The organism is Patulibacter americanus DSM 16676 (genome assembly GCF_000420025.1).
Lineage (GTDB): Bacteria > Actinomycetota > Thermoleophilia > Solirubrobacterales > Solirubrobacteraceae > Patulibacter > Patulibacter americanus.
Window position 1 is genome coordinate 56,629 of sequence record NZ_ATUD01000006.1, and the last position, 114,774, is coordinate 171,402.

Consider the following 114,774-nt stretch of genomic DNA (forward strand, 5'->3'; position numbering starts at 1 on the left):
GCACCGCCGTCCCGCCGCTCGCCCGGTCCTCGGGCGTCCGAGCGCAAGGCCGCGGCCGCCGACCGCCCCGCGCCGGCGGCGAAGCGGCCGTCCCCGCCGACGCTGCGCGGCGAGCTGCTCGACACGTCGGAGCCCGCGGCCACGGCCGCCGCCGCCCGCACCACCGCGCGTCCCGCGTCGGGCGAGGACGATGCGCTCGATCCCACCGTCATGAGCGCCGGCGGCGCCGTCGTCGTGCTGCTCTCGGGAGCCGGCGTCGAGGCCTGGCGCAGCCGTCGCCGGAGGATCCGATGAGTCCGCTCCTGCTGGCCGACATCGAGTCGGACGTGATCTTCCGCGTCGCCGACGCGCTCCGCGTGCCGGTCCTCGTGCTGACGCTGCTCGCGCTGCTGTGGCTCCTCTGGGAGTGCGGCGCGTTCGCCGTCGAGCTCGTCCGCCGCCGGCGCCGCGACTTCCGGCGACTCGACGCCGCCGCCGCGGGGGTCCGCGAGTCGCTCGTCGCCGGGCGCGACCGCGGCGTCGTGGCCTCGGAGGTCCAGGCGGTCGCGTGGAGCGGCGAGATGGGCCGCACCCTGGACTTCATGGTCCGGGAGGTCGGGACGCCGGGCGACGAACAGCGGCTCTCGAAGGCGCTGGCCGACTTCGACTTCGGCTCGCTCCGGCGGCTCGAACGCACGCGCCTGCTCGTCCGGGCCGGCCCCGCGCTGGGGCTGATGGGCACGCTCATCCCGCTCTCGCCCGCCCTCGCCGGCCTGGCCCGCGGCGACGTGCAGACGCTGACGGAGAACCTCCGCGTCGCCTTCAGCGTCACGGTCCTCGGCCTGCTGATCGGCGCCGTCGCGTTCGGGATCTCCCTCGTCCGCGACCGGCTCTACGGGCAGGACCTCTCCGACCTGGAGTACCTCGCGGCCGCCGTGACCCGCAAGGCGGACGGCGCGTGAGCATCGAGGTGCGGCGCAGCGCGAACAGCCGCGCGGACCGTGGGGGCGACCCGCTCGACGGCCTGGTGAACCTGTTCGACCTCGGCATCGTGCTGGCCGTCGCGTTCATGCTCGCGGCGCTGTCGTCGCTGAAGATCGCGGAGGACGGCTCGCGCGTGCAGCCGAAGGGCGCGGCGCGGGACGAGCGGACCGTCGTCGTCCGCCCCGACCAGGAGGTCGCGCCGGCGAAGACGGCCGGGGGCCGGGCGGTCGGGCGCGGCAAGGCCGTCGGCCGGGTCTACGAGCTCGCGGACGGCCGGACGATCGTGGTCCGCGACCGCTGAGGGCGCGGGACGGGGCCCGAGACGTGGCGCCCCGAGCCGACGCACGAGGCGCCGCCCCGGGAGCGCGGTGCCGCGGACCGACGCGGGAAGCGCCGGCCCGCGAGCGCGGTGCCACGGACCGACGCGCGAGGCGCCGGCCCGGGGCGGGATCACCCGCGGACGGTCGTCCGGCGGGTGCTGCGCACGACGGTGCCGTCCGCGGAGCGGACGGTCGCGGCCAGCGTGATCCGCAGCGCGCCGCGGACCTTGCCGAGGGCCCGGCGGTGCTTCGTCGCGAGCTTGATGCGCACGACGGCGCTGCCGGCCTTCGTCTTCGTCGTGGAGGCCGTGCCGAGCGTCACCGTGCGGGCGCCCTTGGGCACCCGCAGGCCGGCGCGGCGGGCGGCGGAGGCCGGGATCGTGGCCTTCACCGTCACGCGGCCGGCGCCGTTCAACCGCACCGTGGAGCGCAGCACGCCCTGACGACGCAGCGTGGCGAGGGAGCGGACGGCCGACGGCGTCACGGCGACGCTCGAGGCCGGCGCGACCACCGGAGCCGGGGCCGCGGCGGGAGCCGGGGTCGGCGCGGGCGCCGGGGCGGGCGTCGGGCCGGGCTCGGGGACCGCCGGGTCGACCGGGGCGGCGGCGTGGTCGCGGACCCGCAGCGTCACGGGCTCCGACTCGGCGACGACCTCGTGGTCGTGGCCGTAGAGCTTGGCCTGCACGAGGCAGCCCTCGTGACGCAGGTCGGCGGTCGCGGTCCACGTGTCGGTCGCGTTGCTCGGCTCGATGGTCCAGTCGCCGCCGGCGCAGCGGACGAACCAGTGCCAGTGATCCAGGCCCGTGGCCGGGTTCTGCTGCGCCTTGAGCGCGATCGGGTCACCCGGGTGGTAGTGGTCGCGCAGGCCGCCGACGGTCAGGGCCGTCTGGACGGGGGCGTGGTCCTCGACGTGGATCGTCACGGGCTCCGACGCGACGGAGAAGTGGCGGGCGAGCACCTGGCAACCGTCGAGGGCCGGGGTCGCGGCGACCGTCAGCGGCAGACCGGCCTTCGCGTCGGCGACGGGGCTCCAGGCGGTGTCGGTGCCGCAACGCTGGTACCAGCGGTACTGGGCGTTGAGCGTCGCGGGGGCCGGCGTGATGGTGGCGGCCAGGTCGAGGGGGTCGCCCGAGTGGTAGTGGGCCTTCGCGCCGGTGACGGCGACCGTCGGCATCGCCGGACCCGTTCCGTGGTCGTCGATGTCGATCGTCGCCGGGGCGGACTCGGCGACGACGGCGTGCGCCTCGCCGAACAGCCGGACGACGACCTTGCAGCCGTGCAGCGCCGGCGCGGCGGTGAGCTGCATCGTCTTCGACGCGCCGGGGACGACGGTCCAGTCCGTCGCCGTGCCGCACCGGTGGTACCAGTGGTAGTGGCTGTTGCCCGTGTCGGGCGTCTGGGTGACGGCGAGCGAGACGGTGCCGCCCGAGTGGTAGTGGCCGCTGAGGCCGGTGATCGCCAGCGCGGGCGCCGGGTCGGCGGCCTGCGCGGCGGCGGAGCTGGCGCCGACGCCGGCCGCCAGGACGGCGGCGACGGCGACGGCGGTGCGGGCGAGCCGTGAGGGCCGGGTCGCAGGGGGAAGGGGGGAAGTCATCGGACGTCCTAGGTCGAGAGACGAGGCGTGGCGCCGAACGGTTCGGCGCCACGGGCGATGACAATACTGAGAATCAATCCTATGTAGGACGCGTGTCGACCCGGCGGTGCGCGGCGGCAGGCGTGGCCGCCGCGCACCGCGACGCGCTCAGGCCTTCGGGCCCTGCAGCTGCGCGATCAGCGCCTCGGCGCCCGCGGCCGACGAGCCCGGGTTCTGGCCCGTGATGAGCAGCCCGTCCTGCACGACGTACGACGCCCAGTCGTCACCCTTGCTGTAGACGCCGCCCCGCTCCTTGAGCATGTCCTCGACGAGGAACGGCACGACGTCCGTGAGGCCGACGCCGTCCTCCTCGGTGTTCGTGAAGCCGGTGACCTTCTTGCCCTGGACCAGCGGCGTGCCGTCCTCGTTCTGCACGTCGCGCAGGACGCCCGGCGCGTGGCAGACGAGGGCGACGGGCTTGCCCGCGCGGATCGTGGTCTCGATGATCCGCGCCGAGTCGGCGCTGTCGGCCAGGTCCCACAGCGGGCCGTGGCCGCCGGGGTAGAAGACGGCGTCGAAGTCGGCCGGGTCGACCGCGTCGAGGCGGTGCGTGCTGTCGAGCAGCGCGTTCGCCTCGGTGTCGGCCTCGAAGCGGCGCGTGTCGTCGGTCTGGGCGTCGGGCTCGTTGCTCTTGGGGTCCAGCGGCGGGCGGCCGCCGGCGGGCGACGCCAGCACGAGCTCGGCACCCGCGTCCTTGAGCGCGTAGTACGGGGCGGCGAGCTCCTCGAGCCAGAAGCCGGTCTTCTTGCCCGTGTCGCCGAGCTGGTCGTGGGAGGTGAGGACGATGAGGATCTTCATGGCGGTTCCTTGATTAGACCGGTCGTCTAGCGACAGGTGGGTGCGAGGTTCGCAGGGTGGTACGGCGCGCGGGCCGCGGGTGAAGGTGGGAGGTGGGGGCGGAGGTGCGGCCGCTCAGAGGCCGAGGAGCTGCCGGGTCGCGGCCTCGGCATCGTCGAGCGGCGCGGTGCTGCGGTGGATCTTCGCGATGACGCTGGCGCCGAGCCACAGGTCGTAGAGCGCGGGGGCGAGTCGCCCGGGCTCCATGCCGACGACGAGGGAGCCGTCGGTGATGCCGGTGCGGATGGCCCGCTCCAGCCGGTCGACGATTCCGGCCGTGCCCCGCTTGAGCGCCAGGCGCATCGGCTCGGAGAGGTCGGCGACCTCGGCCCCGAGCTTCACCGCCAGGCACTTGCCCTGGCAGTCGTCGAAGCTCTGCGTCGCCCGCCAGTCGGCCCAGTACGCCATGAGGCGCCCGGCGGCGTCGCTGTCGGTGGCGGCGAACGTCGCGTCCATGCCGGCCAGGTACTCGGCGAAGTAGTGCTCCAGCACGGCCTCGCCACACGCGTCCTTCGATGCGAAGTAGTGGTAAAAGGAGCCCTTCGGGACGCCGGCGTCGGCCAGCACCTCGTTGAGTCCGACGCCCGAATAGCCCTTGTGGGCCATCGCCCGCTGCGCGCTGTCGAGGATCGCCTGGCGGGCGGGCTGCGTGGGGGTCGGGGCCGGCATGTCCGTTGACCGTAGCACGAATAGACCGGTCGTCTAGAGCCCGGGGGTCGCGTTGCGCCGGTGCTCCAGCCCTTCGCCCCGCCGCTATGGGGGCCCCGCCGCGCTACGTGCCGGGCACCACGAGCCCGACCTCGTAGGCGAAGACGACGAGCTGGGAGCGGTCGCGGGCTCCCAGCTTGAGCAGCACCCGCGAGACGTGCGTCTTGACCGTCAGCGGCGACAGCACCAGGTCGTCGGCGATCTCGTTGTTCGAGCGGCCGGCGGCGACGAGGAGCAGCACCTCGCGCTCGCGGGCGGTCAGCTCATCCAGTCCCGTCGCCTCGCGGAGCGTCCGCTCCGGCGTCCCGACGAAGGCCTCGATGAGTCGCCGGGTGATGCGGGGGGCCAGCAACGCCTCTCCGCCGGCGGCGATCCGGACGGTCTGCAGGAGGTCCTCCGGCTCGAGGTCCTTGAGCAGGAACCCGCTCGCGCCGGCGCGCAGCGCGCCGAAGACGTGCTCGTCGAGGTCGAAGGTCGTCAGCACGACGACGCGGGTCTCCGTGAGCGCGGGGTCGGCGGCGATGAGGCGGGTCGCCTCGATGCCGTCCATGACCGGCATGCGGACGTCCATGAGGACGACGTCGGGACGCAGCTCCCGGGCCAGCCGGACCGCGGCGGCACCGTCGCTGGCCTCGCCGCAGACGGCGAGGTCGGGCTCGGAGTCGATGAGCGCGGAGAAGCCGGCGCGGACCATGACCTGGTCGTCGACCACCAGCACGCGGATCGGGGGCTCCATGGCGCTCATCGCAGCGGAAGCGTCGCATGGACCCGCCAACCGCCCGGGACGGGTCCCGCCCGGAGCGCGCCGCCGACGAGCGCGGCCCGCTCGGCCATCCCGCGCAGACCGTTGCCGGACCCGTCCCCGTGCGTCGTGGTGGCCGACGCGTCCGCCCCGTCGTCCTCGACGAGCAGGTCGACCTCGGACCGGCCGATGCCGACGCGCACCGTGGCGTGCCGGGCTCCCGAGTGACGGACGACGTTGGTCGTCGCCTCCTGGACGATGCGGAAGATCGTCGCGCCGACCGACGACGGGACGGCTTCGGGCTCGCCCTCGACGTGCAGCGTGCAGTCGATCCCGGCGGCGCGCAACGTGGCCGCGAGCCGGGGCAGCGTGTCGAGGCCGTCGGTGGGGCTCGTGGAGGTCTGTGCGTCGTCGCGCAGGACGCCCAGGGCGCCGCGCAGGTCGCGGAGCGCACCGCCCGACGACCGTTTGATGTCGCGCAGCGCCGCCTGGGCGCGCTCGGGATCCCGGGCGGCGAGGTGCGCCGCCGTTCCCGCCTGGATGTTGATCTCCATGATCGCGTGGGCCACGACGTCGTGCACGTCCCGGGCGATCCGCAGCCGCTCCTCGGTCACGAGCTGCTGGGACCGGGCGTCCATCTCCCGCTCCCGCTCCCGCTCGCGCTCGCGGACCGACTCCCGGAACGCGCTCCGGGCCCGGGCCCCGTCGCCGCTGACCGCGGCGATGGCGATCAGGAGGCAGTTGAGCGCCAGGACGAGATGGGCGTTGGGCACGTCGCGGGCGAAGACGACGACGGCGGTCACGGTCACCAGCACGCCGACGATCCCTGCGGCGATCGCCCGCCTGCGGTCGGTCCGCTTCGTGAAGGCGTGGACCGCCACCATGGCGGGAAGCACGACCGTGTTGTGCGGGTCCAACGTGACGAGGCACAGGAAGCTCGCGGCCAGCACGACGAGCAGGACGCGCGAGGGCGCGCGGCTCCGCCAGAGCAGGGGGAGGACCGCCAGGGCGACCGCCGGCACCGACGCGGGGCCGATGCCGGTGTCTCCCGCCACGGCCCCGTCGACGTAGAGGACCGCGGCCAGCCCGGCCACGAGCAGGAGCTCCTTGGGGTCGACGGGCACGCTGCGCCGCTGCCGCTGCCGCAGAGCCCGGCCCGCCGCGCCGCGCGCACGCGCGGCCCAGCGGGGTGCCGCGGTCGTCGACGGCGCTGCCGCGCGGAGTCCGCGGGCGGTGTGGTCTGCGTCTCGGTCCGGTTCGGTCATGGCGGAGGTGCCCGGTCCCGCTCCGCCGCGCCGGGCCTCGCGAAAGGCCGGGCTCGCGACGTGCTCCCGTCGGACCATGATGACCGCTACGCGGCCGGCGCCGGCTCGGCCGGGGCGTCCGGCCCGCGGGCCGGGCCCTCCTCGCTGAGGCCGATGCGGTCGTGCAGCCTGCGCAGCGGTGCGGGCGACCACCAGCTCCAGCGACCGAGCCGGGTCATCAGCGCCGGGATCAGCAGCGACCGGACGACCAGGGCATCGAGCAGGACGCCGACGGCGGTGGCCATGCCGAGCTGCTGGAGGAAGCTGATGTTGGAGGTCATGAACGCGCCGATGGCGATGGCCAGCAGGATGGCGGCGGCGACGATGACGGTCCCGACGCTCTGGAGACCGAAGCTGACGGCCTCACGTGCGTGCTTGCCCTCCTCGTGGGCCTCGCGGATGCGGCCGAACAGGAAGATCCCGTAGTCGGTCGACACCGCGAAGATGATCGCGCCGGCGACGAGGAAGTTCGTGCCGTCGATGCCGCCGTTGGGGGTGTAGTCGAACACGCTGGTCAGGCGGCCCTCGCCGAAGACGAAGGTGATGATGCCGAGCGCCGCTCCGACGGTCAGGACGTTCATCGCCAGGGCCATGGCGGGCAGGACCACCGAGCCCGTCATGAGCCAGAGGATCGCGAAGGTCAGCACCGCCAGGAGCACCCCGCCGAGGAGCATGCGGGAGCTGATGCCGGCCTGCTGGTCGACGAACTCCGCCGCGGCCCCGCCGACGCGCACCTCGTCCCCGCTGCGGTCCCGGATCTGCCGCACGAGGTCCTGCGCCTGCGAGGAGGCGGCGTTCCCGGCGATGACGAGGTCGATCTGCCACGTGTCGGCGTTCAGGTTCTTCGGCGGGACCACGGTCTCGACGCCCGGCAGCCCCTCGAGCCCGGCGGCGTAGCGGGTCACGGCGGCCTTGTCCGATGCGGGCGCGGTGTAGGCGACGGTCATCGAGTCGGTGTCCTGGCCGGGGAACTTCGCCAGCTCCTCCGTGACGACCTTGGAGCTCGTGCCCGACGGGATGACGCTGCTGTCGACGGGCGTGAAGTTGGTGTTCAGCGACGGCGAGGCGACGGCGAGCATGACGATGACGGCGCCCGCGGCGACGATGCCGGGCCGCTTCGTCACGACCTGCGAGACCCGGTACCAGGCGCCGGCGTTCTCGCCCCGCGGCCGGCGCTTCTTCACGGCCAGCTTGGAGCCCCAGAGGCCCATGAAGGCCGGGGCGATCGTCAGGGCCGCGACCGCCGCGACCACGGCGACGGTGGCGCCGGCGATGCCCATGGACTTCAGGAAGCCGAGCGGGAACACGATGAGCGTGGCCATCGCGACGGCGACGGTGGCGGCGCTGAAGACCACGGTGCGACCGGCGCTCGACATCGTCGCGCGGATGGCGTCGACGCCGGGGCCGCGCTTCTCGAGCTCCTGGCGGTAGCGCGTGATGAGGAACAGGGAGTAGTCGATCGCCAGGCCGAGCCCCAGGCCGACGACGAGGTTCAGCGCGAAGATCCCGAGCCCGTACGCCTCGTTGATGAGGCGCATTACGACGAACGAGCCGAGGACGGTCATGACGCCGACCGCGAGGGGCAGGAGCGTGGCGCGACCGCGGAAGAAGATCAGCGAGAGCACGAGCAGGAACGGGAAGGCGAGCAGCTCCGCCGTGGCGAGGCCGGATCCGACGCCTTCGTCGATCTCGTAGTCGGCCACGACCTGGCCCCCGAGTTCGACGTCGCGCTCCCCGCCGAAGCGCTCGACGACGTCGGCGGCGACGTCCGCGTCGACCGCATCGGCCTTCAGGGTCGCGGCTATGAAGGTCTGCTTGCCGTCCTCCGTGACGAAGCCGTCGGCGCCGGTGCTGACGGACGAGACGGTCGAGTCGATGCCGGGCCTCGCGGCCAGGGCCTTCTCGAGCTCCGTGATCCGGGCCTGGGCGGCGGGGGCGTCCGCGCCGTCCGGGGTCTGGACGAGTGCGACGACGCCGGGGCCGTCCTGTGCGCCGGTGGCGGCTTCGATGCGCTCCGTGGCCTGTTCGGAGCCGGAGTTCGGCGGCTGGAAGCCGCCCTCGGCGTCGAGCACACCGGCGGTCGGCGCGCCGAGGACGGCGGAGACCAACAGGACGGCGAGGAGGAGGAGGAAGGAGCGACGAGGGCGCGCGGCGGCGCGCTCGCCGAGACGGCTGAGCATGGGGGCCTTTCTGCTGCGAGGAGAACGCCGCCGGCTGGCGACCACTCCAAGCTACGAAGCGGTCGGAGCGGTGTCGTCGGCCACGAGAGGTGATCGCGCCTACCTCCATTGGCGTAGTGGAGCGTCGGCGTGTCGTCGCCCACTGAGCCCCGACGAGGCGACCGGGGCTGCCGGTCGCCGTGCGTCGCGCACGCGCTCCGCGGTGTCCCGGACGACGCCGGTGCCCCGGGTCGAAGTGGGCGGGGAGCCGAGCGGCCGCGTGCGGCCGCTCGGCCCGCCCGAGCGGTCAGACCGCCTTGGCCGCTTCCTTCACGCAGCGCTTGACGACGCGGTTGTGCGGCGGGGTCTTGTCGCCCTTGGCGACGGCCTTGCCGTACTGGCCGAACTCCTTCAGGGTGAGCTCGCGCTGCAGGCACTTCAGCGACGCCTTGCAGAAGACGCGGGCCTCGCGGGCGGAGGCGCCCTCCTTCTTCGCGCCCTGCTTGCAGCCCTTGAGGTACTCGCTCTGGACCTTGTCGGGATAGCTGGCCGCGAACGCGGGAGCGGCGGTGATGCCGACGGGGACGGCGAAGGCGAAGGTGGCGCCCAGGAGGGCGAGGCGGCGGTGCATGGGAGTCCTTGTGCGACGGGATGGGATGCGCCCGGCGCGCCTTCCGGAGTCGCGTCCGGGGACGGCGGGCCGCGTGCGCCGTCCACCCTATGCGCTGCCGCCTGCGGGATCCAGTCGGGGCCTCAGGCCTTCGACGTGGCGATCGTTCCACCCAGGGCCATGAGCACCCCGCCGGTGACGCGATCCCAGACGCGGCGCACCGCCGGCCGGCGGAGCTGGCTCGCCAGCCGCACCCCGACCAGCACGAGCCCGGCCCACACGACGATCCCGAGCAGGACGTCGACCACGCCGAGGGCGAGGATCTGGAGCGTCGCCGAGCCCGACGGCTGCACGAACTGCGGGAGGACGCTGGCAAAGAACAGGATCGCCTTCGGGTTCAGGACGTTCGTCGTGAACGCCTGGACGAAGACGGCACGCAGGACGAGCGGCTCGTCGTCGGCCCGGGGGGTGGCCGCTTCCCGCTCGATCGGCCCTCCGTGTCGGGTCGACCACACCATGCGCGCGCCGAGCCAGCACAGGTAGGCCGCGCCGGCCAGTCGGATGACCGTGAGGGCGTCGGCGGAGCGCGCGAGGACGAGCGAGAGCCCCACGGTGGCGATGGCCACGTGCAGGCACAGGCCCGTCTGCGCCCCCAGCGCCGCCGCGATCCCCGGCCGGCGGCCGCGCGTGGCCGCCCGCAGGATGATCGCGAAGTCCGGCCCGGGGATCACGTACGCGCCGAGCACGACCCCGACGAACGTCAACCAGTCGATGCCCATCGCCGAATGCTCGCACGTGGACGGCGCACGCTGGGATGTGGGATGGCTGACCTCGGGTGGTGCGCCGCTCTGCCACTCGACACCCACCTGTAGGCGGTGCCGCGGTCCGATCGCTCCCCGCCGTCTACGGCGTACCGGGCATCCGTCCAGGGCTGGCCGATCGGCGGATGCAGCGCCGCGCGGCCCGTCCGATTACGGTGTCCATGACACAGCGTCCAACGCGCGGGATCTCGCGCCTCTCTCCTCTCGCGCTCGGCAGCATGGTCGCCTTCGCGCTCACGGTCCCCGCCGTTGCGGCGGCGGACACCCCCCTCCCCACCGACGCCGGCCGGATCTCGGTCAGCGACGGCGACTACAGCACCTACTCGGTGTGGCCCGACGGCACGCACAAGCAGGCCGAGTTCTTCGCGAACAGCCTCCCGTACACGCAGGTCGGCAGCTGGAACTCCGACGGCACGAAGGTCGCCGTCATCGACCCCGCCACGACCACCGACGCGTACGTCTTCGCCGACGGCAACCCGAGCCCGATCCAGACGCTCCCGCACACGGCGAACCAGGAGTTCATCTACGACGCCGCGCTGAGCCCCGACGGCACGAAGATCGCCACGTCCACGGACCAGGGCGTCATCATCCGCGGCAACGGCGTCGCCTCGACCATCTTCGCTGAGGACGCCGGCCGCATCGCCTGGTCCGGCGAGGGCGCCAACGGCACCATCGTGTGGGACGACAAGCCGTCCGCCGACGACGGGAACGGCATCCCCGGCGGCGACCTTCCGGGGGCTCCGTCCTCCGGCGACGTGGGCGACGGCGGCATCTGGGTCAGCGTGAACGGCGGCCAGCCGTACGCGGTCTCCACCGACCCGCTGGCCGACAGCCCGTCGATCTCGCAGGACGGCAGCATCATCGCCTTCTCGGCACCCGACGGGACGGGCCTGCACCGCGACATCTTCTACGTCGACATGACCGAGCAGAGCCCGACGCCGCACAAGCTGCTGTCGAGCACGCCCGGCAACGACGACATCACCGCCGTCTCGCCCGACGGCACCCGCATCGCGTTCGTCAGCAACGGCGGCGAGAAGATCGTCTCCACCGACCTCGCCGGGGGCAGCCTCCAGACGATCGAGACGCTCGGGCAGAACAGCCTGGTCAGCACCATGGCGTGGCAGCCGACCGTCAAGGCGGCGGCGGGTACGGTCTCGATCAACGGCACCGCCGAGGTGGGGCAGACCCTCTCGATCACCGGCGCCGCCGCCAGCGGCGCGCAGCCGCTGACCACCGCGTACCAGTGGCAGCGCTGCCCCGACACCCCCGGCGCCGTCTGCGTCGACATCCCCGGCGCGACCGCGTCGACGTACGGGCTCACCGCCGACGACAAGGGCCACACCGTCCGGGTCAAGCGCACCGCGACCAACGCCGGCGGCACGGACACCGTCACGTCCGGGATGACCGCCAAGGTCATCGCCCCCGGCGAGACCCCGGAGCCGGCCGACACCGCGAAGCCGGACCCCAGCACCTACACCGGCGTCCCGGCCCTGTCCGACCCGGACACCACCCCGACGTTCGCGTGGGAGGGCTCCGAGCCCGGCGGTACGTTCCAGTGCCAGATCGTCGGCGACCTGGCGGCGGCGCCGCTCGATCCCGACGCCCCGACCACCCCGTGGACGGACTGCACGTCGCCGTACACGACGCCGGAGCTGGCCCCGGGCCTGCACCTCTTCCGCGTCCGCCAGGTCGACGACGCGGGCAACATCGGCGACTACGACGAGTACGAGTGGACCGTCGCGGCGCCCGCCGACCCGGACCCGGACCCGCAGGACACCACCGGCCCGCTGCAGCCGACGCTCACCGCGTCGCCGAAGAAGCTCGGCAACGACCCGACGCCCACGTTCGCGTGGACCGGTGCCGAGGACGGCGGGACGTTCGAGTGCAAGCTGATCCAGGGCGCTACGGAGTCCGACGACGACAGCTGGGTCGCCTGCACCTCGCCGTACACGGTGCCGGTCACCCTGCCCGACGGCCCCTACACGATGTCCGTCCGCCAGGTTGACGCCGCGCAGAACCCGGGTCAGGTCCGCAGCTTCGAGTTCCAGGTCGACACGCACGCGCCGGACGAGGTCGTCCTGCTCGAGACGCCGATGCTGACCACGCCGCTCACCACGGCCACGTTCAAGTTCCGCGCGCCCGCCGCGGGCGGCACGATGGAGTGCCGTCTCGACGCGCCGGAAGACGACAACGCCGTCGGCGCGACGTGGCAGGAGTGCGGCTCCCCGGTCGAGCTGACGAACCTCGTCGTCGGCAAGCACACCTTCGAGGTGCGCGAGGTCGACAAGGCCGGCAACCCCAGCGCCCCGGGCGTCTGGAACTGGAAGGTCAGCGCCCCCGTCGTCGTCGAGGAGCCCAAGCCGGAGCCGCAGCCGCAGCCCGAGCCGAAGCCCGAGCCCAAGCCGGAGACTCCCGCCCCGGTCGAGCAGACGCCGGTCGTCGAGACCCCGGCGAAGCCCGCCGAGGCGCCGAAGGTCGTTGCGGTCCCGGCGGCCAAGCCGGCCGCGGCGAAGGCCCCGGCCCTCACCGCCACGATCGGCGGCACCAAGTCCGGCTCGGGCGGCCGCGGCACCTCCTCCGCCGCGACCATCGAGGTCGCCAAGGAGTCGGTCGGCGTCGGCTGCTCGATCACGGGCACCGTCCTGAAGTCCTGCAAGGTCGACCTGTACGCGCCGAAGGCGTCCGGCGCCAAGACGCGGGCCGTGGCGGTCGGGGCGAAGCCGCGGGCCGCGGCGGTCGAGCAGGTGCTCGTCGGCACCGGCACGTACGAGGCCAAGAACGGCTCGGCGAAGATGGACGTCCGGATCGAGCTCAACGCGACCGGCAAGGCGATGCTGCGGGCCAACCCGGCGGGCCTGAAGGTCACGGTCAAGATCAGCGGCAAGCCGGTCTCCGGCCCGGCCCTGAAGGCCACGGGCGTCGCGAAGCTCGTCACCGACCGCGCGTCGGCGACGGTCGGCGGCTTCGCCGTCAACTCGGCGCAGCTCACCCCGGCCGCCCAGCGCCAGCTCCGCACCCTGGCGAGGTTCGGCAAGGCTGCCTCGGTGCATTGCGTCGGCCACACGGACGGCTCGACCGACGACGCCGACTACCTGCAGCGCCTCGGCGAGCGCCGCGCGAAGGCTGTCTGCGGCTACCTCGTCAAGTTCGGCGTGAAGGCCGGCAAGCGGACCCTCGTGTCGAAGGCCGACACCGTCCCGGCGTCGACCAACACGACGAAGGCCGGCCGCGCGCAGAACCGCCGCGTGCAGGTGACGCTCGTCCGCTAGCGCGGAGGACCGCCCACCCCGGCCGGATCGACGGGCCGCCTCGAGGGGCGGCCCGTCGGGGTTCTCGGGTGCGCGATCGGTTCGTCGAGGCTCAGCGCCCGGGCGCGGGTGCACCGGCGTCCATGAGCGCGGCGATCCGCTCGGCGACCACGAGAACCGTCGGGTTGGTGGCGACGGAGGGGACCACGGGAATGACCGACGCGTCGGCCACGCGCAGGCGCTCGACGCCCTTGACCGCGCCGCCGGAGTCGACGACCGCCCACGGGTCCTCCGGGCCGCCCATCGGGGCCGTCGCGGTCGGGTGCGCGTACGAGGCGATGTTCTGGTCGATGAAGTGCTCGAGCTCGTCGGCCCCGGTGACCCCGTCGCCCGGCATCAGCTCGAGTTCGATGAACCGGCCGAGCTCGGCGCTGCGGCCCAGCCGGCGGCTCAGCGTCACGCCCTCGAGCATCCGGCGGCGGTCGCGGGGCGTCGCCAGGAAGTTGTTGTCGATCACCGGCTGGTCGTGGGGGTCCCGCGACTGCAGGCGGACCGTGCCGCGCGACTCCGGCTTGACGACGCCCGTCGCGAGCACGAGCGCACCGCCCGTCGGGCTGAACGACGGGTCCATCAGGTGCGTGGCGCTGATGTGCAGGTCGATCTCGCCGGGGAGGGCCTCGCTCGAGGCCCGCCAGAGCAAGGCGCCCGTCCGCGGTTCCATGTCGAGGGCGTCGGCCTTGAGGGCGTAGGCGTTGTAGAAGAACGGGTGGTCGTGGAGGTGCTCGCCCACGGGGAGGTCGGCGACGCGCGGGATGCCGAGCTCGTCCAGGGCGGCACCGGGGCCGACACCGGAGCGCAGCAGGATCGCCGGAGTGGCGTAGGCGCCCGCCGCCAGGACGACCTCCCCCGCCGCGAAGCGCACGCCGTCGGCGTCCACGACCCCGAAGGCGCGCGGCCCGTCGAACAGCACCCGGTCGACGAGGACGTCGCCGCGGATCGTGAGGTTCGGACGCGCCCGCACCTCCTCGGTCAGGTAGACCTGGGCGGTGCTCTGGCGTACGCCGTTCACCACGTTGACCGGGACGCCGCCTACGCCGCCGGCCCCGGGGCGGTTGAAGTCCTCGACGCGGGGCTCGCCGAGCGCCGCGCCCGCGTCGACGAAGCCCTTCAGCGAGGTGCTGAGGTGGGCGTAGTGCACCTGGCGGATCGGGAACGGCCCGGTGCGCCCGTGGTCCTCGTCGGCGCCGTCGGGGGTGTTCTCGAGGGCTTTCAGGCCGTCGAGCACGGACTCCGGCGTCCAGTCGACGCCGTGGCGCTGCCAGTCGGCGACGTCGGACGCCCGGGGCCACATGGCGACGGCGGCGTTGACCGCCGAGCTCCCCCCGAGGACCTTGCCGCGGGGGGCGGGGATCTCGGGGGACCCGGCGCTGCCGCGGGCGGTGAACGCCCACTCGTGCGTGGCCTCCCCGGGGACGTGGCCGGGATCCAGGAGGTCGGCGGGGAGCTGGCCGGTCGGGTAGACGTGCCCGGCCTCGAGCAGCAGGACCGACCGGGTGGGGTCCTCGCTCAGGCGCGCGGCGAGGACGCTGCCGGCCGAGCCGCCGCCGACGACGACGACGTCCGCGCTCGTGGTGGGGTGGGTTTCCGAGGTGCTCATGGTGGTTCTCCTTGGGCGGCCGAGCCGAATGCTCCGCCGGTTCGGAGCTTGCGCCGCCGCAGGGTGATCGGTCGTCGCCCGAACCGGGTGATCGGGCCTGCCGGAGGTCCGGCCCCCGGCGGCCAGCGGCGCCGGGGGAGGAGGAGGCGCCGCGGCCGCTCAGCGCGGAACGCGGCCGAGGAGCCCGAGCTCGCGGGCCCGTCGGACGGCCCCCGAGCGGTCGTGGGCGCCGAGCTTCGCGTAGACGCGGCGCACGTGGGTCTTCACGGTGTTGGCCGAGAGGAAGAGCTCCGCCGCGATCTCCGGCGTCGTCAGGTTGCTCGGGAGGTGGCCCAGGACGCGCAGTTCGCTCGGGCTCAGCGGTTCCTCGAGCGGTTCGGCCGCAGGTGCGTGGCCGGCCGCGCCGCCGTCGAGGACGTCGGTGACGAGCTGCGCGTGGGCGGTGGCGTGCCGCGGGTGCCGCCGCAGCAGCGCCTCGCCGCCGGCCATCACGAACGGGAGCACGAGGTGCTCGGCCTCGCAGAGGTCCAGCGCGCGCTCGAGGGCGGCCTCGGAGGCGGTGCGGTCGCCGAGCTCTGCCCACGCGCGGGCGGCGAGGACCTCGGCCAGGGCGGTGGTGGACGCCTGGAGCACCGGCGCCCGGCCGTCGAGGACCGGCGTGAGCACGGCGAGGGCCTCCCCGGGGGCGCCGTCGGCGAGGTGCACGTGGGCCACGGCGGTGAGCGACTCGCCCGCTCGGGCCTCGTCCGCGACGAGCGAGGTCACGGTCGCCCGCGCGCCGTCGAGGTCTCCCGTCCGGATCTGCGCGGCGACGCGGAACCCGTGGAGCTGCGCCGCGAGGGCGTGCTGGGTGACGAGGAGGCCCTGCGCCTGCTCGCCGGTCCGGAACTGCGCCAGCGCGTCGTCCCATCGGCCGCGGGAGGCGGACCACATGCCGCGGGTGAGGCGCACGAGCAGCGCTGTCGCCGGCTCGGCCTCCGCGGTCAGTGCGAGCTCCGCGGCGTCGAGGAGGGCCGCGGCTCGGGCGTGCTCCCCCGCGAAGACGAGCGCCCCGGCGTGGGCGGCCAGGGCGACCGTCACGGCCGGGTCGCGGCCCAGGCCGTGGCGTTCCGCCAGGGCGACGGCCTCGGCGGATCGGGCGCGGGCCTCTGCGAGGGAGACTCCGACGGCGGCGAACCCGAGCTGGGCGCGGGCGCTCACCTCGAGGTGCACGCGGCCGATGCGCCGCGCGACCTCGGCCGCCTCCTGCAGGTGCGCGCGGGCGTCGTCGAGGCGCATGGACCACATCTCGACGATGCCGAGGTGCAGGAGCGCGACCGCGCGCAGCTCGCCGCCCAGCGCGACCTCGGCGTACGAGCGGGCCGTCGCCGTGCGGGACAGGAGCTCGACCTGCTCGACGACGTCGCGGACGTCGCCGCGGCGCCGGGCCAGCGACAGGCGGGCGGCGGCGAGCGCGACGTCGAACGTCGGTCGTCGGTCGTCGGCGACGTCGTCCCGGCGGGCCGTGGCCAGTCCGAGGTAGGCGTCGGCGTCGCGGAGGGAGCCGCGGGCCAGCTGCGCCGACGCGGCGACGGTCAAGAGCTCCGGATCGGCCTCGAGGGCCGCGGGCGGGAACGTCCGCAGCAGCGCATCGACCGTCGCGTCCTCTCCGTCGAGGGTGAGCGACAGCGCGTGGTCTGCCAACAGGCGGGCGGCCCGGGCCCAGTCCTCGGCGGCCTGTGCGTGTCGGATCGCCTCGACCGGTAGGTCGTGCTCGGCGAACCACGTGGCCGCGCGGCGATGGAGGTCGACGACGTCGCCCGGGGCGGTCCGCCGGAGCTCGAGGCGCAGGAGGTCGCCGAAGAGCTGGTGGTACCGGAACCAGGTGCGGCCGGGATCGAGCGCGTGGACGAAGGCGTTGGCGTCCTCGAGGTCCTGCAGCGTCGCCTGGGAGCCCACGCCGTCCGTCAGCGCGTCCGCGAGCGCCCCCGAGACCCGGTCGACCAGCGACGTGCGCAGAAGCAGGCGGCGGACGTCCGGGGGTTGGCGCTCGAGCATCTCGGCGAGCAGGTACTCCGCCACGGTCCGGTCGCTGCCGGAGAACGCCGCCACGAAGTCCTCCGGTGCCGAGTGTCCGCGGAGGGCGATCGCCGCGAGCCGCACGCCGGCGGTCCAGCCCTCGGTGCGCTCGTGGAGCGCGCGCGTGGCGTCCGCGCCCAGCGTCACCCCGGTGGCGGCGACGAGCGCACGGGTCTCCTCGAGGTCCAGCGTGAGGTCCGCCGAGCGCAGCTCGGCGAGCTCGCCCTCGAGGCGGAGGTGGTGAAGGTGCAGTGGGGGGTCGCGCCGGCAGGCCAGGACGAACGTCGCCGTCGTCGGCAGCCGGTCGATCAGCGCCTCGAGCGCCTGGTGGGCTCGCGGAGCCTCGAGCTCGTGGAGGTCGTCGATCACGACGACGAGGGGCGCGTCGAGCGTCCGCGCGGCGTCGACGACGAGGCCGACGAGATCGCCGGCGTCGAGCCCGGGTGTCGGCGCCCGCCGCGGCGCCGCGGAGCGATCGAGGGCCGTCACGGCGCGGAGGAGGTCGAGCAGGACGTGTCGGGCGTCGCGCTCGGACCGGCGCACCGTCACCGCCGCGACGCGCCGCGGCGGCTCGACGCCCGTGGCCCACTGGCGCAGCAGGACGGACTTGCCGCTGCCGGGCGCCGCCGCCAGGACCGTCACGCGGGATGTCGAGGCGCGGTCGAGGGCCTCGACGAGCGCGCGCCGGGGGAGGAGGGTGCGGGTACCGCGGCCGGGTGCGGGGGGCCCCCCGATCATCGACGAGACGACGAGCCGCGCCGTCGCGGCGGGCCGGGGACGCGTGCACTCATCGCGTGAGCATCCCAGGCCGTGGGGCCATGCCTCCCGGCAGAGCCGAGACGACGTGATCGTCGTTCCGCGGTCTGCCCGTGGGTCCGAGTGCGGCTCAGGCGGCCGCGAAGACGAGGGCGACGACGACCCGCGCGCGTCCGCTGACGAGGAGCGGCGTGCGGAACGGCAGGCCTGCGGCGTGGTGGTCGATCTCCACGTCGGCGTCGACTCGGAGTCGTTCCCCGGAGGTCGCGAGGGTGACCGGCGAGTCGATCGGGACGGTCTTGTCCCGGAGCTCCAGGGTGCCCGTCACCCGCGGGCCCTCCGGCCCGTCGAGTCGAAGGGTGTCGAGCGTGAAGACCGCGGTGGGGTGCTCCTCCGTGTGGAAGAAGTCGCTGCGCCGCAGGTGCGCGTCGCGCCTCGCGATCCCCGTGTCGATCGTCTCGACGTCGACGTGCATCGCGCCCGAGGCGGGCCCGTCGGCGCCGACGTCGAGGGTTCCGTCGACGCGGCCGAAGTGACCCCGGACCTTCATCAGGCCGAACATGGCGCGGGTCGTGAAGGTCACCGTGCTGGCGGCCGGGTCGAGGCGGTACGAGCCCGCCGGGACGTCCGTGGTGGACGTCGTCCTGGGGGTGGCGTTCTGGGTGCTCATGAGGTCTCCGAGAGATGTGGACCGAGGTCCGTTTGGCGCAACCTAGCATAAGCGAACCGGAGTCTCGCTTTGTTCTGCGTATCGTGCTGCGGGTGCCTGCCGATCGACCAACGGGTTCCGCACTGCCCATCGCGGGGGAACGAACGGAACGGCGGGACGCGGCGGAGAACCGCCGCCGGATCCTCGATGCGGCGCGCGAGGTGCTTGCGCGACGCGGAGTCGCTGGTATGTCGATGGAGGACGTCGCCCGCGAGGCCGGGGTGGGGAAGGCGACGGTGTTCCGCCGCTTCGGGGACCGGGCCGGGCTCACGCAGGCGCTGATCGTGGACTACATGGGCGCGTTCCAGGACGCCTTCCTCTTCGGGCCGCCACCCCTCGGTCCGGGGGCCGCGGCCGCCGACCGCCTGGAGGCGTTCCTCGTCGAGCTCGTCCGCGTGCACCTCGCCCACCTGGATCTGGCGGTGGCGCACGACGTGACCCCCGGGGCGGCATCGGCGCCGGTCTACGCGACGCTGCTGCTCCACGCGGCGATCCTGCTGCGCGAGGTCGCCCCCGACGCCGACGAGCGCGTGCTCGCCGGCTACCTCATCAGCGCCGTCGCCCCGGGGGTGCTCCTCCGGATGCGCGAGCAGTTCGACGCCCGCCCCGGGGACCTCGAGGACGCGGCGCGCCGGCTGGTGCGAGGGCTGCGCTGACCGGCGTCCCGGAGGGCACCGCGTCGCCGCACACCCGGGCGCAACGACATCGACATCGACATCGTCCGGGCGAGCATCGCCAGCGCCTGAGGGGCGCCGGCGGTCGCGCGCGACACTGGAGCCATGGAGGACGAGACCGGCCACCGGGATCGCAGGGCCGCGGACGTCGTCGTCATCGGCGGCGGCCAGGCCGGCCTGTCGGCCGGTCACCACCTCAAGCGCCGGGGCCTGGCGGGCACCGCGGGCGCCGGCCTGCCGGACGGGACGTTCGTCGTCCTGGACGCCGAGGAGCGACCGGGCGGGGCGTGGCAGCACCGGTGGTCGTCGCTGCGGATGAGCACCGTCAACGGCATCTTCGATCTGCCCCGGTTCCCGAAGCCGCCGATCGATCCGGACGCGGCCAGCAACGTGGCGGTGCCCGCGTACTTCGCCGCGTTCGAGCGCGCGGAGGGCCTGCCGATCCGCCGCCCGGTGACCGTGACGGCCGTGCGGCGCGCCGACGCGAACCCCGCCGGTGACCTCCTCGTCGACACGACGGAGGGACGGTGGCGGACGCGGGCCATCATCAACGCCACGGGCACCTGGAACACCCCGGTCCTGCCCGTCTACCCGGGACAGGACGCGTTCCGCGGCCGCCAGCTGCACAGCCGGGACTACGGACGCGCGGAGGACTTCGCGGGGCAGCGCGTGGCCGTCATCGGCGGAGGCATCTCGGCGATCCAGCTGCTCGAGGAGCTCTCCCGGACCACCACCGTGCTCTGGTACACGCGGCGGGAGCCGCTGTTCCGTGAGGGGGAGTTCCGGCCCGAGGTCGAGGGCCGGATGGCCGTCGCACGGGTGGCGGCCGACGTCGAGGCGGGGAACGCGACGGGGAGCGTCGTGTCCTACACCGGCCTCGCCTGGACGCCCTACGCGGTGGCCGCCCGAGAGCGCGGCGTGCTGCAGCGCCGTCCCATGTTCGCGGCGATCGAGCCCGGCGGCGTCCGCGAGGCCGACGGATCGTTCACGCCGGTCGACGTGCTCCTCTGGGCCACGGGCTTCAAGCCCCACGTCGCCCACCTCGACCCCCTCGGGCTGCGCAACGACCGGGGCGGCATCGCGATGCGCGGCACGCAGGTCGCGGGCGAACCGCGCGTCCACCTCATCGGCTTCGGCCCGTCCCAGTCCACGGTCGGGGCCAACCGCGCGGGGCGCGACGCCGCGCGCGCGGTGTCCGTCTATCTCGGTGCCCGTGGTCCGACGGCAGGACCGCCGGCGTCCGGGTGACGACGGATCCGGCCGAGCTGCTGACCCGCGAGGGCGACCCCCGCGATCGTCATCGCCACGTGGCGTCGACCACCCCGGCGGGCGTCGAGCGCCCCCAGGCCCGGACGGCCGCGCAACGCGCCGTCGAACACCAGCTGCCGACGGTGCTGCCACCGGCGAGCCGACGTTCTCCGTCCCTAGGTGCCCCCAGCAGGATTCGAACCTGCGCACACGGTTTAGGAAACCGATGCTCTATCCCCTGAGCTATGGGGGCCGGGGCGACGGATGCTAGAGCGTCCGCCCCGGCTGCGGCACGGCGGCCGGGCCGCCGCGGACGGGCGTCTCGTCGAACGTCACAGGGGGTTCGCGAGCGCGTGCTCCCTGCGCTGTACGTTGCCGTCCATGCGGAGCGTGCGTGTGCCGAGTTGCGGACCAGCGACGCCTGCGTGGCGGCCACCGGGCCGTCGACGGGGCGGGCCCCGGGACGCCGCCGGCGGTGGCGCTCTGGCGGTCGCGCTCCTGTGCGCCCTCGTGGGCTGCGGCGACGCCGGCGGGGGCCGGGCCACCGAACGACCGCCGACGAAGCCCGCGGCGTGGCCGAGCCGCCCGTGCACGTCGCTCGGCCTCAACGGCGACAGTCCTCGTGTCGGGCGGTGCCTCCAGGGAGGCAAGCGCGTGGCCGTCGTCGAGCGCGGCACGCCCGTCAGGGCCGACGGGGTGACCGTCAAGCTCATCGAGGCGCAGCCGCGGACCACGGACGGCGTGTCGCGGGGTGCGTTCTTCGCGCAGTTCGAGGTGGCGAACGATGCGATCGGGTCGCGGACCTTCGCCGCCGACGCCGAGATCTCCGCGGGCGGGCGGGCAGTGCGATTCGACGCGGGCTACTCGTCGGAGGGCTTCGGGGACTCCCCGCCTCCCGCCGGGAAGCGGCAGCGCATCACCCCGGGCCTGCCCGTCACCTTCGAGGTGACGTTCGACGCGCGCGGGCTGGGCGACCGGGCCCCTGTCGTGCTCACGCAGAGCCTGCCCCGAGCGCGGGCGAACGAGCCGCAGCGCGTGGCGTTCCTGCTGCGCCCGCTCATTCCCACGCTGGCGCGCGAGACGCCGCGGCGGCTGCGGCGAGCGGCCGTCGACGCACCGGGCACGCCGGTCCGCGTGGCGTCGGGGCGCACGGTGATGCCGCCCGGGTGGGTGCGGGCCGACGAGGCATCTACGGCCCGCGCGTTCCCGGGGCGTCCACGCGGGTCGAGGGCGGCGCACTTCACCGCGTGGGTGCGTGCCGACCGGACGGGGGACGGGCCGGTCATCCTGCTCCAGGCGCTCCGGGAGTCCGGGATCGGACGCGTCCTCGACGAGAACCAGGGCTCGTTCTTCACCGAGATCAAGCGGTCCCTGAGCACCCTGGCGAGAAGCGGAGGTGCGGCGCCGGAGTACCGGCGCGGCACCGACCTCGGTGGCCGTCCCGCCGGTCTGCTGGTCGGGGCGGGGCAGGGGGGCGCGAAGGCCGTGACCGTGCGGATGCTCGCCACTGCCTGGCGGAACGAGGCCCACACCGTGGTGACGCTGGGCCCCGAGGCCGAGACGCCGGGACTCGAGGACGCCGTCGCCGCGATCCGCGCAGCCTGGTCGTGGCGGTAGCTCCCCCTCCTCAGCTCGCCGGGCGGTCCGGGTAGACGTCGTCGATCGTCGTCAGCGCGAGGTACGGGGCGCCGCACGCGGCCTGGATCCGCTCGCCGCCGCCGGCCAGGCGGTCGAGCACGGAGATGACGCCGACGATGTTGCGGTTCTCGGCCTGCAGCGCCTCGATGGCCTGCACGGTCGAGCCGCCGGTCGTGACGACGTCCTCCACGACGACGCAGCGGTCCTCGTCCGTGAGGAACGGGCCCTCGACGCGGCGCTGCAGGCCGTGGGCCTTGGCCTCCTTGCGCACGAAGAACGCGTTGGCGTTCGCGCCGCCGGCCAGGGCCGCGCACGCGACGGGGTCGGCGCCCATCGTCATCCCGCCGACGGCGGTGGCGCCCAGGCGACGGATCTCGTCGGCCAGCAGGATCCCGAGGGCCATGAAGCCGGCGGGCCGGAGGATCGCCCGCTTCGCGTCGACGTAGTAGCTCGCGGTCTTGCCGCTGGTCAGCGTCACGTCGCCGATCACCAGGGCGTGCTCGCGCAGCTGGGCGACCAGCCGGTCCTTCGGGGTCTCGGGCGTGCTCATGGGGCCCGATCCTACGAGGCCCGGCGGTGAGCGCACCGTCCAGGGGGCGGACGGCGGTTCGGCCCTTCGGCGCATCTTCGCCACGCCAGACGTGGCGAAGGTGCGCCGAACGGTGGTGGGCGCCCCGAACGGCTGCCGGTTCCTAGTACGTGTCGACGGGCATCCCCATCGAGATCCAGTCGTAGATGCTGGCCGCGTCCTCCATCGGCACGCGGAAGCAGCCGTGGCTGGCGCTGTAGCCCGCGGGGACGCTGGGGTAGCCGTGGATGGCGTAGCCGCGGATGAAGTAGACGGAGCGGTACATGCCCAGCTCGTTCGTGCCCGGGTCCTTGCGGTAGACCTTGTAGCTGCCGCGGATCGTCGGGGTCGCCGGCGCGCCGGGGGACGTGTGGTAAATCCGCACGGCCTTGCCCTTGTCGATCAGCGCCAGGACGCGGCGGTCGACGTCGCCCTCGACGTGGCGCCCGTGGCTGGGGAAGCGCACCTTGAACGTGCCCTTGCCGGCCTGCAACGCGCGGAAGACGGCGGAGTTCGCCTCGCTCGTGGCTGCCATGCCGGCGACCTTGCGGAACGCGAGGACGGCGCGCTGGGTGCGCGCGTCGTAGACGCCGTCGCGTCCGACGACGTAGGCCTTCCGGGCCAGCATGCTCTGCAGCATCCGGACCGCGCGGCCCTGCTCGCCGGCGGAGACGTTCGGGCTGACCTGGAAGACGATCCGCGCCTTCGTCCGGACGGGCGCGGCGGGCTGCCCCTTCGGGACGGCGGCGCGCACGACGACCCGCGAGCTGCCGCGCAGCTTGGACGGGACGACGACGCGAACGAAGCCCTCCTTGCTGCCCTTGCGGTCCTTGAGCGTGACGGTCCTCGTGGCCTTGCGGCCCTTCGCGGTGAAGCTCACGCGCAGCTTCGTGCCGTCGACGAACCGGTTCGTCACGACGAGCGCGCGCCAGCGGTCGCCCTTGAGCGCCTCGCCGCCCCGGGCCTTCTCCGTGACCAGGCTGACCTTCACCTTCACGGGGGCGGGGGCGGGGGCGGGCGCGGGCGCAGGCGCAGGCGCGGGGGCGGGCGCGGGGGCCGGAGCCTGCGCGGGTGTCGTCGCGGCGGCCGTCCTGTCGGCGGGCGCGGTGGTGGTGGTGCCGGCCGTCGTCGCGGGCGTCGCGGTGCTCGACTGCGCGTGGGCGAACGTCGGAGCGAGCAGGACGATCGCGGGCACGACCGCCAGTGATGCGGTTGATCGGAGCGCGCTTCGGGCCGTCATGCCGGGAGCCTAGCCGTACGACCGAAGTACGGGTGATGGACGGACGGACGGTCCGCCCGCCCGTCGGGGCGCCGTGGTGGCGGGGGGGGGCGAGGCGGATTGGCGTCGTCCGGCGACGGCGATCCGCCTCGACGCCGTTCGGAGTCCTCGCGAGGTGGAGGTCGAGGCGGATCGGCGTCGACCGATGGGCGCGATCCACCTCGACCGTTCTCCCGACGGCCCGTTCGCCTCGGCGCCCCGGTCCCGCCTCGGCGCCCCGGTCCCGCCCGGCGCCCCGACATCGGCGACCGGTCCGCCTCGGCGCCGCCCCCTACGCCGGCGCGGCGTCCGCCCGCGGGCCCGCGGCGTCCCGCCGGGCGTCGCGCCCGCGCTCGTAGGCGCGAGCGGCGAGCATCAGCAGCGTGAGGATCGTCAGGGCCGAGACCCACAGGGCGATGGCGCCCAGGACGCTCCAGTCCAGGGCGACCTTCATGGCGATCGTGTTGTTCGTGGCGTGCAGCAGGATCGATGCGTAGAGGCTGCCGCTGAACTGGTAGAGCAGGCAGAGGACGACGCCGAAGAGGGCCAGGATCGGCAGGAAGATCGCCTTGGAGCCGCCGAGGTGCAGCGCGCCGAAGATCAGGCCGTCGATGAGGGCCGCGGCGCCGATCGCCACGGGGGCGGGGGCGAACCGGGCGACGCTGTTGCGCAGGCCGGGGTAGACGATGCCGCGCAGCAGGGTCTCCTCGCCGATCGGCGCCAGCACCGTCACGGCCAGGCCGATCGCGATGCCGGCCAGCACGGAGGAGTCGGCGCCGAGCTTGCCCGGCAGGTCGTCCTGCTCGTCGCCGACGCCGAGCGCCGCGCCGAGCAGCGCGGACAGCACGATGTAGGCGACGAACGCGACGGCGACCATGCCGAGCACGCGCAGCGGCCGCGGCGGGACGCGCCAGCCGATGTCGCTGCGACGCAGCCCACCGATGCTCAGGCCGACGATGAGGATCGGCACGCCGACGAACACGAGGTTCTGCAGGAGGGACGACACGAGGGTGCCCACGACCTTCGCGGTGTTCGTGTCGTCGCCGATCGCGATCCCGGGGATCGACGTGAAGATCGTGGCGCCGAAGGTGGCGATCAGGGCCAGCAGGGCGACGCCCGCACCCCAGAGACGGTCGCCGCCGACCTCCCGGTCCGGGCCGACCTCGTGGTCCTCGACGGCCTCGTGGGACGGGGACGACGGGGACCCGGGCGACGCGGTGCTCACGGCCACGAGGCTACTGACGGCCCCGGGAGGCCGCCGCGCCCGCTCTCAGGCGACGAACGACCAGCGGGCCGTGAGCGCCGAGAAGACGGCGAGCAACCCGAGGCCCACGACGAGCAGGACGACCTGGCGCTCACGGCGGCGCGGGCCACGCGTGAGCCACCAGCCGGTCCACATCGCGAGCGGGAACAGCACGCCGAGGAACCGCGGGAGCGACATGAGCGGCTCGCCGCCGCCGACGGCCGGGGCGGAGAGGGGCAGGAGCAGCGCGCAACCCACGTAGGCGGCGTAGGCCGGGGGGAGTCGCCGGGCGGCGCCGACGAGCGCGGCGATCCCGAGGGCCAGGAAGACGAGCAGCAGCGGGTTCATCCACTCCGCGCCGGGGGTCGAGGCGCCCGTGCCGTCGCCCACGCCGAGCAGCTGGGCCAGGCCCTCGCCCGCGGCGGTGACGGCGCGCACCACCCCGGCGATCGGGCCGACGTTGTCGCGGCCCCATTCGCGTTGCTGGTCGAACGAGGCCGTCCACTCGTGGCCGGCGAGGACGAGCCCGACGACGAACGTGACGAGCCCGACCGGCACGGCCGCGGCGGCGGCCAGCGGCGCCCACCGGGGCGGCGCGGACGGGTCGGCGGGCGGCGGACCCTCGCGCGGGTCGCGCCGGCGCGCGGCGAGGAGGTCCTGCCGGTGAGCGTCCCAGGCCATCACGAGGATCGGGACGACGAGGACGACGCCGGCGCTGCGGGTCGCCGCCGCGAGCGCCCCGAGCACGCCGGCGATCGCCCAGCGCCGGTCGCGCGCGGCGAGCAGGCAGCCGGCCGAGAGCAGCAGGAAGAGGCCCTCGGAGTAGACGGCGGTCAGCCACAGGGAGCCCGGGAACGCGAGCAGCACCCAGACGGCGGCGCCCGCGGCAGGACGGCCGAGCTCGCGGTCCGTCAGCCGGTGCACGAGCATCGCGCCGACGAACGCGCAGGCCGTCGAGATCACCAGGCCGGCGATCAGCGGCGAGCGCAGGAGGAACCCGCCGACGTTCAGCAGCACGGGGTAGAGCGGGAAGAACGCGGTCCGCGGCGCGTAGCTCGTGGGGTAGCCGACGTGCGCGATGTCGAGGAACCAGACGGCGTCCCAGCGCGCGTAGGGCGCCACCAGCGTGTCGACGAGCCCGCCCAGGCCGACCGTCAGGCCCGCGGGGTCGTAGACCGCCTCGACGTCCTTGATCCCCCAGAGCAACACGGCCGCGACGCCGGCCACCAGGGTCACCAGGCGGGTCAGCAGGAAGGCGGGGAGGACGGCCCGGGCGGTCTCGCGCCAGGTCAGCTCGGGCGGCCGCGGGGCATCCTCGGGCGGGGGCTCGGGGGCCCGCAGGGGAGCGGCCCACGCGAGCTGGGACTCACGACCCATCCCGCCCCATGGTGGCGGATCGGGCGGGGCGCCGTGGCCCACCGGGATGCATCCGGGCGTGCAACCGGCAGGAACCGCGCTCCCGGCCCGGTACTGTGGACCGAGAGTTATGTCCCACGCAGCCCGCAAACGCCGCCAGCGGCGCTCCAAGGGGGGAGCGACGCGCATCGTCCTCGTGCTCCTCGTCCTCCTCGTCCTCGGCATCGGGGGCTCCGCCGCCGCCGGCGTGGGGTACGTCGTGTCCGTCGCCGACAGCGTCGACCTCGACGAGCTCGACCGCGTCGACCCGGGCGCCCCGTCCGTCGTCTACGCGAAGGACGGCACCCGCCTCGGCTATCTCCCCGGCCCGGTGCTGCGCGAGAAGGTCAAGACGACGCAGATGACCGACCTGGTGCGCAACGCCACGGTCGCCGTCGAGGACCGCCGGTTCTACGACCATGCGGGCGTCGACGTCGAGGGCGTGTTCCGCGCCGCGACCCGCAACCTGACCGCGGGCAGCAACGTCGAGGGCGCCTCGACGCTCGAGATGCAGCTGATCCGCAACCTCTACACGGAGGACCGCACGGGCAGCATCGAGCGGAAGATCCGCGAGGCGGCGCTCGCCCAGCAGCTCGAGGATCGTCACCCCGGCCGCGACGGCAAGACGTGGGTCCTGACGACCTACCTCAACACCGCCCCGTACGGCACGGTCGGCGGGCAGGACATCAAGGGCGTCCAGGCCGCCGCGCGCGTGTACTTCCGCACGACGGCGAAGAAGCTGACGCTCCCGCAGGCCGCGATGATCGCCGGCCTGCCGCAGGCGCCCACGCAGTACAACCCGTACAACAACCCCGAGGCCGCGCTCGCCCGCCGCAACGACGTCATCCGGCGCATGGCCGAGCAGGGCTACGTCACGCCGGAGGAGGCCGCCGAGGCCCAGGAGACGAAGCTCGGCGTGAAGGACGGCGGCACGTACTACACGACCCGTCGCGAGCGGTTCTTCCTCAACCACGTGCGTAACGTGCTGAAGGACAAGTACGGCCGCAAGCGCGTGGCCCAGGGCGGGCTGAAGGTCTACACGACCATCGACCTGAAGAAGCAGAAGCTCGCCCGCAAGGCGATGGGCGACAACCTGAACCCGTCGGCCGGCGACCCGTCCTCCGCGATCGTCACGCTCGACCCGGCGACGGGCAACATCGAGGCCGCCGCCTCGTCGCAGCCCTTCGGCTCCAACCAGTACGACCTGGCGCTTCAGGGCAGCCGTCAGCCGGGCTCGACCTACAAGACGATCGTGCTGACCACGGCGCTCGAGCAGGGCATCAGCCCGAGCACGAGCTACCCGGCCCCGGGGCGGTTCACCATCCCGCCGCCGTTCTGCACCGGGACGGACTGCAGCATCAAGAACTTCGCGGGCGAGGGCTCCAAGGGCGGCTCCATGGACCTGCGGACCGCAACGCTGAAGTCCGTCAACACCGTCTTCATGCAGCTCGGTCTCGACGTCGGCATGGAGAACGTGTCGAAGACCGCGCGCGCCATGGGCATCACGTCCAAGCTGAACTCGTACCCGTCCGAGTCGCTCGGCTCGGCGTCCGTCAGCCCGCTCGAGATCGCCCGCGTGTACGCCACGATCTCCAACGGCGGCATGCGGGTCACGCCCCGGGCCATCACGAAGGTCGTCTTCGCCGACGGCGACGTGAAGCGTCCGCAGCCCGTCCGCCGGACCCGGGCGATCCCGAAGGACGTCGCCTCCGAGGTCAACCGCATCCTCCAGGCCGACATGAAGGGCGGCACCGCGGCGGCCGCAGACATCGGGTGCCCCGCGGGCGCGAAGACGGGCACGACCGACGGCCCCACCGACGTGTGGCTGGCCGGCTACACGCCGAAGCTCTCGACGGCGGTCTGGGTCGGGTTCCCCACCGGGTCCAAGACGATCTACTCGACGACGACGGCCGGCGGCAACATCCAGGGCGCCTCGGTCTCCGCGCCGATCTGGAAGCAGTACATGCAGGGCGCGCACGGCGACTTCTGCGGCGACTTCAAGGGTCTCGTCCCGTTCTCGGGCACGAAGGGCACGGGCAAGTTCGCCTCGGGCGCCGGCACGAAGAGCAGCGACCCGAGCGACACGAGCGGCGAGAGCAGCCCGGGCGACGCGACGGACGGCACCACGGGCGGCGCGACGAACGGCGCCAGCGCCGGCGGCACGACCACGACGGCGTCGACCGGCGGCGCCGAGCCGTACCCGGCCGACTCGTACGAGTCGGCCCCCGCCGCCCCGGCGGAGTGACCGGCGCCTGATCCGGCACCCCTCAGGGGCCGGATCCTTCGTCCCTGCGGGCGATCGCGCGCGGAGGCGGTACGCAGCAGGGCGCCCAGCCTTGGTACCGTAGGTCGGATGGCCAAAGAAGACAAGGTGGAGTTCGAGGGCGAGGTCGTAGAGGCCCTCCCGAACGCCATGTTCAAGGTGCAGCTCGACAACGGCCACGAGGTCCTCGGGCACGTAGCAGGCAAGATGCGCCGATTCCGCATCCGCATCCTCCCGGGCGACCGGGTCCGCGTGGAGGTCTCGCCGTACGACCTCAGCCGCGCGCGCATCGTCTACCGCCACCGGTAGGCCCCGACCCGCCGGTCGGAGCGACCGCGTGGCTCCTCTCGGCGAGCGCGGGCTGATCCGTGCCTTCACCGCGGGCCTCGGCGCCCGCGACGACCGCCTCCTCATCGGCCCCGGTGACGACGCCGCCGTCGTGCGGCCCGCCGGCGCCCTCGCCGTCACGAGCACCGACACGACCGTCGTCGGCGTGCACCTGCCCGCGGGCGACGACCGGGCCACGCCCGCCGTCGTCGGACACCGCGCGCTCGCGACCGCCCTCTCCGACCTCGCCGCCATGGGCGTGCCCGGCGGTGAGGCCTACGTCGCCCTCACGGTCCCGCCGGCGTGGGGCGACGACGACGTGCTCGGCGCCGTCGCGGCCACGGAGGACCTGGCCCGGCGAACCGGCACGGTGATCGCCGGCGGCGACGTCTCGAGCGGGCCCGTCGCCGTCGTCACCGTCACCGTCGTGGGCTGGGCGGCCGGCCCCGAGGAGCTGCTGCGCCGCGACCGCGCCCGCCCCGGCGACCGCGTCGGCGTGACGGGTGCCCTCGGTGGCAGCGCGTGCGGTCTGGCGCTGCTGCGGGGTGCCGACGCCCTGACGGCCCCGGACGACGCCACGCGCCGCGACGGGCTCGTCGAGCGCTACCTGCGTCCGCTCCCCCGGCTGGACGACGGCGTCGCCTTGCTCGCCGCCGGGGTCCGCGTGGGCATCGACCTCTCCGACGGCATCGCCACGGACGCCGGCCACGTCGGTCGCGCGTCCGGCGTGCGGCTCGTCGTCGACCTGGAGCGCCTGCCCCTGCAGGGCGGCGTCGCCGAGGTGGCCGCGGCCCTCGGACGCGATCCCGCCGAGGTCGGCGCCACGGGCGGCGAGGACTTCGAGCTGCTGGTCACCGCGCCGCCGGCCGTGGCCGCGGGGCTGGCCGGCGTCACCTGGGTCGGCGACGTCGTCGCGGACCCGGAGGGCGGCGGCGTCGAGCTCCGGCGCGACGGGACCCCCGTGGCGCTGCAGGGCTTCGAGCACCTCGCGGGCTGAACCCCGCGGCCGTCAGCGCGTGCGGTCGGTCGCCGGCCGCGGCCGCGCGCCGTCCGGGCCGCGTCGCGGCCGGGGCGGCGCCGTGCGCTCGCGGCGGCGTCGTTCGCGCAGCGGGGGCGCCGGGGCGGGCAGGTCGCCGAGTAGGTCGTCCCCGTCGTCGAACAGGTCGTCCCGGTCGTCGAACCCGTCGTCCCGGTCGGCCCCGTCGTCGTCCGGATCGGCCGGCCCGCCCTTCGGGCCGTCGTCGGGCGGCGTCGCCTCGTCCGCCGCGCCGCGCCGCCGGGGCCACGGACGCCGGCCCGCGAACGGGTTGGGCAGCGGGGGCACGAGGGCCAGCGCCGTGGCGATGGCCGCACCGGCGATCAGGCTCGTGAGCAGCAGGTTCAGCGGCGCGATGTGGCCGCCGGCGACCAGCAGCACGAGCCACCACGGCATCTGGACCAGGGTGACGTCGAGCGTGGAGGCCACGGTCACGAGCGCCGCGAAGGGCAGCGCCGCGCCGAGCAGCCCCAGGCCCACGCGGTGCAGCGGCTGCACCCCGGGCAGGGGCGCCACCGACGCGGGCCACGCCACGAGGGCGGGCAGGAGCAGCACGGCGGCGAGCGGGTTGATCACCACGAGCACCAGGACGGGCAGGAGCACGATGAGGAAGACGCCGAACGCCACGGCGGGCCGTGTCGGCCGGTGGTGCCCCGTCGCCTCGCGGGTCAGGTAGGGGCGGGCGGCGGCGGTCGTGCCCGCGAGGATGGCCAGCAGGACCACGACGAGCACGGCGGCGCCGAACCCGGTGCGCACGGCTTCGCCGGCGAACGGGGCCGGCAGCGCCGGCCAGGCCAGGCCCACCCGCCCGGCGCCCACCGCGATCAGCCCCGCGATCAGCGGGCCCGCGGCGCACCCCACCGCCCACGTGGCGCCGGCGACGAGGTGGACCCCCTCGCGGTGCACCGCGAGGCCGAGCACGAGCGCGCCCACGGCCAGGGGCACGAGCAGCGTCAGCAGCAGGACCCGCAGCGCCCAGGAGGGCACCTCCTGCCCGGCCACGACGAGCCCGGTCTGCTGCGGCCCGACGCTCCGCCCGACCTCGTCCACGGCCAGCAGGCTGCGCAGCGCGCTGCGCCCGAAGGCCCGCAGGCGGCCCGGGTCGACGACGGCGTCGGCGGCCGGCGGGGTGGCGCCGCCCGCACCGAGCAGCACGGCCGGGATCCCGCCCTGGTTCAGCTCGGCCTGCTCGCCGACCGACGCGGGCAGCCCGCGCCGCACGAGCTGCTTCCACACGCCCTCGGAGTCGCGGGGGCGCAGGCCCTCCGCGCGCAGCGCCTCCTCGACCGTACGCGTCAGGCGCAGCGGCGCGGCGCGCGTGGCGTTGGACCACGGGACCACCATGGGCTGCCGGTCCGGCCCGCCGGAGAGGTCGCCGAGGACGATCGCCGCCGCGACCGGGGCCCGCAGCGTCCGCGCCAGGCGGGTGGCCCCGGACAGGCCGCCGCCCGAGGCGCCGTCCGTCGAGACGAAGCGGACGGTGTGCCGGAACCGGCTCTGCCCGGTGGCCCGTGCGAGGCCCACGAGGCCCGCGGTCGCGCTCGCCTCGGCCGCACTGCCGCGCCCGATCGCGTCGCGGTGGGCGATCACGAGCAGCTCGGGTCCGGGCTGCCCGGGGAGCACCGCCGTGACGTTGCGCAGCGTGCGGCGGCCGTCCGGGGTGTCGGCCTCGAACTCGTCCGTGGTGACCGCCGCGGTCGGGAGCGCGCGGCGCAGCTCGGCGGCGACGGCCACCGCGGCGGACGCGTCCCCCGGCGAGCCGGCGGTGCGCTCCGGGAAGTCCCGGGCGATGGCGCGCGCCATCGTCGTGGCGGCCACCCCGTCGAAGGCCTCGGCCGGCAGGTCGGCCTGCAGCGGGGTCGGGAGCCCGCGCAGCGAGAACGCCGCGACCAGTGCCGCCAGCAGCAGCACACCGATGCCGATCCGCATGGGCAAGGACCGCCAGCGTACCGGCGGACTACCCTGTGGATGCTCCGGTCCCCGCCGGGGCGACGCACCGTCGCCGGAATCACCCCCCGGGGTACCCACCGACCATGACCGCCGCCGCCTCCGCCCGCATCCTCGTCGTCGACGACGAGGAGTCGATCCGGACGCTCCTCGCCTTCCCGTTGCGCCGCGACGGCCACGAGGTCGTGACGGCCGCCGACGGCGCCGAGGCGCTCGAGCAGTTCGACCGCACGAAGCCCGACCTCGTGCTGCTCGACGTGATGCTGCCCGGCGTCGACGGCTTCGAGATCTGCCGCCAGCTCCGCGGGCGCTCGACGGTCCCGATCATCATGCTCTCCGCCCGCGGCGAGGAGGGGGACCGCGTCACCGGGCTCGAGGCCGGGGCCGACGACTACGTCACGAAGCCGTTCTCGGTCCGCGAGCTCCGCAGCCGCGTGAAGGCCGCGCTCCGCCGCGCCGCGATGCCGGCCGCCGTGACGGCTGAGACCCCGCCGGTCCAGATCGGCGAGATCGTCATCGACCCCGACCGCCGGCGCGTCACCGTGGGCGGTGACGAGGTCGAGCTGACGAACCTCGAGTTCGAGCTGCTGACGACCCTGGCCTACGCGCCCGGCCGGGTCTTCACCCGCGACATGCTGCTCGAGCGCGCCTGGGGCGGCTCGGCCTACCGCGAGCGCCGCACGGTCGACGTGCACGTGCTGCACCTGCGGGAGAAGATCGAGCGGGACCCGAAGAACCCGGAGTACGTGATCACCGTGCGCGGCCTGGGCTACCGCTTCCGCGACGCGGACGACTGACCCGATGCGGGGCCGGCTGCGGTGGTCCCTCCGGCGCCGGCTCGTCGCCGCGTTCGTCGCCGTGACGCTCGTGTCCATCGTCGCGATCGCGCTCGAGGTCGTGCCCACGCTGGAGTCGTCGCTCGCGCAGGGGCGGCTCGGGGCGCTGGCCCGCGACACGGGCGCCGCGGTCGACGCGGCTGACGCGCGGGGCGACCGCGGCCTGGTCGCCGCGGTGGCCGCCCGCACCGGCGCGGCGGCCACCCTGCTGGTGCCCGACGCCCGACGCGGCGGCGCGCTGGCGCCGCGACGCCCGGTGACCGACAGCGGCATGGCGCCCCCCGAGCTCGGCGCCGACGCCCGGCGTCTGGCCGACCTGGCGCGCTCCGCCCGCCGCACGACGCGGGCGACGGAGGGTGACGGGAGCGACCTGCGCGCAGTCGTCGCCGTCCCCGTGCCGCGCACGGGGGCCGCGGCGGGCCGGCGGGGCGTGGTCGTGGTGGAGGAGCGGCTGGACGACGTGGCGCGCACTGTCAGCCTCGTCCGCCGCCGGGTCGTGCTCGGCGGGCTGCTCGGGATCCTCGTGGCCGCGATCACCGGCACGGTCTTCGCCGTCGGCCTCTCCACGCGCCTGCGTCGGCTGGAGCAGGGCTCGCGCGACGTCGCCGCGGGCCGCTTCGCCACCCGGTTCGAGGTCGACGCCCGGGAGGACGAGCTGGGCTCGCTCGCCCGCTCCCTCGACACGATGCAGCGCCAGCTCCGCGAGCTGGACTCGAGCCGCAAGCGGTTCATCGCGACCGCCTCGCACGAGCTGCGCACCCCGCTGCAATCCCTCTCGGGGTTCGTCGAGCTGCTGCGCGACGAGGAGCTCGACGAGGAGGAGCGGGAGCAGTTCCTGGAGCAGCTCGCCGTCCAGGTCGAGCGGCTCACGCGGCTGACGTTCGACCTGCTCGACCTCTCGCGCCTCGAGGCCGGCGGCGTCGAGCTACGGCCGGAGGACACCGACCTGCAGGAGCTGGCGCAGCGCGTGGCGGCGGAGTTCCGCCCCGTCGTCGAGCGCCAGGGCCGGGCGCTGCGGGTGCGGCTCGTCGGCTCGTCCGTCCAGCAGTGGTGCGACCCCGACCGGGTGGCGCAGATCGTGCGCGTCCTGGTGGACAATGCGCTGAAGCACTCCAACTCGGACGACGCGGTGGAGATCCGCGTGGCCCGCAGCGGGGGAGCCGCACGGATCGCGGTCACCGACCACGGGCCGGGCATCGCCCCCGAGGAGCTGCCACACCTGTTCGAGCCCTTCCACGGCACCGGCGACGGGTCCGGGGCGGGACTGGGACTGGCGATCGCCCGCGAGCTCGCGCACCGGATGCGCGGGTCGCTCACGGTCGATGCACGGCCCGGTACGACCACGTTCACCCTGGAGCTCCCCGCATGACCCGCCTCCCCGCCCGCCTCGCGGCCCTCGCGCTGCTGAGCGCATCACCCCTCGCGCTCGCGGCCTGCGGCGGCGACGACGAGGCGCCCACGGCGACCACCCGGACGGCCGCCGGCACCGGCACCGGCTCCGTCGCGACGGTGGAGGACCTGCCGACGGACGACGGGCAGGCCACGAGCGGCCGCGGCGTCGCCATCGACGCGCGCCAGGTCTACGACCGCCTCGGCAACGGCGTGGTCACGGTGCTGGCGCGCGGCTCGTCCGGCGGCCAGGAGAGCGGCGGCCTGGGCTCGGGATTCGTCATCTCCGACCGCGGCGAGATCGTGACGAACGCCCACGTGGTGACCTCGGGCTCCCGCAGCAACCCGCAGCCCGCGAAGCAGGTCTTCATCCGCTTCGCCGACCGCAACCAGGTCGAGGCGAAGATCCTGGGCACCGACCGCTTCAACGACGTCGCGCTGCTGCAGGTGAAGCCGGAGGACCTCGACCTCGTGCCGCTGCGGTTCGCCGGCCCGACGGACGCGAAGGTCGGCGACCCCGTGATGGCGATCGGCTCGCCCTTCGGCGAGGAGCAGTCCGTCTCCATCGGCGTCGTCTCCGCGCTCGACCGGTCGATCCAGTCGCTCTCGGGCTTCGACACCGTCGACGCGATCCAGACCGACGCCGCGATCAACCGCGGCAACTCGGGCGGCCCGCTGCTCGACGCCCGCGGCCGCGTGCTCGGCATCAACTCGCAGATCGAGACGTCGACGGGCGACGGCTCCGGCGTCGGCTTCGCGGTCTCCTCCGACACGGTGCGCCGCGCCGTCGACCAGATCCGCAAGGTCGGCTCCGCGTCCTACCCGTACCTGGGCGTCTCGACCGTCGAGGTCTACCCGCAGCTCGCGAAGAAGTTCGATCTCGGCACGAACACGGGCGCGTGGATCCAGCTCGTGCCGGAGGACGGGCCCGCCGACGCGGCCGGCCTGCGCGGTCCGACGAGCCGGACGGACCGGCCGTTCCAGGTCGGCACGTACCGGACCGGGGGCGACGTGATCGTCGGCATCGACGACCAGCCCGTCCGCAGCTCGACCGACCTGGCCGAGGTCGCCCAGCGGTTCCGCCCCGGGCAGACCGTCACCGTCCGCGTCGTCCGGGACGGGAAGAAGCGCGACGTCCGCACGAAGCTCGGCCGTCGCCCGACCACCGCGCCGCGCGACTGAGCCCCGGCCGGCCACCCGACCGGGCCTTCGGACACGCCCTGGCTACCAGGACCCCGGGGGCCGCCGGTACTGTGCCGGGTGAGATGCCGGATCCCCCGCAGAAGCCGCTCGTCCTCGTCAGCAACCGCGGTCCGGTCACCTACGACCAGGACGGCACGATCAACCGCGGGACGGGCGGGCTCGTCACCGCGCTGACCGGCCTGGCGACCCACCGCGAGGTCACGTGGATCGCCAACGCCATGGGCCGCGGCGACGCCGACCGGGCGCGGAAGGCCGAGGGCAAGGCCTTCACCGTCCAATCGCCCGTCGGCGGCGACTACGACGTGCGGCTGGTGGTGTCGGACGAGCGGGCCTACGAGGGCTTCTACTCGATCATCTCCAACCCGATGCTGTGGTTCATCCAGCACAACCTGTGGGACCTGTCCAACGCGCCGGACATCCGCACCCACGAGGTCGAGGCGTACGACTACGGCTACAAGCTGGTCAACGAGGACCTGTCCCACGCGGTGGCGGAGGAGATCGACGGGATCGAGGACCCCGTCGTGATGATCCACGACTACCACCTGTACCTGCTGCCGGAGATGATCCGCAAGCGGCGGCCCGACGTCTTCCTGCACCACTTCGTCCACATCCCGTGGTCGCAGTCGGACTCCTGGCGCGTGCTGCCGGGCCGGATCCGCAACGAGATCTTCCGCGGCATCCTCGCCAACGACATCATCGGGTTCCACACCCGCAGCTACCGCCGGAACTTCCTGCAGTGCTGCGAGGACCTGCTCGAGCTCGAGGTCGACCACAAGCAGGGCGTCGTGCGCATCGACGACCGCGAGGTCTGGGTCCGCGCCTACCCGCTGCCGATCGACGCCGCCGCCACGCGCACCGTCTCGCGCCGCGTCCGCGTGCGCCAGTTCGAGGACGAGCTGCTGCGCCGCCGCCGCGACTTCATGATTCTGCGCGTCGACCGCGCGGACCTGTCGAAGAACGTTCTCCGCGGCTTCTCCGCGTTCGACCTCTTCCTGGAGCAGCACCCCGAGTTCAACGAGCGCGTCACGTTCGTGGCGCAGCTCATGCCGTCCCGGACCGACGTCCCGGAGTACCGCGAGTACCTCGAGCGGATCGAGGCCCTCGTCGCGGTCGTCAACCACCGCCACGGCACGCCGGACTGGATGCCGATCCAGCTCAAGCTGCGCGACGACCTGGAGGAGGCCATGGCCTCCTACCGCCACTACGACGTCCACATCGTCAACGCGATGTTCGACGGCATGAACCTGGTGGCGAAGGAGGGGCCGATCGTCAACGAGCGCGACGGCGTCTCCATCCTCTCCGAGAACACGGGCGCCCACGAGGAGCTCGGCGAGTTCGCGCTCACGGTCAACCCGTTCGACGTGCAGGAGCTGGCGAACATGATCCACCGCGCCCTCACGATGAGCGGCACGGAGCGCAAGCGCCGCGCGGACGGCCTGCGCGAGATCGTGACCCGCCGCAACCCGGGCGACTGGATCGACGACCAGCTCGCCGACATCCGCCGCAAGGCCGCGGGCGCCGCGGCGCACGACGAGGTCTAGCGGGCGCCCCTCCGGGGGCGTGGCCTCCCCGGGCGCAGTGGTCCCGGGCGTGGCCTCGCCGAGGCCCGCCCGCGGGGGCCGCGCCTCACGGGCCGAACTCGGCAGCGGCGCTGCCGCCCCCACCGCTCGGCCGGCGAGGGGCGGGGGCGGGACTCCCGCCGCCGGGCGTGGCCGCGGCGGCCGGGGCCGGCCGCGGCGCGGGAGCAGGCACGGGAGCCGGAGCCGGAGCGGGGGCGGGCGTCGGCCGCACGGTCGGCGCGGGGCGGCCGGCCGGGCGGGACGACGTCGGAGCCGCCTCCGGGGTCCTGCGCCGGACGGTGCGGCGGCGCGGGGCACGGCGCTCGCGGGCTCGGGCCTCACGGCGGCGGGCGGACCGGGCCCGAGCCCGCCGTGCCTCGGCGACTCGCGCCTTCCGCGCGGCGGCTCGCGTGTCCCGCGCCTTCCGCCCGGCGGCTCGGGCCTTCTGCTGGGCGGCTCGTCCCGCGGCGTCGACGTCGTCGGTCACGGGGGAGCGATCGGCCCCGGTCGTCACCCCCGCGGTCGCGTCCTCCGCGGTGGGGTCGACCCCACCGGCGGCGCCGTCCTCGGCACCGTCCCGCGTGCCGGGATCCGCCGGCGCCGCGCGCGCTGCGGATCCGTCCGGAGACACGGCCTGCACCGACCCGTCGGGCACCGCGGGCGGGGCGCCGCCGAGGCGCGGTCCGGCCGCCACGAGGACGACGGCGACGAGCACGGCGGCGAGCGTGCCGACGTTGCCCCACCGGACCCGGCGGAGGACGCTCGACGGAGAGGGGGCCTGGTGCGGCATGCTGTGGGGACCCGCCGCGGGGGCGCCGTTCGCCCCCCCGCGACCCGGCCCGGCACCGTCGCCCGACCTGCACATCGGTCGGACGACCCGCTGCACGGGCCCTCTGCTACTGTCGACCGTCGCTTCACAAGCGCAACTTTCTTATGGCCGCTCCCGCTCCTTCTTACGACCTCGTCCTCCTCCTCCACGCGACTGCCGACGAGCAGACGCGGCAGAAGGTCGGCGCTGATGTCGACAAGCTGATCCAGGACGACGGCACTCTCCTCGAGGCGCGTGAGTGGGGCGTTCGCCAGCTGGCGTACCCCATCAACGACGAGGCGACCGCCGAGTACCGCGTGTTCCGCTTCCAGGGCCCGGCGACGCTCCTCAACGAGATCGACCGCCAGCTCAAGATCAACGACACGGTGATGCGCCACCGCATCATCAAGCTTGAGCGCAACCCCGTCGACCTCCCGGACCTCCGCGAGATCGACGAGCAGGCCGCCGCCGCCGGGGCCGCCGTGGCCGCCGCCGAGGCGAGCTGAGCCTCCCCTCCTTCCCGCGCCGGCGACCGCCGGCGCAGCGCACGCGAGCCGCCCACCGGGCGGCTCGTTCGCGTTCTGGCCGCAATACGGCACCTTCGGGGGCGCGCCCCCGCGTCCGTCTTCCGCGCGTGGAATGCTGCGTCTCCCGCGGCACGCCGCCGGTCTGCGCCATGGCGGCGCCGATCCCGTGCCGAGACAGCGTCCGGGGCCGTGCGTGCCCAGCACGGCCGCTACGTTCGGCCGACGTACACCCCGAGAAAGAGAACCGCATGCCCATCAACCGCGTCACGATCGTCGGGAACCTGACCCGCGACCCCGAGCTGCGCGGCCTGCCGTCGGGCGGGTCGGTCTGCTCCCTCCGCGTCGCCGTCAACGAGCGCCGCAAGGACGCCTCCGGCCAGTGGTCGGACGCCCCGAACTTCTTCAACGTCACGATCTTCGGCAACTCGGCCGACAACGCGGCGAAGTTCCTGACGAAGGGTCGCCAGGTCGCCGTGGACGGCCGCCTGCGGTGGCGCGAGTACCAGGACCGCGACGGCAACAAGCGCGAGGCGATCGAGATCGTCGCGCAGGAGGTCCAGTTCATCGGCGGCCGCGAAGGCGGCGGCGGTGGCGGCCAGGGTGGCGGCTACGGCGGCCAGCAGGGCGGCGGAGGCGACGACTGGGGCGGCAACGGTGGCGGCGGCCAGCAGGGCGGCGGTGGCGGCGGGTTCAACGGCCCCGGCACGGCCTACCCCGTCGACCAGGGCGACTTCGGCGGCCCGAGCAGCCCGCCCCCGAACCAGGGCGGCGGCCAGCAGGGCGGCGGCGACAGCTGGGGCAATCAGCCCCCGCAGGGCGCGCCGACGCCGACGCCGGCGCCGGCTGACGACGACATCCCCTTCTAGCGGGTACCCCTGAGGCGCACGGGGGCGCGTCGCATCTCGGCACGCGCTTCGCGCGGCAGTACTCGCGTACAGCTCTCGCTCCGCCCGCACCGACCTGCTCGGCCCCCGTGCACCTCAGGAGCACCCGCACCGATGTCCACCACCGCGCCGCCCCGGCCTGCGGGGACGTGGCATCCTTTCCTGTCCTGCTGAGGGGCGTGGCGCCGTGCCACGCCCGGCACGACAGAATCGAATCTGATCCGCATGCCTGAAGCAATCCTTCTCGCCGACGTTCCGCAGCTCGGCTCCAAGGGCGCCGTGGTCGAGGTCTCCAAGGGGTACCTCCGCAACTACCTGCTGCCCCGCAAGCTCGCCGCGCCGGCCACCAAGGCCCTCCTCGAGGACGCCCAGCGCGTCGCCGCCGCGCACTCGCGCCAGCGCGCCGAGGCCGTCGGCCTGGCCCGCGAGCAGGCCGACACGCTGACGAACACGGTGCTGACCATCCAGCACCAGACGGGTGAGGACGGGCGCCTCTTCGGCTCCGTCACGAACCAGGACATCGCCGACGCCATCAAGGAGGCGCGCGGCATCGACGTCGACAAGCGCAACGTCCGCCTGGCCGAGCCGATCCGCTCCACCGGCACGTTCGTCGTCGACGTCGAGCTCACCGAGGGCGTCATCGCGAACGTCAAGACCATGGTGGTCACGGAGCGCTAGACCGCTCCCCCGGCGCCCCGCGCGCCGGACCCGCAGCACCCTCGACGGCGCCGGTCCCCCCGGCGCCGTCGTCGTTCCGGGACACCGGCGCGGCCCCCCAGCGAGCCGCGCATCCCGCGGGCTGGCCGACGTGCGCGGCGCGCTGCCGCCTGCGGCCCGGGCGCCCCGCCCCGTCAGGGCGCCGGGCAGACCGGGGCGTCGGCCCGCATCCGCGCCAGCACGTCCGCCAGGCGCGGGGACTTCGTCGGCAGGAAGTCGTCGGGCTGGTCGTCCGGCATCCGCCGGTCCGCCAGGAACGCGAAGTACGCCAGGCGGCCCGAGGGCGCGTCGGCGGGACAGGCGCGCAGCTGCGCGACCGTCGCCTGCACGGCCTCGTGGCTCAGGAGCTGGCCGTACGCGGGGGCCGTCCCGGGGCGGGTCCACGGGAACCGGTTGTGCGGGGGCAGCAGCACCGCGAGCGACTGGGCCACCACCAGGGCCGCGACGAGACCGATCGCCCCGCGGCGCAGCCACGGCGGCACGGTCCACGCGTCGCCGCGCCACACGGAGACCACACCGGCGAGGGCGAGCGGGATCAGTGCCGCCTCGAGGGGGACGAGCACGTAGAGGCTCGTCCCGACCTTGACCGACGTCACCCAGGTGCCCGCGGCGCCGACGGCCAGGGCGACGCTCGTGCGCAGCTGCGCCCGGTCCGCCGGCCACGCCGCCGGCCGCGCGAGCAGCGCCACCGCGCCGAGCCCGACGCCGAGCAGCGTCCACCCGGACTGCACGATCGTCCCCGGCAGCGCGCCCCAGGCGTGCAGGCCGCTCTGGCCCTGCGCGAGCACCGTCTGCTCCCACATGGCGACGCCGAAGAGGGCCGTGTAGACGACGGCCTGGGCGGCCACCGCGCCGACCAGCCAGCGGAGCGTGCGGCCCCGGTCCGCGGCCACGAGGGCCACGAGCAAGGCGGGCAGGGCGAAGGGGAACTTGACGAACACCGCGAGCGCCAGCAGCACGCCCGCCACCGGCGCGGTGCGGCCCCGCGCCGCGGCGACCGCGCCGCCGAGGAGGAACGGCAGGCCGACGAGCTCGGGCAGGTACACCCCGTGCTGGTTGACGGCCCACGGCAGCGTCACCGCGAGGACCGGCGCCAGCGCCGTCGCGACGGAGGAGCCGGTCAGGCGGCGCGCGGCGATCCCGGCACAGACGCCGCCGGCGACCTGCAGGAGGCCCATCCAGGTGTGGACCGCGTCGAGCGTGCTCGAGACGGCGAGCGCCGGCACACCGGCGTAGAGGGTGATCGGCGGCTGCGCCCCCACGAGCCGGCCGTAGAGGTCGTCCCCGTGGAGCAGGAGCTGCGCCGTCAGGGTGTAGACGCCGTCGCTCTGCCCCCAGAGCGCATCGCCCCGCAGCAGGGTCTGGCCCACGGAGAACAGGACGGCGACGGCCGCGCCGATCCAGAGCGCCGGGTCACGCAGCGCGGATCCTTCCGGCCGGGACGGCGGAACCTCGGGACGCGCACGCACGCGAGCTATCTTAGGTCGTGACGCCTGAGCGTCCGGATCCTCCGGGAGCGGACGCGAAGAACCCGCTCGGAGCGCACGACGCCGCCCGGGCGGCCGAGCCCCGCTGCTAGCGTCGTCCCTCGCCACATGGCCTCTCAAGACGACCACGACATCCCGCCGTTCGACGACGCCTCCTACGGCGCGGGCGACGACTCGTCGCACTACGGCCACGGCGACGGGGACCTGGGCTACGACGACGGCGACATGTCCGCCCCGATCGGCCCCGCCCACGTCCCGCCGCACGACCTGCACGCGGAGCAGGCCGTCCTCGGCGCGATGATGCTCTCCGAGCAAGCCCGCTACGGCCTGACGGTCGAGGACGGCCTGAAGGGCGAGGACTTCTACGCCCCGCAGCACCAGGTCACGTACGAGGCGATCCGGCAGCTCTACGCCGAGAACCACCCGATCGACTCGATCACGGTCGTCGAGCAGCTGCGGCGGTCCGGCACGCTCGACGAGGCCGGGGGCCGCGAGGCCGTCTGGCAGCTCACGGCGGCCGTCACCGAGGTCGCCGCGCTCCCGCGGCACGCGCAGATCGTCCAGGGCCTGGGCAAGCTCCGCCGGCTGCTGCAGGCGACCTACGAGATCCAGGGCGCCGTCCTCAAGGGCGACAACGACCCCGCGCTGATCGTCGAGCAGGCCCAGGGCCTGGTCTTCGACGTGTCGGAGGACGAGGACAACAAGGGCCTGCGCTCCGTCTCGTCCTTCATCGACGACGAGGTCAAGCGGCTCGAGGAGCTCGAGAAGGAGGGGCGCGACATCACGGGCCTCGAGACGGGCTTCCGCGACCTGGACAAGGAGACGGCCGGCCTGCAGCCGGGGGCGATGGTCGTGCTCGCCGCGCGTCCCGCCATGGGCAAGTCGGCGTTCGTCACGAACCTCGCCGAGAACGTGGCGCTGCAGAACAAGGGCGCCGTCGCCCTGTTCTCGCTCGAGATGCCCGAGCGCGAGCTGCTCCAGCGCGTGCTCGCCTCGCAGGCCGCGATCAAGGGCGACGATGTCCGCAAGGGCCGCATCGGCGACCGCTGGCCCGACGTCCTCGAGGTCGCCGACCGGCTCGCCCAGGCGCCGCTGTACATCGACGACAGCTCCGACATCGGGATCATGGAGATCCGCGCGAAGGCCCGCAGGCTCCACGCGAGCCACCCGCACGGCGTCTCGCTGGTGATCGTCGACTACCTGCAGCTCATGCGGGCGGACGGCCGGGCCGAGAACCGCGTGCAGCAGATCGGTGAGATGTCGCGAGGGCTGAAGATCCTGGCGCAGGAGCTGTCCTGCCCGGTCATCGCGCTCTCGCAGCTCTCGCGTGGCGTCGACGCGCGGCCGGACAAGCGGCCCCTGCTCTCCGACCTGCGTGAGTCGGGGAACATCGAGCAGGACGCCGACCTCGTGATGTTCCTCTACCGCGACGACTACTACAACAAGGAGACCGCGGAGCCCGGCGTCGCCGAGCTGATCATCGCCAAGAACCGCTCGGGCCGGACGGACACGATCCGCCTGCTGTTCCAGGGCGAGTTCCCGCGGTTCCTCACGATGGCGCAGCCGTCCGCGGGCATGGGTGGCCCGCCGGGCAACTTCTCCGGTCCCCCGATGTCCGCGCCGGCCCCCGGCGGCCCGCCCGTCGGCGTCGGCGGCGGACCTCCTCTGCCCGGTGGTGGCCCGCCGCTGCCGAGGACCTAGCCCGTGCGCTGCCCCTACGGCGTCTGCGACGGCTCCGGCTGGACCGTCGACGAGCGCACGCGCACCGCGACCCAGTGCCGCTGCATGCCCGAGCAGCGCGCCGCGCGCGTCGCGGGCAGCCTGCGCGCCCGCATTCCCCGGGAGTACCAGGACGCGTCCTTCGAGCACTCGAACGTCAGCGGCATGCCGCGCGACGCCGTCGCCCGGGTGCGCCGCTACGTCGACACGCTCGACGAGCGCCTCGCGGCCGGGGACGGCCTGTGGATCTCGGGCTCCATCGGCACGGGCAAGACGTGGCTGGCGATGCTCGTCGCCCGCTACGCGATCGAGCGCGGCCAGGCCGTCGCGGTCTACTCCGTCCCGCGGCTGCTGTCCGAGATCCGTCGCACGTACGACGGCGAGGGCACCACCACCCTCGACCTGCTCGACCAGCTCACCGAGGTGACGCTGCTCGTGCTGGACGACGTCGGCACGGAGCGCACGAACCCGTGGGTGCTCGAGCAGCTCTACACGATCATCAACGAGCGCTGGCAGGAGCGCCGGGCGATCGTCCTGACGACGAACCTCGACCCGATGCAGATGGAGGCCCAGATCGGCGAGCGCGCCGTCTCGCGCCTCGTCGGCATGTGCGAGACGGTGCTCGTCGACGGCGTGGACCACCGGCAGCCGACGCCCGGCGCCGATCGTCCTGCCGGGCCGGCGCACCACCAGCCCGTCGCGCCGCGCTTCGCGCCCGGCGTGGATCCGGCGAGCCTGCTCGGCCCGCCGCCGCCCTTCGACCCCCGCGACGCCGGGCCCGCGTGGGACGGCGGCGCCGGCACCGGCGCGCATGCCGCTCCTGCGTGGGACGGACGGCCGGTCGGCCAGGAGCCGGCCCCCGCGTCCGACCACCGGCCGGGTGGCGACGACGCCGGCGAGCTCCCCCCGTGGAACGCCCAGCAGGGGGCGACCGGGCCGTCGGCCCCCGCCACGTTCGGGGCGGACCCGCGCGACCTGCGGCGCCCCGAGCGGCGGGTCCACGGCGAGTCCGACGGCCGCCGCCGGCCCTAGGCGCACGGAGGGGCCCGGTGGGTGAGGGGCCCGGCCGGGTACCCTCTCCCGGTCATGCCAGGCATCGTGATCGTTGGCGCCCAATGGGGCGACGAGGGGAAGGGCAAGCTCGTCGACCTCCTCGCGGAGCGCTCGGACGTGGTCGTCCGCTTCCAGGGCGGCAACAACGCCGGCCACACGATCGTGCACGGCGACGTGAAGTACGCCTTCCACCTCGTGCCGTCCGGGATCCTCTACCCGGGCACGACGTGCGTGATCGGCAACGGCGTCGTCGTCGACCCCGAGGTGCTGCTGGGCGAGCTCGCGCAGCTGGGCACGCAGGGCGTCGACTCCTCCGGGCTGCGCATCAGCCCGAATGCGCACGTGATCATGCCGTACCACAAGTTCCTCGACGTGGCGGGCGAGACGCGGCTGGGCAAGAACCAGATCGGCACCACGAAGCGCGGCATCGGCCCCTGCTACGCCGACAAGGCGCTGCGCCTGGGCATCCGCATCCAGGACCTCCTCGACGAGGCGATCCTGAAGAAGAAGATCGTCGCCGCGATGGAGCCCAAGACCCGCTCGCTGCGCCCGTGGGAGCGCGACCCGGAGCTCGACCTCCAGGCGATGACGGAGAAGTACCTCGCCTTCGGTCACCGGCTCGAGCGGCACATCACCGACACGGCCGCGCTCCTGTGGGACGCGCTGGACGACGGCGGCAACGTGCTCTTCGAGGGCGCGCAGGCCGCGCTGCTCGACATCGACCACGGCACCTATCCCTTCGTCACCTCGTCCAACCCCGTCGCGGGCGCGGCGGCCGTCGGCTCCGGCGCGGGCCCGAAGGACCTCGACGAGATCTGGGGCGTCGTCAAGGCGTACTGCACGCGCGTCGGCGCCGGCCCGTTCCCGACGGAGCTCGACGGCCAGCTCGCCGACGACCTGCGCGAGAAGGGCGGCGAGCGCGGCACCACCACCGGGCGCGACCGCCGCATCGGCTGGCTCGACCTCGTCGCGCTGAAGTACGCCGCGCGCCTCTGCACGCTCGACCAGCTCTGCATCACCAAGCTCGACGTGCTGTCGGGCCAGGAGACCATCAAGGTCGCCACGCACTACCGCACGCAGGACGACGCACTGCTCGAGCGGTTCCCGTACCACCAGAGCGTGCTGCACCACGTGACCCCGGTGTACGACGAGCTCCCCGGCTGGCAGGAGGACATCTCGTCCTGCCGCACGCTCGAGGACCTTCCGCAGGCCGCCCGCGACTACCTCGACTACATCGAGGAGAAGAGCGGCGTGCCGATCGGCATGATCGGCGTGGGCCCGGGCAACGACGAGATCATCTGGACCGAGAAGGGCCGCGCGTCGGCCAGCGGCAAGCTCACCGTCTGAGCCGCGGGGGCGCCGCCGGGGTGGCGGCGGGTCCCGTCTCGCCGCACCGGGGCGGCCGCCGGGCCGTCCGGGGGCGCGCCGTTCAGCGCAGGCGGTCGGCGTCGGGCACCGGCCCCGCGTCGCGCGCCGGGACGCCCATGACGCGACGGCCCTCGGGGACGTCCTTCGTGACGACGGCGCCCGCGGCCACGAACGCGTCGGGGCCGACGGTGACGCCGGGGACGAGCGTCGCGCGGCCGCCGATCCGCGAGCCGCGGCGGATCGTGGCACCGGCCAGCGGAATGCCCGCCGGATCGGGGCTTCCGTCCTCGAGGAGGAGCGGCCGCCCCATGCGGTCGTCGTTCGTCGTCAGGACGCCGGGGCCGAGGAAGACGTCGTCCTCCACCACGCTGCGGGCGGTGACGTAGACGTCGGTCTGGATGCTCACCCGCGCCCCGACCGTGACGTCGCAGTCCACCGTGCTGCCGCGGCCGACGACGGTGCCGGGGCCGACGGCGGAGCGCTCGCGCACGAAGGTCTGGTCGCCGACGATCGCACCCGCGCCGATCGTGGCGCCGCGGGCGAGCACGGCGTGGGCGCCGATCGCGGCGCCCTCCTCGACCACGAGGCCGGGCAGCGGGTCGCCCGAGGCGGCGGCCGAGCCGGCGCGCAGACGCGGCGGCTTGCCGAGCACCGCGTGGTCGCCGACGACGACGCCCGCGCCGAGCGTGGTGCCGGGGTGGACGACGGCGTGGGCCCCGATCTGGGCGCCCGGGCCGAGCGTCACGTCGTGGTGCAGCACGGCGTGGGGGCCGACGATGGCGTCCTCGCCGATGACGCAGCGCGCGTCGATGACCGCGTAGGGGGCGATGCGGGCGCGGGCCTCGACGCGGGCCTCGGCGCCGATCATCGCCCCGGCGCCCGCGGAGGCCTCGGGATCGGCCTGGGCCGACGGGTGCATCGTGGCGCGGGGCGGGCGTCGGGACATGCGCCAGAGCGTACGCGGCGGCGACGGCTAGGCTCCGTGGGGTGAACGACGCCGTGCCATCCGACGCCACGTCCCTCCGGCCGCTCAGGGCCGCCGTGGTCGGCCTGGGGATGATGGGCCGCCACCACGCCCGGCTGCTCCAGACCGCCCCCGTCGTGTCCTTCGCCGGGGCCGTCGACCCGGGCGGCGACCGCCACGGCGCGGTGGGCGACCCCGCGCTCGTCTTCCCGACGGTCCACGCGCTCCTCGCGGACCCGGAGCGGCGGCCCGAGATCGCGATCGTCGCCGTGCCCACCGAGGAGCACGTCGCGGCGGTGCTCGAGCTCGCCGACGCCGGCGTCCACGTGCTGGTGGAGAAGCCGCTGGCGGAGTCGCCCGAGCGCGCCCGCGAGCTCATCGACGCGGTCCGCGCCGCCGGCGTCCACGGCGCCGTCGGCCACGTCGAGCGCTGCAACCCCGCGCTGCGCGAGCTGCGCCGCCGCGTGCTCGGGGGCCAGCTCGGCCAGGTGTTCCACATCGCGACGGAGCGGCTCGGTCCGTTCCCGGCGCGCATCCGCGACGTCGGCGTGGTCAAGGACCTGGCGACGCACGACCTCGACCTCGTCGGCTGGCTCGGCGGCGCGGGCGTCACCACGCTCTCCGCGCAGACGCAGCACCGCATGAACCGCACGCACGAGGACCTCGTCAACGTCGTCGGCCGGCTCGAGAACGGCACGACGTTCACCACCATGGTCGACTGGCTGTCGCCCACGAAGGTCCGCCAGACCCGGGTGCTCGGGGAGCGGGGGATGCTGGTGGCCGACACGCTGACCGCCGACCTGACCTTCTACGCCAACGGCGAGGTCTCGAGCGAGTGGGAGGCCGCGCGCACGCTGCGCGGCGTCTCGGAGGGCGACGTCACCCGCTACGCGCTGGCGCGCCGCGAGCCGCTGCTCGTCGAGCTCGAGGGCTTCTGCGCGCTCGTCCGCGGCGACGAGGACCCCGCCGCCGTCACCCTCGAGGAGGGCCTCGCGGCGGTCGACCTGGCCGACGCGGTGCTCCGCTCCGCCGCCGCGCAGGAGACGGTGCGGGTGCTGCCGCTGCGCTCCACCCACGCGGAGTCGCTGCTCGCGCCGGGGGTGGGCGGGGACCCCTTCGCCGGCCCTGACGGACACGCGCGGCGCGGGGCCGATGCCCTGCCGGCCGCAACCCGGACGGAGGACGTCGCATGAAGGTGGTCGTCGTCGCGCTCGGCAAGATCGGGCTGCCCCTCGCCGCGTTCGCGGCCCTGAAGGGCCACGAGGTGATCGGCTGCGACATCGACGAGGGCGTCGTGCGCCAGGTCACCGCGGCCCACGAGCCGTTCCCGGGCGAGACCGGGCTGGCGGAGACGCTGCGCAGCGTCGTCCCCTCCGGCCTGCTGCGCCCGACGACCGACACCACGGGCGCCGTGGCCGAGGGCGCGGACCTGATCCTGCTCGTGCCGCCGCTCGTCGTCGACGCCGACGCGAAGCCCGTGTGGACCGCCGTCGACGGGGCCCTGAAGGCCGTCGGCGAGGGCCTGCGCCGGTCCCGGGAGGAGCGCGGCACGACGGCCGGGCCCGAGGGGACGCCGCCCAGCGTGGTGGTCGAGACGACGCTGCCCGTCGGCAGCACGCGCGGACGGGTCGCCCGCCTGCTCCAGGAGGCCAGCGGCCTCACGGAGGGCGTCGACTTCCACGCCGCCCACAGCCCCGAGCGCGTCTACTCCGGCCGGATCTTCCGCGACCTCGAGACGTATCCGAAGCTCGTCGGCGGGCTCGACGCCCTGGGCGAGGCCCGCACGGCGGAGCGCTACCGGCGGCTGCTCAACGGCGAGGAGGACGCCGCCGACCCGCCCGTCGACGGCGTGCCCGCCCCGCGTCGCCCCGCGTCCGACGCGGTCGAGGTGCGCGAGCTCGGCGGTGCCGAGGCCGCGGAGCTGACGAAGCTCGCCGAGACGACCTACCGCGACCTGAACATCGCGTTCGCGAACGAGCTGGCGCAGCACGCCGACCGCATCGGCGTGGACGTCGACGGCGTGATCGCCGCCGCCAACTCGCAGCCGTTCAGCCACATCCACCGCCCCGGCGTCGCCGTGGGCGGGCACTGCATCCCGGTCTACCCGCGGTTCTACCTCGAGGGCGACCCGGGCGCGACGCTCCCGGCCGCCGCCCGCGTCGTGAACGAGTCCATGCCGGCCTACGCGGTCGGGCTGCTCGCGGACCTCGTCGGCGGCGCGCTCAAGGGCCGGCGCGTGCTGATCCTCGGCGCCGCCTACCGGGGCGACGTGAAGGAGACCGCCTTCTCCGGCGTCTTCGGGCTGCGTGACGCGCTGCACGACGCCGGCGCCACGCCCGTCGTCCAGGACCCGCTGTTCACGGACACCGAGCTCGGCGACCTGGGGTTGGACCCGTGGGACGGCGGCCCGATCGACGCCGCGATCGTCCAGGCCGACCACACGGACTACCGCGACCTCACGCCCGCCGACCTGCCGGGCGTCGACGCGGTGATCGACGGCCGCGACCTGCTCGACGTGGATTCCTGGCGGGCCGAGGGCGTGCGGATCCGCCGCATCGGCCGCGACGGCGTCCGCCGGGGCTAGGCGCTGGGCCCCCCGCAGCGCCGAGGGGGCCGTCGCCGTCTACCGTCTCGTGATCTCGTGAGCCGCGTCACGATCCTCATGCTCTCCGTGAACGAGGCGCCGCTGTTGCGGCACTCGCTGCCGGCCGCGTGCGCCCAGGGGGCCGACGAGGTCGTCGTCATCGACAACGCGTGCACGGACGCGACCCCGGAGCTGTGCGAGCGCTACGGCGCGCGGCGGCTGCGGCTGACCCGCCGGCGCGGCTACGCGGCGGCCATGAACGCCGGGATCGCGGCGTGCGGCGGCGACTGGATCCTCTGGTGCAACGCCGACTGCGTGCTCGAGCCGGGGTTCCTCGAGGCGCTGCGACCACACCTCTACAGCCCGACGCTCGGCGCGGTCGTCCCGCGGCTCATGCGCGCAACGGGCATGGAGCCGCAGGACCGCCTGGACGAGCTCGACGCCGCCGGGCTGACCATCGACCGCCGGCGCCGCAAGGGCCTGGTCGGCCACGGCCTGCCGCCCGAGCGGTTCTCGCGCACCGGCCCGGTGTTCGGCGGCGACGGGGCGTGCGTGCTCTACCGCCGGGAGTGCCTCGACGAGTGCGCCATCGGCCTGGAGGTGCTCGACGAGGACATGGGCCTGTGGGCGACCGACGCCGACCTGGCCTGGCGCGCCCAGCTGCTGGGGTGGGAGGCCCGCTACGAGCCGCGTGCCGTGGCGTGGCACAAGCGCTTCTCCAGCCCCTCGACGCGGGCGAGCGTCGACGCCGCGCACCTGCGCCTGCAGTTCCGCAACCGGCTCTTGATGATCGTCAAGAACGAGACCGCGGTCGGGTTCCTGCGGTCGTGGCCGTCGATCCTGGGCTCCGAGGTGCTGGCGTTGAGCTGGGCGGTGCTGCGCGAACGGTTCCTGCTGGGCGCGTACCTCGACGTGCTGCGGGGGCTGCCCGCGGCACGCCGGCGCCGGCGCTGGGTGCAGAGCCACCACCGCGCCGCCAAGCGGGGGCGCACCGTCGCCGCCCGACGGGGCCGCGGGGGCGAGGGTCGGCGTCGCGGCGGCCGCTCGACGGCGCCGCCCTTCGGGATGCTCCCGCCCGGCCCGCCGGCGCCGGTGAACGACCTGCCCGAGGCCGAGCCCGCGGCCGACCGGACCCAGCCCGCGGGCTGACCGCGCCGGTTGCTCCGTCCGCGCGCGTGGCGGCCGACCGCCGCGCGACGACCGCCGGCCCGCCGCCGCTGACCGACCGCCCGGCGACGGGGTACGGCGCACGCGCACCGGCCCGCGTGGTCTGATGTGCGCGCGTGCGTCCCGCCGTCCCGAGCCTGTGCGTCGCCGTGCCCCGGTGCGCTCACGGTCGTCCCGTCCCGCCCTGCCCCGTCCCGGGTGACCGCGGGAGCGACCGTCCATGACCCTCCCGGGACGATCGCCCCTGCCGCGCCCCGGCCGCCACATGGCGGCGCGCCTGCTGCTGAGCGGCCTGCTCGTCGTCGTGCTCAGCGCGTCCGCCGTCGCCGGGGCCATGACCTGGCTGGCGGGGGAGAGCACGAAGAAGCTGCGGACGTTCCGGCCGCACGAGGCGCCCGTGCTGGACAAGGAGCCGGCCGGCCGGCCGCAGACGATCCTGCTGACCGGCCTGGACCACCGCTACGGCCAGGGGAAGGGGATCCCCGACCGCTCCGACACCATGATCCTGCTGCGCCTGGACCCGGACGCGAAGGCCACGACGATCCTCTCCCTCCCGCGCGACCTGCGCGTCGCGATCCCGGGGCACGGCGACGCGCCGCAGAAGCTGAACGCCGCGTGGGCGCACGGCGGCGCCCGCGTCCTGACGCGGACGCTCCGCACGAGCCTGCTGGGCACCCGCGCGCGGCCGTTCCGGATCAACGAGGTCGTCTCGGTCCGGTTCGACGCCTTCGCCCAGGCCGTCAACCACTTCGGCTGCCTCTACACCGACGTCGACCGGCGCTACCTCGTCCCCTCGGGCGCCGGCTACGCCGAGATCGACCAGCTCGCGGGCTACCAGCTGCTGTGCGGGCAGGACGCGCTGGCCTACGTCCGCTCCCGGCACGCCGACAACTCCGTGGTCCGCGAGGCGCGCCAGTCCACCTACCTCTCCGAGGCCCGGGGGCAGATCGACGTCGGCGGCGAGCTGACCCGCAGCGGGGGACTGCTCGACGCGGTCGGCAAGTACGTCACGACGAACGTCAGCGGCGGCCGCGAGCTCCTCGGCATCGCGCGGCTCGCGGTCAACGTGACGGACAAGCCGACGAAGCAGGTGGTCCTGCGGACGACGCTGGCCACGGACGGCAGCGGCGACGTGCTGACCACGCCGGCCGCCCTGGCGCGGGCACGCCGCGAGTTCCTGCGTCCCAAGGCGGTCCGGCGGCCGAAGCCGCCGGCGGCCAAGCCGAAAGGGGCGCGGCGTGCGGGCGGGTCGAGCCGACGGCCGCGGCGTGGCACCCGCGCCGCCACCCCGCTGCCCGCGACGATGACCCGGGACGCCGCCGGCGCGAACGTCGCCGCCGCGGCGGTGCGCGCCCAGGCGGGACGCGTGCCGGTGCTCGTGCCGGCGGCCCGGCCGTCGCGCGGCGGCTGGGTCCCGGACATGTCGCGGGGCTACACCATCCTCTCCAAGGACCGCCGGCCCCGCTGGGCCGCCTACCGGATCGTCGGGAGCACCGACCGGATCGGCGAGTACTACGGCGTCGAGGGCACAGCGTGGAAGGACCCGCCGATCCTCAAGCTCGTCGACGATGCGGTCCGCCTGGCCGGCCGCACGTGGCGGGTGCAGTACGACGGCGCGAAGGTCCGCCGCCTGCTGTGGCGCGCGCCGACGGGCACCTACTGGATCACCAACACGCTGACGAACGACCTCTCCGCGCGCGAGATGTACGCGCTCGCCCGCACGTTCGGCCCGGCGACGGCGGCGGGCTAGACCGTCCTCCCGGCGCCCGGGCCTGGGCGCCGTCGCCCCTCGACCTGGACCTCCCCGCCCGTCGTGCTCGGCGTCCCCGCTCGTCGACCCGGCCGTCGCCGCCCGATGGACCTACGCGTCGCCGCCCGTCGACCGCGACGGCCCGAAGCGGATCGTCATGTCACGCAGCACGCTGGAGAACAGTGGCCGGCCGCGGCCGACGAACGCCAGGGGCGAGTCCGGCGGGAACGACCACTCCGCGCGGGCGAGGCGGACGCGGGCGAGCGCCTGGACCTCGGCGAACGTCGTCCGCCCGTCGAGCGTCTGGGCGGTCGGCATCGGCACGCGGCGCCAGCCCGGCAGCGGGGCGCCCTCGCGGGCCCGGACGCCGGCCAGGGTCGCGCCGTCGCGGGTGGCGGTCGCGGTGATCCGCCGACGCCCGGCGCCGTCCTCGCCCCAGGACTGCTCGAACTCGGCGAGGCCCTTCGGGATGCCCCACAGCGCCCGGCCGCCGGCGACGGAGGCGGGGCTGTCGACCCAGATGTGCGGGATCGTGGCGAACGGGACGACGCCGCGCCGACCCACCGCGGCCACGAGCAGCTCGTCGTAGGAGAGGACGCTGCCCGGTTCGTAGCGGACGAACGCGGTGAACAGCAGCCCGTGTCGCCCCCGCGCGACGAGGTCGACGTCCGCGGGCACGTACCGGTCGACCTCGCGGCGCAGGTCGCTGCCGTCCACGCGCCAGAGCGTCATGAGCATGCTGCCCCCGAGGTGCCAGGGCTCGGGCGGGTAGGCGGCGGGCACGTCGGGGCCGGGGGAGCTCACGCGGCGATCCTACCCCTGACTGGCCAGCCAGCCAAGGGACGCGTCCGAGTGCCGTTCTGCTGGCCGTTCGGGCGGAGGCCGCGCGGTGGGCTAGCCTGCGGCCGTGTCCGCGCCGCTCCTGCTGTTCGACCTGCCCTGGCTGCTCTACCGCGCGCACTTCGCGCTGCCGTCGAGCATCAAGGGCGCCGACGGGGAGCCGATCGGCGCGCTGCTCGGGGCGGTCCGCGCGATCCTCGCCGAGGTCGAGGAGCACGACCCGGCCGCCGTCTGCTGCGCGATCGGCGCGGAGGACGCGACGCACCGCACCGCGCTCCTGCCCGCCTACCACGCGCACCGCGACCCGATGCCCGACGCCCTGCGGCGCCGCTGGGACCAGGCCCCCGCGCTCTGCGAGGCGTTCGGGTGGGCGATCCGCGACGGCGGCGAGCTCGAGGCCGACGACGTCATGGCGACCCTGGCCCGCAGCCGCGCATCGCACGGCGGCCGGGCGATCATCGTCACGGGGGATCGCGACCTGCTGGCCTGCGTCGACGAGCACGTCGTGGTCCGCCGGCCCGCCGGCAAGGGCCCGGGGCTCGTGACGATCGACGAGGCCGGCGTGATGGAGCAGGTCGGCGTGCGGCCGGAGCAGGTGACCGACCTCATCGCCCTGCGCGGCGACCCGTCCGACGGCATCCCGGGCGTGCCCGGTGTCGGGGCGAAGACCGCCGGGCGGCTGCTCGCGAAGCACGGGGACCTCGAGGGCGTGCTGCGCGCCGCGGGCGCCGACGGTCCCGACGGCGAGCCCGGGGGTGACCCGCAGCTCGGCGACGGCTTGACGCCCCGCCTGGCCCGGGTGCTCCAGGAGCACGCCGACGACGCCCGCCGCGACCGTGCGGTGGCGCAGCTCATGACGATCGAGGTGGAGCCGGTGCCGGACGCCCGGACGGACCGCGAGGGCGGCGCGACCGCCGCCGAGGCGCTGGGCATGGACCGGCTGGCGAAAGACCTGCGGGCCGCCTGACGCCCGACGGCGACCCTCACGCCCCCGGCGGCGGACTGAGGCGGCCCGGACCCGCCCGGTCTCGCGGGGCCCGCCCGGGACGGGCGACCCTCACGCCCCCGGCGGCTCCGGGGCGGCCCGCTGCACCGGGGCGTCGGCGTCGCTCGCGGGGTCCGCGGCGGGGGCGGCCGGCGGGACGGGCGCGGTGTAGACGTCGTGCAGCCGCTGCGCGTAGGCCTCGACGTGCCACCGCTCGGCGGACGTGCGGCAGGCGTCGGTCATCAGCGGCCCGTTGCGCAGCGCCCAGATCACGCCGTGCGCGAGCGCCTGGGGATCGTGCGGCGGAATAAGCCGGCCGGTCACGCCGTCGCGGACGACCTCGACCAGGCCGTCGACGGCGGACGCGACCACGGGCACGCCGAGGGCGAGCGCCTCGGCGGCGACGGTGCCGAACGGCTCGCGCTCCGACGGCACGACGAGCACGTCGACGTGGCGCAGCAGCCCCGCGCCGCCGGGCTGCCGGCCCCAGCGCTCGACGCCCGTGGCCTCGGCTCGCCGGTCGACGAGCCGGGTGTAGTCGGCGTCCGCGTCGGGCGGGTCGTCGCCGATCACCACGACCCGTACGCGGGGCACGGCGATCCGCACGCCCTCGGCGGCCGAGACGAGGTCCAGGGGACCCTTCCGCCGCGCGATCGGCCCGAGGAACGCGACCACGGGCCGGCCGTCCGGGGTCCAGGGCGGGTCGACGGGCGCGGGGTCGGGATCGATCGGGCGGCCCGTCACCGTGACGTCGCGGCCCAGCGCGGCGGCCACGGGGGCGGCGCAGGCGGCGGAGTCGGCGAGCAGCGCGTCGGCCTGCGCCCAGGACGCGGGCACGCGGCCGATCACGTCGTGGACGTGCACGACGCTGCGCGCCCCGAGCGGTCCGGCGGGGCCGCGCTCGGCGTGGCGACGCAGCCGGCCGCCGCGCAGCGCCGCCGCGGCGACCAGGCCCGTGCCCCGCAGCGCGGGGAGCAGCCGTGCGGGGACGGCGCCGTCGAGGTGCACGACGTCGTGCCCGGCGGCGAGCGCGCGGAACGCCCCGTAGCCGGCGAGCGCGGCCGCGCCGCGGCCCCGGCCCGGGCCGCCGACGGGCTGCGCACGCCACACCACGCCGTCCGGCGCCTCGGCCGGCCGACGGCCCGTGGGGCCCGTCATGGTGATCCGCCAGCCCCGCCGGAGGAGCGCCGGCGCGGCCCGCAGGAGCGCGAGATCGGCGCCACCCGGCCCGTCCACCGCGTGCACCACCAGGAGCGAGGGCATGGGGGCCAAGGCTAGTCCTCCGGAGAGGGTCGCGTGCACGGTCGCGGAGCACCGGTAGGGTGCGGTGGCCGTGAAGGTCCTCCTCGACACGAGCTACGCCCTGCGCGGGAGCTCGGGAACGGCCGTCTACGTCGAGCGCCTGCAGGCCGCGCTCGGCGAGCTCAACGTCGCCGTGGTGCCCGTGGCCGACACCCGCCGGGGCGCACCCGTCGCCGGCGGCGGGTGGCGCAGCATCCGCAACCACGCCCGCGACCGCTGGTGGCTGCAGGTCGGCCTGCCGCGCCTGGCGGTCGAGCACGGCGCCGACGTCGTGCACCACCCGCTGCCCGCGACGTTCCGCCCGCGCGGGGCGGCCACGGGGATCGCCCAGGTCGTCACGGTCCACGACCTGGCGTTCGAGGTGCTCCCGGAGTGCTTCGACCCGCGCTGGGCCCGCTGGGCGTCGGCGCACCACCGCGCGGCCGCGCTGGCCGCCGACGCCGTCGTCGCCGTCTCCCGCAGCACGGCACGCGAGATGCGCGAGCGGTGGGACGTGCCGGCCGACCGGATCGTCGTCGCGCCCCACGGCCCCGGTCAGTGGCAGGCCCGCGAGATCCGGCACGGCGCGACCGTCCGCAGCCCCTCCGTCCCGCTCGCCCGCCCGTACCTGCTCTACGTCGGCGACGACGAGCCGCGCAAGGACCTGCCGACGCTGCGCGCCGCGCACGCCCGGCTGCGGGAGCGGATGGGCGAGGCCGCGCCCGACCTCGTCCTCGCGGGCCGCATCCGCGACCCCGAGCGCACCCCGCCGCCCGGCCCGGGCGAGCGGCGCGTCGAGGAGCCCGACCGCGACGCGCTCCTGGCCCTGATGGACGGCGCGCTGGCGCTCGTCCACCCCGCGCTGCACGAGGGCGTGGGCCTGACGCCGCTGGAGGCGATGGCGCGCGGCGTCCCGGTCGTCGTGGCGAAGTCGCCGGCGCTCGACGAGACCTGCCGCGACGCCGCGGAGTACTTCCCGCCGCGCGACGTCGACGCGCTCGCCGACGTGCTGCAGGCGCTGACGGCGGACCCGCGCCGCCGCGAGGCCCTCGCGCTGGCCGGACGCCGCGTGGCGGGCGACCGCTCGTGGACCCTGGCGGCCCGGCGGCACGTCGAGGCCTACACGCTCGCCCGCGGCCGGGCGAAGGCCCGCCAGGAGCAGGGCCCCACAGCCGCCACACCCCGGGCGGAGCGGGCACCCGCCGGGTCCTGAGCGCCGGGACCGGCGGCAACCCGACGCCCGCGGCACGAGCGCGCCGCCGGCCGCGTGCCTACCGCGTCGCGACCCGGAAGCTCACCGCACGGCTGTAGCGCCGCTTGCCGCCGTCCACGGAGGCCAGGCGCACGCCGCGGTCGCCCGTGCGGACGGTGACGGTGGTCGAGAGGAATCCGTGGGACGTCGTCCGCAGGGTGCGGCGCTTGCGGTAGCCGCCCTTCGCCGCGCGGATCTGCAGCTCGACCTGGCGCTTGCCCGTGCCGGGCCGGACGCGGGCCCACAGCGGCATGCGGCGCTGGCGGCTCACCGTGCGGTCCGGGACGAAGAGCGCGACGCGGTAGGCGTCGAGCGCCGGCTTGGCCTGGCCCTCCCGGCCCGAGCCGGGGCCGAACCGCAGCCCGGTCTGGAAGGAGGATGCCCACCGGCCGCTCTTCGTGGCGCCGCGGATCGGCGCGTCGTCGTAGAGGAGGAACTGCGAGAGGGCGCGCACCCGCGGGTTGCGCCACGCGATCCGCTCGACCTCGTTGAGGTACTCCGCCTGCTTGGCCGGCGAGACGCCGAAGCTGTCGGGCGGGTCCGTCTGGTACCCGAACTGCGTCAGGTAGAGCGGCAGCCGGCTCCGCTCCACGCCGTACCGGGCCATGATCCGGTCGAGCTGGTCCGTGAGCAGGGGCAGGTTGGCGGCCGTGACGTAGTCCTTCGGGCGGTCGGGGACCGTGGTCGGTGAGGCGGTCAGCTCGTAGGGGTGGTGCGCCCAGCCCGTCAGGGAGAACAGGGCGGGGTTCTGGGCGACGAACGCCGCCGGGTCCGGCGTGGCGGGGCAGCCGACGGCGGTGGCCTGCTCGCCCGTGAGCAGCTGCAGGTCGTCGCCGAGGCAGTAGAGGCGACGCGTGAAGACCATGGGCGCCATCGCGTTGGAGGTCGCCGTGACCTTGGCGGCGCCCTTCGGGGCGGTCTCGCCGACGAGGATCGTGTCGGTGGCCGGGGCGTGGCCCGTCGCCGCCAGGGCCGTCCAGGCGGCGCCGACGAGCGCCCGGTACTGCTGGGGCGAGGCTGGCACCGCGTCCTTGCCGACACCGCGCCACTGCGGGGCCAGCCAGGCGCCCTGGTTGGGCTCGTTCCAGATCGACCAGTGGTCGATGCGGGGCAGGGGCGCGGTGGCGCCCGCGGGTACGTAGGAGCCGCTGTAGCGCTTGCCGAGCGCGGTGACGAAGCCCGCGAACTCCTCCGGGGCGGGGTTCGTGACGCTGTTCAGGCGGTCCTCGAAGAACCCGGAGCCGGCCCACTTCGGTCCCGGCGCGGTCGGGTTGAGGCCGACCGTCATGCCGCGCTGCCGGATCGCGGCGATCACGCCGTCCAGGGTCCGCCAGCTCTCGGCGGGGTACGCCGCAGGGTCGGTGGGGTCGAAGCCCGCAGGACGGGCGTCGCCGCCCGCGTCCGGCGCGAACCGGTTCCAGAACGCCGTCACGCGGATCCGTCGGGCGCCGAGGGCCTTCGCCTCGTCGAGGGTCCGGTCCCGCACCTCCGTGTCGGCGGCGAGGATCCGTGGGTCGTCCTGGAACATCGACTCCAGGCGGCCGTCGGCTGACGCGCCCGCCGCGGGCAGGGCCAGCAGCAGCACGGCGGTCAGGGGAAGCAGGCGACGCATGCGGCCAGTCAAGCCGATCCCGGCCGCGGGTGTCGCGGTCCCGGAGGGCCTACGGCTTGGCGGCGCCGGCCGCCGGGGCGGGCGTGGTCGCGGCCGGGGCACCCGCGGCGGGGGCACCCGCGGCCGGAGCGCCTGCGGCGGGTGCGCCTGCGGCGGGCGCGGGCGCAGGGGCGGCCGCGCCGGGCTGGCCCGCCGCGGCGGCGGCGTTCGGGTCGACGCCCTCCTCGGCCAGCTTCTCCTGGGCCAGCTGCCGGGTGGCGCGGACGGCGATCTCGTTGGCGGTGCGCAGCGTCGGGGCCATCTTCAGCGCCACGCCGGCGGCGCGCAGGGCGCGTTCCGGGTCCTCGGCGACGCCGATCTCGAAGCTCGCCAGGAACTCCCACGAGGCGGGCGCGGCCGGCTCGATCGCGACGGCGTCCGTGTAGATGCGCCGCGCCGCCGGGATGTCGCCCTGGGCGATGCGGACGCTGGCCAGCGCGTAGCGGGCCTGCATCGAGAGGGGGTCGAGGTCGACGGCCTGCTCGGCCTGGCCGCGGGCGGTGCGCAGCAGCTCGGCCCGCTTCGGACCGGTCGCGAGGGTGGCGTCCGAGACGGTGGCGCGCGCGTCGTCGGCGGCCCGGTCCGCCCGCCACGGCTGCAGCAGCGAGAAGACGGCCACCGCGGTGACGACGAAGGCGACGGCGGCCGCGCCGGTGCGGGGGGTCAGCAGGCCGAGCCGGGGCCGCACGCCCACGCCCCCGCCGGCGAACGCCGCCTCGGCGCCGCGGCCGACGACCCAGCCGGCCAGCAGCATCGTCGGCAGCGCCACGCCGGGGACGAACCACGTCCAGTCGGCCATGGAGGTGACGGCGAAGGTCGCGACGACGGCGATCGCGGCGGCGATGCCGTCGCGCTCGGCGGTGCGCGTGCCGGTCTTGAGCGGTCCCCACAGGCCGACGGCGCGGGCGGCCGCCGCGATGAAGGCGAGCGCCAGGGCGAGCTGGGCCAGCATCCCCGTCCAGCCGAGGTCGCCGAGCGTCTGGGGGATCCAGCCGTGGGCGTGGCGGGCGACGGCGCCGTTCTCGCGCACGCGGGACTGCACGGCCCCGAACCCGCCGGCGCCGACGCCGTGCAGCGGCTGCGCCTGGTAGAGGTCCAGCCCCTGGCGCCAGTAGTTCGAGCGTTGCGACTCGACCGCGGTCAGGCGGGAGGGGTCGCCGGACGGCTGGGAGACCGTCGGGTCGGTGAGCTGCGTCCAGGCGTTCGAGACGCTGCCCGTGAGGCCGCGCTCGCTCGTGGCCAGCACGCCGACGCCCGCGAGCGGGATCAGCGAGACGGCCACCGCGACGGTCACGCCGAGGCGCCGGCGCTCGACGGGCAGCATGCCGGTGAAGACGGTCGCGAACTCGATCACGAGGCCGATCGCCAGCAGGAAGAGGAGGGCCGCGACGAGCAGCACGCCGAACTCCGCGCCCGCGACCTCGCGGGCGGCGATGACGACCTTGTCCGTCGAGAGGTCGGCCTTGGCGAACGCCCAGATGGCGACGAAGCCGCCGCCGAGGACGCCGACCACGAGGATCAGCAGGCTGTGCAGGCGGCGCGGCGCCAGGACGATCCAGACGACCGCGCCCAGCGCGGCGGCGGCGAGGCTGCCGCGCGAGTAGGAGAGCAGCAGCGTCAGGACGGCGATCGCGGCGACCGGGTAGGACAGCGCGTTCAGGGGCCGGTAGCCGTCGCGGCGGGTGCCGAGCCACAGGGAGAGCACGAGGCAGAACGCGGCGATGGCCCCCAGCGCGTTCCAGTAGCCGATGGGCGCCTGGAGCCGGGCGAAGACCTGGTCCGGCGGCAGGTCGGCGGGGAAGACCTTGGCGCCGAGGCCGAGGATGCAGACGATCGCGGTGCCGAGCAGCAGGCCGCCCAGCGGCGCCTGCCACCGGCTCGGGGCCAGCCGCGCGGCGGCCGCGCCGCCCGCCATGGCGGCGACGTAGGTCAGCGTGCGGTTGGTCTCGAACCACGAGGCGTCGGGCGAGACCGACCACGAGATCGAGAGGCCCGTGAGGGCGACGACGAGGGCGGCCAGGAGCAGCGTCCCGGCGCCCCACGGGCGCGAGTGCCGCGGGGACCACAGCGCCGAGGCCACGCACAGCAGCCCCGAGAGCACCGTGACCGCGAGCAGGGGCGGCGTGGTGACCGAGACGACGGAGCCGGTCTTCGCGCCGAGGACGACCCAGACGAACAGGGCCGCGACGAGCAGGACCCAGGGCGTGTCGCCCAGGAGCACGCCCGGTAGGCGTCGGCGACGTCCGGACGTCGCGGCGTCCGGATCCGCCGTCGTCCGCGGGAAGACCGGGCCCGGCGCGGCGGGCGCGGGCGAGACCTCAGCGGCCACGACGTCGGCGCAGGGCCTGGAATCCCGACGTGCCGCCGGCGATGCACGCCGCCGCGACGCAGGCGACGAGGGTCAGCAGGAGGGGGAGGGGCAGCGTGGTGTTCGCGGTGCCGAGCTCGAGGGCGGCGGCCGGGACGGCCGTGTCCTTGAGGTCCGCGGCGCGGGCGCCGGCCTCGCGCTCGGCGGCCTGCGTGGCGGCGAGGAGGGCGGCCTGCTTCTCCGCGGCGGCCGCGTTGCGGGCGTCCGTCGCGGGGACGGAGGCCTCCGGGTCCGTCGTGGCCGAGTCGCCGCCCGTGGCGCCGGTCGTCGAGCCCGCGGCACCGGTGGTGCCCGCGGTGCCGCCGGTGCTGCCGCCTGCGTTGGTGCCACCCGCGGTCGTGCCGCCGCCGGGCGTGCCGCTGCCGCCGCCACTGCCGCCGCCGGTCTTCGACGAGTCGCCCTTGGCGAGGTCCGCCTGGGCGCGGAAGATCGCGTCGGAGCACTCGGAGTAGTCGCCCGTGTTGGCCTCCTGGTTGTCCAGGGCCTGCTTGAGCTGCTTCGCCGTGTACTTCCCGTCGACGGTGCCGTCCGCGCAGTCCTTGTAGATGCTCTTGTAGTCCGCGCCGGCGGTGGCGGGGACGGACAGCCCCACGAGGAGGGTCAGGAGCAGGGGTAGGAGGCTGAGTCGGTTGCGCACGGTGGGTCCCTCGGGGTCCGCAGGGTGGCGGGCAGCACGCCGTGCACGCGAGGCGTGCAGGGTCAGCCCGGTCAACGCTACCAACCCGTACACGGGGGAAACGATGCGGTCGGGGGCCTGCAAGCGCGTGTGCGGACGGGGGCGCGGCGGGCCCCGGCGGCCCGGCGGCGGTCCCGCGCAGGCGTCCCGGCGCCGGGCGCGGCGACGCTCAGCGCGCGTGGCGCTCGGCGTCCTCGACGGCGGCGACGATGCCGGCCGCCCAGGCCGGGAAGGTGAACGGGGCGACGTCGCGGCGTCCGGCCTCGCCCAGCGCGCGCGCCGCGCCGGGACGCACCGCGAGGTCCGTCAGGGCACGTGCCAGCTCGACGGGGTGCGTCGCGGGGACGACCCGTCCGTTGCGTCCGTCGCGGATCAGACCGCCGGCCGCGGCGCCCACGGCGTCCGTGGCGACGACCGGCACGCCGCGGTGGAACGCCTCGTTGCAGACGAGGCCCCAGGGCTCGACGAACGACGAGGTGCGCTCGGACGGCATGCAGAGCACGTCGCTGCAGTCCAGCCACTCCCGGACCTCGTCGTGCGGGACGGGGCCGAGCGCCCGCACGCCGGGGAGTCCCGCGTCCGAGGCCGACTCGGGGCCCAGCAGCGTCAGCTCGGCACCTACCGCCTCGAAGAGGTTCGTCTGCCGCCACGCCACGAGCAGGATCTCGAGGCCCTTGCCCGGGGCGTCCCGGCCCACGTAGAGCACGCGGAACGGCGCGGCGGGGTCGCGCGGGGTGGCGATCGGGTCGATCCACACGGCGGGGTCGACAGCTTGGGGCGCGACGTGCACGCGACGCCCGCCGAGCGCGCGGACGTGGGCCGAGACGTGCGGCCCGTAGGTGGCGATCGCGTCGGCGTCGCGGACGATCCGGCGCAGCAGCGGCCGCGCGACGATGAACGCGGGCGTCGTGGGCTCGTGCCACATGGCGCTCCAGAGCACGAACGGCGTCCCGGCCATCCGCGCGGCACGCCAGGCGCCGGGGAGCGCGATCCGCCCCGCGGTGCCCGCCACGACGGCCCGCCAGTGGTCCTTGCGGGCCGCGAGCCGGGCGGCACCGCGCTGGCTGACCCGGTGGGTCGGGACCCCGGGGTCGTCGACGGACTCCGTGAAGTGGTGGTCGCGGCCCTCGAAGATGGCGACCTCGACCGGGGCGATCTCGGCCAGGGCCTGCAGCGCGCCGACCCGCTCGGGCGGCACCCGCGAGGTGACGAGGAGGATCGGGCGCTCGGAGCGGGAGACGGCCACGGGGAGATCATGTCACCCGCCCGGAGGGGCGCCGCTCCGGGCGCAGGCCGGCCGGCCTGCGCGGGCGCTCCCGGTCAGCGGCCGGAGGACGCCGCGGCGTCGCGCACGAGGTCGCTCTGCCCGCCGTGCACGACGCCGCTGTAGGCCCGCAGCGTCTGGCGTCCGCAGCGCTCCCACGTGAAGGACTCCGCCACCGTGCGCCGGGCCGCGAGGCCCAGGGAGCGCCGCCGGGTCGGGTCGGTGAGCAACCCGTCGATGGCCTGCGCGAGCGCGGAGACGTCGCCCGGGGGGACGAGCACGATGCCCTCGCCGGCGGCGGCGATGTCCTCGGGGCCCGGCTCGCCGAGGGCGGCGATCGCGGGAATCGCGGCGGCCATCGCCTCGACGTACGCCACGCCGAACGCCTCGTCGACGGACGGCATCACGAAGAGGTCGGCCTGCCGGGAGACGTCGAGCGCCTCGCCGTGCGGGAGCTGCCCGCGCCACTCCACGCGGTCATCGACGCCGAGCTCGGCCGCCAGCCGCTCGAGCGCCGGGCGCTCGGGGCCGTCGCCGATCACGCGGTAGCGCACCGCGGGGTGGCGGTCCCGCAGCACCCAGAGCGCGCGGATGACGTCCTCGTGGCGCTTGCGCGGCACGACGTGGGCGACGGTCACGAGCCGCGGCTCGGGCGCCTCGGACGCGACGGGGCGCAGGACGTGGCCGGAACCCCAGCGCCCGCGCGCCCGGCGCCCGGCGTCGGCGGCCGACGGCGGGGTGCGCCAGTCGCGCCCGGCGTGCCAGCGGTGCACCGCGTCGGCGTCGGGCAGGTCGGTGCCCAGGCGGACGACGCGGGTGCGCTCCGCGCCCAGCTCGACGCAGCGGTCGGCCGTGCCGGCCGAGTTGGCGAGCACGAGCGCCGAGGCCCCGAACGCGTCGCGGACGGCCCGCTCGCCCGCGGCGGAGCGGCGGGCGGTGTAGTAGACGTCGCCGCCGTGGACCGAGACGAGCAGGGGGACGCCCGCCGTCGCCCGGCCCGCGCGCCGCACCGCGTCGCCGGCCGGCACGGCGTTGTGGGCGTGGATGACGTCGAAGGGGAACGTGCGCCGCAGGCGGCGGAGCGCGCGGGCGAGCGGCAGGGCGGCCCAGCGACCCCACGACCCGTAGGAGCGCCCGCGCGGAGGCGAGTGGAACCGCACGTAGGTGACGGGGATGCCGTCGAGGACGGTCTCGCGCGGCTGGGCGCGCATCCGCCGCAGCGTGCGCACGACGTCCCCGGGCCGGGTGGCCTTGGGCGGGACGGGCCGGTGCAGCACGAGCACGTGCACCTCGCAGCCCGCGTCGCGGGCCGCGATCGCCTGCTTGTGGGCCCAGATCCCCAGCACCGGGTCGTCGGCGCGCGGGTAGAACTCGGCGACGACGCACACCCGCAGCGGGCGGCCGGGATCGCTCGGCGTCGGGGTGGCCGGTGGCGAGGGCACGACGGTGCAGCCTACGAGACCTCGACGCACGCGGTCCGGCGCGCGGGCCCGCCGCTAGCCTTCGGCGCGCTCAGCCCCGCCGACCGCCAGGCCGCCATGTCCCCGGACCTCGTCGTCCAGATCGTCAACTTCCGCACGCAGGACCACGTCGCCCGGCTGCTCCCGGGCCTGCTGGACGAGCTCGAGCGCGGCCCCGCGTCGTTCGAGGTCCACGTGCTCGAGAACGCGTCGGGCGACGACCTGGCGGCGATCCGCCGCGACTGGGCCGGCCGGGTGCACGTCCACGTGAGCGACCGCAACCGCGGGTTCGGGGGCGGGCACGACGAGCTGGCCGCCCGCACGGACTCGCGGACGATCCTCTGCGTCAACCCCGACGTGACGGTCGACCGGCCCGGCGTGGTGGCGGGTCTGCTCCGGCACCTGGAGGACCCGGCGGTCGCGGCGGCCGGCCCGCTGCTGCGCACGGAGGACGGCACGCCGCAGCGCTGGGACCACGGCGAGTCCAAGGGCGTGCGCGCACACGTGGCCAACGGCGCCGGGCACGCACACTGGCAGCCCCGCACCGCGCCGACGGACGTGGCCTGGGTGGCGGGCGCGTTCCTGCTCGTCCGACGCTCGGCGTTCGCGGCGGTCGGCGGGTTCGACGAGCGCTTCTTCCTCTTCAAGGAGGAGGAGGACCTCTGCCTGCAGCTGCGCCGCGCGGGCGGGCGCGTCGTCTACGACCCGACGGTCTCCGTCGCCCACGTCGGCGGCGTCGTCGCCGACCGCGACGTGCACATGCCCGACTCCGTGGCGGCGTACGTGGCCAAGAACCTGCGCCCCCGCCAGCGCCGGCTGTACGACGCGCTCTACACGCACGTCACCCGCCGGATCTAGGCGGGTCGCGCGGCCTCGATCGGCGGCCGCGGTCTAGGCGGTCCCCGCGACCTCGAGCGCGCGGCGCAGGCCCGACTCGACCTGCTCGCCCGTGCGCTCCCACGTCAGGGGGGCGACGGTCGCGAGCCCCGCGCGGGAGCGTCGCGCCCGCTCGTCGGGGTCGTCGAGCAGGCGGGCCAGCCCGTCCGCGAGGCCCGGGGGCGTCGGCGGGGCGAGCAGCACCGGGGTGTCGGGCCCGAACGCCGCGACGCTGCTCGTACTCGCCAGGTCGGCGCACGGCAGCCCGCAGGCCAGCATCTCGTGGGGGATCAGCGACGGGTTGGTCAGCGAGAGGACGAGCCCCGCGCCGGCGCGGGCGTAGCGGTCGGCGAGCTCCTCGCGGCCGAGCACCCCCAGGTGCTCGTGCGGGAACGGGGTGCGGATGCGCTGCGCCTCGCCGAAGAGCGCGATGCGGGTGCGGGGACGGCGGCGGTGGAGCTCCTCGAGTGCGGCCAGCCCGAGGGGCACGCCGCGTCGGGGCGTCGAGGCGCGGGCGTAGAAGAGCACGAGGTCGCCGTCGCGCTCGGCCTGCTGCGGGCGGTACGTGGCGTGGTCGACGCCGATGTCGAACGTCGTGCTCTCCGCGCCGTAGTCGCGGCGCAGCAGGTCGGCCAGCCACGGCGAGGCGACGATGGGGTGCAGGCCCTGGCGGTAGGTCCACGCCGCCCACTCGCGCTCGGCGGACGTGGCGTAGAACTCGGCCTCGTGGTCCTGCACGAAGTAGGCGCGGGCCTTGACGCCGGGCAGCAGCAGCGCCTGCGGGACCGTCTGCCAGGCGGTCGCCACCAGGACGTCGGCGCCGGTCCACCCTGCGAAGCCCGCGTGCACGGCCCCGCGGATCGCGCCGAACGTCCGACGGAACCGCTCGACGAGCGCCTCGTCGGAGCCGCCGCCGCTGCGGGCGTCGTCGTCGAGCAGCCAGATCGAGCAGCGCACGCCGCGGGCCTCGAGCGCGCGGACGGCCTGGCTGATCGTCGTGTGGCCGCCGCTGACCTGGCGGAACGACGGGACGACGAACGCCACGTCGAGCGAATCGCCGACGGGACCCGGGACAAGCGGGGCGGGCCCGTCGCGCTGCACCTCGAGCAGGCCGGACGGGATCCGGACGTCGAGCGGCGGCGACGGGAGACGGAGCAACGTGCGGAGCCGCGACATGGCCCCCATCATCGCGGGCCGTGGCGCTCAGCGCCCGTCGCCCCGCCGCTCGAGCGAGAGCACGCGGCGCACGGGCGCGGGCAGCCGCGCGGCCCGCGAGCCCAGCGGCGCGAACACCCGCCGGCTGGCGTGGTGGACGACCGCCCGGATGCCCCAGCGCCAGCGCGCGGCTCGCCCGTAGCCGTGCTCCCGCATCCAGGCGAGGTCCCGGCGGGTCAGGCGCAGCGTCGCGCCGAGCGCCGCCTTCGGGCGGAACGGCTCGACCCAACCCGTGGCGGTGCGCAGCCCGCGGTACTCGTCGAACCAGCGCCGCGCGAAGCCCACGGGCCCGTAGTCGTGGGCGTGCAGCACCCCGGCGTCCGGGGCGTAGGCCTTGTGCCAGCCCGCGGCCAGCAGGTCGGCCCCGAACGCTTGGTCCTCCGCGTAGGCGACGTCGCGGAACCGGACGGCCTGCCAGCACGCGCGGCGGTAGGCGGCGTTGACGTTCGAGAGGAACGGCGGGTCGCGCGGCCCCTGCACCGTCAGGCCGCCCGTGGGGGAGAAGCCGGCGAAGAACTCCTGCAGCTCGCGCGCCACCATCGGCGACGTGTCGGGGCGGGGCAGGTGCGGGCCGTAGACCGCGCCGATCCGCTCGTCGGCGGCGAAGGCCTGTAGCACGGCCTCGAGCCACCCCTCGACGGGCGTGGCGTCCTGGGTGAGGAAGCAGAGGATCTCGCCCGTCGCCGTCTCCGCCGCGAGGTTGCGGGTGCGGCCGTGGCCGAACGACGCGGGCGGGATCTCGACGACCCGCGCCCCGGCGGCGCGCGCGATCCCGACGGTGCCGTCGCGCGAGCCGGAGTCCACGACGAGCACCTCGTGCGCGGGGGCCTGCCGCGCGAGGGCGGCGAGCAGCTCGGGCAGGTACCGCGCGCCGTCCTTCGTGGGGACGACGACGGAGACGGAGGGCTGGGGTGCGGGGCCGGACACGACCCGTAGAACATAGGCGCACGCCCCGCGGCGGCCGGGCCCGCCCGCGAGGAGCACCCGGCGGCGGTCCGGACCTGCCCCGGCGACGGCGACCCGGCCTGCCCCGGCCCTTCCCCGGCGACCGCGGCCCGCCCCCGTCCGCGTACGCTCCGCGGGATGGCCGTGCCCACCCCCACGATCGCGGTGGACGATCCCCGCGCGTTCCTGCCCGGAACGTGGCAGATCGACCGCGAGGTTCACGACGCGCTGGCCGGCACTGACGGGCGCTACGTCGGCACGGCGACGTTCGCGCTCGACGGCGACGGGCTCTCGTGGGTCGAGCGCGGCACGCTCCAGCTCGGCGGGTTCGAGGGCACCGCCACGCGGACCATGGCCGTCGTGCCCGGGCCCGACGGCGCGGAGGGACGGTGGGAGGTCCGCTTCGACGACGGCCGGCCGTTTCACCCGCTCGACCTGCGCGCCGGCGCGTGCCCCGTCGACCACCCGTGCGGCGAAGACCACTACGCCGGCTGGGTGCGGGTCGAGGGGCCGGGGCTGCTGGTCGTCTCGTGGCGCGTGACGGGTCCCCGCAAGGACCACACGATCCTCACGCGGTACACCCGATGAGCGGGGCCGCCGGGGTGCGGGGTCACCACCGCAGCGGGCCCGCGGGCTCGCGGCCGGGCAGCGCGGCGGGTCGGCGCCGGGGCGGAGCGGTGCGGATGCGCGGGGCCGGGACGGCCGGGCTGCGCCGGGGCGGGGCGGCGGCGTGATCCTCCACCTGCACCACCGCTACCGCACGCTGGGTGGCGAGGAGGCCGCGATCGCCGGCCTGCGGCGCCTGACGGAGGAGCGGCTGGGCGAGGAGACGGCGCTGCTCGAGCGCGACTCGTCCGCCGTCGGCGCCCGCCGCGCCGCCGCGGGGCTGCTGCGCGGCGGGCTCGACCCGGACGAGGTGGCCCGCGAGGTCCGGCGCACCGGCGCTCGGATCGTCCACGCGCACAACCTGCACCCCACGTTCGGCGCCCGCGCGCTGCGGGCCGCCCGCGAGGCCGGCGCCCGCGTCGTCCTGCAGCTCCACAACTACCGGCTGGTCTGTTCCGTGGCCACCTGCGTCCGCGACGGGCACGACTGCACCGCCTGCCACGCGGGCGACACCCGCCCCGGCGTGCGCCACAACTGTCGGGGCGGCCTGGCGGAGAGCGTCGTCTACGCCGCCGGGCTGACCCTGCAGCGGCGGCCGCTGATCGCGGGGGCGGACGCGATCGCGGTACCCAGCACCGCGGCGCTCGAGCGCCTGGCCGCCCTGGGCGCCGGCCTGCCGGACGACCGCACCCACGTGCTGCCCCACCCCGTCGCGGCCGGCGCCCGGCTGACGCCCGACCCGGCCGGTCCCGCGGTCGTCGTGGGCCGCCTCGCGCCGGAGAAGGGCACGGCGGTGGCGATCGCGGCCTCGCGCCTGAACGGCCGGCCGCTGGTGATCGCGAACTCCGGCCCCCTGGAGGACGAGCTCCGGGCCTCGGCGGCCGACCTGCCGCAGGTCTCGTTCGCGGGGCGGCTGGACCGCGCCGGCCTCGACGCCCTGCGGGGTCGCGCGGCGCTCGAGCTCGTGCCGTCGCTCGCGCACGAGACGTTCGGCCTGGCGGCCGCCGAGGCGCTGCTGCGCGGCCTGCCCGTCGTGGCGTCCGACGTCGGCGCGCTGCGCGAGCTCGTGCCGGACGAGGCGCGGGTCGCCCCGGGCGATCCCGTGGCGCTGGCCGCGGCGTGGGACCGCCTGGGGGGCGACGCCGCGGCGGGCGAGCGTGGGCGCCTGCGGGCCCTGGCGCTGACGGAACCCGCCCGCGTCGCGGAGCGCCTGGGCGCCCTGTACGCGAGCGTCGACCCCGGCTGAGCCGTCCGGCTGCCGCACCGGCGGCCGAGGCGGCGCCCGGAGTCCTCATCGGCGGGCATTCGTGGACCTCACAGGCGGCGCCCAGGGACGCCGCCTAGACTCGGCGCCATGGCGTGGCTTCTCACCGGCGGTGCCGGCTACATCGGGTCCCACATCGTCGAGGCGTTCCGCGCGGCCGATCGCGAGGTGGTGGTGCTCGACGACCTGTCGTCCGGGTTCCGCGAGTTCGTCCCGGACGATGTCGTCGTGCACGAGGGGCGGATCGAGGACGCGGCCGCGGTGGCCGCCGCGTTCGAGGCGCAGCCCGTCGAAGGTGTGATCCACCTGGCGGGCCTGAAGTACGCGGGCGAGTCGGTCAACGCGCCGCTCGACTTCTACCGGGCCAACGTCGAGGGCACGCGGGTGCTGCTGCGGCAGATGGCGGAGCGTGACGTCGACCGGCTCGTCTTCTCCTCGAGCTCGGCGACCTACGGGACGATGGAGGGCGAGATCGTCACGGAGGACTCTCCGCAGCGCCCGGAGAGCCCGTACGGCGAGTCCAAGCTCATCGGCGAGTGGCTCATCCGCGACCAGGCCCGCGCGCGCCCGTCGCTGCGCCACACCTCGCTGCGGTACTTCAACGTCGTCGGCTCCGGCAGCGACCGGATCGTCGACCACAGCCCGTACAACCTGTTCCCGCTCGTCTTCCGTGCCCTCTCGCGCGGCGAGCGCCCGAAGGTCTTCGGCGACGACTACCCCACGCCCGACGGCTCGTGCGTGCGCGACTACGTCGACGTGGCCGACCTGGCCGAGGCGCACCTGCGCGCGGCCGTGCTACTCGACGAGGGCCGGGAGCTCGCCCCGAGCTACAACGTCGGTCGGGGCGAGGGCGTCTCGGTGCGCCAGATCGTCGAGACCATCCTCGCGGTCGTGGGCGAGGACGCGCTGGGCTACGACACCGCCCCGCGCCGCGGCGGCGACCCGGCCCGCATCGTCGGCTCGGCGCGGCGCATCGAGGAGGACTTCGGCTGGAAGCCCGGCACCGACCTGCGAGCGATGGTCGAGGGCGCCTGGGCGGCCTGGAACACCCCGGAGGCCCGGGAGCGCGAGGTACGGCAGGACGCCGCGCGGGCCTGAGCGCCGGCCGCTGCCGCGGCCGTTCGAGCACCGCCGGCCACGCGCCGTCGGACATCGGGCGTCGGTGCTCGACAGGACCGGGGCCGGCACCTATTTTGCGCGCATGCGTGTACACCTGTTCCGTCCGCCCTGGCCGAGCCCGCGTGAAGGTCGCCTCGTCCGGGCGCTCACCCTGCTCGGAACGTTGGCCGCCCTCGGCGCGGCGGCGGCTCCGGCAGCGGCCGCCCCGCCGGCGCCGGCCAACCTCGCCGTCAGCCCTGCCGAGAGCGCGACCTCCGCGGACACCGCCGTGGCGACCTGGACCGTTCCTGGCGGCGCGCCCGCTGGGACGGAAGCCGACTGGAAGGTGACGTTCAGCCCGGCAGGCGAGGACTACTTCCTCAACCTGTCGGGCACGAGCGACCAGGACGGGCGCGCGGAGATCCCGCTGGCACGCGAGGGCACCTACTCCGGGTTCAGCGTGGCGCTGCGGGATGCTCAGGGGCCGGGGCCGGAGGCGACGGTCCCCCATCGACTCCTCGTCGACCGCTCGGCGCCCGGCGCGCCGACCGTTTGGCACACCGGTGGTATGGCCAACTGGACCGACGCCCCCGACCGCGGCGCCCCGATCGCCCGGGCCCACTGGCGGTACTGTCGCGGCTGGTTCGGTTCGCCGATCGTGCCCGCACCGGTGTGCGTCGAGGGCGTCGCCACCACCAGCCCGTTCGCGCTGTCCGAGACCGCCCCGCCGCTCGGGCCAGCACCGGGAACGTGCAACGGGGTCGAGTCCGCCCTGTCCATCTGGCTGGAGGACGCGGCCGGAAACGGCTCGCCCGCGAATGCGGGGAAGTTCGGCACCGCTGTGACGCCGGCGTGTCCCGCGCCGCCGCGAGACACGCCGCCGGCCGTCGAGCCTCCGGCAGCCGGACCGGCGAGGAAGGCGACGACCCTGGCGGTCACCGGCCGCACGCTGGCGCGCCGTCGCGGGGCCTCCGGCCGCCGCGTTCGGCTCGTGGTCGCGCTTCCGCGCGACGCTGGCGGGCGCGTCCGGCTGCGGGTGAGCCGTCGGGCCGGCGGGCCGCGCTTCGTGCGAACCCGTTCGGTGCAGGTGCGGCGTGGCCACGCGGTGGCGACGTTCACCGTGCCGGCGGGCGTCCGGAAGCTGAGCGTCCGGGCCACCTACGCCGCGACTGCGACGCACGCGGCCGCATCGAAGAACACGACCGTGCGCGTCGGCCGCTAGCCCCACGCGCTGCACCACCGCCTAGCGGTGCTGCAGCGCGTCCCCGGCGCTCGTGACGGGCACGAGGTCGGCGGCCAGGTCGTGGTCGTAGATCAGCATCTCGATCCCCGGCGCGACGGTGTGGCGCGCCACGGGCGTCGGCGTGGCCGGCGCCTGCCCCACCCAGTCGCCGCCTCCGGGGTGACTGGTGTCGACGAGCAGGAACGAGCGGATCCCCGGCTGCGGCTCGTACGCACGGTCGACGTAGTGCAGGTACATCGGGCACAGCAGCTGGCCGTTCGAGGCAGGGCAGGTGCCGACGGGGTCGATCTGCAGGCGGAAGCCCGAGCGCACCGTCGTCGGGTAGGCCGTCCAGTACGAGGCGTAGCCGCGGGTCACCCGCTCCTGACGCGCGACGGCGAGGATCGGATCGAGCGTGGCGACCCGGGCCTCCGGGGTGCGCGGTGGCGCCTGACGGGCGATGCCCAGAGCGGCGACGAGCGCCAACGCCAGCGTCGGCACCAGGACGAGGGCAGGGCGCCCTCTCCGTCCGGCGAGCAGGGCGATCAGCGCGCCGGCCGCGAACGGGACGCCGTACAGGTAGCGCGCCACGGGCAGGCCGTTGACCATCGACGCCGGCGAGAACGCGAACGCCACCGTCCCGGCGACCGCTACCCCCGTCCAGAACGTGGCCCAGGCGACACGGGCTGCGTCCTTCGACGACGCGGCGGCTGCGGTCGACCCCGCCGCCGTCGCGTCCGCGTCCGATGCCGATTCGCCGGACCGGCTTGTTCCGCCGAGCAGGTACACGACCCCGGCCGCCACCGCGACGACGACGAGCAGCAGCCCGAGGTAGCCGCTCGTGGCCCCGGCGGCGCTGTTCAGCGGGCCGCGCCAGACCTCCTGGAGGCCGACGACGACGTTGCCCGCGCCGGCCTGGGCCTCGTCGAAGGGCGTCAGCGACACGGGGCTCGGGCGCTGGAAGTACCCCTGGTGTTCGGCGAGCGCCCGGAACGCGATGCTCGAGACGGCGACCCCGGCGGCGACGCCGAGCGCCACGGCGGCCTGACGCCACTGCCGGCGCAGGAGCGCGACGGCGGCCACGCCGGCCGCCGGGGCCACGACCGACGTCCACGCCAGCGCGTCGCCGGACAGGGCGGCGCCGCCCCAGAGGACGGCTGCTCCCGTGGCCAGCCAGAGCCGCTTGGAGGCCGGGGTGCCGACCCGGCCGGCGTGGGCGACGAGCACGAGCCCGACGGCGACCATCGCCCACCAGCTCGGGGCCCGACCGGACCAGGCGGCGTTCATGACCCAGGTGTTGGGACCGACCGCGAGGGCCACGGCGGGGACGGCGACGGCCGCCGTCGTCCCGAACAGCCTCCGCGCCTGGAGCGTCAGTGCGCCGACGGCGAGCATCGTGACCGCCAACGGCAGGTAGCTGGCCAGGAGCGTGTCGCCGGGCAGCGGCCGCAGCAGCTGGACCACCCACAGCCCGTTCCACCAGCCGTAGTTGCCGGTGACGGCCGCCGAGTTCGGGAGGTCGGCGAGCAGGTGCGCCATCGCCAGCGGCGCGGCGAGGTCGGCGTTGGAGTGCATCGCCCGCACGGTGTCCGGCAGGCGGAAGAGCACCGCGGCGAGCAGCACGGCCGCGCCGACCCACGCGGCGACGGCGGCGACGCGGGTCACCGTCCGGGCACGGGCCGCATCGCGGGGGCCGGCGGGCGGCGCCCCCGGGCGTGTCGGCGGGACCCCGATGGCGCTCAGACGGTCCGGAGCCAGGCGACCGTGTCCGCGATGCCCTTGTCCAGCGGAATCTGCGACTCCCAGTCCAGCAGGCGCTTGGCCTTCGACACGTCGGGCCAGCGACGCTGCACGTCGACGTCAAACGTCGGCAGGTGCTCGAAGACGAGCTCGTCCGTCCGGCCGCACTGCTCCCAGATGACGTGGCAGACGTCGGCGATGGTGCGCTCGTCGCCGGCGGAGATGTTGAAGTCCTCGTTCAGCGCCGCCTCGTGGCCCGTGGCGGTGACGATGCCGTCGGCGATGTCCTGCACGTGGGTCAGCGTGCGCGTCTGGTCGCCCTGGCCGAAGATCGGCAGCGGCGCGCCCTGGGGCAGGGCCAGGACCTTGCGGATGACGTCAGGGACCATGTGCGCGATGCCCGGCTCGTCCTCGGGCATCTCGCCCGGGCCGTAGGCGTTGAACGGGCGCACGATCGTGTAGGGCAGCCCGTGCTCCTGGTAGGCGGCCTTGATCTGGATCTCGCCCGTGAGCTTGGAGAACCCGTAGGCCGACGTCGGCGTGGGCACGCGGTCGACGTGCTCCTCCTTCGTGGGGAACTCCGTGGTGTTCTCGAACACCATCGAGCTCGACACGTAGGTGAAGCGCTCGACGCCGAGCTCGATCGCGGCGCCCATCACGCTGTTGTAGAGGGACGAGTTCACGTCGGTCAGCGTGTAGGGCAGCTTGTGGAAGTTGCCGATGCCGCCGACGATCGCCGCCAGGTGGATGACGTGGGTGCAGCCCGTCATGGCGCGCTTGGCCTCGTCGCGCTCGCGCAGGTCGCCCTGGTGGATCTCGCACCCCTCGCGCATCCAGTCCGGCGCGTCGCGCTGATCCGACACCCGCACCTCGAAGCGGGGGTCGCGAAGGAGACGGCGGACGACGGCGGCGCCGATGGTGCCGGCACCGCCCGTGACGAGAACGCGAGACATTGCGGCCAGCGTATCGGCCGACGCGGGCAGGACGCCCTGCTGCCGCGGCGCGGCGGAGGACACGGGCATGCAACGTGCATGGACAACCTCCAAAGTGCATGCAACCCTTATCTCCATGGCGACCGTTCAGATCCGAGACGTACCCGACGACGTTCACCGGGCACTCCGGGCACGGGCGGCGGCGGCCGGGGTCTCGCTCTCGGACTACGCCCGGGACGTGCTCGGCCGCGCGGCTTCGCGTCCGACGGCCGCCGAGCTGGCCGCCCGGGTCGCGGCGCGCGGGGTGGTACAGCCCTCCGAGCCGTCGGAGGACACGGTGCGCGCGCTGCGCGAGCACGGCGAGTGACCGTCTTCGACACGTCGGTGGTCGTGGACCTGCTGCTCGGGTCCGGGGCGGCACCCCAGGCCACCGCTCTGCTCGAAGCCGGTCCCGCCGCCGCACCCGACGTGCTCACGTTCGAGGTCGTCGCGGTGCTGCGGCGCCTGGCCCTGAGGGGTGACGCGTCGGAGGATCGCCTGGCCGGGGCCGTGGCCGACTTCGGCGACCTGGCGATCGATCACTATCCGTCGCTGCCGCTCCGGAGCCGCGCATGGAGCCTGCGCGAGAACGCGACCGTCGCGGACGCGTTGTTCGTCGCCCTGGCCGAGTCGTTGGGGGAGCCGTTGGCCACCAAGGACGAGGGCCTGGCGACCGTGGCCGAGCGGTTCGCCGGTGTCGAGGTCGTGCGCCTCGGCGCCGGGCGCGCCCGCTAGGACCTACACCTAGACGGTCGCGCCAGGCGCGTGCGCCGCGGCGCCGGCGTCGGCCAGCTCGCTCGCGACGCCGAACACCGTGTCCTGCCCGAAGCAGTTCCACGGGTCCGCGAGCACCGCGCCGGGGGCTGCGAGGTCCGCGATCCGGGCCAGGACGGCCGGGTCCTTCCACGCGGAGTGGTTCGTCGCCAGCACGATCGCGTCGGCGTCGGCGACGGACTCCGCGAGGGTGAGCGTCGAGGACGGGCTGTGCGGGTCGTGCGCGGCGACGAGGGCCAGCTCGCGTTCGAGCAGGCGCATGAGCTTGAAGCTCAGCGAGTCGCGCTCGTCGTCCGTGTCGCCCTTGAACGCCAGGCCGAGGACGGCGATCTTGCGCCCGCGGAGCGTGCCGTTGTCGAGACGGCGCTTCAGGCCGTCGACGAGGAACAGGGGGACGGACTCGTTCACCCGCGAGACGGCGAGCAGCATGCCGGGGGCGGGGGAGCGCTCCTCGGAGAACGTGAAGTCCTTGCGCAGGCACGTGCCGGCGGTCATGCCGGGGAGCTTCATCCCGCCGCGCGGGTAGTCCCGGTTGATGAGGTCGATGACCTCGAAGACGTTGGCGCCGTACTGCTCGCACTCCATCATCAGCCGGTTCGGCAGCGCGAACATCGTGTAGCGGAGGATGTTGGTCCAGATCTTGGCCAGCTCGGCCTCGATCGGGCTGGTCTGCACGATCGGGGCGCCGAGGGCGCGGAACGGCTCGGCGGCGACCTCGCCGGAGCCTTCGCCGTAGCCGCCGACGATGCACGGCAGGGTGCTGATCTCTGCGAAGAACCGCGAGGCGGCGATCCGCTCGGGCACGTGCGCCACGAAGAGGTCGCGTCCGACGGTGAACCCGCGGTGCATCTCGAGGTAGCCCGCGACGAACTCGGTCGTGCCCGGGGCGATCGTCGAGCGCAGGACGATGCAGTGCCCCTCGCGCAGGTGCGGGAGCAGGTCGTCGAGGACGCTGCGGATCTGGCCGACGTCGATCTCGATGTGGCTGAAGGACGGCGTGCCGAGCGTCAGGACGATGTGCTTGGCCCGGGCGGCCTCGGCGACGTCGCCGGTGACGCGGAACGACCCGTCGCCCTGGACGCGCTCGAGGATCTCCTCCGCCCCCGGCTCCTCGAACGGCATGCGGCCGTCCTGGACGGCGGAGACGATCTCCGCGTTGTTGTCCACGCCGACGGTGCGTAGGCCCTGGTTTGCGAAGGCAAGAGCGAGGGGGAGGCCCACCCGCCCGATGCCGACGACGGCGACGTCGAGATCCACGAGAGGGAGGCTAGCGCCCGGCGTGGGTGACCGAGCGCCCACGCAGGGTTCGCGGCGACCGCGGGGGCGGGCCGTCGAGCACCACGGGGGCGACGGGCTGGCCCGACGTCCGCTGGCGGAGCAGCTGCGTGCCGAAGCGCAGCACGAAGAGCGGGTTGTAGCGCGCGTAGCGCTTCCACAGGCGCCGGGGCTCCTGGACCAGGCGGAAGAGCCATTCCAGGCCGGCGCCCTGCAGCACGGCGGGGGCCTGTGGCACCAGGCCGGCGTGGAAGTCGAACGCCGCGCCGACGCCGATCAGCACCGGGGCGTCGAGGCGGGGCCGCATGGCGGCCATCCACTTCTCCTGCTTCGGCACGCCGATGCCGACCCACACGACGTCCGCGCCGGAGTCGTTGATCTCGTCGACGACGCCCTGCTCCTCCTGCTCCGTGAGCGGGCGGAACGGGGGCGACCAGCCGCCGACGATCTGCAGGCCCGGGAACCGGCGCCGGAGGTTGGCGGCGAGCGTGTCGAGCGCATCCCCGTCGCGGCCGCCGTAGAGGTAGATCCGCGTGCCGTGCTCCGCCGCGTGGGCGCAGTGGCGCTCCATCAGCGTGGGGCCGTAGACGCGGTTGGGCTGCTCGTGCCCGAGCAGGTTCATCGCCCAGACCAGCGGCTGGCCGTCCGGGACGGTGAGGGAGGAGCCGAGCACGGCGGCGCGCAGCTCGGGGTCCTCCTGGCAGGCCATGACGGTGTGCGTCGCGGCGACGCAGACGTAGCCCTGGCGGCGCGTGGCGATCATCGCGTCGATCCACGACACGGTGCGCTCGTAGGTCGTGAGGGCCATCGGGATCCCGACGACCTCGACCTGCGGAGGAGGTGTGGCGAGTGCGAGGAGGACGTCCTCGCGAGTGACCTGCTGATCGTGATCGTGCATGGTGGGGGTGAGGCGCTGCGGGATGGGACGATCCCGTCTCTACGGCTCAACGGGTACGAACCCGTGGCTCCTGCAGAAGTTGCGCCGTCCGCGAAATGCTACCGGGCGTCTCCGTCGCGACGTGTGGTGCACGTCCGGATGCAAGCCGGGCCCCGGGGGCGTTCGGTGCCGGGGGCAGGATCCACGCGCTTCGGCCCCACGCCCCGGCCGCGTCGTCGCGGGTCCGGATACCCTGCGCCGGGATGCTGCGCGAGCCGTCCCGGGACGTCCGATGACCCGCCGGGTCCTGATCACCGGCGTGACCGGCCAGGACGGCGGGTACCTGGCCGAGCACCTCCTCGCCGCCGGCGACGAGGTCGTCGGCACGGTGCGCGCCACGGACGGGGCGCTGGAGCGCGCCGGCCTGGGGCACCTGGCGGGCGACGTGCGGCTGCTGCCGCTCGACCTGCGCGACCCCGACGCCGTGCGCCGGACGGTCGCCACCGCCGACGCTGACGAGATCTACCACCTCGCCGCGCCGACGTTCGTGCCGGACTCGTGGGACGACCCGACCGAGGTGACGCAGGCCATCGTCACCGGCACGGCCGCGCTCCTGGCGGCGGCCGGCGCGCGCGAGGGCACCCGGGTGCTCGTCGCGAGCTCGAGCGAGATCTTCGGCGACGCCGGCGTCTCCCCCCAGGACGAGTCGGCGGCGACACGCCCCCGGAGCCCCTACGGCGTGGCGAAGCTCGCCGCGCACGGCCTGGTCCGCACGCTGCGCGAGCGCCACGACCGGCACCTCGTGTCCGCCGTCACCTTCAACCACGAGTCGCCCCGGCGGCCCGAGCGGTTCCTGCCCCGCAAGGTCACGGCCGGGGTGGCCGCGATCGCCACCGGGCGGGCGGACGAGATCACGCTGGGCGACCTGCGCGCCGTGCGCGACTGGTCGCACGCCAAGGACGTGGTGGCGGGCATGGTGCTCGCGCTGCGCCACGAGACGGCCGACGACTACGTGCTGGCCTCGGGCGTGCCCCACACCGTGGGCGACCTGGTCGACGCGGCGTTCCGCGCGGCCGGCGTCGAGCGCCACGTGACGACGGAGTCCGGGGAGCCCCGCGACCGGGTCGTCGTGAACCCGGCGTTCGTGCGCCCGCCCGAGCGCTGGGCGCCCGTGGGCGACCCGACCCGCGCCCGCGAGGTCCTGGGCTGGCGCCCCGCCTACACGTTCGACGCGCTCGTGGCCGAGATGGTCGCCGCCGACCTCGAGCGGCTCGGGTCCTGATCCCGTGCGCGTCGCGCTCAACCTGATCTACCTCGTTCCCGGCGAGACGGGCGGCATGGAGGTCTACGCCCGCGAGCTGCTGCCGCGCCTCGCCGCGCTCGACGGCGTGGAGCCCGTGGCGATCGTCAACCGCGTCGCCGCCGCGGACGAGGCTGCGCCCTGGAACGGGGTCGTGGAGTCCGTGGTCGCCCCCGTCGACGCCCGCGACCGCAAGCAGTGGATCTGGGGCGAGCAGCGCCACGTGCCCCGCCTGGCCACGCAGCTCGGCGCCGACCTGATCCACAGCCTCGCCTCGACCGGCCCGGGACGCCTGGCCGGCGGCCCGCCGAAGGTCACCACGGTCCACGACCTGCACTACGCGGTGGCGCCCGACGCGCACTTCGGCATGCGCGGCCTGGGCATGCGGGTGCTTGTGCCTGCCGCCGTCCACGCGTCGCGGCGGATCGTCGCCGACTCGCAGGCGACGAAGGACGACATGGTCCGCATCCTCGGCACGCCCGAGGACACGATCGACGTGGTGCACCTGGCCACCACGCTGCCGGGGGAAGGCTTCGTGCCCACGCCGGAGGACGACCTGCGCCGCCGGCTGGGGCTGGGCGATCGCCCCGTGATCCTGTCGATGGCGGCGAAGCGGCCGCACAAGAACGTCGAGGGCCTGATCGACGCGCTCGCGGGCATCCCGGTCGAGCGCCGGCCGCTGCTCGTCGTGCCGGGCTACGCCACGGAGCACGAGCCGTCGCTGCTCCTGCGCGCCGCGGCGCGCAACGTGGGGGACGACGTGCTGTTCCCCGGCTGGCTCTCGCGCGCCGACGTGGAGGGCCTGTGGCGCCTGTGCGTGGCGCACGTGTTCCCGTCGTTCTACGAGGGCTTCGGCCTGCCCGTGCTCGAGGCGATGGCGCGCGGGGTGGCGGGGGCGTGCGCCGACCGGGCGTCCATGCCCGAGGTCGCCGGCGGGGCGGCGCTGCTGTTCGACCCCGACGACACCGGGGCCATCCGCACGACGATCGAGCGCCTGACCGCCGACGAGGTGCTGCGCCGCGACCTCGGCGAGCGCGGCCTGCTCCGTGCCCGGGACTTCTCGTGGGAGCGCGCCGCGCGGCAGACAGCGGACGCCTACGGGCGGGCGCTGGCCGGCGCGTAGCCGGCGGACACGACGCTCAGCGACGCGTCCATGGAGAGGCGCGCGGCGTTCTCGGCGTACCACGCCCGGGTGGCGGCGCGGAGGCCCTCGCCGCCCGCGTGGCAGGCGACGATCGCGGCGCCGATGGCTTCGCCGGTGGGCTCGGCGGCGACGTGGCCGTTGCGGCCCTCGTCGACGAGCTCGACCGCGGCGTTGTCGGCGCCCTCGACCACCACGACGGGCACGCCGTGGGCGGAGGCTTCGACGACGACGAGCCCGTAGCCCTCGCGCGACGACGGCTGCACGAGGCACGTGGCGGTGCGCATGGCCTCGTCGAGCACGGCGTTGTCGACGAACCCGGGCATCTCGACGACGTCCTGCAGGCCCAGCTCGACGATGCGCGCGGCGACGCGCTCGGCCTCGGGCCCGGCCCCGAAGATCCGGCCCCGCAGCTCGGGGACACGCTCCCGGGCGGCCGCGATCGCGTCGACGACGAGCCAGGCCCGCTTCTCCGGGATCATCCGGCCGGCGTAGACCACCGTCGGCGGGTCGGCGGGCGGCGCGGGAGGGGCGGCCTCGAGCGTCCCCCCGTGCATGCCGGTGAGGAACGTGACGCCGCCGCGCAGGCCGAGCTCGCCGAGGCGGCGGGAGTAGAGGCGGCTGAAGGCGTAGGCTGTCTGCGGCATCCACGCGCAGAGCCGCTGCACCGTCCACCCGACGCGGCCACCGAGCCGGCCGAGGTACCCGCGCCAGTACTCCAGGCTCCAGACCTCGAACCAGTCGACGGTCACGCCGTAGCGGCCGATCGGCCGCGCGACCTCGGCGGCCAGGAGCGAGAAGTACGGGAACGACGAGGTGTGGACGACGTCGTAGTCCCGGCCGTGGCGCAACAGGTGCGCGAGCACGCCGGCGCCGAAGCGCAGCGGCGGGGCGATCCGGCGGTTGCCGTCGGCGTAGAGCTCCATCCGCGGGCCGACGGGGATGACGGCGACGCCGGGGATGTCGGGCTCGTCGCCCGGGTCCCACTGCGTGAGCGTCAGGTACGTGACGTCGTGGCCGTCGGCCACGAGCCGCTCCGCGAGGCCGCGGTACCACCGCTCCCCGCCCCCCACCGTCCAGGGGTAGAGGCAGTCGTAGACGAGGCAGATGCGCATGGCGTGCTGGCGCGGCTCGCTCCGCCCGGGCGGGGCGGGGGCCCGCCCCGGCCGAGCGGGCCGGGGGCGGGACCGCGCCGTGGCGTTACTTCGAGAGCAGCTCGAGGTCGGCGCGGGTCATGAGGCGGATGAGCTCCTCGAAGCTCGTCTCCGGGACCCAGCCGAGGTCCTTCTTCGCCTTTGCCGGGTCGCCGATGAGCAGGTCGACCTCGGCCGGGCGCACGAACTGCGGGTCGATCTCGACGTACTGCTCCCAGTCGCCCAGGCCGGCCTCGTCGAAGGCGACCTGCACGCACTCACGGACCGTGTTGGTCTGGCCGGTGGCGATGACGTAGTCCTCGGCCTTGTCCTGCTGCAGCATCAGCCACATCGCCTTGACGTAGTCCTTGGCGTAGCCCCAGTCGCGCTTGGCGTCGAGGTTGCCCAGCGCGAGCTTGTCGCGCTGGCCGAGCTTGATCGCGGCGGCGTGCCAGGTGATCTTGCGGGTGACGAACTCCAGGCCACGGCGCGGGGACTCGTGGTTGAAGAGGATCCCCGACGTGGCGTGCAGCCCGTAGGACTCGCGGTAGTTGACGGTGATGAAGTGGCCGTAGACCTTCGCCACGCCGTACGGCGAGCGCGGGTAGAGCGGCGTGTCCTCGTTCTGCGGGACCTCGCGGACCTTGCCGAACATCTCCGACGAGGACGCCTGGTAGAAGCGTGCCTCGGGCGCGGCCTCGCGCATCGCCTCGAGCACGCGGGTGACGCCGACGCCGGTGAAGTCGGCCGTCAGCGTGGGCTGCACCCAGGACAGGCCGACGAAGCTCATCGCGGCCAGGTTGTAGATCTCGTCCGGGTTCGCCGCGCGCATCGTGTCGACGAGCGAGCGCTGGTCGAGCAGGTCGCCCTGGTGCAGCGTGACCTTGTCGCGCAGGTGCTCGATGCGGTCGAACTTCTCCGTCGACGCTCGGCGGACCATGCCGTGGACCTCGTACCCCTGCTCGAGCAACAGCTCGGCGAGGTAGGAGCCGTCCTGGCCGGTGATCCCGGTGATGAGGGCGCGCTTCGGCATGACGGGCAGACTAGGGGACGAGGGCGAAACCCGGCGGCGTGGAACGCCAGGCGGCCCCCGGGCGCGGTGCTCCCGGGGCGGCCACTAGCCTGCCTGCCGTGAGATTCGTGATCGACGCACGCGCCGCAGCGGAGGTGCCGGCCGGACGTGGCCGGTACATCCGCGAGCTCCTGATCGCGATGGCCGCGCGCGACGACGACCACGAATACGAGCTGCTGGCGCGCGAGCCGTGGACCGCGCTGCAGCGTGACGCGCGTTTCGGCTGGCGAACGGTGGCCGGTCGCGATCCGGGCTGGGCCCTGGCCGCGGCCCGCTCCGCCCGGCATGGCGACGCCCTGCTCTCCACGGCGTCGTACCTCCTTGCCGCCGCCAGCCCGGTGCCGACGGTCGCGACGGTCTTCGACCTCGTGGCGTTCGATCCCGAGACCTCGCCGCCGCTCGGGGCGCTGGCGGAGCGGGCCACGCTGCCACTCGCCCTGCGCCGGAACACCACGTTCGCCTGCATCTCGGAGGCGACGAAGCACGAGCTCACAGCACGATTCCCGTCGGCGGCGGCCCGCGCGACCGTCACCCCGCTGGGCGTGGACCAGACCTTCGCCCGCCGTGCAGCGGCACGGACCGATGTCATCGCCCGACTGGGACTGCCCGACCGCTACGTGCTGTCGGTCGGGACCCGCGAGCCCCGCAAGAACCTCGTACGGGCGATCGACGCGTTCGTCGGGCTGCCCGAGGCCGTGCGCGACGGCCGGCGGCTCGTCGTCGCCGGCCACCGGGGCTGGCAGGACGAGGACATCGACCGGGCGATCGACGGCGCCGGCGAGCTCGTGCACGTCACCGGGTTCGTCGAGGACGACGACCTGCCTGCGGTCTACGCCGCCGCCGACGCCTTCGTCTACGCCTCGTTCCACGAGGGGTTCGGACTGCCGGTGCTGGAGGCCATGGCCGTCGGCACGCCGGTCATCACGTCGAACGTCTCGAGCCTGCCGGAGGTCGCCGGCGACGCGGCCGTGACGGTCGACCCGCGTTCCGTCGCGGCCATCCGCGACGGGTTGGCCGGGGTGCTCGCCGACCCGGACCGCGCCGCGGACTTCGGCCGGCGCGGCCGGGCCCGGGCGGCGGAGTTCACGTGGGCGCGCACGGCCGCGGTCACCCTCGCGATGCTCGTCGCCGCGGCGGAGGGTCACTGATGCGCGTCGCGCTCAACCTGCTGGCGTTCGGGCCGCAGGCCGGCGGCGTCGGTCGGTACGCCCGAGAGCTGGCCCCCGCGATGCTCCAGGAGCGCGAGGACCTCGAGCTCCACCTCGTCGCCTCCGCGGACGCTCCCGCGTGGGTGACCGCGCTGGCGGCCCACCCGCGGGTCGGCATCACCCGGCTGCGGACGACGAGCGCGCGTCCGCAGCTGCTCTATCCCGCCCAGCTCGGGGCGCTGGCCGACCTCGCGCGCCGCGCGGGGTGCGACGTCGTCCACGGGCCCGCCAACTTCGTGCCGCTCGTCGGCGGGACGCCGACCGTCGCCACGATCCACGACGTCATGTGGATCGAGCACGCGGCGCTCAGCGGGTTCAGCCCGGTGGCCGCCAACGTGTGGCGCAGCCTCACGTGGCTGTCGGCGCGGGCGGCCGACGTCGTGGTCGCCGACACGCAGGCGACGGCGGCCGACCTCGTGCGGCTGTTGGGGGTGGCGCCGGACAAGATCGACGTCGTGCTGCTCGGCGCGGGCATCGACGTGGGTGCCGATGCCACTCCGGCGGCCGAAGCTCGGGCCCGGTTCGGCATCAAGCGCGGTCGGGTGCTGCTCAGCGTGGGACAGAAGCGACCGCACAAGAACCTCGAGACGGTCATTCGTGCGCTCCCGTCGGTCCCCGACGACGTCGTCCTCGTGGCGCCAGGGGCCGACGGCGGGCACGGCCGCGAGCTCGAGGCGCTTGCGGCCGAGCTCGGCGTCGCCGACCGGGTCCGCCTGCCGTCCTGGGTCGACGACCGCGACCTCGAGGGCCTCTACGACCTGGCGGCGGTCGACGTCCAGATGTCGCGCCTCGAGGGGTTCGGGCTGCCGGCGCTCGAGGCGATGCAGCGGGGGGTGCCGACCGTCGTGTCGACCACCCCGGCGCTGCTCGAGGCGGTGGGCGACGCCGCCACGGTGGTGGACACGGAGGACCACGCGGGGGTCGCCGCCGCGGTCAACCGGATCCTGGACGACGACGCGTGGGCGGCCGACCTGCGGGAGCGGGGCCGAGCGCGGGTCGCAGAGCTGACGTGGCGTCGCACGGCGCAGGGCACGCTCGCCGCCTACGACCGGGCCCGCGCCGTGGCCGCGCGCTGACGGCGCGCTCGCTGCGCCTCAGCGCGTCGCGAGCACGCGGTCGTACGCCGCGGCGAGGCGGTCCGCCGCCGCCTGCACGGAGAACTCGCGCACGCGCTCGGGGTCGCGCACCCGGTGCGGGCTCGCACCGTCCTGAGCGAGCAGGCCCGTGCCCAGGGCGTCGGCCAGCCCGACCCAGTCGCCGGGCGCCACGTACGTGGCCTCGGGCCCCGCGACCTCGGGGATGGCGCCGGACGTGGTCGTGACGATGGGCAGCCCGGCCGCGTGCGCCTCGGCCAGCACCATGCCGAACTGCTCCTCCCACGACCAGATCGGCATGCTCCCGAGCCACAGTGCCGAGGCCGAGGAGTAGACCCCCGGCATCTCGTCGTACGGGACGAACGACCGGAGCGTGACGCGGTCGGCGATCCCCAGCTCGGCGGCGTAGCTCCGCAGCCGCTCGTCCTCGGGGCCCGAACCCACGATGACCACCCGCGGCAGCCGCGGGGCGCCGCGACGCTGCAGGAGCGCGACGGCGCGAAGCAGGTCCTGGTGCCCCTTCTCCCACACCAGGCGGCCGGCGGAGAGCACGACGGGGTCGCCGTCGCTCGTGGGGCCCGCGGGTCGGAACCGCGCCGTGTCGACGCCGGGGGCGCAGATCTCCAGCCGGTCGGGCGTCACGCCCTCGACGAGCAACGCGTCTCGCGCTCGGGCCGTGGCGGGCAGGAAGAGGTCGGTGTGGCGCAGCACCGCCCGTCGGTACGGGCGGGTGCGGATGTTGCGGTACGCGTCGGCGAACGGCAGCGTCTCCCACACGTTCGCGACCAGTCGGTACCCGAGCCGATCACGCAGCTTGGCGGCCTGCGCCGAGTACCAGTAGCCGAGCTCCTGGGTGTGCACGATGTCGGCGCCGCGGAGCGTCTCCTCGAGCCCGACGTAGCGGTCGCCCGGCAGCCGGGTCAGCAGGTCGCCGACGCGGCCACGGGGCATCACGTCGCGCAGGGTGCGGATCGGTGTGCGCTGCAACCCCAGGCCGTCCGTGGCGAAGCCGTCGCCGCGCAGCGGTTGCGGGACGACGACGTCGAAGCGGTCCTCCAAGAGGGTCCACGGACGGAGCTCCCAGGGGTTCGCCTGGTGCCCTCGGAGGATGACGACGCGAGCGCGAGGCGACACGCGGCGAAGCCTACGGCGTGGGTCGCCGGTGCGACCCCTCGCCGCACCGCCCTCAGCGGATGAGCGTGGCCTCGATGTTGGACGCCGGGAAGATGCGGCCGAAGGGAGAGCCCTCGAACCACCGCTGACGGGCGGGGGAGCGGTTCGCCCACGGCTCGACCGCGTAGTTCCACGGGAGGCCGCGGTAGCGGTGAAACACGAGCTTCGTGCTCTCCAGGCGCGCGAACTTGAACTCGAAGTAGTGCGGCCACGTGGTGAACGGGGTCTCGGTGCAGAAGAACCCCATCGTCTCGACGGAGAAGCCCGTGACGTGGGTGGGATCGACCCAGAGCGACGACGACGTGAAGTGCGGCGAGCTCATCCACAGCCGCGCCCCGGGCCGCATGACGCGGTGGAGCTCGCGCATGAGCGGGATCAGCTCGACGTGCTCGAGCACGTCCTTGGCCACGACCTCAGCGACGGAGCCGGTCTCGAACGGGAGCGGCATGACGTTCAGGTCGTGCACCACGTCGACGCCGGGCAGCGGAGCCGAGTCGACGTTGACGTACCCGGGGCGGATGTCGTTGCCGCAGCCGATGTTCAGGCGGATCTCGGTCATCGGCAGGGCACCGTGGCGCGAGGGCGGGGAGCGGTCATTGCCGGAAGCGTAGACGCGACGCCGCCGGCGCCGGGCCGTGCGCAGGCGGCGAGGCCGCGCCGGGTACCCTCGCTCGTCGTGTCCGACCCGCCCTCGACGCCCGACGCCACCGACGTGCTCGACGCCGGCGGCGGTGCGGGCGACCGCGTCATCTCCGGCGGCACCCTGCGCATCGCGTTCTACGCGCTCGGTTCGCTCCTCGCCGTGGCGTCCACCGCGTTCGTCTCCCGCCACCTCGGCATCGCGGCGTTCGACGGGTTCGCGACCGTCCTGTCGCTGACGGCGGTCGCGCTGCTGGTCACGGACTTCGGGCTCGCGGCCCTGGGCGTGCGCGAGTACGTGGCGCGGACGGGCGAGGACCGTGCGCACGTCATGGCCGTCCTCGTGGCCCTGCGGCTGCTGCTGATGGTGCTCGCCACCGTCGCGATGCTCGTCTTCGCCCTGCTCAGCGGGTTCTCGAGCACGCTCGTGGCCGGTACGGCCGTGGCCGGCGTCGGCCTGATCGTGCAGGCCGTCCCGGCGACCTACAGCCTGCCGCTGGCGGCCACGCTGCGGCTGGGCTGGGTCGGCGCGATCGACTTCATCCGCCAGGCGGTGCAGGCCGTCGGACTGATCGTGCTCGTGCTGCTCGGGGCGGGCACCGTGCCGCTCCTGGGATCGATGGTCCCCGCAGGCCTCGTGTCGTTGGCCGTCGCCGCCTGGGTCGCCCGGGGGCTAGCGCCCTTGTGGCCGCGCTGGGATTGGCGCGAGATGACGAGCCTGCTGAGGATGGCGATGAGCTACGCCATCGGCACGAGCATCGGGTCGATCTACGCCTACGTCGCCCAGATCGTCACCCACCTGTCGACGACGGAGCACGAGAGCGGGCTCTTCGCCCTGTCGTTCCGCGTCTTCTCCGTGATCGTGGCCGTGGCGATCATCGCCGTCGGCAGCGCCTACCCGATCCTCACGCGCGCGGCGGGCGACGACCCGGAGCGGTTCGGCTACGCGGGGACCCGGCTCTACGAGGGCATCGTGCTCATCGGGCTGCTGGCGGCCGTGGGAATCGGCGTCGGCGCGCCGGCGATCGTCGAGATCCTCGGCGGCCCGGAGTTCCGCGACGCGGTGGACGTCGCCCGGTTGCACGCGGCCGCCATCCCCGGGTCGTTCGCCGTCGCCGCCGGGTCGTTCCTGCTGCTGGCAACGCGGCAGCACCGCACGCTCTTGCGCATCAACGTGGGGGTGCTGACCGTGAGCATCGTCCTCACCGCCGCCATGGCATCGGCCTGGGGAGCCGATGGCGCCGCGGCCGCGATGGTGCTCACGGAGTACGGGCTCGCGGCGGCCTTCTTCGTCGCGCTCCGCCGGGGCGGCCACGGCGTGTCGTTCGGCCAGCGCCCGCTGGTGTCGCTGATCGTTGCGGCGGGGGCCTCGATCGCTGCGGCCGCCGCTCTCGCCACACTGGTCGGCGGCGTCGCGGTGACCGCCGTCTGGGCGGCGGTCGCCTGCGTCGTCTTCCTCGGCGTCGCGCTCGCCACAGGAGGCGTGCCCGCCGAGATCACCGCGGTGGTGCGGGCTCGGCTGGGACGCTAGACCAGCGGAGAGATGTCGGCACGCCGGTAGAGCAGGTCGAACGGGCTCAGCCGCCGGTCGACGACATACCGCTCCCCCAGCGCGGCGGTCACCGCCGCGACCGCTGCGTCGTCGCGGACCTCGACGACGGCCCACTTGGGAGCGTGCCTCTGCAGGTCGAGGCCCGCGAGCGCGGGGACCTCGTAGCCCTCGATGTCGAGCGACAGCAGGTCGAGCTCCGAGATCCCTGCGTCGTCGAGGACGGAGGAGAGCGTGCGCGCCGGGACGTCGACGTCGTAGGGCTCTTCGAGTCCCAAAGCCGACACCTGGGCGGACCAGGAGAGGTCGTCCTCATCCGCGATGTGCGTGCCCGCTACGACGGACATCAGGCCGCCGTAGCGCATGGAGATCGTGCCGCCGACATGGTCGGCGGGCACGAGCGCGGCTTCGAACACCTGCGCGTCGCGGTTGCGTCGGGCCTCGGCCGCCAGGTGGGGGATGGGCTCGACCAACACGCCCTTCCATCCGTGGAAGCGCTCGAGCAGGTACGTGTTGCTCTGCTCGAAGCCGTCGTTGCCGCCGGCCTCGAGGAACGTGCCGCCGTCCGGAAGCAACGCTGCGAGCGTCACGTCCATGTCGTAGAGCGCCGGACGGGAGAGGGCCTGGCTGCCCGTGCTCTCCTCCTTGATCCGCCGACGCCGCTTGGCCGCGCGGCGCTGGCGGATGTAGGTCTGGCGCCAGCTCGAAGGCAAGTGCTGCACGGCAGACGCCGCCACGCGCACGTGCACCGGCAACTCCGGCGACTGCGGTTCAGGGGTAGGCATCTTGCGGACCGTAACCCGTTCTGTGACGGGCGGGCTGCGCGGTGTGGCCAATACAGTGGCCGCATGGACGTGCGCGACACCACCTTGCCCGACGCCAAGCTGATCGTCCCCCGGGTGTTCCCCGACGACCGTGGCTTCTTCGCCGAGACGTTCCGCGAGAACGTCTTGGCTGACGCGGGCATCCACGACACCTGGGTGCAGGACAACCACTCGCGCTCCTCCTACGGCGTGGTCCGCGGCCTGCACTTCCAGATCGGCCGGGGCGCCGCCAAGCTCGTGCGCTGTGGTCGGGGCCACATCTGGGACGTCATCGTCGACCTGCGCAAGGGTTCGCCGACTTACGCCAAGTGGGAGGGCTTCGACCTGACCGACGAGAACATGCACGCGCTCTACGTGCCGGTGGGTTTCGCGCACGGGTTCTGCGTCATGAGCGACGTCGCTGACGTGCTGTACAAGCAGACGAACTACTACTCGGGCGAGGTCGAGCGGGGTATCGCGTACGACGACGCGGAGGTAGCCGTGCGCTGGCCCATCGAACAACCAAACATCGTGGTTTCCCAGCGCGACGCCGGGGGGCCGGCCCTTACCGATGTGGCGGGCGGCCTCGACTTCGTGTATTGAGCGCTCGTAAGACCGGAATCGGGGGGGCATCGAACCCCGGCCGCCGGGTAATTGAGAACATGATCACGCTTTGCTTGCCCGAGTCACTTAGCCGTCGCGCCATGAGGCGTGCGTTGGGCGCCATCGCGGCCGGTGCGGCGGCGAGCGCTTTCGCTGCAGATGCCCGCGCGGGGACGTATGACGTGTGGACGTGCCGAGCCCCCGACGGTGCGCCCGCAGCCACCGGTGACGCGGCTGGCGGTTGGGCGGCGGCTTCCTCAAATACCGCCGCCAGCGGGGGAAACACCTCCGAGGACAGCTGCGGAACGGGCGGAGCTCTGCGCTTGCGTCACGCTCACGCCGCACCTCAGCCGGCCAACTCGGCTATCGCTTGGCGGTTCGATGCGCCCGCGTCCACGCTAATTCGCGGCTATGCACTCGACCTCTCGGGCTTCGCTAGGCCTTCGATCCCCGGTGGAAGCCTGTTCGGCGAGATCGCCGTGCACACGTCTGACCAGCTCGACCCAAACTACGACGAGCGGTTCTATGGAAGTGGTTCGGTGGCGCGGCACACCCTGACTCGCACCGGGAAGTCCGCTCGATCACTTTCGGTACGCGCTGTCTGTTCAGATGCGGCGCTCAGCGGCGAGGTGTGCGCGCCCGGCGACTACGGCGCGGCAGTCCAAGTCGACATCCACCGGGCAACGGTCACGCTGGAAGACCGGGACGCCCCTACCGTGACGAGCACGGCCGGCGATGCGGTGGTAAGCCCGTCGTGGGCCGGGAGTGCTGGCATCTCCGTGGCGGCCACCGACCAAGGCGGCGGCGTGTATCGCATGGGTGTCGAGATCGACGGCGAGATCCGTGCCTGGGTGCCGCTCGCCGCCATGCCTTGTCGGTCGTCGCCAGCTACCGACCGGACGTTCGTGGCGCCGAAGCCCTGCCCGGCGACGGTCGGCGGCACCCAGACCATCTCCATGGCTGACTTGCCGGAGGGAATCCACTCCGTCCGCGTCGTGGTCGAGGACGCCGCGGGCAATCAGACCACCGCCTACGGGCCGGCGACAAAGACGATCACGCGCTCGAGCAGCCCGCCCGCGGGGGGGCCTACGCCGGATGACCTCGGCCCGCTCAACGGCGATCCGGCTGTCGCCACCGCGCGGTTGCGCGCATCGTGGTCCGGCACGGAGTCCACGACTCGGACTGTCCGGTTCAACAGCCGTCCGACGCTCCGAGGCCAACTCACGACGGTCGAGGGGCAGCCCATCAAGGGGGCCTTTGTGCGGGTGTCGATGACGCGGGCAGCGCGCAACTCGCCCGCGTTCGAGCGTGACTCGCTGCGGACGAGCTCGACGGGGCGGTTCAGCTGGAAGCTGCCCAAGGGCGTGTCGTCGCGGAGCATCCGCCTGAGCTACCACCAGCGCGTCCGTGAGCCGAAGGCCGCAGCCACGGCGAACCTGCGCCTCGTCGTCAAGGCGGGCCTCCGTCTGGGGCTGAATCGCCGCACGGTGCGCCGAGGTCAGTCCCTGACGCTCACCGGCACCGTGCTGGGGCGGCCGATGCCGAAGATCGGCAAGGTCGTGGAACTGCAGGCCCGGGACCGGGGCGGGAAGTGGATCACCTTCCGTACGGTTCGGACCAATCGGACGGGCCAGTTCAAGGCCCGCTACCGGTTCCGCAACCGTGGCCCCGCAACCTTCGAGATGCGCGCCCGAGCCCGGCGGTCGGGCGACTACCCGTACGCCACCGGTTCGTCGGCCATGCGGCGCGTGCGGGTCCGCTGAGCAGCGGCACAGACTGAGGGACCCGCGGGTCACCGTGCGGTCCCTCAGCTGCCGCTTTCCGCCATCCTGTCCCCGTGGACACCGACGTCGCCCCCGCGCCGCGCCGCGCGCAGTTCCTCCGCCGCCGCTTCCGCACCAGCCCAGAGCGCATGCTGCTCGCGGCCCGGCTGACCCTGATTGCCAACGTCGGGATCATGCTCACGGGCGCCCTGGTGCGGGTCACGGGCTCAGGCCTGGGCTGCTCGAACTGGCCGAAGTGCGAGACCCGGGTGCTGCCCACGGAGGCGCACGCGCCGACGTTCATCGAGTTCGGCAACCGGCTGCTCACCTTCGCCGACAGCGCGGCCGCGATCTTCGCGATCTTCTGCGCGCTCACGCTGGTGACGTACCGGCGCGAGCTGCTCTGGTACTCCGTCGGGATCCTCGGCGGCATCGCGCTGCAGGCGGTCATCGGCGGCCTCAGCGTGCTCTACAAGCTCGACTGGATCTGGATCAGCGCGCACTACATGGCCTCGGCCCTGCTGCTGCTCATCCCCGCTGCGATCTTGACGTGGAAGGCCGGGCAGGGGACGAAGGCGCCCCGCGACCACCAGGCCCCCGACGCCCTGACGGCCCGCGCCGTGTTCGCGCTGCTCCCCCTCGGCGCGCTCGCCCTCTGGGCCGGCACCCTCTCGACGGCCGCGGGCCCGCACGCCGGCGGATCCGCGACGGAGGACGTCGTCGACCGCTTCGACATCCACGGGACCGGCACGCTGGAGTGGGTCGTGCAGCGCCACGGGGCCATCGCGGCCCTCTTCGGCATCGGCATCATCGTCGCCTGGGCCATCGCCAAGCGTCAGGGCGCCGGGGAGCGCCTGACCCTCGTGCTCACGCTCGCCGGGATGCTGGTGGCGGTACAGGGCATGCTCGGGCTCATCCAGTACGGGCTCGAGCTGCCGGGTGGACTTGTGTGGATCCACGTGACCCTGGCCACCCTCACGTGGGTGACCGTCGTCTGGGCCTGGCTCGTGGCCGGGCGAGCGAAGCGCTTCGCGACCGGGGCCGCAAACCCCGGCGTCGCAACCGCGGGCTAGCGTCCCGCCGCGCCGCCGGCCTGCGGCGCGGCGGGCGCCGCCTGTCGCGGGCCACTTCGGGGCCGCTCCGTCCCCGCCGGACGTGCTCAGGCGCGCCCCCGCGATGGGGCGGTCCCCTTCTGAGCCGGCAGGCTGAACGCCGCGTCGATCGCCAGCACGACGGTCCACAGGCCGGCCATCGCGGTCAGCGCCTTCGTGCGATCGGCGTCGCCGACGAGGACCGTCGCGCCCATCAGCAGGCCGCAGCCGATGGCCCACGCCAGCGCGTGGCGCAGCCACGTCTGGCGCTCGGCACGCGTGCGCGCCGAGCCCGACGTGGGCTTCGGCGCGGGGGGCGGGCCGCCGGCCAAGCGATGGGCGACGCGCACGTCCGCCCAGGCGATGAATCGGCGGCCGAAGGCGACGCTGACCCCCAGGTAGACCGCCGCGAGTGCGTGACCCGTCGAGGCCGTGGCCCCGTCGCGCAGGTCGAGCGTCACGGCGGCGAGCAGCGCCAGGTCGACCAGCGGTGTCATGGCCAGCAGCAGCATCCCGAGGTCGCGCCGGCGGAGTGCGTAGCGGGTGAGCAGGCCGGCGGCGACGAGGACCCAGAAGCCGATCTCGGCGGCGGCGATGAAGGCGATCATGAATCTGTTCTAGCACGGTCGTGCGAGAAAGTGGCAGCACAGATGTGTCACCATGTGCCCAGTGCCGAAGCTCGTCGACCATGAGGCCCGCCGTCGCGACGTCGCGCACGCCGTGTGGCGCGTCGTCCGCCGGGAGGGGCTCGACGGGGCCTCCGTCCGGGCGGTCGCGGTCGAGGCCGGGTTGTCGACCGGCTCGATGCGCCACTACTTCGACGGCCAGGCCGACCTGCAACGGACGGCGATGGAGGAGCTCACGGCCCGCGTCGGGGCACGACTGGCCGGCCTGGATCCGAGCGGGCGGCCCCCCGAGGTGGCCCGGCGGATCGTCGCCGAGCTGCTGCCGCTCGACGATGAACGGCAGGCCGAGGCCGAGGCCTGGTTCGCGTTCGTCGCGCGGGCGCGGACCGACGAGGCGTTCCGCGAGCTGGCGAACCGGAGCTACGAGGGGTTGCGAGCGCTCGTCCGGCAGATCGTGGCGCTCGCGCAGGGGGTCGACCTCGAGATGACCCCGGACGCCGAACCGCCCGAGGTCGACGAGGTCGAGGTGGAGCGGCTCTTCGCGCTCCTGGACGGTCTGGTGCTGCACGCGGTGCAGCGCCCCGGGCTCGTCCCGGCCGAGACGCTGCTCGCCGTCGTCGACCGCCACCTGAAGGGGCTGATCGACGGCGGTTGAGTGGTCGCGAGGGCGCCGTCGGGCCCTGCCGCCGGCGCCTACCGCGGGCGGCCGGCTACTCGACCGTGACGCTCTTGGCCAGGTTGCGCGGCTTGTCGATGTCGCGGCCCAGGTGCAGGGCGGCGTGGTAGGCCAGCAGCTGCAGCGGGATGTTCAGGAGGATCGGGTCGAGCTCGGGCTCCGTCCGCGGCACGACGATGGTGCGCTCCGCGAGCTCCTTCGGCAGCTCCTGGTGCGAGATCGCGAGGATCGGGCCCTTGCGCGCCCGGATCTCGTGCAGCGTCGAGCGCTGCTTCTCGCCCAGCTCGTCGTCGGGGACGACCGCGACCACGGGCATGTTCTCGTCGATCAGGGCGAGCGGGCCGTGCTTGAGCTCGGCCGCCTGGTACGCCTCGGCGTGCATGTAGGCGACCTCCTTGATCTTCTGCGCGGCCTCGCGGGCGATGGGGTAGCCCCGCACGCGGCCGATGAACATCGCGTTGTCGAACTGCGAGAGCCACTTTGCGGCCTCGATGATCTTCTCCTCCTGCTCGAGGACCGCCGCGATCTTGGCGGGCAGCTCGCGCAGGGCCACGATCAGACGGTCGCCGTCGGCGGGGGAGAGGTCGCGGATGCGGCCCAGGTGCACGGCGAGCATCGCGAACGCCACGCACGTCGACGTGAAGCTCTTGCTCGACGCGACGGAGACCTCGGGGCCGGCGTGGATGTAGACGCCGCCGTTGTTCGCGCGGGCGATTGCCGAGCCGACCTGGTTGATGACGCCGAGGACGCGCGCACCCTTGCGGGTCAGCTCCTCGACCGCGGCCAGTGTGTCGGCGGTCTCGCCGGACTGGCTGACGGCGATGTAGAGGCCGTCGGGGTCGATGACGGGGTTGCGGTAGCGGAACTCCGACGCGGCCTCGGCGGTGGCGGGGATGCGCGCGAGCTCCTCGATGAGCTGGGCGCCAACCTCGCCGGAGTAGTAGGCGGAGCCGCAGCCGAGGATGTAGACGCGCTTGAACGAGCGCAGCTCGTTCGGATGCAGGTTCAGCCCACCGAGCTTGACGGTGGAGAAGCGCTCGTCCAGGCGGCCGGAGATGGCCCGCTCGACAGCCTCGGGCTGCTCGCCGATCTCCTTGCGGAGGAAGTGGTCGTGGTCGCCGAGGTCGAAGTCGTCCACGTCGAACTCGACGCGCTCCGAGACCTTCTGGACCGGGCGGGCGTCGAGGGTCGACGTCGTGAAGCCGTCGGGCTCGAGCACGGCCATCTCGCCGTCCTCGAGGTGCACGACCTGCTTCGTGTGGCGCACGATGGCGCCGACGTCCGAGGCGATGTACATCTCGTGCTCGCCCAGGCCGAGGACGATCGGGCTGCCCAGCCGGGCGACGATCACGCGGTCGGGGTGCTTCGCGTCGAGCACGGCGAGGCCGTAGGCGCCCTCGACCTTGCGCAGTGCCGCGCGCAGGGCGTCGGCCGGGTCGTCGTGGTCCTTCGCGGCCTGGCCGATCAGGTGCGCGACGAGCTCAGTGTCGGTCTCGGACTGCAGCTCGATGCCGTCGGCCTCGAGGGCCGCCTTGATGTGCGGGGCGTTCTCGATGATGCCGTTGTGGACGACGGCGAAGCGGCCGCTGAAGTCCACGTGCGGGTGGGCGTTCTCGTCCGTCGGTGCGCCGTGCGTGGCCCAGCGCGTGTGGCCGATGGTGGGGGAGCCCTTGAGCCGCTTGGGCAGGTCGATTTTGAGGTCCGCGATGCGGCCCTTGGCCTTGTGGGTCTTCAGGCCGCTCGGGCCCGCGACCGCGATGCCCGCGGAGTCGTAGCCGCGGTACTCGAGCCGCTGCAGACCTTCGAGGACGATGGGGACTCCGTCTCGGGAGCCGACGTAACCAACGATGCCGCACATGACTGGGGGATTCCTCCTACGTGTAGACGATCCTGCGCAGCTGCCGGAGCGACAGCGCAGGAGGGCTGAACAGGCGGCGACCCAACTCGGACGAGATGCGCGCGAACGCGTCGTCGTTGCGGATACCCCGCGATTGCAGTTCGGTGTGACGGCGCCGGACGAAGGCCTGCACGTCCTCGTCGAAGTACGCGAGCACCTCGGCGATGACGCGATCGGCCTCACCCGGGCTGAGCGACGTGGTGCGCGTGAGGTACGCCTGCAGCTCCCCGAAGTCGGCGCGGTCGGTCACGAGGGGCATCGTGGCACATGTGGACCCCTTTGCGGGGATCCTGCCCGAAATCGGGCAGAAATGAGTCGAACTGTGTCGGCTCTGTGCGCGATTGCGACGTGTTCGCGCCGGGCGCGCGCCGGTGCTGCGCAGGGTGCCGCGCGGACGGCCGTGGCAGGCACGCTCCTTTGGTGCCCGATCGACGGCTCCCCATCCCGCCCGTGCCCGGCTGGACCGTCCGCCCGGCCCGAGGGCCGTGGGGCCGCGCGCGCGGCCTGCTCGGCAGGCGACTGCTGCCGGAGCACGAGGGGCTGTGGCTCCCTGCGCGCTCCGTGCACACGGTGGGGATGCGCATGCGGCTCGACCTCGTGTGGCTCGACGAGCACGGGGCGCCGGTGCGGACGGACCGTGACGTCGGGCCGTGGCGGATCCGAACGTGCGTGCGGGCCCGCGGTGGCGTGGTCGAGGTGGGCGCGGGCCGCGGGCCGGCGCTCGCCGCGGCGCTCGGGCCCAAGCCCGGCTAGTCCTCGCGGTCCTGGCTGCGGCTGCGGGAGCCGCGGTAGACGAGCAGGCCGGCCATGCCCAGGACCACCGCCATGCAGACGCCGGTCACGAGGTCGGAGGACACGGAGGCGAAGACCATCGAACGATCGTACGCTCGTGCGGGCGCCACGCTACGCGCCCGTGGAGGACCGTGCACTAGGCTGTCCTAGGCCCGGAGGGCGTCCGAGTCGTGTCCGTCTCCCCGTCCCGCCCTCCAGCGTAGGCCCCCCTAGATGAGCGCCACGATCTCTCCTTCGACACCACATTCTCCCGCGACGGAGCCCGAGGACGCGTTCCTCGTCTCCGTGGTCATCCCGTGCCTGAACGAGGAGGAGAACATCGTCGCGGTGGTGACTCAGGCGCGCGAGGCGATCGCCGCCGCCGGGATCACCGGCGAGGTCGTCGTCGCCGACAACAACTCGACGGACCGGTCCGCCGAGCTCGGCGCCCAGGCCGGCGCCCGCGTGGTGCACGTGCCGACCCGGGGATACGGCGCGGCGTACATGGGCGGCTTCTCGGCCGCCAAGGGCAAGTACATCGTGATGGGCGACGCCGACCTCACGTACGACTTCCACGAGATCCCCAACTTCGTGCGCGAGCTCGACGGCGGCGCGGACCTCGTCATGGGCAACCGGATGAACAACATCCAGCCCGGCGCGATGCCGTGGCTGCACCAGTACGTGGGCAACCCGCTGCTCTCCGGGTTCCTGAACCTGCTCTTCCGCACCGGCGTGCGCGACGCCCACTGCGGCATGCGCGCCGTCCGCCGCAGCGCGTTGCCGGCGATGGACCTGCGCACCCCGGGCATGGAGTTCGCCTCGGAGATGGTCATCCGGGCCAGCAAAGCGAACCTCGACATCCGCGAGTTCGACATCCAGTACCACCCCCGCGGTGGCGAGTCGAAGCTCTCGACCTGGCGCGACGGCTGGCGCCACCTGCGCTTCCTGCTGGCGCACAGCCCGACGCACCTCTTCCTCATCCCCGGCCTGGTCATGCTGGCCATGGGGCTCGTGGTCATGGCGACCGTCGTCTCGGGGATCAACGTCTTCGGCCGCGACTGGAGCGTGCACACGCTGATGGGCGGGTCGCTCCTGACCATCATCGGCGTGCAGATCGTCTCGCTCGGCCTGTGCGCCCACGCCTACGGCATGTACTTCATGGGCGACGTGGATCCCTGGTTCGATCGCATGCGCAGCCGCTACCGGCTCGAGCACGGCCTGGCCATCGGTGGCGCCGTGATCCTCCTGGGCCTCATCGCCGTCGCGGTCATCCTCATCCGCTGGGTCGCCGACGACTTCGGGGCGCTCAGCCAGGTCAACCTGGCGATCTCCGCCGTGACGGCCATCGTCATCGGTGTCCAGATCTTCTTCTCGAGCTTCCTGCTCTCCATCATCGGGCTGCGGCGAGCCCAGTAGGTGTCGTCGGTCTCCGAGACCTCGGCACGCAAGCGTTCGCGGGGCATGAGCGTCCTGTTTCCCGGGTCGCGCATCGTCTGGCTTGCGGCACTTGTGGCCGTCGTCGTTGGCGGCTTGTTGACGGCCCGGGTCCTGAACGCGAAGGTGCTTCCCCTAACGGGGACCAACTCGGTCGACGTGGCCGCTGTGATCGCGACGGCCGAGCCGAAGCAGCAGGTCTGTGTCCGCGACCTCGTGATTCCGGCGGGCACCGGGCGACTACAGGTGTGGATGGGTTTCCCGACCGCCCGCGGCGCTGTCGTTGTCCGTGGGGAAGTCCGCGGGGGTGGACGCGTTGTCCCGTTCAGGCAGCGGTTCAAGTCCGGCGGGGGCGACTGGAAGACCGTCACCCTTCCTGGCGGTGGTTCGCCGGGGGCCATGCCGGATGCAGACGTCTGTTTCCGCACCCCCAACAGCGCGATCGATCTAGGCGGCGCCTCGGTTCAGCGACTGCCCGACGCGCCCGTCTCGACCGTAGGCCGTGAAGAGCTCGCCAGCGTCGATGTCGGTGTGCGGTTCCTGACGCCCGTGGGGCAGGAGCCCCGCGCGGTGTCACAGCTCGACGATGCTCTACGCCGCAGCGAGGTCTTCAAGGCGTTCCCGGGGGGCAGCCTGGTCTTGTGGCTGGTCCTGCTCGGGTTTCCTGCAGTCCTCTACGGCGCGGTGCGCGTAGCCGCGACGGTCGACGGGCGCAGTGCGCGTGGGCTCGCAGTGAGAGCCGGGGGGCTCGCTCTGTTCGCGGGCGTCGCTTGGGCGGTGATGATGCCGCCGTTCTTCGGTGCCGACGAGAGCGAACACGTCGCGTACGCACAGCACATCGCAGAGACGAACCGTCGTGCCGACGCCGCGCGCACGGCGCGCGCGCCCTATTCGTCGGAGGAGACCCTGCTTCTCGGTGCGTTGCACCACAACTCGTCCATCCTGAGTGGCGGCGGACGGCCGCGGTGGGACTCGTCCTGGGAGCGTCGCTTCGACGATCTCGACGACGATGTCCGGCAGGACGACGGCGGTGGTTTCACCGAGAGCGCGTCCGGGCACTCCCCGCTCTACTACGCGATCGCAAGCGTGCCGTACCGGGTCTTGGATGGGGCGATGAACCTGCCCCAGCTCAACGTCGCCATGCGGGTCTGGAACGCCCTGCTGGCCTCGGTCGTCGCCGTCTTGGCCGTGCTCGCTGCGGCGCTGGTGTTCCCGCGGGCCCGCGCCGCCTGGTGGGTCGCAGGCTGCACGGTCGCTCTGCAGCCCGTGGCGAGCTCGGTGGCCGGCACCGTCAACAACGACACGCTGGTCAACGTCCTGGCCGCGCTCGTGATCTACCTCCTCCTGCACGCCTGGCGTCATGGGCCGCGGTTGGGCTCGATGGTCGCGCTGGGCGTGGCTACGGTGCTTCTGCCGGTTGCGAAGGTGACGGGTTTCGCGCTCTGGCCCGTCGTCGTGGTCGGCATCGTCTGTGTAGCGGTGCGGCATCGTGGGGCCCGGCCGGCACTGTTGCGCCTCTTGGCCCTCCCCGCCGCGGCCGCTTTGGCGGTACTTCTCTGGATCGCCGTGGTCTCCCCGCTCCTGGGCGGGGGAACCGGAGCTCTCTACAACGCCCACCCGGCCGAGCCTGTGGTGGGCGGAGGAGCGGCGGTCGCGGGCATCTCCCGAATCCAGCAGGCCCAGTACCTTCTGCAAACGGTGCTGCCGGGGCCGGTCTTCGGGGCCGATCTCTTCGTCCAGCAGTGGCCGCTGTTCGGCATCTACGTCGAGCGCGGGTGGGGCAGCTTCGGGTGGCTCAACGCGAGTCTCAACGACAGGACCATCAAGGCGATCGGCCTGCTACTCGGGGTCGCGTGGCTGCTGGCAGCGGTCGCGGCGCTTCAACGGCGGTCCAACATTCGTCAGTGGTTTGGCAGCGCCCTGATCCTCGGAACCGCCGTCGCCAGTGTCGTCGCGTTCGTCGCGGTGGCGTATGCGACGACTGCGCCGCGACCCGTGTACGGCGAGCAAGGCCGCTACCTCTTCCCAGCTCTCGTAGCCCTCGGGGTGTTGGCCGGGGCCGGCGTTCTGGCGTTCCGTGATCGCGGACGCCAGATCGTGCTGGGGCTCGTGGCCGGGGGGATGCCGACGCTCGCGTTGCTGGCATGGATGACCGCGCTCACCACGTGGTTCGTGTGACCGACGCAACCACGGCACTCGAGTGATCGACGTGGTGATTGCGTGGGTGGCGACCTTCGCAGTCGTTGCCGCAGTGTCCGGGGCGTTCGGCCTGATGGTGGCGCGCGTGGCTGGCGCGGACCTTCCGGGCGAGCTCGTGGTGGCCATCGGATTCTGCGCCTTCATCGTCCTCGCAGACCTCTCGACGCTTGCCGGTACGCGGACGGGTCTGTTCAGCGCCGCAATCCTGCCGCTCGCTGCCGTGGCGGCCGTAGTCGAACGCCGCGGGTGGCGGCGGCCCGTCGACCGCCCGGTATGGGTCGGTGTCGGCGTCGGCGTGGGGGTGCTCACCCTCCCCTTCCTGCTGCACGGCTCTGCTGCCTTCGGCGGATACGGGGTGCTGGGTGACACCGCCGTACAAATGCTCGGCGCCGAAGTCCTTCCGCGCACTGGGCGAGCCTCGGTGCCTCTGCAGCCGTCGTCGGTCTCGGCGACGCTCCATGCGTACTTCGTGGGTGCGGGATACCCGGCTGGCCCCCAAGCGGCGCTCGGGATCCTCGACCGCACACTCGGTCTCGACGTCTTCAAGGGCTACGCCCCCTTCATCACGGCGACGGTCGCCATCGTCGGTCTGGCGGCTGGGTCCCTGCTGGACCGGTCGCGGTACTCGAGCATCGTTCGCAGCGCAGTCGCGCTCGTAGCGGTCGCGGCGCCGCTCCAGGCGGCCTATGTCTGGCAAGGGAGCCTCAAGGAGGCAACAACTGCTGCAGCGGTCGTCACGACGGCCGCCGCGGGATCATGGTGGTGGCGTCAGCGCCACGCTCCCCGGTTTGCCCGCGCGGGCGTTCTCGTCGCTGTCCCGGCCGTCGCCGCTATGAGTGCGTCGAGCGTCGGGGCCCTGCCGTGGATCGGGCTGCTTGCGCTCACCCTTCTCGTGGCGCTCGCGGTCGCCACGGAGCGCGAAGGTCTTGGGTGGCGGACGCTCGCCGCGGGGGCCGCCTCCGTCGCGGTGATCGTCATCGTCCTGGCCGCGCCCACGATTCTGGCCCTGCGGGAGCTCCTGGGTGTCGCTCCGACGGTGCTCACCGCCAAGGTGGAGCTGGGCAACCTAGTGCGTCCGTTGCCCGCGTGGCAGACCTTCGCCCCGTGGCCGATTGAAGACTTTCGGCTCGATCTGCACGGTGCGGCCAAGGCCGTGGGCTGGGTGGGCGGTGGGGCCATGCTGGTCGCCTGCGTCCTCGGCGTGTGGAGCGCCGTCACGCGGCGCTCGTGGGGGCTACTCGCCTGGCTCGGCGCGGCCCTGGGCGCGTGGCTCGTCGTGAGCGTTTCGGGCTCGCCGTGGGCGGAGGCGAAGGCGATGGTGCTCGCCGCGCCCCCTGCCTTCGCCATTGCGTGCCTGGCCGCCGCCGAAAGCCGTCGACGTTGGCTGCTTCTCGTGCCGGTAGGCGTCCTTGTCGCGACGGTGCCGTTCCACGCCGCAGGTGTGGCATTGGCCCCGATCGGGCGCCTCGAGCAGCTTCGTAGCCTCGATGCGCGCATCGACGGTCGCGGCCCCACGCTCGTTCTCGAGTTCGACGAGTTCGCCAAGGTCGCCCTGCGCCGCTCGTCGCCCACCGTGATCGGCGATCCATGGCAGGCCCGCCCGGTTCTGGGGCGCGAAGGACAACCGTTGGGTCGGCCTGCAGACTATGGCGGCCCGATCGCCCCGGGGCAGATCGCCGACAGGTCGCTCGGGCGTTATCGCTGGGCGATCGTGCCCAAGGCAGCCGGCACGACCGCCATCTCTGGATTCCGCAACGTCGGGGCCACGGCCGACTACGTCCTTCTGGCACGTGCGACCGCGCCCCCGGATTGATTTACCGGAGTGCGGCGCGAAGACCGTGCTCGACACGTTCGGCCGCCGTCTCCCACGTCTGCTCCGCTACGAACTCCAGGCCTGCACGTGAACGCTCGGCCCACTGGCCCCGGTCGTCGAGAAGCCGCTCCATGGCGTCCGCCAGGGCCGGCACGGTGGGCTGGGCCAGGTCGACCGGCGTCGCTCCGCCATAGGCGACTTCGCTGCTGAACCCAGCGACGTCGACGCACGGCAGGCCGCAGGCAAGCATCTCCTGTGGGACGAGCGAGTAGTTCGTCAGCGACAGCGTGAGTCCCACCGTCGACTCGCGGTAGAGACGGGCGAGGCCTTCGGGCGGCAGCACGCCAGCGTTCTGATATGCGAACGGCAGCTCGGGGGGCTGGGCCGAGCCAAACCCCACCACCCGTACGTCCCCCCGGCGCCGCAGCAGCTCGCTGAGCGCCATGACTGCCAAGGGACCTGCGCGTCGAGGCGTCGAGGTCCGGGCGTAGAAGGCCACGGTGTCGCGTCGTCGCTCGACGTCCTCGCTCGGACGGTAGATGCCATGGTCTACCCCGAGGTCGAAGAACGTGCTCGGGCCGCCGTGCTCTCGTTCGAGCAGATCGGAGAGCCATCGACTCGCGCAGATCGGGTGGAGCCCGTAGGAGTAGGTCCGATTGGCCCAAAGACGCTCCGCCGACGTGGCGAAGAACTCGGGCTCGTGGTCCTGGACCAGGTACGCGCGAGCGCCCGTGCGCGGCAGCCGGAGGGCCGCGTAGACCGTGTCCCATCCGGTAGCGAGCGCGACGCTGGTTCCGCGCCAGTCGCCGAAGCCGACATGGACCGTCGCCTCGAGGTGTCGGAAATGCCGACGGATGTCGGCTCGGACATCGTCGGCGGTCTGTCGGAGGTGCATGCCGAAGGGGTCATGCAGCCAGATCGAGCAGCGGTGTCCGAGGCGCTCGAGCTGTTCGATCAGCGTGAAGATCGTCGAATGACCGCCGCTACCGGGCCGGAACCCCGGGACGATGACTGCGATGTCGAGCGCGGGGGTCGAGGCGTCGAGGCGCCAGGCTGGATCCAGCGGGATGACGCCATGTGTCTCGACTTCCGCGACGACTGCGTACGGTGTCGAGAATGGAGCGGGGCCGACCCGGGTGGTCTCGACCGCGGACAACGGTAGGTCAGCCGGCGTCTTGGGCGGGGCCGGAGGGACGGCCTCGACGCTCGCGGCTCCGCCGCGGCGCTCGAGCGAGACGAGCCGGCGTACCGGGGCAGGTAGGGACTCGGACCGGCCGCCTGCGAGTCCGGCAATGCGGCGACCGCCGTGGTGTCTTGCCGAGCGGAGCATCCACCGGCGCCGGGTGCCGACGGGCACCCCGAGATCCTTCAGCCAGCCGGCGTCGGCGCGCGCCTCGGCGAGCGTGTCGCGGAGCATCCCCCGCGGGTAGAACGACATTCGGTATCCGGCCGTCTCGCGCAGTCCCCGGTACTCGTCGAAGTACCGGCGCATGAACGACACCCACGGGTAGTCGTGCGCGTGCAGCACCGCCGCTCGCGGCTGATACGCCTTCGCCCAGCCACCGGCGTAGGCGTCGCGCGCGAAGGCCTGATCCTCGGCGTAGCCGACATCGCGGAAGGGGATCTGGAGCAGCGCGGAGCGGCGGTACGCCGCGTTCGCGTTCGACAGGAACTCGGGGTGCCACCCGGGCTCGTCGTGCCGGTGGTGCACCTGCACCCGGCCGCTGGGGGAGAACGGGCCGAAGAAGTCGATGAGCTCCCGGGCGATCATCGGGCTCGTGTCGGGGCGGGGCAGGTGCGGGCCGAACGCCGCCGCGATCCGCTCGTCCTCGGCGAACGCATCGACGTAGGCCTGCAACCAGCCGACGACGGGCGTGGCGTCCTGCGTGAGGAAGCAGACGATGTCGGCGGAGACCTCCCCGACCGCCAGGTTGCGGGTGCGGCCGTGCCCGAACGTCGCCGGATCGATCTCGAGCACCGTGGCGCCCGCGGCGCGCGCTGCGGCGACCGTGCCGTCGGTCGAGCCGGAGTCCACCACGAGGAACTCGTCGGGGCGCTCGCGAGCGATGGCGGCGAAGACCTCGGCCACAAGCGGCATCCCGTTCTTGGTGGGCACGACGACGGCGGTGGTGGGGGTCGGGCGGGAGTCGGTCACTCCGCCACACGCTAGCGGTGCCCCCGGGAGGGTGAAGCCCGTCACGCGCCGGGGGACTACGCTGTGCGGTCGTGACTGAGTCCGCGCTCGTCGTCCAGGACCTCGAGAAGACGTTCCGGATTCCCAAGCAGCACGTGCATACGCTCAAGGAGCGGATGTTGCACCCGCTGCGCTCCACGGACTACCGGGAGTACCCCGTTCTGAAGGGGGTCTCGTTCGAGGTCCAGCGTGGGGAGTTTTTCGGCATCGTCGGCCGCAACGGCTCCGGGAAGAGCACGCTGCTCAAGTGCATGGCGGGCATCTACCGCCCGGAGCGCGGGCGCATCTCCGTGGCCGGTCGGCTCGCCCCGTTCATCGAGCTCGGCGTCGGCTTCAACCCCGACCTGACCGCCATGGACAACGTCGTGATCAACGGCGTGATGATGGGCCTCTCCCCGAAGGAGGCCCGCCGGCGCTTCGATGAGGTGATCGAGTTCGCCGAGCTCGAGGACTTCCTCGACATGAAGCTCAAGAACTACTCCTCGGGCATGCAGGTCCGGCTGGCGTTCTCCGTGATGGTCCAGGCGTCGGCCGACGTGCTCCTGATCGACGAGGTCCTCGCCGTCGGCGACGCCGCGTTCGCCCAGAAGTGCCTCGACGTCTTTTACCGCCTGCGCGACGAAGGGCGCACGATCATCCTCGTCACCCACGACATGAGCGCGGTCGAGCGCTTCTGCCATCGCGCGATGTTTCTGCACGACGGCGAGATCGAGCTGATCGGTGACCCCGCCGCGGTCGGGCGGGCCTACCTGGCCGCGAACTTCGCGACCCCCGAGCAGCCCGAGCCCGTGGGCGAGCTGCTCCCGGTCGAGGTCGAGGACGAGCCGGACGTCGAGGCCGAGCCCGAGGTTGAGCCGCCGTCCCGCACCACGGAGCGCGTCCTTGCCGAGCTCAGCGTGGAGGATGCGGCAGGAATGCCCGTCCGCAGCCTGCCGAGCGGCGAGCCCGTCCAGGTCCGCGTCGAGCTGCAGGCGCTTCAGCACATCGAGCACCCCGTGCTCGTCGTCCAGCTGCGCGACGCGGAGCACGCGGTCGTCACCGGGGCTCTCGTGTTGCTCTACGAGCACGGGCCACTCACCCCCGGCCAGCGCGTCCGGGCCAATGTCGAATGGGACGTCGTGCTCGCCGACGGGCACTACGACCTCGGCGTCCTGCTCACGCAGGGCACCGCCGAGGCAGACGTCGTGATCGACGCCCGCAACGCGGGCGAGCTCATCGTGCACTCGGCGACCCGCGAGACCGTCGGCGCGGTGACCGTGCCCACGCGCGTCGCGGTCTCGAACATCCAGACGGAAGGCGTCCGATGAGTCTCGAACTGGAGCCCGCCGCGTCGGTCGCCCCCGCCCCGCTCCGCGAGATCCGCGGCCCCGCCGCCCTGGGCGGCGGCTTTCGCCGATTCTGGTCGCTGACCTGGATGGTCGCGATCACCGAGTTCCGGCTCTCGTACTTCGGCTCGGTCCTGGGCTACCTGTGGACGCTGATGCGCCCGCTGATGATGTTCGGCGTCTACTACACCGTCTTCACGCAGATCGTGCCGCTCGGGAAGGACATCCCGAACTACCCGGCGCTGCTGCTGATGAACATCATGCTGTACCAGTTCTTCGCGGAGGCGACGTCGAACGCCGTCCAGTCCGTCGTGGTCCGCGAGAACATGGTCCGCAAGATGCAGTTCCCGCGGATGGTCATCCCGCTGTCGGTGGTCGTGACCGCCCTCATGAACCTGGCCGTCAACCTCGTCGCCGTCTTCGTCTTCGTGCTCGCCAACGGCGTGCCGATCCGCTGGACGTGGCTGCTCCTGCCGGTAGCCCTGATCCCGCTCATCGTGTTCACGACCGGCGTGGCGATGGTCGTCTCCGCCGCCTTCGTCCGTTACCGCGACGTGCTCCCGATCTGGGGGGTGTTCACGCAGGCGCTGTTCTACGCCTCGCCGGTGCTCTACACCGTCGAGAACACGAAGGAGCCGATCACCTCTGTCCTCCAGGTCAACCCGCTGACGGGGATCATGGAGGGCGTCCGCTACCTCGTCGTGGACGCGCGCGCGCCGGGAGCGATCACCTCGTGGGGCGGCTTCCCCCAGGCCCTGATCCCCATCGGGATCATCTGCTTCGTCTTCGTGTTCGGCCTCTGGTACTTCAACCGCCAGGCGGCCACCGCCGCCGAGCTGCTCTAGGGCGCGGAGCGGCCGGCCCGCCCGGAAGTAGCATGGCGCGGTGCCCATCACGTTCACCCTGGACCTCGAGGACCATCGGGTCGGGACGCCCGCCCCGGTGCGGTGCGCCCGGCCCACGCACGACGTGCTGCGCTGGCTCGATCAGCACGGCGCGCGGGGGACGTTCTTCGTCGTCGCCACGCTCGCTCACGAGGCGCCCGAGCTGATCCGGGCCGTCGCCGACGCCGGTCACGAGGTGGCGCTGCACGCCCTGCACCACGTGCCGATCGCCGAGACGGGCGAGGCGCGGTTCCTGCCGGAGCTGCGCGAGGGCAAGGCGATCCTCGAGGACCTGACCGGCCGGCCCGTCGTGGGCTACCGGGCCCCGATCTTCTCGCTCACCGCGCAGACGCCTTGGGCCCCCGCCGCGTTGACCGAGGCCGGGTTCACCTACTCCTCCAGCGTGCTGCCCGCCAACAACCCGCTGCACGGCCTCGCCGGTGCGCCCCGCACCCCGTTCCGTTGGGCCGACGGGCCGGTCGAACTGCCCTGCCCGGTGTTCGGGCGCGGCTCTGCGACCGTGCCGTTCCTCGGCGGGGTCTACCTGCGGTACCTCCCCATGCCGATCGTGGAGTTCGTCGCCCGCCGCGCCGGACGCACCCCGGCCGGCTGGGCGTACACGCACCCCTACGACTTCGACACCGAGGAGCCGTTCGAGGTCCTCCCGCACGCGGGGTACGTGACGAGTCGCATCGTCCACCACCGCCGGCGGGGGACGCTGAAGCGCGTCGACCGGGTGATTGCCGCCGGCGGTGGGTTCGGTCCGCCCCTCGCCGAGCTGGCGGCGTCGCTGCCGGTCGACCGCCTGCCCACGTACTCCATCGAGCCCGGGGCCCCTGCGGCCCCGCGATGACGGGCTTCGATACGTTCCTGCAGTGGTTCGACTGTCCCGAGAGCACCCGTGGCGGGCGCGTGTCGCCTCCATCGGGCGGTCGCCCTGGCTCCGCGTGGTCATCACCGTCGCCCTGCTCGCCGTGGTGGCGCGCCAGATCGACTGGTCCGCGATGCAGGACCGCGTCGAGAACGGGCATCCAGCTTGGGCCCTCGCGGCGGTCGCGCTCGTCATGGCGGCCCTGACCGTGGGTGCCCTGCGGTGGAAGCTGTTCCTGCGGGCGGCGGGGCTCGACCTGACCGTTCGCCAGATCGGCCGCGTCTATGCCGTCTCGACGTTCACGAGCACCTTCCTGCCGACCTCCGTCGGTGGCGACGTCGCACGAGCGCTCCTGGTCGCGCGCCGGGGCAGCGCCTTGGCCCGCGCCGGCCTCACGGTCGTGCTCGACCGCGCCGCCGCCTTCGCTGGCCTGCTGGCTGTCGCCTTGGCCGCACTGGTGCTCAACCGCGACGCGGTGCCGACCGTGCAGGTGCATTCGCTGGTCGTCGTGCTCGTCCTGTGCGCCGTCGTCGGCGCCCTGGCGTTGCTCCTGATCGTGCGTCCCCCCGCCTGGATGGCGCGGCGCCTGCCGCAGCGCGCGGTGTCCCCGCTCCGGGAGGTCCGACGGATCAGTCACGCCTCCATCGCCGTGCCGTCCGTCGCGGCCGGGGTGGCCGTGAGCAGCCTGCTCTTCCAGGTGCTGATCGTGCTGCAGATCTGCGCGATCGCCCGGGCGTTCTCCATTGACCTGACGTTCTCGGCCGCGGCGGTCGCCTTCACCCTGGTCACCCTCGCGATACTCATGCCCGTCTCGATCGGAGGCTTCGGCATCCGTGAGGGCAGCTACATCGTCCTGCTCGGGGCGTCCGGCGTGTCGTCCACCGACGCCACGCTGATCTCACTGGCAACGGTCGCCGTCCTCTTCGTGGCCAGCGTGCCCGGAGCCGTCCTCCTGGCCATGCACGGCATGCGCCCCGCTCTGGAGTCCGCATGAGCGCTCAGGCGGTACTCATCGCCCTCGGCGGCGCGCTGCTGCTCGCCTCCACCGTGGTGCTCGTCCGCCGGCAGCTGCTGACGATCCGCTACGGCCTCGGTTGGTCCGTCGCCGCGCTGTTCGCCATCGTCGGAGCCCCGGTCCTGGATGCCCTCGCGGACCACGTGGTGCGCGACTTCGGGTTCACGCCGACGGGCTTCTCCCTCGGCGTCTTCATCTCATGCCTCGCGGCCATCTGCGTGCAGCTCTCGATCTCGGTCTCCGGCATGCAGCGGGTCGCCCAGGACCTCGGCGAGTACAGCGCGCTGCTTGAGCAGCGGGTTCGTGCCCTCGAGGCGCAACGCGCGCCGACCGCTCTAAACGCCGACGCGGAGCGCACACCGTGACAAGGCGCGTGCTGATCTTGATCCCGGCACTGAACGAGGAAGCCACGGTCGGCGGCGTCATCGCACGCGTCCAGGGCGCCGGGTTCGACGCCTGCGTCATCGACGACGGCTGCACGGACCGCACGGCCCACGTGGCCCGGTCGGCCGGCGCTGCCGTGCTCAGCCTGCCGAGCAACCTCGGCGTCGGTGGCGCGCTCCGGTGCGGGTTCCGGTACGCCCTGCTCAACGGCTACGACACGGTCGTGCAGGTCGACGCCGACGATCAGCACGACCCCGCGGCGATCGACCGCCTCCTGGCCACGATGGACGAGACGGGGGCCGACATGGTCGTCGGCAGCCGCTTCCTCGACGGGCGGGGGAGCTTCGCGGTCAGCCGCACGCGTCGGGTGGCCATGCGGGTTCTCGCGTGGCGCGTACGTGCGGCCCTGGGGACACCGATCACCGATGCCAGCTCGGGCTTCCGGGCCATAGGTCCGCGGCTGCTCATGCGGTTCGCCTCGGACTACCCCACGGAGTACCTTGGCGACACGGTCGAGGCGCTCGTGATCGCGGGCCGCGAGGGCGCGACGGTTGTCGAGTGTGCGGTCGAGATGGCGCCGCGCACGGCCGGCGTGGCGAGCGCCGGCGTCGTCGCGAGCACGTGGTACGTGCTGCGCGTCCTGCTGGCCGTCGAACTGATGCCCCGCCGCGCGCGCGGCGGCTCGCACACAGCGCTGACCCCTCAAGGAGGATCGCGATGAGCGACGAACCGACCAGACTGCTCCTCCGCGAGGTGTTCCCCGACTCCGATGTCGCGGACGCCGGCTATCTGCGGTGGCTGTACCGCGACGCCCCGAACGGCCCCGTCGTCGAGACGAACGTCGACGACGACGCCGGGCGCGCCGCCCACTACGCCCTGGTGCCCTGCCGGTTCGCGACGCCCAAGGGCGAGATCGGCGTGGCACTTTCCCTCAACACCGCGGTCGCCGAGCGGGCGCGCGGGGGCGGCGTCTTCACGCGTCTGGCGGAGGCCACGATCGACCAGGCGCGTGAGCGCGGCATGGTGGCCGTCGTCGGCGTCGCGAACGCCAACTCGACCCCAGGCTTCCTGCGCCGCCTGGGCTTCACGCTGCTGGGGCCGCTGCCCGCGACGGTGCTCGTGCCCCGGCCCGGCCGCGGCGCGCGCATCGCCTCGGCGACGGCCGACGGGGTCGGTATCGCGGGAGACCCGGCGATCGGCGCGTTGCTTGCGGACGCGCCGCAGACGCGACGGGGCGTCGAGCCCGTCTGGACGCCCGAGACGCTCGCCTGGCGCCTGCGGTCCCCGCGACGGACGTACGCGGTGCACCGCGGGGACGGTCTCCTGGCGGTCTCGACGGTCGAGCGTCGGTCCGGGGTGAACGTCGGGGTGATCCTGGCCGTGTTGGCCGACCACGACGTGGCACGTGACGAGGCCGACGCCCTGGTGCGGGCCGTCTGCCGGCATCACTCGGCTCCTCTCGCCCTGCACGTCGGTCGGCACGCGGGACTCGAACTCTCCGGGATCCCGCTGCCGGCGCGCCTACGACCGTCGCCTCTCAACCTCATCTTCCGGTGGCTCGACGACGAGCAGCGGGCGGCCCCGCACGTCGGACGCTTCGAGTTGCTGGACTTCGATGCGTACTAACTGGTCCGCCGCACGCGGTGGCCGGCGAGAGGAGCCTGCACGATGAGCCTGGCCGCGGTGCTTGGGTGCGCGGCGCTCATCGTCGGTGCCTCCCTCCTCGTCGGTCAGCTGATCTGGAGGGTCTGCGGCGCGACGACGTGGCAGTGGTCCGCCGGCCCTGTGGGCCTGGCCGCGCTGCTCGTCGCCGGCCCCCCGTCGCTCCACATGCCGGGGCGTATGGCGTTCGTCGCCGTCCTCGTCCTGTTCCTGTCCGTGGCGGGGGCGGTGCTGCTCGTTCGCCGGCCCGCTATGCGCCCGCCACTGTGGGGCCTGCTGATCGCGGTGCCCACGCTGCTGCTGGTCCTCGTGCCGTTCGCGGCCAACAGCCGCGTCGGACTGCTCGGCGTGTCGTTCAACAACGACATGGCCGCCCACCTGCTGCTCGCCGATGCTCTGCGCTCGCAGGCGGTCGCCGACGTCTCGCCGCTGCTCGCCTGGTACCCGCTGGGCCCCCATGCGGTCGCGGCGTTCGTTGGCGCGGGGACGGGGGTGGACACCGACGTGGCGTTCACCGCCTTCACCGTCGCTCTGCCGGTCCTGACCGCCTTGGCGGCGCAGCACTTCGTGCGCGACCTCGCCTGGTGGGCCCGACCGATCGTCGTGACGCTCGCGGCCATGCCGTACCTCGTGGCGGCGTACTACGCCCAGGGTGCCTTCAAGGAAGTCGCCATGGGCACGCTGCTGGTCGGCACCGCGGTGGCGGCGACTGCGGCGCACCGCTCGGGCTCCGTCGCGCGGTTCGTGCCGGTCGGGGTGTTGCTTGCCGGGATCGTCTCGATGTACGGGTACGTCGGTCTCGCGTGGCCCGTCGCGGGCCTTGGGCTGCTCGCCCTCGCCTGGGCCGTCGGTGCGGTGCGCGCCGACGGATGGCGGCCCGCGGCCCGGTGGCTGCTTCCCTCCGCCCTGCTGGGCTCGCTCGCGATGCTCGCGCTGCTCGTGCCCCAGGCACCCCGCATCAAGCGGTTCTACGAGTGGAGCGCCAACGCCGGTATCCGTAAGGACGACATCGGCAACCTGGCCGGGCCGATCGACCCGGAGGAGGCGCTCGGGGTCTGGCTGCAGGCCGACTTCCGCTTCCCGGCCACCGGATGGGTGACCGAGGTCGGCGTGATCGTCGTGATCGCACTCCTGCTCCTCGGCCTCGTCCGCGCCGTCCGGCGCCGCGAGCTCGCCCTCGTCACGATGTTCGTCGCGGCGGTGCTGGTCTGGTTCCTGAGCCGCCCGGGGCAGTCGCCCTACACCGTCGCCAAGGCACTTGCCATCGCGGCGCCCTTCGTGTTCCTCATCGTGGGACGCGGGGCGTTCGCGGCATTCAGTGAGGCCCGTGTCGAAGGCCGGGTGCGTCTTGCGCTCGCCGCCCGCGGTGTCCTCGTCGTCGCGGGCGCGGCCGTGGCGACCGCGGCCGTATGGTCGAGCGTCGGCGCCCTCCGGTACGGCCAGGTGGGCGACCGGACGCACTACCGCGACCTGAGCGCACTGCGCCCGGTGGTGAAGGGCGGACCGACGCTGTATCTCGGCGTTGACGACTTCGTCGCCTGGGAGCTCCGGGGCGTGCGCGTCACGCAGCCGATGTTCGCCGGCCCGGACTTCGCCCTCCGGCCGGAGAAGGGCTGGGCCTACGGACAGAGCTACGACGCCGACACCATCGAGCCCGCGACGTTCGACCGGTTCACGTTCGTCGTCGCACCCAGGAACCCGGCGGCGAGCTCGATGCCGGCGAATTTCCGCGTCGTCGCCCGCCGGGGCGTTTATGACGTGTATCGCCGGACTGGCCCTACGCCGGACCGTCAGGTGCTGGAGGAGGGCCAGGCCGGCGCGACGGTCCTGGACTGCCGTGTCCCCGACGGTCGTCGGCTGAAACGCCGCGGCGGGACGGCGGCAGTCCGGCCGCCTGCCGTCTCGGTGCCGCTCACGCCGATGGTGCCGGGTGATCGGGTCGACACGGGTGTGCGCCTGACGAAGGGGACGTGGGACCTCGCCCTGCGGTACACGAGCCCCCGGGCCATCCGTCTGCAGATCGGCGATCTCGACACCCTGCTCCCGCCGGCGATGGAGCGGGTCGGTTCGGTCTGGCCGGCGGGGGCCGTTCGGGTCGCACGCACGGGTACGGTGCCGCTGCGGCTGACGGCGGACCGTACGCGCGTCGGCGGCGACAACGGCAGCGTCGCGCCGACCGAGCTCGTCCTGCAGCGGCGGGGGAAGACCCGGATGGTGCCGCTGGCCGACGCCTGCGGCAAGCCGGTCGATTGGTACCGGGGCGCACGCTGATGGCGGAGCCTTCCCGGGAGGACCCGCTGCAGCCGTCGCACGTCTGGATGGCCTACACGGGCATGCTCGGGCGCGAACCGTCGCCGCCCGAGATCGAGCACCAACTCGCCTCCCTGACGACGACGGGCGAGCTACTCGACGTCATCATGGGATCCGAGGAGTACGCGGCACGGGTGAAGGCCACGCCGGCTGCCGTGCCGACGTCTCCCCCGCCGTCGAGGATCAACTGGTGGCACCCCGACTCGGCCGCCCACACGCACGCCGTCGGGACGGTCTCCGAGGGCGGGATCGCCGTCGTCGGCCACCGCGGCTGGCTGTTCCTGTGCGGCGGCAGCAACAGCATCCTCGGACAGTTCGTCGGCGACGTCCCGATGGACGACGATTGGGCTCGCGGCTGGATAGGGCTCATGGAGCACCGGACACGGGAGATGGGCCGGGGCGGTCGGCTGACCGCGTCGATCGTGGTGCCCGACAAGCTGGCGGTCTACCAGGAGGACTACCCGACGGAGTTGAGGCCGCATCAGGCACGTCCCGTCGAGCGGCTGCTCAACGAGTTCTCGCTGCCGCTGATCTACCCAGCTGACGAACTGCGGGCGGCTCGTGGCGACGGCCCCGTGTACCTGCGGACCGATACGCACTTCTCCTACCGCGGCAATCACGTCCTCTACGCCGCCGTGATGGCCGAGCTTGGCCTGCAGCCGCTGCCGTTCTCATCCCTCGCGGCCACGGTGCCGCACGTCGTCAGCGGCGACCTCGGGTCGAAGTTCGGCCCTGCGATCGTCGAGGTCGTCGAGGCGCCGGGGACGATGGGCACGGCCACGGTGGTCGAGGACAACCGCGACGAGGTCGCCCGGACGGGCGGCCACATCGGTTCCCGGCGCGTCTACCGCAACGAAGCGGCGATCGACGACCGATGCGTCGTGCTCTACGGCGACTCGTACGGGTTCGGCTCCACGGCCTACCAGGGGCTCGGCTGGTTCATGGCCCAGCACTTTCGCGAGGTGCACTTCGTCTGGACGCCGTTCGGCTGGGACGGCGCGTACGCTGACCGGGTCGGCGCGCAGATCGTGGTGTCCGAGACGGCGGAGCGCTTCGTCCCGCGGGTTCCCGCCCGCGACGTGGACGTCGACGCCCTCGTTGTGGCCGCGGTTTCGCGCGCCGGTGGCGTCAGCCCCGACGCCGTCTTCACCGACCGCCCCCACCGGGGCTAGCGGCGCCCCGCCCGGCACCAATCCCACGCCCTGATCCCCAGGAGACCGTCCCTGTGAACATCTGCACGATCATCGCCAAGAACTACGTGGCCCACGCGCGGGTGTTGGCGTCGTCGTTCACGGCCCACCATCCCGGGTCCCGGTGCTTCGTGCTCTTCGTGGACGACGTCGAGGGGTACCTCGACCTGGCGGACGAGCCGTTCGAGGTCGTGCGAGCCGAGGACCTCGACATCGATCCGACGGATCTCGACGAGATGCGCGGGATCTACAACATCCTAGAGTTCTCGACGGCCGTGAAGCCGTGGCTGTTGCGGTACATGCTGGACCATCACGACGACGGGTCCGGCATCTGCTATTTCGACCCCGACATCCAGGTGCACAGCCGGATGACGGAGCTCGAGGCCGCGCTGCAGGAGAGCAGCGTCGTGCTCACCCCGCATCTCACCGCGCCCATGCCCCGCGACGGCAAGAAGCCGAGCGAGACGGACATCCTGATCGCGGGGGTCTACAACCTCGGCTTCATCGGGCTCTCCGCCAGCGACGAGACCGACCACCTCGTCGCGTGGTGGCAGGAGCGCCTGCGCACGGACTGTCGGGTCGACACGGAGAAGGGGTTCTTCGTCGACCAGCGGTGGATCGACTTCGTTCCCGGGATGGTCCGGAGCCTGCATCTGCTCGAGCTCCCGAGCTACAACATCGCGTACTGGAACCTGCCCACCCGCCCCCTGGGCAAGGCGGGAGAACAGGTCGAGGTGGACGGGCACCCGCTGCGGTTCTTCCACTTCAGCGGCTACTCGCCCGACCGCCGCGACCAGCTCAGCAAGCACCAGAACCGCGTCGTCCTGCGTGCGGACCCCGTCCTGCGCGAGCTCTGCGACGGGTACGGCGACGCGCTCGAGGCCGCCGGCTTCCAAGAGGTGCGGACGCTGCCCTACACGCACGACGTCCTGCCCAACGGGCTGCAGATCGACCACCTCTCCCGGGCCCTCTACCGAGCGGCCATCGAGGCAGGGGACTTCGAGGGCTCGATCTTCACCCCGATGGGCTCCAAGGACTTCCTCGCCTGGCTGCAGGAGCCCGCGCCCGGGTTCCCGGGTCTGACCCGCTACCTGCACGCCCTGTGGTCCATGCGCGTCGACCTGAGCGCCGCGTACCCAGACGTAGCGGCGTCGGACCTCGACGGCTTCATCGGCTGGGTGCGCGAGTACGGGCGCGAGCAAGTGCCGATCCCTGACGAGCTGCTGCCGCCGGCGGTGGCGTCGGGTGTGTCCGCCGAGCCTGCCGCACCGGCGCCGGCTGCGCCGGTCGAGCCCGTCGCCCCGTCGCCGGTGCCCTTCGGCGTCAACGTGGCCGGCTACCTGCGGTCCGAGCTCGGTATCGGCGAGGTGGCCCGGCAGCTGACGGGTGCGCTCGACACGACGCCCATCCCGTCCGTGCCCGTCGGTCTGGTCGCACCCGCGAGTCGCCAGGGACATGCGTACGTTGCCTCCGGTCACCGCGAGAACCCGTTCCCGGTCAACCTCGTGTTCGTCAACGCGGACGGACTGCCGGCCTTCGCGGACGACATCGGCGACGCGTTCTTCCGCGACCGTCACACCATTGGCTACTGGTGGTGGGAGCTCGGCCGGTTCCCGGAGCACCTCGTGCCCTCGTTCGACCTCGTCGACGAGGTGTGGGCGGGGAGCGCCTTCGTGGCCGAGACCCTCGCGGCGGTGTCGCCGGTGCCGGTGGTGAAGATGCCCGTACCGATCGAGTTCGCCGCACCCCCGGCGCTCGCCCCCGGCGAGGCCGGCTGGCCCGACGCGTTCACGTTCCTGTTCTCATGGGACTACAACAGCGTCTTCCGTCGGAAGAACCCGTTGGCGCTCGTACAGGCCTACACCCAGGCGTTCGGCCCGGACGACGGCGCCGCACTCGTCCTGAAGTGCATCAACCACGATCGCGACCCGGCGCACCACGCCGAGCTGCGCCGCGCGATCGACGGTCGGCCGGACATCCTCCTGTTCGACGACTACCTGTCCGTGCGGGACAAGAACCGCTTCATGGCGAGCTGCGACTGCTACGTCTCGCTGCACCGCTCGGAGGGGCTGGGACTGACCATGGCCGAGGCGATGTACCTCGGCAAGCCGGTCGTGGCTACGAACTACTCGGGCAACACCGAGTTCATGACCGCGGAGAACAGCTTCCCGGTCGAC

97 protein-coding genes and 1 tRNA gene (2 of these 98 cut by a window edge) are annotated in these 114,774 nt (G+C 74.1%); 56 read left to right on the forward strand and 42 right to left on the reverse strand.

Annotation, left to right across the window (positions count from 1 at the left end; genetic code table 11):
• The 3 genes in view from F593_RS0111295 to F593_RS0111305 are tightly spaced (each overlapping or abutting the next) and all read left to right on the forward strand, a layout consistent with a single transcriptional unit that may run on beyond the window.
• Positions 1–294, forward strand: partial view of a PKD domain-containing protein gene (locus F593_RS0111295; RefSeq protein WP_022928862.1) — the final stretch only. 858 nt of this gene lie to the left of the window's left edge; only the last 294 of its 1,152 coding nucleotides appear in the window; its start codon lies beyond the left edge, outside the window; it ends in the stop codon at positions 292–294.
• Positions 291–941 (forward strand): MotA/TolQ/ExbB proton channel family protein, encoded by a 651-nt coding sequence (locus F593_RS24490; RefSeq protein ID WP_022928863.1) that lies wholly within the window; start codon positions 291–293, stop codon positions 939–941. The genes F593_RS0111295 and F593_RS24490 overlap by 4 nt, the downstream gene beginning before the upstream one ends.
• Complete coding sequence (locus F593_RS0111305) at positions 938–1,264, forward strand: DUF2149 domain-containing protein (protein WP_022928864.1); 327 nt, start codon at positions 938–940, stop codon at positions 1,262–1,264. Before F593_RS24490 ends, F593_RS0111305 begins: the two co-directional genes overlap by 4 nt.
• Before the next feature lie 149 nt (positions 1,265–1,413).
• On the opposite strand, the gene F593_RS0111310 is transcribed toward F593_RS0111305, so the two are convergent.
• The 8 genes from F593_RS0111310 to F593_RS0111345 form a co-directional block, all read right to left on the reverse strand.
• Positions 1,414–2,877: a hypothetical protein gene (locus F593_RS0111310; protein ID WP_022928865.1), complete on the reverse strand. Its 1,464-nt coding sequence runs from the start codon at positions 2,875–2,877 to the stop codon at positions 1,414–1,416.
• A gap of 147 nt (positions 2,878–3,024) precedes the next feature.
• Positions 3,025–3,714 carry a type 1 glutamine amidotransferase domain-containing protein gene (locus F593_RS0111315; RefSeq protein ID WP_022928866.1) on the reverse strand — a complete coding sequence of 230 codons (690 nt, stop codon included), beginning with the start codon at positions 3,712–3,714 and terminating at the stop codon, positions 3,025–3,027.
• A 114-nt stretch (positions 3,715–3,828) separates the two neighbouring features.
• Complete coding sequence (locus F593_RS0111320) at positions 3,829–4,422, reverse strand: TetR/AcrR family transcriptional regulator (protein ID WP_022928867.1); 594 nt, start codon at positions 4,420–4,422, stop codon at positions 3,829–3,831.
• 103 nt (positions 4,423–4,525) lie between these two features.
• A complete protein-coding gene (locus tag F593_RS0111325; protein WP_022928868.1) occupies positions 4,526–5,206 on the reverse strand; it encodes a response regulator in 681 nt (226 codons plus the stop codon).
• Positions 5,203–6,327, reverse strand: coding sequence for a sensor histidine kinase (locus tag F593_RS0111330; protein ID WP_033207132.1), 1,125 nt, complete (start codon positions 6,325–6,327; stop codon positions 5,203–5,205). The genes F593_RS0111325 and F593_RS0111330 overlap by 4 nt, the downstream gene beginning before the upstream one ends.
• 227 nt (positions 6,328–6,554) lie before the next feature.
• Positions 6,555–8,687 (reverse strand): MMPL family transporter, encoded by a 2,133-nt coding sequence (locus tag F593_RS24495; protein WP_022928870.1) that lies wholly within the window; start codon positions 8,685–8,687, stop codon positions 6,555–6,557.
• Between the two features lie 286 nt (positions 8,688–8,973).
• Positions 8,974–9,297: a hypothetical protein gene (locus F593_RS0111340; protein WP_022928871.1), complete on the reverse strand. Its 324-nt coding sequence runs from the start codon at positions 9,295–9,297 to the stop codon at positions 8,974–8,976.
• A gap of 122 nt (positions 9,298–9,419) precedes the next feature.
• A complete protein-coding gene (locus tag F593_RS0111345) occupies positions 9,420–10,055 on the reverse strand; it encodes a LysE family translocator (protein WP_022928872.1) in 636 nt (211 codons plus the stop codon).
• A gap of 203 nt (positions 10,056–10,258) precedes the next feature.
• On the opposite strand from F593_RS0111345, the gene F593_RS0111350 reads away from it, so the two are divergent.
• Positions 10,259–13,366, forward strand: coding sequence for an OmpA family protein (locus F593_RS0111350; RefSeq protein ID WP_157251736.1), 3,108 nt, complete (start codon positions 10,259–10,261; stop codon positions 13,364–13,366).
• Positions 13,367–13,457: 91 nt separating this feature from the next.
• On the opposite strand, the gene F593_RS0111355 is transcribed toward F593_RS0111350, so the two are convergent.
• The 3 genes from F593_RS0111355 to F593_RS24505 all read right to left on the reverse strand — a co-directional run bounded on the left by F593_RS0111355 (position 13,458) and on the right by F593_RS24505 (position 18,486).
• Entirely contained in the window at positions 13,458–15,002 is a 1,545-nt protein-coding gene (locus tag F593_RS0111355; protein ID WP_022928874.1) for a GMC family oxidoreductase, read from the reverse strand.
• Positions 15,003–15,161: 159 nt separating this feature from the next.
• Positions 15,162–17,702, reverse strand: coding sequence for a winged helix-turn-helix domain-containing protein (locus F593_RS24500; RefSeq protein WP_245540797.1), 2,541 nt, complete (start codon positions 17,700–17,702; stop codon positions 15,162–15,164).
• Between the two features lie 244 nt (positions 17,703–17,946).
• On the reverse strand, positions 17,947–18,486 hold the full coding sequence (locus tag F593_RS24505; protein ID WP_022928876.1) for a YceI family protein: 540 nt from the start codon (positions 18,484–18,486) through the stop codon (positions 17,947–17,949).
• Positions 18,487–18,500: 14 nt separating this feature from the next.
• Between F593_RS24505 and F593_RS0111370 the strand changes: the two genes are divergently transcribed.
• Together F593_RS0111370 and F593_RS24510 are read left to right on the forward strand one after the other, a co-directional pair.
• Complete coding sequence (locus tag F593_RS0111370; protein ID WP_022928877.1) at positions 18,501–19,181, forward strand: TetR/AcrR family transcriptional regulator; 681 nt, start codon at positions 18,501–18,503, stop codon at positions 19,179–19,181.
• A 123-nt stretch (positions 19,182–19,304) separates the two neighbouring features.
• Complete coding sequence (locus F593_RS24510) at positions 19,305–20,447, forward strand: NAD(P)-binding domain-containing protein (RefSeq protein WP_022928878.1); 1,143 nt, start codon at positions 19,305–19,307, stop codon at positions 20,445–20,447.
• Positions 20,448–20,628: 181 nt separating this feature from the next.
• On the opposite strand, the gene F593_RS0111380 is transcribed toward F593_RS24510, so the two are convergent.
• A tRNA-Arg gene (locus F593_RS0111380) sits at positions 20,629–20,700 on the reverse strand.
• A 401-nt stretch (positions 20,701–21,101) separates the two neighbouring features.
• Here F593_RS0111380 and F593_RS0111385 point away from each other — a divergent pair.
• Entirely contained in the window at positions 21,102–22,064 is a 963-nt protein-coding gene (locus F593_RS0111385) for a hypothetical protein (protein WP_022928879.1), read from the forward strand.
• Between the two features lie 10 nt (positions 22,065–22,074).
• On the opposite strand, the gene pyrE is transcribed toward F593_RS0111385, so the two are convergent.
• The 4 genes from pyrE to F593_RS0111405 form a co-directional block, all read right to left on the reverse strand.
• Entirely contained in the window at positions 22,075–22,635 is a 561-nt protein-coding gene (gene pyrE, locus F593_RS0111390; protein WP_022928880.1) for an orotate phosphoribosyltransferase, read from the reverse strand.
• A 142-nt stretch (positions 22,636–22,777) separates the two neighbouring features.
• Complete coding sequence (locus F593_RS0111395) at positions 22,778–23,893, reverse strand: L,D-transpeptidase family protein (RefSeq protein WP_157251738.1); 1,116 nt, start codon at positions 23,891–23,893, stop codon at positions 22,778–22,780.
• Between the two features lie 310 nt (positions 23,894–24,203).
• Complete coding sequence (locus tag F593_RS28235) at positions 24,204–25,136, reverse strand: CPBP family intramembrane glutamic endopeptidase (protein ID WP_022928882.1); 933 nt, start codon at positions 25,134–25,136, stop codon at positions 24,204–24,206.
• Positions 25,137–25,181: 45 nt separating this feature from the next.
• Entirely contained in the window at positions 25,182–26,531 is a 1,350-nt protein-coding gene (locus tag F593_RS0111405; RefSeq protein WP_022928883.1) for a mannosyltransferase family protein, read from the reverse strand.
• A 109-nt stretch (positions 26,532–26,640) separates the two neighbouring features.
• Between F593_RS0111405 and F593_RS0111410 the strand changes: the two genes are divergently transcribed.
• The 3 genes from F593_RS0111410 (at position 26,641) to thiL (ending at position 30,136) form a co-directional block, all read left to right on the forward strand.
• On the forward strand, positions 26,641–28,794 hold the full coding sequence (locus tag F593_RS0111410) for a transglycosylase domain-containing protein (protein ID WP_022928884.1): 2,154 nt from the start codon (positions 26,641–26,643) through the stop codon (positions 28,792–28,794).
• A gap of 108 nt (positions 28,795–28,902) precedes the next feature.
• Positions 28,903–29,121 carry a translation initiation factor IF-1 gene (infA, locus tag F593_RS0111415; RefSeq protein ID WP_007577037.1) on the forward strand — a complete coding sequence of 73 codons (219 nt, stop codon included), beginning with the start codon at positions 28,903–28,905 and terminating at the stop codon, positions 29,119–29,121.
• Between the two features lie 28 nt (positions 29,122–29,149).
• Entirely contained in the window at positions 29,150–30,136 is a 987-nt protein-coding gene (gene thiL, locus F593_RS24520; RefSeq protein WP_022928885.1) for a thiamine-phosphate kinase, read from the forward strand.
• 12 nt (positions 30,137–30,148) lie between these two features.
• On the opposite strand, the gene F593_RS0111425 is transcribed toward thiL, so the two are convergent.
• Positions 30,149–32,104, reverse strand: a complete 1,956-nt coding sequence (locus F593_RS0111425; RefSeq protein ID WP_022928886.1) for a M28 family peptidase — start codon at positions 32,102–32,104, stop codon at positions 30,149–30,151.
• A gap of 104 nt (positions 32,105–32,208) precedes the next feature.
• On the opposite strand from F593_RS0111425, the gene F593_RS0111430 reads away from it, so the two are divergent.
• The 7 genes from F593_RS0111430 (at position 32,209) to rplI (ending at position 40,006) form a co-directional block, all read left to right on the forward strand.
• Positions 32,209–32,919: a response regulator transcription factor gene (locus tag F593_RS0111430; protein WP_022928887.1), complete on the forward strand. Its 711-nt coding sequence runs from the start codon at positions 32,209–32,211 to the stop codon at positions 32,917–32,919.
• Between the two features lie 4 nt (positions 32,920–32,923).
• Positions 32,924–34,327: a sensor histidine kinase gene (locus tag F593_RS0111435; protein WP_022928888.1), complete on the forward strand. Its 1,404-nt coding sequence runs from the start codon at positions 32,924–32,926 to the stop codon at positions 34,325–34,327.
• Complete coding sequence (locus F593_RS24525) at positions 34,324–35,529, forward strand: S1C family serine protease (protein ID WP_022928889.1); 1,206 nt, start codon at positions 34,324–34,326, stop codon at positions 35,527–35,529. Before F593_RS0111435 ends, F593_RS24525 begins: the two co-directional genes overlap by 4 nt.
• An 83-nt stretch (positions 35,530–35,612) precedes the next feature.
• Positions 35,613–37,091, forward strand: coding sequence for an alpha,alpha-trehalose-phosphate synthase (UDP-forming) (locus F593_RS0111445; RefSeq protein WP_022928890.1), 1,479 nt, complete (start codon positions 35,613–35,615; stop codon positions 37,089–37,091).
• Between the two features lie 951 nt (positions 37,092–38,042).
• The gene (rpsF, locus tag F593_RS28240) at positions 38,043–38,423 is read left to right on the forward strand and encodes a 30S ribosomal protein S6 (RefSeq protein ID WP_022928892.1); all 381 of its coding nucleotides are present in this window, start codon (positions 38,043–38,045) and stop codon (positions 38,421–38,423) included.
• A 269-nt stretch (positions 38,424–38,692) separates the two neighbouring features.
• Positions 38,693–39,310 carry a single-stranded DNA-binding protein gene (locus F593_RS24535; RefSeq protein ID WP_022928893.1) on the forward strand — a complete coding sequence of 206 codons (618 nt, stop codon included), beginning with the start codon at positions 38,693–38,695 and terminating at the stop codon, positions 39,308–39,310.
• Positions 39,311–39,553: 243 nt separating this feature from the next.
• Positions 39,554–40,006 carry a 50S ribosomal protein L9 gene (gene rplI / locus F593_RS0111465; protein ID WP_022928894.1) on the forward strand — a complete coding sequence of 151 codons (453 nt, stop codon included), beginning with the start codon at positions 39,554–39,556 and terminating at the stop codon, positions 40,004–40,006.
• Positions 40,007–40,179: 173 nt separating this feature from the next.
• Here rplI and F593_RS0111470 read toward each other — a convergent pair whose 3' ends face one another.
• A complete protein-coding gene (locus tag F593_RS0111470) occupies positions 40,180–41,514 on the reverse strand; it encodes a hypothetical protein (protein ID WP_022928895.1) in 1,335 nt (444 codons plus the stop codon).
• Positions 41,515–41,640: 126 nt separating this feature from the next.
• On the opposite strand from F593_RS0111470, the gene dnaB reads away from it, so the two are divergent.
• Genes dnaB through F593_RS0111485 form a run of 3 tightly spaced genes read left to right on the forward strand, consistent with a single transcriptional unit; the run spans position 41,641 to position 45,651 of the window.
• Positions 41,641–43,233 (forward strand): replicative DNA helicase, encoded by a 1,593-nt coding sequence (gene dnaB / locus F593_RS24540; protein WP_022928896.1) that lies wholly within the window; start codon positions 41,641–41,643, stop codon positions 43,231–43,233.
• Between the two features lie 3 nt (positions 43,234–43,236).
• Complete coding sequence (locus F593_RS28245; RefSeq protein ID WP_022928897.1) at positions 43,237–44,283, forward strand: ATP-binding protein; 1,047 nt, start codon at positions 43,237–43,239, stop codon at positions 44,281–44,283.
• 54 nt (positions 44,284–44,337) lie between these two features.
• The gene (locus tag F593_RS0111485) at positions 44,338–45,651 is read left to right on the forward strand and encodes an adenylosuccinate synthase (protein WP_022928898.1); all 1,314 of its coding nucleotides are present in this window, start codon (positions 44,338–44,340) and stop codon (positions 45,649–45,651) included.
• Positions 45,652–45,733: 82 nt separating this feature from the next.
• Here F593_RS0111485 and F593_RS0111490 read toward each other — a convergent pair whose 3' ends face one another.
• On the reverse strand, positions 45,734–46,618 hold the full coding sequence (locus F593_RS0111490; RefSeq protein ID WP_022928899.1) for an N-acetyltransferase: 885 nt from the start codon (positions 46,616–46,618) through the stop codon (positions 45,734–45,736).
• 41 nt (positions 46,619–46,659) lie between these two features.
• On the opposite strand from F593_RS0111490, the gene F593_RS24550 reads away from it, so the two are divergent.
• The 4 genes from F593_RS24550 to F593_RS0111515 all read left to right on the forward strand — a co-directional run bounded on the left by F593_RS24550 (position 46,660) and on the right by F593_RS0111515 (position 52,137).
• Positions 46,660–47,829, forward strand: coding sequence for a Gfo/Idh/MocA family protein (locus tag F593_RS24550; protein WP_022928900.1), 1,170 nt, complete (start codon positions 46,660–46,662; stop codon positions 47,827–47,829).
• On the forward strand, positions 47,826–49,220 hold the full coding sequence (locus F593_RS0111500) for a nucleotide sugar dehydrogenase (protein WP_022928901.1): 1,395 nt from the start codon (positions 47,826–47,828) through the stop codon (positions 49,218–49,220). The genes F593_RS24550 and F593_RS0111500 overlap by 4 nt, the downstream gene beginning before the upstream one ends.
• A gap of 57 nt (positions 49,221–49,277) precedes the next feature.
• A complete protein-coding gene (locus tag F593_RS0111505) occupies positions 49,278–50,369 on the forward strand; it encodes a glycosyltransferase family 2 protein (protein ID WP_022928902.1) in 1,092 nt (363 codons plus the stop codon).
• Between the two features lie 238 nt (positions 50,370–50,607).
• Positions 50,608–52,137 carry an LCP family protein gene (locus F593_RS0111515; protein ID WP_157251744.1) on the forward strand — a complete coding sequence of 510 codons (1,530 nt, stop codon included), beginning with the start codon at positions 50,608–50,610 and terminating at the stop codon, positions 52,135–52,137.
• 111 nt (positions 52,138–52,248) lie between these two features.
• Here the strand turns inward: F593_RS0111515 and F593_RS0111520 are convergent, their stop codons facing one another.
• Positions 52,249–52,941 (reverse strand): acetoacetate decarboxylase family protein, encoded by a 693-nt coding sequence (locus F593_RS0111520; RefSeq protein WP_022928905.1) that lies wholly within the window; start codon positions 52,939–52,941, stop codon positions 52,249–52,251.
• Positions 52,942–53,044: 103 nt separating this feature from the next.
• Here F593_RS0111520 and F593_RS24555 point away from each other — a divergent pair, with 103 nt between their 5' ends.
• Positions 53,045–53,944, forward strand: coding sequence for a 5'-3' exonuclease (locus tag F593_RS24555; RefSeq protein WP_022928906.1), 900 nt, complete (start codon positions 53,045–53,047; stop codon positions 53,942–53,944).
• A gap of 90 nt (positions 53,945–54,034) precedes the next feature.
• Here the strand turns inward: F593_RS24555 and F593_RS28250 are convergent, their stop codons facing one another.
• Positions 54,035–55,225, reverse strand: coding sequence for a glycosyltransferase (locus F593_RS28250; RefSeq protein ID WP_022928907.1), 1,191 nt, complete (start codon positions 55,223–55,225; stop codon positions 54,035–54,037).
• 70 nt (positions 55,226–55,295) lie between these two features.
• Between F593_RS28250 and F593_RS28255 the strand changes: the two genes are divergently transcribed.
• Positions 55,296–56,456, forward strand: coding sequence for a glycosyltransferase family 4 protein (locus tag F593_RS28255; protein WP_169449187.1), 1,161 nt, complete (start codon positions 55,296–55,298; stop codon positions 56,454–56,456).
• A gap of 58 nt (positions 56,457–56,514) precedes the next feature.
• On the opposite strand, the gene F593_RS0111540 is transcribed toward F593_RS28255, so the two are convergent.
• The 5 genes from F593_RS0111540 to F593_RS24575 all read right to left on the reverse strand — a co-directional run bounded on the left by F593_RS0111540 (position 56,515) and on the right by F593_RS24575 (position 63,896).
• On the reverse strand, positions 56,515–58,107 hold the full coding sequence (locus F593_RS0111540) for a hypothetical protein (RefSeq protein WP_022928909.1): 1,593 nt from the start codon (positions 58,105–58,107) through the stop codon (positions 56,515–56,517).
• A gap of 49 nt (positions 58,108–58,156) precedes the next feature.
• The gene (locus F593_RS0111545) at positions 58,157–60,367 is read right to left on the reverse strand and encodes a tetratricopeptide repeat protein (protein ID WP_157251746.1); all 2,211 of its coding nucleotides are present in this window, start codon (positions 60,365–60,367) and stop codon (positions 58,157–58,159) included.
• Positions 60,368–60,464: 97 nt separating this feature from the next.
• On the reverse strand, positions 60,465–61,151 hold the full coding sequence (locus tag F593_RS0111550; RefSeq protein ID WP_022928911.1) for a hypothetical protein: 687 nt from the start codon (positions 61,149–61,151) through the stop codon (positions 60,465–60,467).
• Between the two features lie 208 nt (positions 61,152–61,359).
• The gene (locus tag F593_RS28260) at positions 61,360–62,436 is read right to left on the reverse strand and encodes a glycosyltransferase family 4 protein (protein WP_022928912.1); all 1,077 of its coding nucleotides are present in this window, start codon (positions 62,434–62,436) and stop codon (positions 61,360–61,362) included.
• 74 nt (positions 62,437–62,510) lie between these two features.
• Positions 62,511–63,896, reverse strand: a complete 1,386-nt coding sequence (locus tag F593_RS24575) for a glycosyltransferase (protein ID WP_022928913.1) — start codon at positions 63,894–63,896, stop codon at positions 62,511–62,513.
• Between the two features lie 96 nt (positions 63,897–63,992).
• On the opposite strand from F593_RS24575, the gene F593_RS28265 reads away from it, so the two are divergent.
• Entirely contained in the window at positions 63,993–64,772 is a 780-nt protein-coding gene (locus F593_RS28265; RefSeq protein WP_022928914.1) for a glycosyltransferase family 2 protein, read from the forward strand.
• A gap of 33 nt (positions 64,773–64,805) precedes the next feature.
• Here F593_RS28265 and F593_RS0111570 read toward each other — a convergent pair whose 3' ends face one another.
• Together F593_RS0111570 and F593_RS24585 are read right to left on the reverse strand one after the other, a co-directional pair.
• Positions 64,806–65,966, reverse strand: a complete 1,161-nt coding sequence (locus F593_RS0111570) for a glycosyltransferase family 4 protein (protein ID WP_022928915.1) — start codon at positions 65,964–65,966, stop codon at positions 64,806–64,808.
• Between the two features lie 27 nt (positions 65,967–65,993).
• The gene (locus F593_RS24585) at positions 65,994–66,932 is read right to left on the reverse strand and encodes a glycosyltransferase (protein ID WP_022928916.1); all 939 of its coding nucleotides are present in this window, start codon (positions 66,930–66,932) and stop codon (positions 65,994–65,996) included.
• 156 nt (positions 66,933–67,088) lie between these two features.
• Between F593_RS24585 and F593_RS0111580 the strand changes: the two genes are divergently transcribed.
• From F593_RS0111580 to F593_RS0111595, 4 genes are all read left to right on the forward strand, one after another.
• On the forward strand, positions 67,089–67,538 hold the full coding sequence (locus F593_RS0111580) for a DUF6314 family protein (protein WP_022928917.1): 450 nt from the start codon (positions 67,089–67,091) through the stop codon (positions 67,536–67,538).
• Between the two features lie 142 nt (positions 67,539–67,680).
• The gene (locus F593_RS24590) at positions 67,681–68,802 is read left to right on the forward strand and encodes a glycosyltransferase family 4 protein (protein ID WP_022928918.1); all 1,122 of its coding nucleotides are present in this window, start codon (positions 67,681–67,683) and stop codon (positions 68,800–68,802) included.
• A gap of 108 nt (positions 68,803–68,910) precedes the next feature.
• A complete protein-coding gene (gene galE / locus F593_RS0111590) occupies positions 68,911–69,918 on the forward strand; it encodes a UDP-glucose 4-epimerase GalE (RefSeq protein WP_022928919.1) in 1,008 nt (335 codons plus the stop codon).
• 103 nt (positions 69,919–70,021) lie between these two features.
• Entirely contained in the window at positions 70,022–71,140 is a 1,119-nt protein-coding gene (locus tag F593_RS0111595) for a hypothetical protein (protein ID WP_157251750.1), read from the forward strand.
• 21 nt (positions 71,141–71,161) lie between these two features.
• Here the strand turns inward: F593_RS0111595 and F593_RS0111600 are convergent, their stop codons facing one another.
• Positions 71,162–72,805, reverse strand: a complete 1,644-nt coding sequence (locus tag F593_RS0111600) for a hypothetical protein (RefSeq protein WP_022928921.1) — start codon at positions 72,803–72,805, stop codon at positions 71,162–71,164.
• A 74-nt stretch (positions 72,806–72,879) separates the two neighbouring features.
• Positions 72,880–73,833 (reverse strand): NAD-dependent epimerase/dehydratase family protein, encoded by a 954-nt coding sequence (locus tag F593_RS0111605; RefSeq protein ID WP_022928922.1) that lies wholly within the window; start codon positions 73,831–73,833, stop codon positions 72,880–72,882.
• Positions 73,834–73,948: 115 nt separating this feature from the next.
• Here F593_RS0111605 and F593_RS0111610 point away from each other — a divergent pair, with 115 nt between their 5' ends.
• Complete coding sequence (locus tag F593_RS0111610) at positions 73,949–74,179, forward strand: FitA-like ribbon-helix-helix domain-containing protein (RefSeq protein WP_022928923.1); 231 nt, start codon at positions 73,949–73,951, stop codon at positions 74,177–74,179.
• Positions 74,176–74,586 carry a type II toxin-antitoxin system VapC family toxin gene (locus tag F593_RS24595; protein WP_022928924.1) on the forward strand — a complete coding sequence of 137 codons (411 nt, stop codon included), beginning with the start codon at positions 74,176–74,178 and terminating at the stop codon, positions 74,584–74,586. The genes F593_RS0111610 and F593_RS24595 overlap by 4 nt, the downstream gene beginning before the upstream one ends.
• 9 nt (positions 74,587–74,595) lie before the next feature.
• Here the strand turns inward: F593_RS24595 and F593_RS0111620 are convergent, their stop codons facing one another.
• Positions 74,596–75,882, reverse strand: a complete 1,287-nt coding sequence (locus F593_RS0111620; RefSeq protein ID WP_022928925.1) for a nucleotide sugar dehydrogenase — start codon at positions 75,880–75,882, stop codon at positions 74,596–74,598.
• Positions 75,883–75,892: 10 nt separating this feature from the next.
• Positions 75,893–76,798, reverse strand: a complete 906-nt coding sequence (locus F593_RS0111625) for a WecB/TagA/CpsF family glycosyltransferase (RefSeq protein WP_022928926.1) — start codon at positions 76,796–76,798, stop codon at positions 75,893–75,895.
• 271 nt (positions 76,799–77,069) lie between these two features.
• On the opposite strand from F593_RS0111625, the gene F593_RS0111630 reads away from it, so the two are divergent.
• A complete protein-coding gene (locus F593_RS0111630) occupies positions 77,070–78,059 on the forward strand; it encodes a GDP-mannose 4,6-dehydratase (RefSeq protein WP_022928927.1) in 990 nt (329 codons plus the stop codon).
• Positions 78,060–78,063: 4 nt separating this feature from the next.
• Positions 78,064–79,200: a glycosyltransferase family 4 protein gene (locus F593_RS0111635; protein WP_022928928.1), complete on the forward strand. Its 1,137-nt coding sequence runs from the start codon at positions 78,064–78,066 to the stop codon at positions 79,198–79,200.
• Here F593_RS0111635 and F593_RS0111640 read toward each other — a convergent pair.
• Both F593_RS0111640 and gmd read right to left on the reverse strand, forming a co-directional pair.
• Entirely contained in the window at positions 79,173–80,333 is a 1,161-nt protein-coding gene (locus F593_RS0111640) for a glycosyltransferase family 4 protein (RefSeq protein ID WP_022928929.1), read from the reverse strand. The two genes, F593_RS0111635 and F593_RS0111640, sit on opposite strands and share 28 nt — an antisense overlap.
• 85 nt (positions 80,334–80,418) lie before the next feature.
• Complete coding sequence (gmd, locus tag F593_RS0111645; RefSeq protein ID WP_022928930.1) at positions 80,419–81,384, reverse strand: GDP-mannose 4,6-dehydratase; 966 nt, start codon at positions 81,382–81,384, stop codon at positions 80,419–80,421.
• A gap of 98 nt (positions 81,385–81,482) precedes the next feature.
• On the opposite strand from gmd, the gene F593_RS0111650 reads away from it, so the two are divergent.
• The gene (locus F593_RS0111650) at positions 81,483–82,571 is read left to right on the forward strand and encodes a glycosyltransferase family 4 protein (protein ID WP_028721629.1); all 1,089 of its coding nucleotides are present in this window, start codon (positions 81,483–81,485) and stop codon (positions 82,569–82,571) included.
• Positions 82,571–83,707, forward strand: coding sequence for a glycosyltransferase family 4 protein (locus F593_RS0111655; protein WP_022928932.1), 1,137 nt, complete (start codon positions 82,571–82,573; stop codon positions 83,705–83,707). Before F593_RS0111650 ends, F593_RS0111655 begins: the two co-directional genes overlap by 1 nt.
• Before the next feature lie 18 nt (positions 83,708–83,725).
• Here the strand turns inward: F593_RS0111655 and F593_RS28270 are convergent, their stop codons facing one another.
• Positions 83,726–84,859, reverse strand: coding sequence for a glycosyltransferase (locus F593_RS28270; protein ID WP_022928933.1), 1,134 nt, complete (start codon positions 84,857–84,859; stop codon positions 83,726–83,728).
• 52 nt (positions 84,860–84,911) lie between these two features.
• Positions 84,912–85,457, reverse strand: a complete 546-nt coding sequence (locus F593_RS28275) for a class I SAM-dependent methyltransferase (protein WP_022928934.1) — start codon at positions 85,455–85,457, stop codon at positions 84,912–84,914.
• 117 nt (positions 85,458–85,574) lie between these two features.
• On the opposite strand from F593_RS28275, the gene F593_RS24610 reads away from it, so the two are divergent.
• A complete protein-coding gene (locus F593_RS24610; RefSeq protein ID WP_022928935.1) occupies positions 85,575–87,068 on the forward strand; it encodes an MATE family efflux transporter in 1,494 nt (497 codons plus the stop codon).
• Here the strand turns inward: F593_RS24610 and F593_RS28280 are convergent.
• A complete protein-coding gene (locus F593_RS28280; protein ID WP_084629925.1) occupies positions 87,065–87,871 on the reverse strand; it encodes an FkbM family methyltransferase in 807 nt (268 codons plus the stop codon). The two genes, F593_RS24610 and F593_RS28280, sit on opposite strands and share 4 nt — an antisense overlap.
• 63 nt (positions 87,872–87,934) lie before the next feature.
• Here F593_RS28280 and rfbC point away from each other — a divergent pair, with 63 nt between their 5' ends.
• The 3 genes from rfbC (at position 87,935) to F593_RS0111690 (ending at position 91,328) form a co-directional block, all read left to right on the forward strand.
• Positions 87,935–88,492, forward strand: coding sequence for a dTDP-4-dehydrorhamnose 3,5-epimerase (gene rfbC, locus F593_RS0111680; protein ID WP_022928937.1), 558 nt, complete (start codon positions 87,935–87,937; stop codon positions 88,490–88,492).
• A gap of 479 nt (positions 88,493–88,971) precedes the next feature.
• Positions 88,972–90,255: a hypothetical protein gene (locus tag F593_RS0111685; RefSeq protein WP_157251752.1), complete on the forward strand. Its 1,284-nt coding sequence runs from the start codon at positions 88,972–88,974 to the stop codon at positions 90,253–90,255.
• Between the two features lie 74 nt (positions 90,256–90,329).
• Positions 90,330–91,328, forward strand: coding sequence for a COX15/CtaA family protein (locus F593_RS0111690; RefSeq protein ID WP_022928939.1), 999 nt, complete (start codon positions 90,330–90,332; stop codon positions 91,326–91,328).
• Between the two features lie 86 nt (positions 91,329–91,414).
• Here F593_RS0111690 and F593_RS0111695 read toward each other — a convergent pair whose 3' ends face one another.
• Positions 91,415–91,954, reverse strand: a complete 540-nt coding sequence (locus F593_RS0111695) for a hypothetical protein (protein WP_022928940.1) — start codon at positions 91,952–91,954, stop codon at positions 91,415–91,417.
• Between the two features lie 61 nt (positions 91,955–92,015).
• On the opposite strand from F593_RS0111695, the gene F593_RS0111700 reads away from it, so the two are divergent.
• The gene (locus F593_RS0111700) at positions 92,016–92,627 is read left to right on the forward strand and encodes a TetR/AcrR family transcriptional regulator (protein WP_022928941.1); all 612 of its coding nucleotides are present in this window, start codon (positions 92,016–92,018) and stop codon (positions 92,625–92,627) included.
• A gap of 55 nt (positions 92,628–92,682) precedes the next feature.
• Here the strand turns inward: F593_RS0111700 and glmS are convergent, their stop codons facing one another.
• Positions 92,683–94,506 (reverse strand): glutamine--fructose-6-phosphate transaminase (isomerizing), encoded by a 1,824-nt coding sequence (glmS, locus tag F593_RS0111705; protein ID WP_022928942.1) that lies wholly within the window; start codon positions 94,504–94,506, stop codon positions 92,683–92,685.
• 16 nt (positions 94,507–94,522) lie between these two features.
• On the reverse strand, positions 94,523–94,804 hold the full coding sequence (locus tag F593_RS0111710) for a hypothetical protein (protein WP_022928943.1): 282 nt from the start codon (positions 94,802–94,804) through the stop codon (positions 94,523–94,525).
• Positions 94,805–94,995: 191 nt separating this feature from the next.
• On the opposite strand from F593_RS0111710, the gene F593_RS30345 reads away from it, so the two are divergent.
• Positions 94,996–95,298, forward strand: coding sequence for a DUF192 domain-containing protein (locus F593_RS30345; protein WP_033207181.1), 303 nt, complete (start codon positions 94,996–94,998; stop codon positions 95,296–95,298).
• Here F593_RS30345 and F593_RS31080 read toward each other — a convergent pair.
• Positions 95,295–95,417, reverse strand: coding sequence for a hypothetical protein (locus F593_RS31080; protein ID WP_022928945.1), 123 nt, complete (start codon positions 95,415–95,417; stop codon positions 95,295–95,297). The two genes, F593_RS30345 and F593_RS31080, sit on opposite strands and share 4 nt — an antisense overlap.
• Positions 95,418–95,550: 133 nt before the next feature.
• Here F593_RS31080 and F593_RS0111725 point away from each other — a divergent pair, with 133 nt between their 5' ends.
• From F593_RS0111725 to F593_RS0111735, 3 genes are read left to right on the forward strand one after another with little or no spacing between them, the layout of a single operon-like run.
• Positions 95,551–96,732: a glycosyltransferase family 2 protein gene (locus F593_RS0111725; RefSeq protein WP_022928946.1), complete on the forward strand. Its 1,182-nt coding sequence runs from the start codon at positions 95,551–95,553 to the stop codon at positions 96,730–96,732.
• Positions 96,733–96,777: 45 nt separating this feature from the next.
• Positions 96,778–98,928: a DUF2142 domain-containing protein gene (locus tag F593_RS0111730; protein WP_157251756.1), complete on the forward strand. Its 2,151-nt coding sequence runs from the start codon at positions 96,778–96,780 to the stop codon at positions 98,926–98,928.
• A gap of 22 nt (positions 98,929–98,950) precedes the next feature.
• Positions 98,951–100,762 (forward strand): hypothetical protein, encoded by a 1,812-nt coding sequence (locus tag F593_RS0111735; protein WP_022928948.1) that lies wholly within the window; start codon positions 98,951–98,953, stop codon positions 100,760–100,762.
• Between the two features lies 1 nt (position 100,763).
• Here the strand turns inward: F593_RS0111735 and F593_RS0111740 are convergent, their stop codons facing one another.
• Positions 100,764–102,917, reverse strand: a complete 2,154-nt coding sequence (locus F593_RS0111740) for a rhamnosyltransferase WsaF family glycosyltransferase (protein ID WP_022928949.1) — start codon at positions 102,915–102,917, stop codon at positions 100,764–100,766.
• A gap of 71 nt (positions 102,918–102,988) precedes the next feature.
• Between F593_RS0111740 and F593_RS29885 the strand changes: the two genes are divergently transcribed.
• The 10 genes in view from F593_RS29885 to F593_RS0111790 are tightly spaced (at most 53 nt apart) and all read left to right on the forward strand, a layout consistent with a single transcriptional unit that may run on beyond the window.
• Positions 102,989–104,263 carry an ABC transporter ATP-binding protein gene (locus F593_RS29885; RefSeq protein WP_022928950.1) on the forward strand — a complete coding sequence of 425 codons (1,275 nt, stop codon included), beginning with the start codon at positions 102,989–102,991 and terminating at the stop codon, positions 104,261–104,263.
• Positions 104,260–105,126 (forward strand): ABC transporter permease, encoded by an 867-nt coding sequence (locus F593_RS24630; RefSeq protein ID WP_022928951.1) that lies wholly within the window; start codon positions 104,260–104,262, stop codon positions 105,124–105,126. The genes F593_RS29885 and F593_RS24630 overlap by 4 nt, the downstream gene beginning before the upstream one ends.
• A 40-nt stretch (positions 105,127–105,166) precedes the next feature.
• Complete coding sequence (locus F593_RS24635; protein ID WP_022928952.1) at positions 105,167–106,018, forward strand: DUF3473 domain-containing protein; 852 nt, start codon at positions 105,167–105,169, stop codon at positions 106,016–106,018.
• Positions 106,019–106,040: 22 nt separating this feature from the next.
• Positions 106,041–107,030, forward strand: coding sequence for a lysylphosphatidylglycerol synthase transmembrane domain-containing protein (locus F593_RS0111760; RefSeq protein WP_169449188.1), 990 nt, complete (start codon positions 106,041–106,043; stop codon positions 107,028–107,030).
• A complete protein-coding gene (locus F593_RS0111765) occupies positions 107,027–107,416 on the forward strand; it encodes a DUF2304 family protein (RefSeq protein ID WP_022928954.1) in 390 nt (129 codons plus the stop codon). Before F593_RS0111760 ends, F593_RS0111765 begins: the two co-directional genes overlap by 4 nt.
• A gap of 8 nt (positions 107,417–107,424) precedes the next feature.
• A complete protein-coding gene (locus F593_RS24640) occupies positions 107,425–108,156 on the forward strand; it encodes a glycosyltransferase family 2 protein (RefSeq protein WP_033207087.1) in 732 nt (243 codons plus the stop codon).
• The gene (locus F593_RS0111775; RefSeq protein WP_022928956.1) at positions 108,153–109,061 is read left to right on the forward strand and encodes a GNAT family N-acetyltransferase; all 909 of its coding nucleotides are present in this window, start codon (positions 108,153–108,155) and stop codon (positions 109,059–109,061) included. Before F593_RS24640 ends, F593_RS0111775 begins: the two co-directional genes overlap by 4 nt.
• Positions 109,062–109,103: 42 nt before the next feature.
• Positions 109,104–111,368, forward strand: coding sequence for a hypothetical protein (locus F593_RS0111780; RefSeq protein ID WP_022928957.1), 2,265 nt, complete (start codon positions 109,104–109,106; stop codon positions 111,366–111,368).
• Complete coding sequence (locus tag F593_RS0111785) at positions 111,368–112,579, forward strand: alginate O-acetyltransferase AlgX-related protein (RefSeq protein ID WP_022928958.1); 1,212 nt, start codon at positions 111,368–111,370, stop codon at positions 112,577–112,579. The genes F593_RS0111780 and F593_RS0111785 overlap by 1 nt, the downstream gene beginning before the upstream one ends.
• 53 nt (positions 112,580–112,632) lie before the next feature.
• A protein-coding gene (locus F593_RS0111790; protein WP_022928959.1) for a methyltransferase domain-containing protein crosses the window boundary here: on the forward strand, positions 112,633–114,774 show its 5' portion. 1,356 nt of this gene lie beyond the right edge of the window; the window shows 2,142 of its 3,498 coding nt (coding positions 1–2,142); its start codon is at positions 112,633–112,635; the stop codon falls past the right edge of the window.

Bases quoted from the DNA above. Each gene is read 5' to 3' on its own strand.
- F593_RS24490 (WP_022928863.1), top strand. From the start codon at position 291: ATGAGTCCGCTCCTGCTGGCCGACATCGAGTCGGACGTGATCTTCCGC.
- F593_RS0111310 (WP_022928865.1), bottom strand. From the start codon at position 2,877: ATGACTTCCCCCCTTCCCCCTGCGACCCGGCCCTCACGGCTCGCCCGC.
- F593_RS0111315 (WP_022928866.1), bottom strand. From the start codon at position 3,714: ATGAAGATCCTCATCGTCCTCACCTCCCACGACCAGCTCGGCGACACG.
- F593_RS0111320 (WP_022928867.1), bottom strand. From the start codon at position 4,422: ATGCCGGCCCCGACCCCCACGCAGCCCGCCCGCCAGGCGATCCTCGAC.
- F593_RS0111325 (WP_022928868.1), bottom strand. From the start codon at position 5,206: ATGAGCGCCATGGAGCCCCCGATCCGCGTGCTGGTGGTCGACGACCAG.
- F593_RS24495 (WP_022928870.1), bottom strand. From the start codon at position 8,687: ATGCTCAGCCGTCTCGGCGAGCGCGCCGCCGCGCGCCCTCGTCGCTCC.
- F593_RS0111340 (WP_022928871.1), bottom strand. From the start codon at position 9,297: ATGCACCGCCGCCTCGCCCTCCTGGGCGCCACCTTCGCCTTCGCCGTC.
- F593_RS0111345 (WP_022928872.1), bottom strand. From the start codon at position 10,055: ATGGGCATCGACTGGTTGACGTTCGTCGGGGTCGTGCTCGGCGCGTAC.
- F593_RS0111350 (WP_157251736.1), top strand. From the start codon at position 10,259: ATGACACAGCGTCCAACGCGCGGGATCTCGCGCCTCTCTCCTCTCGCG.
- F593_RS0111355 (WP_022928874.1), bottom strand. From the start codon at position 15,002: ATGAGCACCTCGGAAACCCACCCCACCACGAGCGCGGACGTCGTCGTC.
- F593_RS24505 (WP_022928876.1), bottom strand. From the start codon at position 18,486: ATGAGCACCCAGAACGCCACCCCCAGGACGACGTCCACCACGGACGTC.
- F593_RS0111370 (WP_022928877.1), top strand. From the start codon at position 18,501: ATGTGGACCGAGGTCCGTTTGGCGCAACCTAGCATAAGCGAACCGGAG.
- F593_RS24510 (WP_022928878.1), top strand. From the start codon at position 19,305: ATGGAGGACGAGACCGGCCACCGGGATCGCAGGGCCGCGGACGTCGTC.
- pyrE (WP_022928880.1), bottom strand. From the start codon at position 22,635: ATGAGCACGCCCGAGACCCCGAAGGACCGGCTGGTCGCCCAGCTGCGC.
- F593_RS0111395 (WP_157251738.1), bottom strand. From the start codon at position 23,893: ATGACGGCCCGAAGCGCGCTCCGATCAACCGCATCACTGGCGGTCGTG.
- F593_RS0111405 (WP_022928883.1), bottom strand. From the start codon at position 26,531: ATGGGTCGTGAGTCCCAGCTCGCGTGGGCCGCTCCCCTGCGGGCCCCC.
- F593_RS0111410 (WP_022928884.1), top strand. From the start codon at position 26,641: ATGTCCCACGCAGCCCGCAAACGCCGCCAGCGGCGCTCCAAGGGGGGA.
- infA (WP_007577037.1), top strand. From the start codon at position 28,903: ATGGCCAAAGAAGACAAGGTGGAGTTCGAGGGCGAGGTCGTAGAGGCC.
- F593_RS0111425 (WP_022928886.1), bottom strand. From the start codon at position 32,104: ATGCGGATCGGCATCGGTGTGCTGCTGCTGGCGGCACTGGTCGCGGCG.
- F593_RS0111430 (WP_022928887.1), top strand. From the start codon at position 32,209: ATGACCGCCGCCGCCTCCGCCCGCATCCTCGTCGTCGACGACGAGGAG.
- F593_RS0111435 (WP_022928888.1), top strand. From the start codon at position 32,924: ATGCGGGGCCGGCTGCGGTGGTCCCTCCGGCGCCGGCTCGTCGCCGCG.
- F593_RS24525 (WP_022928889.1), top strand. From the start codon at position 34,324: ATGACCCGCCTCCCCGCCCGCCTCGCGGCCCTCGCGCTGCTGAGCGCA.
- F593_RS0111445 (WP_022928890.1), top strand. From the start codon at position 35,613: ATGCCGGATCCCCCGCAGAAGCCGCTCGTCCTCGTCAGCAACCGCGGT.
- rpsF (WP_022928892.1), top strand. From the start codon at position 38,043: ATGGCCGCTCCCGCTCCTTCTTACGACCTCGTCCTCCTCCTCCACGCG.
- F593_RS24535 (WP_022928893.1), top strand. From the start codon at position 38,693: ATGCCCATCAACCGCGTCACGATCGTCGGGAACCTGACCCGCGACCCC.
- rplI (WP_022928894.1), top strand. From the start codon at position 39,554: ATGCCTGAAGCAATCCTTCTCGCCGACGTTCCGCAGCTCGGCTCCAAG.
- dnaB (WP_022928896.1), top strand. From the start codon at position 41,641: ATGGCCTCTCAAGACGACCACGACATCCCGCCGTTCGACGACGCCTCC.
- F593_RS0111485 (WP_022928898.1), top strand. From the start codon at position 44,338: ATGCCAGGCATCGTGATCGTTGGCGCCCAATGGGGCGACGAGGGGAAG.
- F593_RS0111490 (WP_022928899.1), bottom strand. From the start codon at position 46,618: ATGTCCCGACGCCCGCCCCGCGCCACGATGCACCCGTCGGCCCAGGCC.
- F593_RS0111500 (WP_022928901.1), top strand. From the start codon at position 47,826: ATGAAGGTGGTCGTCGTCGCGCTCGGCAAGATCGGGCTGCCCCTCGCC.
- F593_RS0111515 (WP_157251744.1), top strand. From the start codon at position 50,608: ATGACCCTCCCGGGACGATCGCCCCTGCCGCGCCCCGGCCGCCACATG.
- F593_RS28250 (WP_022928907.1), bottom strand. From the start codon at position 55,225: ATGCCCTCGCTCCTGGTGGTGCACGCGGTGGACGGGCCGGGTGGCGCC.
- F593_RS0111540 (WP_022928909.1), bottom strand. From the start codon at position 58,107: ATGCGTCGCCTGCTTCCCCTGACCGCCGTGCTGCTGCTGGCCCTGCCC.
- F593_RS28265 (WP_022928914.1), top strand. From the start codon at position 63,993: ATGTCCCCGGACCTCGTCGTCCAGATCGTCAACTTCCGCACGCAGGAC.
- F593_RS0111570 (WP_022928915.1), bottom strand. From the start codon at position 65,966: ATGTCGCGGCTCCGCACGTTGCTCCGTCTCCCGTCGCCGCCGCTCGAC.
- F593_RS0111580 (WP_022928917.1), top strand. From the start codon at position 67,089: ATGGCCGTGCCCACCCCCACGATCGCGGTGGACGATCCCCGCGCGTTC.
- galE (WP_022928919.1), top strand. From the start codon at position 68,911: ATGGCGTGGCTTCTCACCGGCGGTGCCGGCTACATCGGGTCCCACATC.
- F593_RS0111595 (WP_157251750.1), top strand. From the start codon at position 70,022: ATGCGTGTACACCTGTTCCGTCCGCCCTGGCCGAGCCCGCGTGAAGGT.
- F593_RS0111605 (WP_022928922.1), bottom strand. From the start codon at position 73,833: ATGTCTCGCGTTCTCGTCACGGGCGGTGCCGGCACCATCGGCGCCGCC.
- F593_RS0111610 (WP_022928923.1), top strand. From the start codon at position 73,949: ATGGCGACCGTTCAGATCCGAGACGTACCCGACGACGTTCACCGGGCA.
- F593_RS0111625 (WP_022928926.1), bottom strand. From the start codon at position 76,798: ATGCACGATCACGATCAGCAGGTCACTCGCGAGGACGTCCTCCTCGCA.
- F593_RS0111630 (WP_022928927.1), top strand. From the start codon at position 77,070: ATGACCCGCCGGGTCCTGATCACCGGCGTGACCGGCCAGGACGGCGGG.
- F593_RS0111640 (WP_022928929.1), bottom strand. From the start codon at position 80,333: ATGCGCATCTGCCTCGTCTACGACTGCCTCTACCCCTGGACGGTGGGG.
- gmd (WP_022928930.1), bottom strand. From the start codon at position 81,384: ATGCCGAAGCGCGCCCTCATCACCGGGATCACCGGCCAGGACGGCTCC.
- F593_RS0111655 (WP_022928932.1), top strand. From the start codon at position 82,571: ATGCGCGTCGCGCTCAACCTGCTGGCGTTCGGGCCGCAGGCCGGCGGC.
- F593_RS28275 (WP_022928934.1), bottom strand. From the start codon at position 85,457: ATGACCGAGATCCGCCTGAACATCGGCTGCGGCAACGACATCCGCCCC.
- F593_RS28280 (WP_084629925.1), bottom strand. From the start codon at position 87,871: ATGCCTACCCCTGAACCGCAGTCGCCGGAGTTGCCGGTGCACGTGCGC.
- rfbC (WP_022928937.1), top strand. From the start codon at position 87,935: ATGGACGTGCGCGACACCACCTTGCCCGACGCCAAGCTGATCGTCCCC.
- F593_RS0111695 (WP_022928940.1), bottom strand. From the start codon at position 91,954: ATGATCGCCTTCATCGCCGCCGCCGAGATCGGCTTCTGGGTCCTCGTC.
- glmS (WP_022928942.1), bottom strand. From the start codon at position 94,506: ATGTGCGGCATCGTTGGTTACGTCGGCTCCCGAGACGGAGTCCCCATC.
- F593_RS0111710 (WP_022928943.1), bottom strand. From the start codon at position 94,804: ATGCCCCTCGTGACCGACCGCGCCGACTTCGGGGAGCTGCAGGCGTAC.
- F593_RS31080 (WP_022928945.1), bottom strand. From the start codon at position 95,417: ATGGTCTTCGCCTCCGTGTCCTCCGACCTCGTGACCGGCGTCTGCATG.
- F593_RS0111725 (WP_022928946.1), top strand. From the start codon at position 95,551: ATGAGCGCCACGATCTCTCCTTCGACACCACATTCTCCCGCGACGGAG.
- F593_RS0111730 (WP_157251756.1), top strand. From the start codon at position 96,778: ATGAGCGTCCTGTTTCCCGGGTCGCGCATCGTCTGGCTTGCGGCACTT.
- F593_RS24630 (WP_022928951.1), top strand. From the start codon at position 104,260: ATGAGTCTCGAACTGGAGCCCGCCGCGTCGGTCGCCCCCGCCCCGCTC.
- F593_RS0111765 (WP_022928954.1), top strand. From the start codon at position 107,027: ATGAGCGCTCAGGCGGTACTCATCGCCCTCGGCGGCGCGCTGCTGCTC.
- F593_RS0111775 (WP_022928956.1), top strand. From the start codon at position 108,153: ATGAGCGACGAACCGACCAGACTGCTCCTCCGCGAGGTGTTCCCCGAC.
- F593_RS0111780 (WP_022928957.1), top strand. From the start codon at position 109,104: ATGAGCCTGGCCGCGGTGCTTGGGTGCGCGGCGCTCATCGTCGGTGCC.
- F593_RS0111785 (WP_022928958.1), top strand. From the start codon at position 111,368: ATGGCGGAGCCTTCCCGGGAGGACCCGCTGCAGCCGTCGCACGTCTGG.